A 97975-nucleotide genomic window follows, 5' to 3' on the forward strand; every position below is an offset into this window, starting at 1 on the left:
CCATCCCGGGGTAGCCCGGGCCCGCGCTCGCCCGGACGACAGCGCCGTGCAAGCGCGACGACAGAGGTCCCCGCGTTTCTCGTCCACGTCGGCTTCGCGATCGGTGACGCGCTCGGCTCGGGCGCGGATCCCGCCGACGGCCTGCCGCTGGGCGGGCTGACCCGGCAGCTGCTCTTCCACACCGAGTCGGTGATCCGCGGCCTGGACGCGACCCCGGACAAGCCCGAAATCCCGGCGTCACTGCCCGCGGGCGGACGCCCGGACGGCTGGGTCGCCAAGGCCACCGCGGCCGCCGGACCGCCTCCCGCGGAGTTCTCGGCCATGCTGGTGACGGCGCTCGCCGCGACGGTGACCGGAGGGACGCCGGGTCCCGCCGACAGCACCTTCTACGCGATGAAGGTGGTCCGCGAGCTGGTCGGTTCCGCGGCGGGCCACGAGGTCGTCCACGGCGCGGAGCTGCTGGTGAACGTGTTCCGCGCGCAGCTCGCGGCCCGGAACGGCGAACCAGCGGTGGCGAACTTCCTCGAAGGTTTCGACGAGTACAGCGGCGAGGTCGGCGACCTGGTCAAGACCGTGCTCGACCTCCGGAACGACCTCGACGGCGGCCGTGTCGCCGACGTCGAACAGTTCGACAGCATCGGGGACGGCCGGACACCGCTTTCGGTACTCGGCAGGGCGGTGTTCGCCGCCGCCAAACGGGGTCACGATCCCGAGGCGGCGCTGACGCTGGCCGCACGCGGCGGCGCGGTGACGGCGGCGCTGACCGGGGCGATGGTCGGTGCCCGGCTCACCGTGCCCGGCCTGCCGGAGAGCTGGCTCGCCGCGTACTCCGGCCTCGGCGTCGTCGACGCCATGGCGGGCGACGCCTATTACTACTTCAACCGGTTCGGCCTGACCCGCGAGCCCGAGGAGCGGCGGCGCTGGGACGCGAACCGGTACCCACGAGGAGATCAGTAGAGAAATGCGCGAGTGGCTTCAGAATCCGGCGACCAGGTCCCGGCTGCGCGGCAGCCTGTTCGCCGGGGCGATCGGCGACGCGCTCGGCGCGAAGACCGAGTTCGACTCGATCGACCGCATCCGGGAGATAGCCGGACCCGCCGGGATCACCGACCTCATCCCCGCGTACGGCGGGATCGGGCGGATCACCGACGACACCCAGATGACGCTGTTCACCCTGGAAGGCCTGATCAGGGCCCACCACGGCACAGTGCCCGTCGAGCAGTCGCTCCAGCTGGCCTACCAGCGCTGGCTGCACACCCAGGGCGTCTCGTGGGAGCGGGCGCGCGGGCCGGAGGACACGAGCACGGAACCCGACGGCTGGCTCATCACGAACCGCGAGCTCTTCAGCCGTCGCGCTCCCGGCCTCACCTGCTTCAGCGAGCTGGAGGCGTACGGCAAGACCGGCGTGCGCGCCGGCATGGACAAGCCGGTGAACAACTCGAAGGGCTGCGGCGGCGTCATGCGCGCGGCACCCGTCGCGCTGTGGTCGGACGACCTCGCGGAGGTGTTCCGGCTCGGCGCCGAGAGCGCGGCCCTGACGCACGGTCATCCGAGCGGGTACCTCTCGTCGGGCGCTTTCGCGGTGATCGTGCGCGAACTGCTGCTCGGGAAACCGCTGCTCGACGCCGTCGCGACCGCCCGTGCCGAACTGGAGAAGTACCAGGGGCACGAGGAGCAGAGCGTCGCGCTGGACCAGGCGCTCGCGCTCGCCCGCGAGGGGGCGCCGACGCCGGAGAAGCTCGAAACGCTCGGTCAGGGGAACATCGGCGAGACCGCGCTGTCCATGTCGGTCTACGTCGCCCTGGCCACGACGGATCCGGACACCGCTCTGCTCGCTTCGGTGAACCACAGCGGCGACAGCGACTCGACGGGCTCGATCTGCGGAAACCTCGTCGGCGCCATGTACGGGGAAGAAGAGCTCAACACGGACTGGCTCGTGAAGCTGGAATTGAGCGAGGTCATCGGCGGGCTGGCGGACGACGCGCTCGCGGAGTTCGGCGGGACCGCCCCGGGTGACGACCGGTGGTACGTCCGCTATCCGGCCCACTAGATTGACCCCGATCGGGGATCTTGGGGAGGGGACACAGAGTGCGTTACCGGGTTCAAGCGGCAGAGCGGCCGGATGGCCTGTACGCCGTATGGGGGGACACCGTCTTCGCGGCCCAGCGGTCGACCGAGGACGGCACGTTGCTGCTCATCGCGCCGCTGGGGGAAGCGGCGCCCGAGGGCTTCGACCGTGACTGGAACGGACGGCCCGCCCGGGTCGTGCTGAACGGCGAGGTCGGCGTGACCTTCAGCCTCCAGTCGTACGGCCGGTTCGACGACGAGCACTTCCAGATCGCGCCGCAGACCGGCGGCGGCGACCTGACCTTGCGCTGGGCGAGCGAGGACGCGGCCCGTGCGGCCGAACTGGGGCTCACGGACTTCTCGACCACGGCCTCGCCGTCGCGGCTGACGGCGTTGTGGCAGACCAGGCACGATTTCGTCGAGTCGCCGGACGCCCGGCCCGAGATCGGCTCGGGCGACCAGCCGCCGCTGCTGCGCGCCATCGGGCGGACGCTGCTGCGGGTGCTGCCGCCGGGCTGGCAGCGGGTCGGCGCGCAGTTCCGGCAGGTCGGCGACTACTCCGAGCTGGAGGTCCGCTCGGTCGGCGACGAGGGCAACGGCCCGGTGTCGGTGTCCCTCGCGGCCCCGCCGGAGCTCGGCTCGCTGTTCGCGCGGCTGCGCGCGGCGATGCACCAGCCCGAGACCGGCACCTGGTTCCAGGGCACCTTCACGCTGGACTCGGAATCGCATTTCGACTTCGACTTCGACGCCGAACAGGAACCGACCTGGCGGATCGCGCCGAACGAGGGCGGAAAGCCTTCCCCGCGCGCGTACGCGACCGAGCTCGCGATCTTCCCGCGCGACCAGAAGCACGTCCCGGCCTGGCTCTCGGCCAAGGCCGGGCTGCCACTGGACGTCGTGTTCCGGCACGCGAAGGTCGCCGACGCGCACAACGAGGGCGAACGCCCGGTCGTCAACCGGCCGCCGGTCCCGCCGGACATGATGCGCGGCGTCCTGGACTACCTCTTCCGCTCGCCGGTGGCGGTGTCCCGGCCGGGCCCGCAGCCCGACATCTTCACCCCGAACAGCCCGCCGGACGTGCCGAACGCCTTCCACACCGACGGCGTGTGGATCTGGCCCGCGGCCGTGCCGCACTACCTGCGCAAGTACGGGGTGCCGCCGGAGCCTGAGCTGGTCGAGCACATCCGGGCGGCCGGGTTCCGGCCGCCGCTGGTCGGGGAGCTGGTGCGGGCGACCGCCGAGGCGGAGATCGTCGGCAAGCCGCGGCCGCCGCAGACCGCCGCGGACCTGCCGGACGAAAGCGTCCGCGCCCGTGTCGAACGCGACGGCGAACCGGTCCGCGACATCCGGGCCGCCGAGGTGCTGGAAGTCCTGTACCAGCGGCTGGCCGAACACGGCGTCGCGCCGACGTCCTACCGGATCGGCGCGAACGCGGTGCCGGAGCCGGGTCTCTGGACCCTGCGCCGCACCGAGAACGGCTGGGAGGTCTCGCGGCCGCCGACCGACGAGCCGGTGGCGTTCGCGAGTCTCGAAGAGGCGGCGCGGTTCTTCCTCGGCACCCTGCTGCTGTACCCGGCGCGGGCCGCGGTGGGCGCGAGCGAGGAGGCCGACAACCCGGCCGACTGGCCGATCCTGCCGCTGCGGGGCGAGCCGCCGCTGAACTTCTTCCGCCGCAAGCGGATCGTCGTCCTGCCGGCGGGCACCACGGTGCAGCGGTTCGGGAACGAGACCGGCAACCTCGTGCACGCGGAAACGGCGCGCTTCAGCGAGACGTCACTGGCCGTGGACCGCGAACGGGAACGCCGGCTGTACCGCGTCCTGCGGCCGCTGCGCGTGGTCACCGGCGTCACCACGCCGTGGAACGGGACGCCGGGCGGGGCCGTGGCCTACGTGCTGCCCCGGCCGCTCGCCCAGCATCTCGAATCCGGCGCCCTGTCCCGCGTCCAATAACCCGCGCTAAAAGGACTTCGCGACCAGCTCGTAGGACCGGGCCCGCGCCGCGGCGTCGTACACCGGTGCCGTCAGCATCAGCTCGTCGGCACCGGTGGCCGCGGCGAGGTTCCGCAGCGACGTCACCGCCGTCTCCGGTCCGCCGTGCGCCTGCGCGGCGGTGAACTGCCCGATCAGCTCCGCCGACTCCGGGGTGAACTCGTGCGCGGCCGCCGCCTCCATGGTCGGGAAGGCCAGGTCGCCGCCTTCACCGTTGAGCAGGTACGACTTGATCACCGCGCACGGCCCGGCGATGTACGCGGCTTCGGCGTCGGTGTCCGCGCAGATGGTCTCGACGCAGAGGATCACGTACGGCTCTTCGCGCCACCGGGACGGCTTGAAGTTCTCGCGGTAGGCCTCCAGCACCTCGGCCGTGTTCTGCGGCCTGATGTGGTGCGCGACCGCGATCGGCAGGCCGAGTCCGGCGGCGAGCGAGGCGCCGGCCGCGCTCGAACACAGCAGCCACGGCTCCGGCGTCGGCACCTCGCCGGGCAGCACCCGGATGCCGGTCTCCCCGGCCAGGTGACGCAGCAGCTCGGCGACGTCGGCGCGGTATTCGTCGTCCGTCGCCGGGTCCGCGCCCCGGCGCAGCGCGCGGACGATCTTCTCGTCGAAGGTGCCGGGACCCCGTCCGACGCCGAGGTCGATCCGGCCGGGGTGCAGCGCCGAAAGCGTCGCGAACTGCTCGGCGATCGCGAGCGGGGCGTGGTTCGGCGCCAGCACCCCGCCCGAGCCGATCCGGATCGACGACGTCACCGCCGCCAGATGCGCGGCCAGCACCGGCGGCGAGGACGTCGCGATGGCGGGCGAGCCGTGATGCTCCGCGATCCAGATCCGGTGGTAGCCGAGTTCCTCCAGTTTCCCGGCGACCGAGGCCGTGGACGCGAGCACTTCGGCGGCCGCGCGGCCTTCCTCGACGACGGCGAGTTCGAGCGCGGAAAGCAAGATCCCCATGACCCCAACGTAGCCAAACTCAGGAGGCGGTGATGAGCACCGCGGGCGACCACCAGTAGTCCGCCAGCGGCTCGATCCGGATGCCGGTGAAGCCCGCTTCCTTCAGCTGCGAGGCCCAGTCGGTGGCGGGCTGCTCCCAGTTCGTCCGGTCGGCCCCCGGTTTGACCAGGCCCAGCAGGATCGGCAGCAGGAACCCCCGCGCCACCAGCGACGCCTCCTTGCCGTACTCCGAGATCCCGCGTTCGTAGCGCGTGACCAGGGAGACCAAGTACTCGTCGGAGCCTTCGTCGTACTCGGGCACGTCGAACTCGGCGAGCACCAGGCACGAGGTGCGGGGCCGGAGCGCCCGCAGGACCTCGGTGCGCTCGGCGGTCGGGATCGACTGGAGCGCGAAGGTCGACTGCGTCAGCTGCCACTGCTTGTCGTCTTCGCGGGCGAGGAACTCCTGCGCGGTCGCCTCCCAGGTGTGGAGGCCGTGGGTGCCGTCGAGGTGCTTGCGCGTTTCGGCGAGCAACGCGCTCGACGGCTCGACGAGGTCGATCCGGCCGGGCTGCCGGTCCGCCTGTTCGAGCGCGGGGACGACGGCGAGCCCGTCGCCGCAGCCGAGGTCGAGCAGGGAACCCACGCTGCCGTAACGCCGGGCGAGCATGGCGCTGAGCTGCCGGTAGAGCTTCACGTTCCCGCCGCCGCGGATGAACGCGGTGAACGCGGCGGGCTGCTCGTAGACACCTCCGCCGCCGCCTTCGGTCAGGTATCCGTGCAGTTCGATGCCGAGCGTGGATCCGGCACGTTCGGCGAGGTCCGCTGCCTTGGCCTGGTCACCGTCGCGGTACGCGGTGAGCGCTTTGACCAGGACGTCCGTTTTCTTCATGTTCTCCTGTTTACCGTCAGAACGGCACCCAGAGGGTGACTCTGGTGCCATTGCCCGGAGCCGACTCCACCCTGGCCGTCCCGCCGACCTCGTTCAGCCGGGCGGTGATGGACTCGCTGATGCCGAAACCGGCGGGCCGGGAATCGAGGCTGAACCCGGCGCCGTGATCGCGGGTGATCACCGCGACGCCGCCTTCCTGTTCCTCGACGCGCACGACGACCTTGTCCGTCCCGGCGTGCTTGAGGGTGTTGCGCAGGGACTCCCGGACGGCGTCGCGGATGGCGATCTGCCGGACCTCCGAGAGCGTGTCGTCGTCGAGTTCGGCGATCACGAGCTGGGCGCGCAGCCCGTCGCGTGCCATCTCCGCCGCCAGCGACGCGAGCTTCTCGCCCAGCGGCCGCGATCCGGCCTCCGACCGTTCCGAAGCCTCGTTCTCGATCGTCTGCCGCAGCTCCATCGACTGCGCCCGCGCCAGCCGCTGCACCTCCGCGAGCCGGTCGGCCGGGTCGCCCTGGTGGGCCAGCGCGATCGCTTCGAGGGTCTGCAGCACGGAGTCGTGCAGCATCCGGTGCTGGCGGGCGCGTTCGGCGATCCGGCCGTTGCGGATGCCGTACGCGAGCGCGAGCCGGGTGCCGAGCCCGATCAGGACGAGCGCACCGCTCGCGGTGAAGAGGACGCCGAGCATCGACGGGAAGGTGGCCATCGCGTCGCCGGGCGCGGCGTGACCGGTGCCGAACAGGGACGCGAGCATCCGCACCGGGAAGCTGACGACGGCCAGCGCCGCGGCGGCGGGCATCCCCAGCGCCAGTGCCAGCAGCGCGACCTCGCCGAGCAGATGTTTGCCCGGCACCGCCATCGCCTCGGTGAACACCGAAGCCGGCACGAGCGCGCCGACGGCCAGCGGCGCGAGCAGCGTGAACGCGAGGTCGATGGCCAGCAGCCGGACGGCGTGCTGCGGGCGGAACGGCGCCGACCGCAGCATCCACCGGATCCCGTACAGCGAGAGCGCGACCGAGCCGAGCGCCACCAGCCCGACCGGCCCGATCCCGACCATGCCGTGGGTGGAGACGTAGACGCCGAACGTGCCCGGCACCGCGAAGAGCCGGTAGACCAGGGGGACGAGGGCGACGTAGCGAGCGGCTCTGAGCAGCAGGTTGTCGCGATAAGCCGTGTCGACGGGACCGTTCATCTGCTGGATCCGCCGGAGCGCCCGCATGGGTGTCGGGTCGCCGACCTCGTCGGACAGCTCACTGGTCGCCGTGGCCAGCGCGGGCGCGCCACGACGCAGCAGCGTCACCAGAAAACTGGACGGCCGCTTCGCCATGGAATTTCCCCCTGCCCGGAGCACCGGCAGGAGTATCTCGGGTTACGCCGTATGGATCCAGAGACCAACGGTGTTTATCTCAGCTGATGACCTGGAATTCCGTGACGAAACGGGCGAACGCTAGCCGCCGATGCCGTTCTCGGCGGCCCACTTCTTCAACTCGGCGACCGCCTCGTCGTGCTCCAGCGGACCGCGGTCGAGCCGCAGCTCCTTCAGGTGCTTCCACGCCTTGCCGACGTCCGGCCCCGGCTTGAGATCGAGGATCCGCATGATCTCCTCGCCGTTGAGGTCCGGCCGGACCCGGTCGAGGTCCTCCTGCGCCTGGATCGTCGCGATCCGCCGCTCGAGGTCGTCGTAGGTCGCCTGCAGCGCGGCCGCCTTCTTGCGGTTGCGCGTGGTGCAGTCGGCGCGCACCAGCTTGTGCAGCCGGGGCAGCAGGTCGCCGGCGTCGGTGACGTAGCGCCGCACCGCCGAGTCCGTCCACTCGCCCTTGCCGTACCCGTGGAACCGCAGGTGCAGGAACACGAGCTGGCTGACGTCCTGGACGATCTCCTTCGAGAACTTCAGGGCACGCAAACGCTTGCGGGCCATCTTCGCGCCGACGACCTCGTGGTGGTGGAAGCTCACCCCGCCGCCGGGCTGGAACTCGCGCGTCGCGGGCTTGCCGACGTCGTGCAGGAGCGCCGCGAGCCGCAGGATCAGGTCCGGCTCGGAGGTCGGCTCGTGCGAGGACTCCAGGTCGATCGCCTGCGCGAGCACGGTCAGCGAGTGCTGGTAGACGTCCTTGTGCTGGTGGTGCTCGTCGATCGCCAGCCGCATGCCGGGCACCTCGGGCAGCACGCGGTCGGCGAGGCGGGTGTCGACCAGGAGCTCGATGCCGGGCCGCGGGTCGGCCGCCAGCAGCAGCTTCGACAGCTCGGTCTGGACGCGCTCGGCGGTGATCCGGTCGATCTCCTCCGCCATCGACGTCATCGCGTCGATCACCCGCGGCGCCGCGACGAACCCGAGCTGCGCGGAGAACCGCGCGGCCCGCAGCATGCGCAGCGGGTCGTCGGCGAAGGACTCCTGCGGGGTCGCGGGCGTGTCGAGCACCCGGTCCTGCAGCGCCTGGAGCCCGTCGTACGGGTCGACGAAGGTCTGGTTCGCGAGGTCGATCGCCATCGCGTTGACCGTGAAGTCGCGGCGGAGCAGATCGCCCTCGATGCTGTCGCCGAAGGTGACCTCGGGGTTGCGGCCGACCCGGTCGTAGCTGTCGGCGCGGAACGTGGTGATCTCCAGGGTCATGCCCTGCTTCGTCACCCCGACCGTGCCGAACGCGATGCCGACGTCCCACACCGCGTCGCCCCAGGCGTTCACGATCTTGAGGACCTGATCCGGCCTGGCGTCCGTGGTGAAGTCGAGGTCGCTCGACAACCTGCCGAGCATCATGTCCCGGACGCTGCCGCCGACCAGGTACAGGCTGTACCCCGCCTTCGCGAAGAGCTTCGCGAGCTCGTCCGCCAGCGGGGAGATGCGCATCAGCTCCGTCACAGCGTTCTGCATCGCAGTGCTCTTCCCCGCAATCGCCTGCCCGGCGACCACCTTGTTCACGACAATCCCACCACGATTTGGATGTACTTACTACGGCCCGGCCCAACCCGGGCACGGAGAGCCAGCGTACCCGTACCGCCGTTTGCTCTAGCATCGCAGCATGTCTGGATCAGCCGGCCGCTCCGGCGCTTCGAAGCCGGGCCGCCGGCGGAGGCGCAGGCGGGGAAGGCGGCTGACCACGGTCGACGAAACCTCGGCCGGCGGTCTCGTCGTCGACGTCGAACGCGCGCACGCCGCGCTGATCGGGCGGCTCGACCGGCACGGCAGACTGCTGTGGTCGCTGCCCAAGGGCCACATCGAGGACGGTGAGACGCATGAGCAGACCGCGGTGCGCGAGGTGAAGGAGGAGACCGGCATCTCCGCGCGGGTCCTGCAGCCCCTCGGCACCATCGACTACTGGTTCGTGGCCGAGCGACGCCGCGTGCACAAGACGGTGCACCATTTCATCCTGGAATCCACCGGCGGCGAGCTTTCGGACGAAGATGTCGAGGTGACCGAGGTCGCCTGGGTGCCGCTCGCCGACCTGGAGACCACCCTCGCCTACTCCGACGAGCGCAAGCTGGTCCGGAAGGCCAAAGAACTCTTCGCGCAGCAACAGCACACCGCCGAGGGAGCACCTGAGTGAAGCGGCTTGCCGCCACTGTCCTGTCGATCCTGTTCCTGGCCTTCTCCGCGTTGCCCGTCGCGGTCGCGCAGGCCCAGGAACAGCCCCGGCTGCGCGTGGACCTCGACCAGCTGAACCCCCGCGTGATCACCACGGGCTCGACGTCGATCACCGTCACCGGCCGCGTCACCAACATCGGTGACCGGCCGATCAGCAAACTGGGCGTCCGGCTGCAGCTGGGCACCCGGCTGCAGAGCGACCAGCAGATCGGCGACGTGCTCGCGGGCGGCAAGTTCAAGGATCTCTCGGCGACCGAGTTCGTCGACCTCGAACCGGACACCCTGGAGGCGGGACAGAGCGCGACGCTCGACCTGGCCGTCCCGCTCGGCCCGTCGTCGAAGCTCCAGTTCCCGAAGGCCGGCGTGTACCCGCTGCTGGTCAACGTCAACGGCACCCCCGACTTCGGCGGCCCGGAACGGCTCGCGGCGATCAGCCTGCTGATGCCGGTGCTCGGCGTCCCCGGCAAAGCGCCCTCGTCGCGTCCGCCGGCAGTGCCCTCGGCGCCGTCGGCGAGCCTGCTGTGGCCGATCGCGAACAGCACCGTGCACGTCGTCTCGTCCCCGCTCGGCGGTCCGCTGACCCTGGCGGACGAGCGGCTGGCGGACGAGCTGGCCGCGGGCGGGCGGCTGGACTCGCTGGTCGCGGCGGCGCGCGCGGCCGAGGCCGACACGAAGGTCTCGTCGTCGCTGTGCCTGGCCATCGACCCCGATCTGGTCGCGACCGTGGACGGGATGACCCGCGGCTACCAGGTCGCCACCGGCGGCGGACCCGTCCCCGGCAAGGGCGTCGAGACCGCGAAGAACTGGCTCGGCCAGCTGAAGGCGCTGGTCGCGGGCCGCTGCGTGGTCACCCTCCCGTTCGCCGACGCCGACCTCGCCGCGCTGACGAAGGTCCGCGCCGGCGACGCCACCGACACCGCGCTCCTGTCGGCCGCGCTCGGCGGCGCGACGACGATCAAGAACCTGCTCGGCATCCAGCCGCAGGACGGCGTGCTGTGGCCCGGCGGCGTCCTCGATTCGCAGACCCTCGAAGCGATCGGCAAGGCGGGCGTCAAGACCGTGCTGACCGATTCGGGCAGGCTCCAGTCCGGTTCCCCGGTTTCGGGCGGGGTCTCGATCGAGGGAACGGATCTCCGCGCGCAGCCGATCGACACGCTGATCTCGTCCGCGCTGAACGGCTCGGGATCCACCCAGAACGGGCTCGGCGCGATCGCCTTCCGGGCCGGGCTCGGCGGACAGAACGAGGAGCAGGAACGCTCGCGGCTGCTGATCGCGCCGCCGCGCCACTGGGCCGCGACCGGCCCCGAACTCACCTCGTTCCTGGGGCGGATGGGCGACTTCTACGGCGCCGGTCTCGTCAAGCCGGCACCGCTGCCCGAACTGCTCGGCCAAGGCCCGTCCGGGACGGCGTCGGTCAACTACGCCCCGCAGGATCTGACGGCCGCGACCAGCGGAGACGTCACCGCGAAGATGTCCCAGATCGACAACGAGACGCTCGGCCTGTCGTCCGCGATGACGATGGATGCCACCAAACGAGTGAATCCGGCCGACGTGATAGCCCCCGTCCGGCTCGCCCTGATCCGGGCCGCCTCGACCTCGTGGCGTGGCGCGGACGCGACGATCGCCACCGGCAACGCGCGCGGCGACCTCGACGCGATCCGCAGCCAGGTCACCGTGGAACGGCCGAAGCAGACGATCGCGCTGGCGTCCGGCGCGTCGCCGCTGCCGGTGTTCATCACCAACAGCCTGCCGGTCGGCGTCGCCGTCCAGGTCGCGCTGAAGAACAACGTGGGCCTGCGGCCGACCGACGAGACGCAGCTGCAGGCGCAGATGGTCCCGGCGAACAGCGCCCGCAACCGGCTGCTCCCGGTCGAGGCGCTGCGGGCGGGCCGGTTCAGCGTCGACGTGGCGCTGACCACACCCGACGGGACCCCGCTCGGCTCCGCCGCCCGCTTCGAACTGACCTCGACCGAGTACGGCGCGATCACCATCATCATCACCGTCACCGCGGCGGGCGCGTTGCTGCTGCTCTCGTCCCGCCGGATCTACCGGAAGATCAAGGACGCGCGGACCGATCGGGCGAACGAAACGGCCCCGCGTGTGACCGAAGACGCACAGGTTTAAGTGTTTCCGGGCGTTCCCGATTACCCTGGTCCGGACGATGCCATCGGGCATCACGTAGTCGAGCACCGAGGATTGGGCGCACGTTGGAAAGAGAGCCGGGTGTACCGCCCGAGCGTGCAGGCCGTCCCCGGCGCGAAGGCGCTCCGCCACCGCCCCGTCGCACCGATGGTCCCGCGCGTCGTCCGGAGCGTCGTCAACCGCCGCCCCAGCAGCTCCCGCCCGAGCGCGGTGAGCGGCCGCGTCGTGCCGCGCCACCGCCTCAGCAGCCGCCGGACGGCCGCCGCCAGCGGACCGCGGGCCGTGCCGACGACGAGACACGACGGCTGAGGCCACCCCAGAACCAGAACCAGGCACCGCCGCGCAAAGCGCCTCCGCCGACCCGGCGTCAGCAGGTCCCGCCGCCTCAGCAGCAAGGGCCGCCGCTGCCCCAGCCGACGCAGAATCCGGCTCAGAACCCGTCCCAGGGTCCGGCGCAGCGCCGTCCGCCCGGGGCACCGCCGCAGGGACCGCACCAGGCCCCGCATCAGACTCCGCCCCCGCCGCATCGCGGGCGCCGCCAGCCGCCACCGGTCCGCCCGTGGCAGGTCGACCGGCGCGACGAACCCGACGCGACGCGGTTCATCCCGCGCACCCCCGGCGTCCCGATGGGCTCGCGCTGGCCGGTCGCCGACCCCGACGTCCTCCGCCCGTACGACCAGCTCGCCACGCAGGTCATGCCTGCGATCAAGGACGCGCCGCTGGTCAAACCGCGGCCGGGGGAGACCGGCGAACAGGACGTCGCCGCCCCGGCGCAGGCACCGTCCATCGCGAAATCCAGCGGCCGGATGGCGATCGCCTCGCTGATCAGCCGCATCACCGGCTTCGCGTGGAAGCTGCTGCTGGTCGCGGCCATCGGCGCCAAGGTCGAGAACGACTCGTTCAACGTCGCCAACACGATGCCGAACATCATCTTCGAACTGCTGATGGGCGGTGTGCTGTCCAGTCTCGTGGTCCCGCTGCTCGTGCGGTCGCAGGACGACAAGGACGGCGGCGAGGCCTACACGCAGCGGCTGGTGACGGTGGCGGGGACGCTGCTCATCGCCGGGACGGCGATCGCGGTCCTCGCGGCGCCGCTGATCACCAAGCTCTACGTCGACGATAAGGGGCAGGCGAACCCCGACCTGGTCACCGCGTTCGCGTACCTGCTGCTGCCGCAGATCTTCTTCTACGGCGTGTTCGCGCTGCTCTCGGCGATGCTGAACGCGAAGCACATCTTCGGCCCGACGGCCTGGGCGCCGGTGATCAACAACCTGGTCGTCATCTTCACGATCCTCGTGGTGTGGATCATGCCGGGGGACATCTCCACGAACCCCGTGTCGATCACCGACCCGAAGGTGCTGACGCTGGGCCTCGGCGTGACCGCGGGCATCGTGGCGCAGTCGGTGCTGCTGATCCCGCCGCTGCTGCGGTCCGGGTTCAAGTTCAAGTGGCGCTGGGGCATCGACAAGCGCATGAAGGAATTCGGCGGGCTCGCGCTGTGGACCGTCGGCTACGTCGCGGTCAGCCAGGTGGGCTACACGATCACGACCCGTGTGCTGACCAGCGGTTCGTCGGGCGGTGTGACCGCGTACGCCAACGCCTGGCTGCTCTTCCAGCTGCCGTACGGCGTCATCGGCGTGTCGCTGCTGACCGCGATCATGCCGAGGATGAGCCGCGCGGCCGCGGACGGCGACCACAAGAAGCTGATCGGCGACCTCTCGTACGCCTCCCGGATCTCGACGGTGACGCTCCTGCCGATCTCCGCGGTGATGACCGTGGTGGGCGGTTCGGTCGGTATCGCCCTGTTCACCCTGGGCAAGGGCAAGATCGAGGACGCGACGCGCCTGGGCGAGGCGCTGGCCATCTCCGCGTTCGCGCTGCTGCCGTACGCGCTGGTCATGCTGCAGATGCGGGTGTTCTACGCGATGAAGGACGCGCGGACGCCAGTGCTGATCATGATCGTGATGACCGTGGTCAAGGTGCCGCTGCTGTACCTGTGCCCCGCGCTGCTGTCGCCGGACAACATCGTGCTCGGCGTGATGATGGTCAACGGCCTCACGTTCGTCGTCGGCGCGATCCTCGGTCAGGTCTGGCTCTGGGTGACGCTCGGTAACCTCCGGAGCAAGCGGGTTCTCGGAGTGATCCTCTTCACGGTCGTCGCGAGCGTGCTCGGGGTCGGCGCGGCGTGGCTCGCCGGGCAGGTCGTTCCCGACTCGTTCGGGCCTACTTTCCATGCCTGGGTGAAACTTCTGCTCCAAACGATCGTCGGGATCGTGGTGTCGTTCGGCGTGCTCATGGCCCTCAAGGTCGAGGAATTGAAGCCCGCCACGGCGAGGATCACCCGGTTGATCAAGCGGCGATAACGATTCACGCACGGATGGCGCGCGTTCACGGGTCGTATTCTGGGTACCCTCGGGGCGGGAGCTACGCGGGAGAGTGCGGTGGATACGAGACGGAGCGAACAGGCAGGGGAGGCGAGCCAAGTGGGCGTTCGTGCCCAGGGTGGGTCGTTGGCCCCTGGCCGGGTCGTCGGTGACGGCCGGTATCGCCTGCTCGCACAGTTCGGGGTGGACGAGCGGGCGGCGGCGCATCTTTGGCGCGCCCGCGACGGGCAGCTGAAGCGGGACGTGGCGCTGACGCTCCTGGTCGGCGACCCGGCGGACGCGGAGGCCGCGAGGCTCGCGCGCCGGACGCTGGAGCGTGCCGCGCACGCCTCGAAGTTCGGTCACGGCGGGGTCGCGCGCGTCCTCGACGTGCTGAGCCTCGGCAGCGGCGTCACCTCGAGCGAAGGTCTGCTCGGGGTCGTCGTGGCGGAATGGACCAAGGGCAGCGACCTGGTCGACCTCGTGGCGCAGCGCCCGGTGGCGCCGGCCGCGGCGGCCAGGATGGTGCAGGCGCTGGCGGAAGCCGTCGATCACGCCCACCAGAACGGTCTCGTCCTCGGGCTCGACCACCCGCAGCGGCTGCGGCTCACCCCGGACGGCGCGCTGAAGCTCGCCTTCCCGGGTCCGTTGCCCGAAGCGACCCTTCGCGACGACGTCAAGGCCCTCGGCGCGGTGCTGTACCTGCTGCTGACCGGTCGCTGGGCCCTGCCCGGCGGTCCGGCCGCGATCCCGGCGGCGCCGCACGCGCCGACTGGCAGGGTCATCCCGCCGCGTTCGCTGGTCCCGACGGTCCCGGTCGAACTGTCCTCGCTCGCCGTCCGCACCATCGAGGACGGCGGCCACGGCGGCATCCGCACCAGCGCGGCCATCCTGCGCGTGCTGGACCAGGTCGCCGAGGCCGAGGAACGCACCCAGCTGATCAAGGCCGTCGGCGAGGATGAGGCCGTCGCCGAACCGGACGGCACGGTCTGGACGACGAAGAAGCCGGTCAAGGACGTCGCGCGGCGCAAGAAGCTGGCGTTCGGCGTGACCGTGCTGGTCGTCGCGACCGTGGTCATCCTCGCCTGGGGCGGGATGATGCTGATCAACCTGTTCCAGGGTGAATCGAAGTCCAGCGGTCCGAACATGAACGTCGCCGCGTCGTCGTCTTCGGCGGCCCCGCCGCCTTCGGGCGAGCAGCCGCCGCCCTCTCAGCAGCCGCCGCCGGGTCCGACCGTGGGGGCCGCGGTCAAGCCGTCGGCCGTCGCCGTGTTCAACCCGGGCAGCAAGGGCGACAGCCCCGGCCGCGCCAAGAACGCGACGGACGGCGACCCGGGCACCGTGTGGAAGACCGACGACTACGACGAGCAGTTCCCGGTCCTCAAGAACGGTGTCGGGCTGGTCGTGACCTTCAAGGACCCGATCAACCTCAGCCAGGTCAAGATCGACGCGGGAAGCGCCGGCTCGAAGGTCGAGATCCGCTCCGCCGACAAGAAGAACCCGAAGCTCGACGAGACGAAGGTCGTCGGCGGCGGGGACCTCGCGGCGGGTGAATCGACCATCGCGTTGCAGCAGCCGCAGCAGGGTCAGTACTTCATCGTCTGGATCACTCAGCTGGGTGAAGATGGCGACGGCAAGTTCGTGACCGAACTCAAAGAGCTGACGTTCCTGCCTGCGGGGTGACGCCGAACACCGGGTCAGTAGGCTCTCCCGGGTGACAGCTGCAGCTCCAACGGACGCGGATCTCATAGCGGCGCATGCCGCCGGTGACCCGCACGCGTTCAGTGAACTGGTCCAGCGACATCGAGACCGCATGTGGGCCGTCGCCCTGCGCACCGTGCGGGATCCGGAAGAAGCCGCGGACGCCCTGCAGGACGCGTTCATCTCCGCGTTCCGAGCAGCGGGCAATTTCCGAGCCGAATCGCAGGTCACGACGTGGCTGCACCGCATCGTCGTGAACGCGTGCCTCGACCGCATCCGGCGGGGCAAGGCCAGACCGACCGTTCCGCTGCCCGAGACCGGGCAGTTCAACGAGCCCGCCTCGCCACGCGACTCGATGTCCGAGCGAGAGACGAGCCTCGTGGTCAAGGCAGCCCTCGACCAGCTTCCTGAAGAACAACGTGCCCCGATCGTGTTGGTCGACGTCGAGGGATACTCCGTCGCCGAGACGGCGAAGATGCTCGGCATCGCCGAGGGCACGGTGAAGAGCAGGTGTGCCCGAGGTCGCGGAAAGCTCGCGAAGGTTCTCGGACATCTACGGAACCCCGATGCGATTGCGAACGTCCCAACTCACGAAAGCAAACGAGAGCGCGCTACCCCGGAACGGGGTGCCAGGCGTCCTCAGGGCACGCCGGGTGACGGGGAGGGAAGATGACAGACGAGAGCAGGGGGATCGGCGGGACCGTCGGTCCGCCGTGGTCTGTCGATGTGCTCGCCGACCTGCACGCAGGTGTACTGGACGAGCGAGAGGCGGCCGAACTGTGGCCGCTGGTGAACGCCGACCCCGAAGCACTGGCGATCATCGAAGCACTTGAAGCGACCACGGCCGACCTCGCGTCACTCGCGAACGAGCCGGTCGTACCGATGCCGGCGGAGTACGCGGCACGGATCGACGCGGCGCTGGCCGCGGAAATGCAGACCCGTCAGGCGTCGCCTGCCTTTCAAGACGCACCTCAGGGGCAGCCGGAGCAGGTCGCCCCGGTGGTGGACCTCGCGGCCGCACGGCGGCGGAGGAACAAGCGGATCGGCTGGGGCGCCGGGATAGCGACCGTGGCCGCGGCCGCGATCGCCGCCGTCGCGATCGTCGTTCCCACCACCCAGCAGACGACACCGGGCGGCGTCGCGCAGCCTCCGCCCGCCCCCACCGGCCCCTCGGTCGGCGGCGACGGCGGCGGCGCGGAAGCGCTCGTCGGCAAGGCGATCGGCGTCCGCGACTTCGGCTCGCTGAAGACCGAAGAGAAGCTGGACGCCTGCGTCGAGGCCGCCGGACTGGATCCCGACGTCCGGCCGGAGGGCATCCGGCCGGTGAACGTCGCGGGCAAGGACGGCGTGATGGTGATCTACACCACAGGGAAGCTCGCCCAGTTCCGCATCGTCGCCTTCGGGGCGGACTGCGGCCCGGGCAAGCCGTCTGTCCTGTTCGACAAGATCATCGGCCAGAAGTAGCTGTAGAGCGATAGCGAAGGTCCCCTGCTCCCGCCGCGGAGAGCAGGGGACCTTTGCTGTCACCTGGGGAGCAAAGCAGGAGAAGTAGCGCCGGTCACCCCGGGAACACCGGCCCTTACGATCGTGTTGAGCCTGGTGAACAGGTCACTACGAGCGGAGGTCACGGGTGGCTGCCGAGGAGATCAGGAACCTGATCATTGTGGGATCGGGTCCTGCGGGATACACCGCCGCTGTCTACGCGGCACGAGCGCAGCTCGAACCGCTGGTGTTCGAGGGCACTCAGTTCGGCGGTGCGCTGATGACGACGACGGAGGTCGAGAACTTCCCCGGCTTCCGCGAAGGCATCCAGGGTCCCGACCTCATGGAAGAGATGCGTGAGCAGGCCAAGCGTTTCGGCGCCGACCTGCGCCAGGAGGACGTCGAGTCCGTCGAGCTGACCGGTGACGTCAAGTACGTCGTCGCGAACGGGAAGCGCTACGCGGCCCGCGCGGTCGTGCTCTCGATGGGCGCCGCCGCCCGCTACCTGAACGTGCCCGGCGAGCAGGAACTGCTCGGCCGCGGTGTTTCGGCCTGTGCCACCTGCGACGGCTTCTTCTTCCGCGATCACGACATCGTGGTCGCGGGCGGCGGCGACTCGGCGATGGAGGAGGCGACCTTCCTGACGAAGTTCGCCAAGTCCGTCACGATCGTCCACCGTCGCGAGGAGTTCCGCGCCTCCAAGATCATGCTGGAGCGCGCCCGCGAGAACGAGAAGATCAAGTGGGCGCTCAACAAGCAGATCACCGGGGTCGAGGGTGAGGGCAAGGTCGAGGGCCTGAAGCTCAAGGACACGGTGACCGGCGAGGAGTCCCAGCTCGACGTGACCGGGTTCTTCGTCGCGATCGGTCACGACCCGCGCAGCGAACTGGTGCGCGGTCAGGTGGACCTCGACGAGGACGGCTACGTGCTCACCAAGGGCCGGACCTCGTACACGAACCTTCCCGGCGTCTTCGCGGCCGGCGACCTGGTCGACCGCACGTACCGGCAGGCGATCACCGCCGCGGGTTCGGGCTGCGCCGCGGCGATCGACGCGGAACGATGGCTGGCGGAGCACGCCGGCGTCGAGACCGCCCAGGAAACCTCTGAGCTGGTCGGCGGCGGCTACGGCGCCACCGCCAACTGACTTTCCCGCACCGGAGTTCACCACCCCCAGGAGGAGACACCATGGCCAACAACACCGTGACGGTGACCGACAAGACGTTCGTCGACGACGTGCTCACGAGCGAGAAGCCCGTGCTGGTCGACTTCTGGGCGACCTGGTGCGGTCCGTGCAAGATGGTCGCCCCGGTGCTCGAAGAGATCGCGGCGGAAAACGGCGAGAAGCTGACCATCGCGAAGCTGGACATCGACGCCAACCCGAACACGGCGCGTGACTACCAGGTGATGTCGATCCCGACGCTGATCCTGTTCCAGGGCGGCAAGCCGGTCAAGCAGATCGTCGGCGCCAAGCCGAAGGCCGCGCTGCTGTCGGACCTCGCCGACGTCCTCTGATCTCGCGTTTCACCTGCCGAAACCCGGGGCCTGCCCAGGCTCCGGGTTTCGTCTTTCCGCGGATCGGGTAGATCTCACTGTTACGGCGGCGCCTGGACGGGCTCCACGAACGGGGACTTGACGCACCGGCCGGGCCTCCGCGCTCACCGAGAGTTCACAGGGCACAATAGAGCACCGGGGTTCGCCCCGCAGGGTTTTCAAAGTCGTGCATCGAGCTCGATCGGTGCCCCAAAGGGAAGAGCGAGGAGTGCATGCGGGTACTCCGCCGCGGTGACGCCGGACCGGACGTCGCCGAGATCAGGTCCACGCTGGCGGCGATGGAGCTGCTCCCGCCGGTGACCGAATCCGGGGAGTACGAGGTCTTCGATACGGCGATGGAACACGCCGTGCGCGCGTTCCAGCAGCGTCGTGGGCTCATCACCGACGGTCTGGTGGGTCCGGCGACCTACCAGGCGCTTCGCGGCGCGGGCTTCCATCTCGGCAGCCGCCCGCTGACCTACATGTTCTCCGCCCCCATGCAGGGTGACGACGTCTTCGCGCTCCAGGAGCGGCTGACCGAGCTCGGTTTCGACGCCGGCCGCCCGGACGGGCACTTCGGCGCCCAGACCGAGCGCGCGCTCAAGACCTTCCAGCGCGACATGCGCCTGGTCGCCGACGGGATGTGCGGTCCGGCCACGATCCGCGAGCTGCACCGGCTGTCCTCGCCGCGTGCCCGCGGCGGTCGCCCCGTTTTCCTGCGCGAGCAGGAGCAGGTGCGCCAGGCGGGCCCGCGGCTGCGCGGCAAGCGCATCGTGATCGACCCGGGTCACGGCGGCGAGGACCTCGGTGTCGTCGCCGGCGAACTGCGGGAAGCGGACATCGCCTGGGATCTGGCGCGGCGGCTGGAAGGCCGGATGCAGGCCACGGGCATGGAGGCGCTGATCTCGCGCGGCCCGAACCAGAGCCCGAGCGAAAGCGACCGGGCGAAGTTCGCGAACGAGGCGGGCGCGGACCTGTTCCTTTCGCTGCACAACGACAAGAACCCCTCGCCGAAGGCGCAGGGTGTCGCGAGCTTCCACTTCGGCACCGGCAACGGCACCACGTCGACCGTCGGTGAGCTGCTGGCGGGCTTCATCCAGCGTGAGCTGGCCGCCCGCACCGGCATGCTCGACTGCCGCACGCACTACAAGACCTGGGAGATCTTCACCCGCACCCGCTGCCCCGCGGTGCGGATCGAGATCGGCTACCTGACGAACCCGGAGGACAGCCGCAAACTGGCGGACCCGGCTTTCCGCGACGTCGTCGCCGAAGGCATCCTGGTCGCCGTGAAGCGCCTGTACCTCCTCGGCGAGGGGGACCAGCCGACCGGCACGTTCACCTTCGCGGACGTCCTGGCCCACGAACTCGCCAAAGCGGAGTAGCCAGTCCTCCACACCCGCACGCGGGCGCACATCCCCCTGCCGAGCCCCTCGGCACAACCGGTTGTGTGCCCCCACTCCCGAGCACGCCACCCGTAGATCCCCCCGGCGCGCAGCCCCCGCCCTTCCCGGGGGGCGTCCCCAGGTCCAGCCTACCCATCCACAGATTTTCCACCGCTCCTAGCAGCGATCTGTGGATAACTCGGCGGGTTACCCACAGCTGTCCCCAGGCCGGGGGATGGCCGCTGCGCGCGCTCAGAAACTCTGCTAGAGCGCCTCACCCGAGCGAGAGGAAAGGTACCTTTCCTTGCGAAATCTGCAAGGAAAGGAACGGTCCTAGCATGCGGAAAGTGACCGTCCAGAACGGGCGGAACGGATTCAGGCGCGGCCCAGGCTCGGCTCGGCGGTCGTGATGGAGACCTGGCCGAGCAGCCGTTCGAGGGCCGCCTCCACGTCTTCCTTCCACGAGATCGCCGACCGCAGTTCCAACCGCAGCCGCGGCCACCGCGGATGGGGCCGCACGGTCTTGAACCCGACACTCTGCAGGAACGCGGCGGGCAGCACGCAGCTGTGCCCGCCGTCCGGGTCGGTCTCGTCGGGCTTGGCGTCGCCGAAGGCCTCGATCGCGCGGACACCGCGTTTGGTCAGGTCCTTCGCGACGGCCTGCACCAGCATCCGGCCGAGCCCACCGCCCTGGAACTCGGGGAGGACCTGGAACGCGGTCAGCAGCACCGCGTCCGGACCGGGCGGCGAAGTCGGGAAGGCCAGCGAACGCGGCACGGCGTTCGGCGGCGCGTAGAGCACGAAGCCGACAGGCAGGGTGTCGCTGTAGACGATCCGGCCGCAGGAGCCCCATTCCAGCAGGACGCTGGAGACCCAGGCTTCCTTTTCGACCTCGGTGGCGCCGTATTCCTCGGCCTGCGCCTTCATATGCGGCGCCAGCTCCCAGTACACGCAGCGGCGGCAGCTCTTGGGCAGATGCTCGAGGTTGTCCAGGGTTACGCCCACGACGCGACGCGACACAGACAAACCTCCCTGAACGACGACACCCGACGCAGCACTGTCCCGAGCAGGGCTTGCTGAAGGGGTCCTGACCGAGGATAGGCCGATGTGATGAACACCGGAAGGCCAGGGCCCCTCAAGGGAGGGTGGTTACACTCGATGGAACTACCAGTCGGTAGCGACTATGTCCACTTCGAAGCACGGGTGAACGCCTGATGACCGAGAATCGCCCTGTCCGGCCGGAGCCCGGCCGCCACAACCTCGACCCTCATCTCGACCGCTACGCCGCGCGCACGGCCGGGATGACTGCTTCCGAGATCAGGGCTTTGTTCGCGGTCGCCAGCCGCCCCGAAGTGGTTTCGCTCGCCGGCGGGATGCCGAACCTCGCCGCGCTCCCGCTGGACACGCTGTCCGCGCAGGTCGGCGAGCTCATCGCCGAAGACGGCCTGGTCGCGCTCCAGTACGGCTCCGCGCACGGCGTCCCGGCGCTGCGCGAGCAGATCTGCGAGATCATGGCCCTCGAAGGCATCAAGGCCCACCCGGACGACGTCGTCGTGACGGTCGGTTCGCAGATGGGGCTCGACATGGTCACCCGGCTGTTCTGCGACCCGGGCGACGTCATCATCGCCGAAGGACCGTCGTACGTCGGCGCGCTCGGCTCGTTCGCCGCGTACCAGGCCGACGTCGTCCACGTCGCGATGGACGACCACGGCCTGGTCCCCGAAGGTCTGCGCGCCGCGCTCGCGGAGACGCGGAAAGCCGGCCACCGGGTCAAGTTCCTCTACACGATCCCGAACTTCCACAACCCCGGCGGCGTCACGCTGGCCGTCGAGCGGCGCGCGGAGATCGTGGAGATCTGCCGGGAGAACGACATCCTCATCGTCGAGGACAACCCGTACGGCCTGCTCGGCTTCGGCGGGCAAACGTACCCGGCGCTCCGTTCGATCGATCCCGACAACGTCGTGTACCTGGGCTCTTTCTCGAAGACGTTCGCCTCCGGCCTGCGGGTCGGCTGGGTGCTCGCGCCGCACGCCGTCCGGGAGAAACTCGTGCTCGCAGCCGAGTCCGCGACGCTTTGTCCGCCTACGCTTAACCAGTTGATCGTGTCGCGATACCTCTCGACTCACGACTGGATGGGTCAGATCAAGACCTTCCGCGAGAACTACCGGGAGCGCCGGGACGCGATCCTGTCCGCCCTCGAACAGCACATGCCCGCCGGCTGCACCTGGACCAAACCCGACGGCGGGTTCTACGTCTGGATGACCGTCCCGGAAGGCGTGGACACGAAGGCGATGCTGCCGAGGGCCGTCACGGCCCGGGTCGCGTACGCCTCCGGAACCGGCTTCTACGCAGATGGTTTCGGCAGCAGACAGTTGCGGCTTTCTTATTGCTACCCGACGCCGGAGCGGATCCGCGAAGGCGTCCGGCGGCTCGCCGCGGTGCTCGAATCCGAAATGGATCTCGCGCGTACCTTCGGTAACGTGAGCCCACGCTCGATCTCGGGGCCGCAGAACCCCTCTCCGGACACGGTCTGATCGACCGGACGTCCCCAAGCACAAAAGGAGTCCTCGGTGGTCGACCGCACCGTTGCCGTCCTCGCAGGCGGGCTTTCCCACGAACGCGACGTCTCACTCCGCTCCGGGCGCAGGCTCTCGGTCGCGCTGCGGGCGGAAGGCCTCACCGTCGAGGAGTGGGACACCGACGCGGGTCTGCTCGAACGTCTTCGCACCCAGCGCCCCGACGCGGCCATCGTCGCCCTGCACGGCGGGGAAGGGGAGAACGGCGCGGTGCAGACCGTGCTGGAGATGCTCGACGTGCCCTACGTCGGCACCAGCTCGGCGGGCTGCCGCCGCGCGTGGGACAAGCCGACGGCCAAGGCGCTCGTCGCCGACGCGGGCTTCACCACACCGGACTGGGTCGTGCTGCCGCACAGCACCTTCCGCGAACTCGGCGCGCAGGCCGTGCTGGACGCGATGGTCGACACGCTGGGCCTGCCGCTGATCCTCAAGCCCGACCAGGGCGGTTCGGCCCTGGGCGCCCAGGTCGTCAAGGAAGCTTCGGAGATGCCCGGCGCGATGGTCGGCTGCTTCGCGTACGGCGACACCGTTCTCGCGGAGAAGTTCGTATCGGGCGTCGAGGTGGCCGTGACGGTCATCGAAGGCGAACAGGGACCCGAAGCCCTGCCCGCGGTCGAGATCGTGCCCGAGAGCGGCGTGTACGACTACAAGGCCCGCTACACCGCCGGGCTGACCGACTTCTTCACCCCCGCGCGGATCAGCGACGACGCGGCCAAGTCGGTCGGCGAGCTGGCCGTCGCCGTGCACCGGCAGCTCGGGCTTCGCGACATCTCGCGCACCGACGCTGTGGTCGCCGAAGACGGGACCGTCTACTTCCTCGCGGTGAACCTGTCGCCGGGCCTGACCGAGACGTCGATCGTGCCCGTGGCGATCGAGGCCGCCGGCGCCACCCTCGGCTCGGTCTTCGCCGACCTCGTCGGGCGGGCGATCTCCCGCAAGAGCTGAGCTTCTTTCAGTCTCGGACGACGACCACCTGGAATTCGTCTTCGTAGATGACCCGCCCCGGATCCGTCGACCGGACGGTCTCGCACGGGATCTCGTGCGTCTCCAGAATCGCCAGGTAACCGTCGACCCGCTCGATGAAGACCCGGGCACTCGCCTTGAACCACGCCGCGGCGCCGGGATTCACCTCGGCGTCGTACACGCTCGGATCGGTGTGCGCCGGGTTGATGAAGTTCGCGTCGTACCAGTCGTTGTTCGCCCGGCGGAACGCTTCCTGCTCATCGGTGAGGCGTCCGGCCCGCGCGAGGTTGTTGACGAGACCGAAGACTCCCGTGAAGTTGCCTCGTTTGTCGCGGGTCGGGCTCTGAAAGCGAACGAAGGTCATCGACGCGGCCATCCACGCACCCACGCCAGCAGCTCCTCATCGCGCAGGGAGTCGACCACGACGTCGGCGGGGAAGTCCTGATGCTTCAGCGTGGGCACTCCGACGACAGGCACCCCAGCCGCTCGCGCCGACCGGAGCCCGGTCATCGAGTCCTCGTACGCCAGCGCGTCAGCGGGCTCGACGTTCAGGAGCGCGCAGGCGGTCAGGTACATCTCCGGATCCGGCTTCGGCGCGGCCACCTCGTCGGCGGCCAGTTTCACGGGAAACATTCCCGAAAGCCCGCCGCGGGCGAGCGCGGCGTCCAGGAGCGCCCGGGGCGAGTTGCTCGCGACGGCGACCGGGACGGCGGCGGCGGTCAGTTCGACCAACTCACGCGCGCCGGGCATCGCCTCCGCTTTCGCGGTGACGACTTCGGTCACCAACCTCAGCAACTCGTCCGCGATCCCGGCGCCGCCGCCGGGTTCGCCGAACGCCTCCGCCATCGCTTCGGCAGCGGCCGGGAGCGACTTGCCGATCACCAACGCCTTCTCATCCGGACCGAACGGCAGACCTCGCCGCGCGAACAGTTCGGTCTCGGCCACCGACCAACACGGCTCGGTGTCCATGAGCAGTCCGTCGCAGTCGAAGACCACCGCGCGCGGATTTCGGCCGTCGAAGAACCTCTTCACACTTGCCCCCAGTTCAAGCACTCAGTGTCACTTCGTTGTCATCACAGAGCTATCGTCACCGTGACAAAACGACCCGGTGTGATCCCTAATCGGTTTCAGGTGTCTGTTTTGCCTGATTTTCGTCCATCAGTGCAACGATGCGTTCAAGATCGTCAACGGAGCCGAATTCGAGCGTGATCCGGCCCTTTCGGCGTCCGAGGTCGACCTTCACGCGGGTGTCGAAGCGGTCCGAAAGCCGGTTCGCCAGTTCCTGGAGACCGGGCGCCTGAATCGGCTTGCGAGGAGCGGGCTTCGGCTTGGCCGGCTTCTCGCTCTTCTTGAGCGTGACGGCTTCCTCGGTCGCACGGACCGACATGCCCTCCGCGACGATCCGCGCGGCGAGCTCTTCCTGACTGTCGGCGTCTTCGAGAGAGAGCAGAGCCCGCGCGTGGCCCGCCGAAAGCACCCCGGCCGCGACCCGTCGCTGGACCGCGAGGGGGAGTTTGAGCAAGCGGATCGTGTTCGTGATGACCGGGCGGCTGCGCCCGATCCGGCCCGCCAGCTCCTCGTGCGTGACCGCGAACTCGTCGAGCAGCTGCTGATACGCGGCCGCCTCTTCGAGCGGGTTGAGCTGAACCCGGTGGATGTTCTCAAGCAGCGCGTCGCGCAGCATCGCCTCGTCGGCGGTCTGCCGGACGATCGCCGGGATCGCCTCCAGCTCCGCCAGCTGCGACGCGCGCAGCCGCCGCTCGCCCATGACGAGTTCATACTCGTCGGCGCCGAGCTCCCGGACCACGATGGGCTGCATGAGCCCGAACTCGCGGATCGAGTGCTCCAGCTCGTTGAGCGCGTCCTCGTCGAAGACCTGCCGCGGCTGCTTCGGGTTCGGCTTGATCTGGCTGACCGGCACCTCGCGGTAGACCGCGCCGGCCACCGTGCCGCTCTGCGAACCGGCCGCACCGTTGGCGGCGAACCAGCCCTTGTCCTCCGGTCCCGCCGGACCGGCCGGGGGCGCGGGGACCGCGGCGGGCGAACCGTTCTCGGCCGGTGCCGCGGAGCCCGGTGGCGGGCCGGTGGGGATCAGGGCGGCGAGCCCGCGCCCGAGCCCCCCTCTGCGCTCGCTCATGCCGTACCGCTCCTTTCCTTCATCTCCACCCCACGCTGCGCGATCTCCTTCGCCGCGTCCACGTAGCTCATCGCGCCCCGGGAACCGGGGTCGTACGCGAGGACCGTCTGCCCGTATCCGGGCGCCTCGGAGACCTTCACACTGCGAGGGATGACGGTCTTCAGAACAGTGTCCCCGAAGTGGTTCCGGACCTCGTTCGTCACCTGATCGGCCAGCTTCGTCCGACCGTCGTACATGGTGAGCAGAATCGTGGAGACGCTGAGTTCGCGGTTCAGATGCGCCTGGACGAGCTCGATGTTGCTCAGCAGCTGCCCCAGACCTTCGAGCGCGTAGTACTCGCACTGGATCGGGATCAGCACCTCCTGCGCGGCGACCATCGCGTTGACGGTCAGCAGACCGAGCGACGGCGGGCAGTCGATGAAGACGTAGTCGACGCCGATCTCGTCGAGGATCTCGGACGAGAGCGCCTCCTTGAGCCGCATCTCGCGGGACGCCATCGACACGAGTTCGATCTCGGCACCGGCGAGGTCGATGGTCGCGGGCACGCAGTAGAGGTTGGGCGACTGCTCGCTCTGCGCCGCCGCCTCGGCGAGCGACACCTCACCGATCAGCACCTCGTAGATCGACGGCGTACCGGACCGGTGGTCGATGTCGAGCGCCGTGCTCGCGTTGCCCTGAGGGTCGAGGTCGATCACGAGCGTCTTGAGCCCGTGGACGGCGAGGGCGGCGGCGAGGTTCACCGTGCTCGTCGTCTTGCCGACGCCGCCCTTCTGGTTGGCGACCGTCAGCACGCGGCGACGGTTCGGGCGGGGGAGCGCGCCCTCCTTGGGGTGCAGCACGCTGGCTGCGCGGACGGCTTCTTCAGCGATGGGCGTCCAGCCGAGTTCGTGGCCAGTGCTCGCAGGGTCGGACGGCGGGGGAGTCACCGGTCTCGAACCTCCTCTGTATAGACGTTGGAGTCGTTCTGCGTTGTTTCACGTGGAACTGGACTAGCTGCGCCTGCCGCGCGACCGGGACGGCTTCGGGGGCAGGCGGTGGATCACGACGACCGTGCTGGGCACTTCGAGCACCTTGGTACCGCACTCGAAGACCTCCGGCTCGCCACCGCCTGCCTTCCGGACGGCGGCGCGATCGCGTTCGATTTCCTCTCCGGCGCTCGCTCCTTTGAGGGCGACCAGAGTTCCTTGGGAACGCACGAGCGGGAGGCACCAGTTCGCGAGCCGGGCCAAGGGAGCGACCGCCCGGGCGGTGACGACATCCGCGCCACCGAGCTCCTCGCGTACCTGCCGCTCCTCCGCGCGCCCGCGGACAACGGTGATGGGGAGTTCCAGCTTCTCGGCAACCTCGGCCAGCCAGTCGACCCGGCGGGCCATCGGTTCGAGGAGAACGATATCGAGGTCCGGTCGGCTGATCGCGAGCGGTACACCCGGAAGCCCGGCGCCCGACCCGACGTCGACCACGCGCGCGCCGTCGGGGATCCGCTCGCCGATCACGGCGGAGTTCAGGACGTGACGCTTCCAGAGCCGGTCGACCTCGCGGGGTCCGATGAGCCCGCGCTCGACGCCGTGCCGCTCCAGGAGTTCGACGTAGCCGGCGGCTTGCTCGACGCGGTCTCCGAATACTTCCGACGCCGCACTCCGTACCGATGCGGCGACCCCGTCCAAGCCCACTCTCGCTCCTCAACTTCGACGCCGTTTCACGTGAAACGCGTTCCGACTGATTGTCCATGACGCCGACCTCAAAGCGGGGAGACAGACCGAAGTTGTGGACAACTCCACTCGCCTCGAACCGTTTCACGTGAAACGCCACGCGTGTAATTCACCCCGGCAACGAAGAAGCGGCCCGCCGGATGACCGGCGGGCCGCTTCGCTCAAAGAATCCGTCAGGCGGGGAAGATGACGACCCGACGCTTCGGGTCCTCTCCTTCGCTCTCGCTCTTGACGCCGTCGACGGCGGCGACCGCGTCGTGCACGACCTTCCGCTCGAACGGGCTCATCGGCTGCAGCCGGACACGCTCGCCGGAGGAGACCACCGTCTCCGCGGTCGAGCGGCCGAGCTCGCGAAGCTCTTCGCGACGGTCCGCGCGCCAGCCCGCGATGTCCAGCATCAGGCGGCTCCGCGAACCGGTCTCCTGCTGGACCGCCAGCCGGGTCAGCTCCTGCAGCGCCTCGAGGACGGTGCCGCGCGGCCCGACGAGCTTCTCCAGATCCTCGCCACCGTCGATGCTGACGATCGCGCGGCCCGCTTCGACATCGAGGTCGATGTCGCCGTCGTAGTCCAGAAGATCGAGCAGCCGCTCGAGGTAGTCGCCGGCGATGTCGCCCTCCTTCACGAGGACGTCGTCGTCGACACCTCCCTTCCGAGCGGTCTCCTCAGCGGCGCCTTCGACCTCGGCCGCGCTGTTCTCCTCGGCGTCGATCGTGTCGATCGTCTCCGCCATTTTTGGTCTCCTCTCCAGCCCGGATCGGCGTCAGCGACGCTTCCGGCCCGATTTCTTAGTCGAGTCCGAGATGAGACCGGGCGTCTCCGCGCCGCTCTCCTTCGAGCCGTTCGCCGACGGCTCGGCTGATGCGTTCGTGGTGTCCTTCTTCTCCGCGGTCGCGGAACCGGTCTGGGCGAAGCCGTGGGGCGAACCCGCCTTCTTGACCTGACCGCCGGAGGACGGCTTGTTCTTCTTCTGCTGGACCGGCTTCTGGCCGGGGCGCGGCGCGGTCGGCTTCTGACCCGGCTTCGGGCCGAGGTTCGCGCGCTTCTCCTTCTCGGCTTCCTTGCGGGCCTCTTCTTCCTTGTCGATCCGCGTGTAGACGAGGCGCTGCTGCATCAGGGTCCAGCCGTTGTTGGCGAGCCAGTAGAAGAGCAGGCCGACCGGGAACAGCGCACCGAAGACGAGGACACCGAGCGGGAAGATGTACATCGTCAGCTTGTTCATCATCGCGGTCTGCGGGGTCGCCGACTCGGGGTTCTGGCGGGCGACCGAGTGACGCGCGGTGAGGTGCGTGGCGATGCTCGCGACGATCATCAGCGGGATCGCGACCGGGGCGACGCCCCAGTGGAAACCGGCGACGGTGTTGCCGCCGCTGACCACACCGACACCGGTGTAGATGGCGTCGCCGAGGGTGACTCCGAAGATCTTCGCGTGGACGTACGAGTCGACACCGGCCTGGGTGAAGAAGTAGTTCTCGGTCTTCGGGCCGCCGTACGGGTTGATCGTGAACATCCGCAGGACGTGGTTCAGACCGATGAAGACCGGGATCTGAAGCAGCATCGGCAGGCAGCTGCCCAGCGGGTTGACACCGTGCTCCTTCTGGAGCTTCTGCATCTCCATGGCCTGGCGCTGCCGGTCGTTCGCGTACTTCTTCTGGATCTTCTTCATTTCCGGCGCGAAGTCCTGCATCTTCTTCATCGACCGGACCTGGTTCACGAACGGCTTGAACATGATGCCGCGGACCGTGAACGTCAGGAAGATGATCGCCAGGATCCAGGAGAGCGCGTTCGACTCGCCGAGCACGAACCCGAAGACCTTGTGCCAACACCACAAGATGAAGGACACGGGGTAGTAGATGAAGTCGAGCACTGAGCTACTCCTCGATCGGTGTTTCAGGTCGTCGGTGGCGCCACGAGAAAACCTCGGGTACCGGATCGCGGCCGGGCATGGTCCACGGGCCACAGCGCAGCAGGCGCCGGACCGCGAGATAGGTGCCGCGGCCGGCGCCGTGCCGGGTCAGTGCCTCGACGGCGTACGCGCTACAGCTCGGGTAGAACCGGCACGCCGGAGGAAGGAAGGGGGAGATCGCCTTGCGGTACAGCTTGATGGGCAGGAGCAGCACCCATGCCACCGGGCCGGGCCGGGCTTCTTCGGTGGTTTCGTTCTCGGTGGCTCGCATGCCGTTACACCGCTGATCCGTTGTCGGGGGGTCGCGTCTGGCGGGACTTCCCGGCGACGGCGGAGTGCCCGGACAGTCCGAGGCGCCGCAACGACGCGTCGAGGTCCGAGCCGAGTTCCGCGCTGGACGCGTCCGCGGCCGGTGGTAGTGCCCGTATCACCAACGAGCTCCCCGGCGGCAGTGTTCCGATCCGGTCGGAAATGAGATGCCTCAACCGGCGGCTCACCCGGTGGCGCACCACCGAATTGCCGACGGCCTTGCTCACCACAAAACCCGCCCGCGCCGCTTCGGCGGCATCGGACGGGTCCGTGGTCAACGCATGGACGACGAGGCGGCGCCTGCCTGCCTTGGCCCCACGCCGCATCACGGCACGGAAATCCTCACTGCGCCGCAACCTCGCGGCGGCCGGCAGCACGACGTCCCTCGACGGCGGCCGGATCAGGCGGACAGCGCGCCGCGGCCCTTGCGACGGCGAGCCGCCAGGATGGCCCGGCCGGCGCGGGTCCGCATGCGCAGGCGGAATCCGTGGACCCGGGCGCGGCGGCGGTTGTTCGGCTGGAAGGTGCGCTTACCCTTGCTCACGACTAACTTCTCCTGTTTCTCGGCCGCCGGGAACGGTTCGACCCGTTCCTGGCGTGTCGTGCTGACGCACGGCAGTCTCTGGTGTCTCCTACCAACGTGTGGCCTCGTCACGTCGAGCGACGACAACGTGGGCACGCGAAACGCCCCCGCTGTATACGGGAGACCTTACGAGGGTACGCACCCACCGCCGGAGCCCGGCAGGCACCCCCTCGACCACGGACCGCGACCGTACCGGGAGAGTGATCACCGACGACGCGCGGGCATCGAATGGCAACACGCCAGGGGCCGTGAAATGCTTGCGAACAAGGATGCCTTGTGGCAACGAGCGGGGCTTGTTAGCGTGCCCCTCCCGGGTTTTCGCCGAGGTGGAACGGTGCAGGCGCCCGGGTGTCCTTGGGATGTGGAGGCGTCCCGTCGGCATACGTCGATCCCGCAGGTGGCGTCACCGCGGGTCGCCGTACATTAGTGCACAGCTGTGGACAACCATGTGGATATTTGCTGTGCGCATGAGCCGATCGGGCCATGATGACGCTCGACCCGGCGTTTCGGGCCGCTGAGTGATCTCACGCACGCACCGAATGAGGGGAGGGGAGTCAGGCAGGTGTCCGATCACCAGCACAATCTTGGCGTCATCTGGGAACAGGTCGTGCGCGAGCTGTCCGATGGCACCCTCTCCCCGCAGCAGCGCGCCTGGATGCGGGTGACCCGGCCGATCGGCCTGCTCGACGGCACCGCGCTCCTCGCCGCCCCCAGCGACTTCGCCAAGGAAGCGATCGAACGCGCCCTTCGCGGCGCGATCACCGAGGCACTCTCGCGCCGGCTCGGCCGCGCGGTCTCGCTCGCGGTGAAGGTCGACAGCACCGAGCCACACACCTCGATGCCGCCGCCTCCCGCGCCCGGCCCTCGCTACGAGCCTTCACCCGGTCGGGTGGAAAACGGTTCCGGCCCGGCGCCGGGTCCCCCGCCGCTGCCCGACGGCGACGGCATGCTGCCCCCGGCCAGGCCCCGGCCCGAGCCGCCGAAGCCGAGGCCGCCGAGGCAGCGGCCGCCGGTGGACAACAGCCTGAACGACGGCGACGACAGCGATGAAGAAGTCGACGAAGAGGGCGAGGCCCTCGCCGCCGTGACCGAGATCTGGCCGACCTTCTCCGGGCAGCCGATCGCGGGCCAGCCCTACACCGCGCCGGCGCAGCCGCAGACCTCGAAGACGAAGCTCAACGAGAAGTACACCTTCGACACCTTCGTCATCGGCGCGTCCAACCGTTTCGCGCACGCGGCCGCGGTCGCCGTCGCCGAAGCACCGGCGCGCGCGTACAACCCGTTGTTCATCTGGGGAGAGTCCGGACTCGGGAAGACCCACCTGCTGCACGCCGTCGGGCACTACGCGCAGCGGCTGTTCCCCGGCATGCGCGTGCGGTACGTGTCGACCGAAGAGTTCACCAACGACTTCATCAACTCGCTGCGGGACGACCGCAAGGTCGCGTTCCAGCGCCGCTACCGCGACATCGACATCCTGCTCGTCGATGACATCCAGTTCCTGGAAGGCAAAGAAGGTACGCAGGAAGAGTTCTTCCACACCTTCAACACCCTCCACAACGCGAACAAGCAGATCGTCGTCTCCTCCGACCGCCCGCCGAAGCGCCTCGAAACGCTGGAAGACCGGCTGCGCACGCGGTTCGAGTGGGGCCTCATCACCGACATCCAACCGCCCGAGCTCGAAACCCGGATCGCGATCCTTCGCAAGAAGGCCGCGCAGGACCGGCTCGCGGTTCCGGGCGAGGTCCTGGAGTTCATCGCTTCGCGCGTCGAGGCGAACATCCGGGAGCTCGAAGGCGCGCTCATCCGCGTCACCGCCTTCGCGTCGCTGAACCAGCAACCGGTCGACGTCGCGCTCGCCGAGATCGTGCTCCGGGATCTCATCCCGGATTCGCACGCGCCGGAGATCACCGCGCCGACCATCATGGGCGTCACGTCCGAGTTCTTCGACGTGACCCTCGACGATCTCTGCGGGCCCGGGAAGACGAAGGCGCTCGCGACCGCGCGTCAGATCGCGATGTACCTGTGCCGCGAGCTGACGGACATGTCGCTGCCGAAGATCGGGCAGACCTTCGGCGGCCGCGACCACACGACGGTCATGCACGCGGACAAGAAGATCCGCAAGGAGATGGCCGAACGACGGCGCATCTACGACCAGGTCCAGGAGCTGACCTCGCGCATCAAACAGCGAGCCAGGCAGTAATTCCTTAGCACACAAGGCTTTCAGGGGCTCTCACCGTCCAGGTGGGAGCCCCTTCTTCATGCCCCAGCTGGCCCGCGGCGTCGTCCACATAGGTCGGAAGGACGCGTAAAGCCGCGAGAATCGGGTACGTAAGAGAAGCGACGTATGCACTCGAAAGTGGCGAAGCTTGCGTACACGGACTTCTGAATTTTCCTTGTGTACAAAGGGAATCCACATGCTGTGGGTATCTTGTGCACAACTCCGGCAACGGGAAGACCAGCGGCGATCGGGTTTCCGTCCACATCGCACTCACAGGCAATCCACAGCATTTCCACACCATGATCCACACGCTGTCCCCAGGTTGCCCACATCTTGTGCACAAGGGTGACGCGGGCTGCACGGATCACTCTCCCGAGCGATTCCGGTCACGAACCGGGCCCACAGCCCCTGGGTACAAATCGCCTCACAGCTGGGGATAACCGTGGGGACAACTGTGGATGACTGTGGACAGATCGAGCGTGGCCCGAAACCATCCACGGACGGCCCCAGCTGTCCACCGTCCGTACACACCCGGAGTCCACAGCCTCCGAGGCGCCCGGACCTGCGCGAACGAGCCTTGTCCACACAATCCACAGCACCTATTACTACTGCTGTCTTTTCTTCTTCTCTAGAAGAGAACAAAACAAAAACAGGCGAAGGACGAAGTTGGGGACAGCCGGAGAGCTGTGTCGGTTTGTCGACATGAGCAAGGGGAGGCCGAGGTGACGCGGACCCCGGGGACGGCCTAACGTGGGTCCCTGCACCTGGTCTGCGTGTCGACGTGCGTTCGCGTCCTCGCACGGACCGAACACACCTGCGAGGCACCTGGCCATCGCGCTCTCCGGCCGCGGTGACCCGTTGAGCTTTCGAGCCGTCAGGGGCTCGGCTGTCGAAAGGAAGCGCGCATGAAGATCCGCGTCGAGCGTGACGGGCTGGCCGACGCCGTCGCGTGGGTGGCGAGAAGCCTCCCGTCGCGGCCTCCGGTCCCGGTTCTGGGCGGTGTCCTGCTCGATGCGGGATCCGACGGGACGAGTGACGCACTCACCGTCTCCGGATTCGACTACGAGGTCTCCGCCACGGTCGGCGTCCCGGCCACCATCGCCGACGGCGGCCGCCTCCTGGTCTCCGGTCGTCTGCTGGCCGACATCACCAAGTCACTCCCCGCGCAGCCGGTCGAGATCTCCGTCGACGGCGCCCGCGCGACCATCACCTGCGGCTCCGCGCGCTTCTCCCTGCCGACCATGCCGGTCGAGGACTACCCGCAGCTCCCGTCCCAGCCCGCCTTCGCCGGCGAGCTCACCGGCGACGCCTTCGGCCAGGCCGTCACCCAGGTCGTCGTCGCCGCGGGCAAGGACGACACCCTCCCGATGCTGACCGGCATGCGGCTGGAGATCTCCGGCTCCTCGCTGACCCTGGTCGCCACCGACCGCTTCCGGCTCGCGATGCGCGAGTTCACCTGGGAGCCGGCCGAGGGCCTGTCCGACGCCGCCGTGCTCGTCCCGGCGCGCACGCTCGCCGAAGCCGCGAAGACGCTCGGCGCCAGCGGTTCCAAGATCCGCCTCGCGCTCGCCAGCGGTGAGGGCCTCCTCGGTCTCTCCGGCTCCGGCCGCTACACGACGACCCGTCTCCTCGACGCGGAGTTCCCGCCGTACCGGCAGCTGCTGCCCGCGCAGCACACGTCGCGCGCGGTCATCGAGGTCTCCGCGCTCGCCGAGTCGATCAAGCGTGTTTCGCTGGTGGCCGAACGTGGCACCCAGGTACGGCTGGAGTTCAAGGACAACTCGCTGCGGCTCTCCGCCGGTGGCGACGACGAGGGTTCGGCCGAAGAAGAGCTTCAGGTCGACTACGAGGGTGAACCGGTGACCATCGCGTTCAACCCGGGTTACCTCGTCGACGGGCTCGGCGCGCTGAACGCGAACCGGGCGGAACTGACGTTCACCACTCCGAACCGGCCGGCGCTGATCAAGCCCGCCGACGAAGAGGGCAACGTCGTCCCCGGCTACCTGTACCTCCTGATGCCGGTCCGTCTCCCGGGCTGACCGGTCTTTAGTTTTCTTTCGCACCAAAGGGGATCTTCATGGCTCAGCTGGGACTCGTCGGCCTCGGCAAAATGGGGTTCAACATGCGTGAGCGGCTGCGTGCGGCCGGTCACGAGGTGATCGGTTACGACCGCAACCCGGACGTCACCGACTCCACTTCGCTCGAGGACTTGGTGTCCAAACTGGACGGTCCGCGGATCGTCTGGATCATGGTGCCCGCCGGTGAACCCACCCGGCAGACCGTCGCGGAGCTCGGCAACCTGCTGTCCGAGGGCGACCTCGTGATCGACGGCGGCAACTCGAAGTACACCGACGACAAGATCAACGGCGACCTCCTCGCGGCGAAGAAGATCGGCTACCTCGACTGCGGGGTTTCCGGTGGCGTGTGGGGCAAGGACAACGGCTACGGCCTGATGGTCGGCGGCTCGGCTTCCGACGTCGAGAAGGCCATGCCGATCTTCGACGCGCTTCGCCCCGAAGGTCCCCGCGAAGAGGGCTTCTCGCACGCCGGCGCCGTCGGCTCCGGTCACTACGCGAAGATGATCCACAACGGCATCGAGTACGGCATGATGCAGGCCTTCGCCGAAGGCTTCGAGCTGCTCGAAGCCGCGAAGGTCGTCGAGAACGTGCCCGCGGTGATCAAGGGCTGGCAGCGCGGGACGGTCGTCCGCTCGTGGCTGCTCGACCTGCTCGTCCGCGCGCTCGACGAGGACCCGGAGCTGGACGACCTGGAGGGCTACGTCGAGGATTCCGGCGAAGGCCGGTGGACCCTCGAAGAGGCGATCAACAACGCTGTCCCGGCGCCGGTCATCTCGGCCGCGCTGTTCGCGCGGTTCGCCTCGCGCCAGGAGGACTCCGCCGCCATGCGGGCCGTCGCCGCGCTGCGCAACCAGTTCGGCGGCCACTCGGTCAAGAAGGCCGGCAGCTAGGCAGCAGGGTTGTACTTAAGACATCTCCAGGTCACCGACTTCCGGTCCTGGCCACAAGCCGATCTCGCGCTCGAACCCGGCCCGACCGTCCTCGTCGGACAGAACGGCCGCGGCAAGACGAACCTCCTGGAGGCGATCGGCTACATCGCGACCCTGGGTTCGCATCGCGTCGCGACCGACGCGCCGTTGGTGCGGCACGGGTGCGAACGCGCGCTGATCCGGGTCGCGGTCGTCAACGAAGACCGCGAACTCACGGTCGAGCTGGAGATCACCCCCGGCAAGGCGAACCGCGCGCGGGTCAACCGCGGCGCGGTCGGCAAGCCGCGTGACGTGCTCGGGATCCTGCGCACGGTGCTGTTCTCCCCGGAGGACCTGGCGCTCGTGCGCGGGGATCCCGGGGAGCGTCGCCGGTTCATGGACGAGCTCCTCGTGCTGCGCGCGCCCCGGTACGCCGGGGTCCGCGCGGACTACGAGAAGGTGCTGAAACAGCGGAACGCCCTGCTCAAGACGGCGGGCAAGCGGCGTACAGGGCGCGAAGACCCGTACGCGTTGTCGACGCTCGACGTCTGGGACGACCACCTGTCGGTGGCGGGAGCCGCGCTGCTGGCCGCTCGGCTCAACCTCATCGCGGACCTCGCGCCGTACGCGGCCTCCGCGTACATGGGGGTCGCGCCGGATTCGAGGCCTGCGAAGATCACGTACAAGTCGAGCCTGGGCGAAGCGATGCCAGAGGGCTACGGCACCCCGGACGGTCCTCGCGCCGACCAGGCGGTGCTCAAGGAAGTGCTGGTCGAGGCCCTGAAACGGTCGCGGAACCTGGAGCTGGAGCGCGGGGTGAGCATGGTCGGCCCGCATCGGGACGAGCTCGATCTCATCCTCGGCGAAGCACCGGCGAAGGGCTACGCGAGCCATGGGGAGTCCTGGTCGTTCGCCCTCGCGTTGCGTCTGGGAAGCTACGAGCTCCTGCGTGGCGAGGCCGGGGAACCGGTGCTTCTGCTGGATGATGTGTTCGCCGAGCTGGACCGGCGTCGCCGGGCCCGGCTGGCGGAGGTGGCGGCCGGCGCCGAGCAGGTGCTGGTGACCGCCGCCGTGGACGAGGACGTGCCCGCCGAGCTGGCCGGACACCGATTCCTCGTGGCGGATGGTGAGATCAACCGAGGGTGAGACGTGCGACGGACACCCGGGGTGATCGGCGCCACAGCAGTTGCCCACCGATCTGGGGACAAACCTGTGGACAGTGTGGATAACACCGGGAACGCGTTATCGCCCCGCGTGACCAAAGGGCCTGATAAGCGGCTTGACACCCCCCGCTCGGGCGGTAACCCGAGTGAGGGAGCCCTGTTCGACACGAAAAGTGAGCGGCCTTCGGTATCGAACGGCCCAACCGGTACCGAAGGCAACGAGTCGACTACCGGTCGTGACCTCGCGCGTGCCGCCTTGGACGCCGCGAAGGCCAAAGCGAAGGCGCGCGGAGTTGAACCGGGCGTGCGCCGCGGCCGTATCACCGGGGGAGGGGCCGGGGCGAACGGCCAGGGCTCGCGACGTCGGCGCTGGTCAGGACCGGGCGCCGACATCCGCGACCCGCAACCGCTCGGCAGGCTCGCCTCCCGGATCGCGGTCGATCGCGGCTGGAACACGCGGCTGGCCAACGGTCAGGTCTTCGGTCACTGGGCCCGGCTCGTGGGTGACGAGGTCGCCGAACACGCGCAGCCGGTCGCCTTGAAGGACGGCGAGCTGACAGTGCGCGCCAGCTCGACGGCGTGGGCGACGCAGCTTCGCCTGCTTCAGAGCCAGCTGCTGGCGAAGATCGCGAAAGGCGTCGGGCACGGCGTGGTGAAGAAGATGCGGATCCAGGGGCCGACGGCGCCGAGCTGGCGGAAAGGGCCGCGGCACGTCCCGGGACGCGGCCCGCGTGACACGTACGGCTGACCCGACTTGCGCTTCGCCGCGTCTGTGCTTCCGAGACCATGCCGCCAAAGCCCCGAGAAGCCGCTCAGAGTGCTTCGCGAACGTCAAGACTCTTCTTCGAACGAATTAGCGCGCCTGTGAGCAAATCAGGGGTGTCCTTGCCGCATGTCTGCGAACGCGGGCAAGTACACTGGAGATGAGCGAGCGTCCGCTCGGGCGAGACGAGGAGAATCAACGCCTGTGACCGAGAACAAGAGCGAGTACAACGCGTCGTCGATCACGGTGCTCGAAGGCCTCGAAGCCGTCCGCAAGCGTCCCGGTATGTACATCGGTTCGACCGGGGAACGCGGCCTCCACCACCTCGTCCAAGAGGTGGTCGACAACTCCGTCGACGAGGCGATGGCAGGCTTCGCCACCAAGGTCGAGGTTACCCTGCTCGCCGACGGCGGGGTGCGCGTCGTGGACGACGGCCGCGGCATCCCGGTCGACATCCACCCCAAGGAGCAGAAGCCGACCCTGGAGGTCGTGCTCACCGTGCTCCACGCGGGCGGCAAGTTCGACAGCGACTCCTACGCGGTCTCCGGTGGTCTGCACGGCGTCGGCGTCTCCGTGGTGAACGCGCTCTCGACCAAGCTGATCGCCGAGGTCAAACGCGGCGGGCACAGCTGGCGCCAGGAGTACACCGATCAGATCCCCGGTGAGCTGCAGGACCTCGGCCCGGCCGACGACACCGGCACGGTCATCACCTTCTGGGCCGACGGCGACATCTTCGAGACCACGACGTACAACTTCGAGACGATCTCCCGGCGCCTCCAGGAGATGGCCTTCCTCAACAAGGGCCTGACCCTTTCGCTGCGCGACGAGCGCGTCGCCGACGAAGAGACCGAAGAAGACGCTTCGGGCCAGGCGGCGCGGGTCAAGGAAAAGACCTACTGCTACCCGGGCGGTCTCGAAGACTTCGTCAAGCACATCAACGGCAGCAAGGACCCGATCCACTCCAGCGTGATCTCCTTCGAGGCCAAGGGCACCGGCCTCGAGGTCGAGGTCGCCATGCAGTGGAACAACGGCTTCACGCCGTCGGTGTACACCTTCGCCAACACGATCAACACCCACGAGGGCGGCACGCACGAAGAGGGCTTCCGCGCGGCGCTCACCCGCGTCGTCAACGCGTACGCGCGCGACAAGAAGCTGCTCAAGGAGAAGGACGCCAACCTCTCCGGCGACGACGTGCGCGAGGGCCTCGCCGCCATCGTCTCGATCAAGCTCTCCGAGCCGCAGTTCGAAGGCCAGACCAAGACCAAGCTGGGTAACAGCGAGGCCAAGACGTTCGTGCAGCAGACGTCGAACGAATGGCTGGGCGACTGGTTCGAGCGCAACCCCACCGAGGCGAAGACGATCATCAACAAGTCGATCTCCTCGGCGCAGGCGCGGATGGCCGCCCGCAAGGCGCGCGACCTGGTCCGCCGCAAGGGCGCGCTGGAGATCGGCGGGCTGCCCGGCAAGCTCAAGGACTGCCGCTCGACCAACCCGTCGGAATGCGAGCTCTACATCGTCGAGGGCGACTCGGCGGGCGGTTCGGCCAAGGAAGGCCGCGACTCGATGTACCAGGCGATCCTGCCGATCCGGGGCAAGATCATCAACGTCGAGAAGGCCCGTATCGACCGCGTCCTCAAGAACACCGAGGTCCAGTCGCTGATCACCGCGCTCGGCACCGGCATCCACGAGGAGTTCGACCTCGAAAAGCTGCGGTACCACAAGATCGTGCTGATGGCCGACGCCGACGTCGACGGCCAGCACATCACCACGCTGCTGCTCACCCTGCTGTTCCGCTTCATGACCCCGCTGATCGAGCACGGCCACGTGTTCCTCTCGCGGCCGCCGCTGTACAAGATCAAGTGGCCGCGCCAGGAGCCGGAGTACGCGTACTCCGACCGCGAGCGCGACGCCGTCATCCAGGCGGGTGTCGAGGCCGGCCGGAAGCTGCCCAAGGACGACGCGATCCAGCGCTACAAGGGTCTCGGCGAGATGAACGCCGAAGAGCTGTGGGAGACCACGATGGACCCGGCGAACCGGCTGCTCGGCCAGGTCACCCTGGACGACGCCGCGCAGGCAGACGACCTGTTCTCCGTCCTGATGGGCGAGGACGTCGAAGCGCGCCGCTCCTTCATCACGCGTAACGCCAAGGACGTGCGCTTCCTCGACGTCTAGCGACGTCCCGCTCTTTGTCCCCTTAGGACTGCTCCCACGAGAAGGACCTCATGACGGAAACCTTGCCGCCCGCTCCGGACCACGACCGGATCGAACCGGTCGACATCCAGCAGGAGATGCAGCGCTCCTACATCGACTACGCGATGAGCGTCATCGTGTCGCGGGCGCTGCCGGACGTGCGGGACGGCCTCAAGCCGGTGCACCGCCGCGTGCTGTACTCGATGTTCGACTCCGGCTTCCGGCCGGACCGCGGGTACAACAAGTGCTCCCGCGTCGTCGGCGACGTGATGGGCAACTACCACCCGCACGGTGACTCGGCGATCTACGACGCGCTCGTCCGGCTCGCCCAGCCGTGGTCGCTGCGGTACCCGCTGATCGACGGCCAGGGCAACTTCGGCTCGCCGGGCAACGACCCCGCCGCCGCCATGCGGTACACCGAGTCCCGGCTCGCGCACCTCGCGATGCACATGCTGCAGGACATCGAAGAAGACACCGTCGACTTCTCCGACAACTACGACGGCCGCACCCAGGAACCCGACGTCCTGCCGTCGCGGTTCCCGAACCTGCTGGTCAACGGCGGTTCCGGGATCGCGGTCGGGATGGCGACCAACATCCCGCCGCACAACCTGCGCGAGGTCGCCGAAGGCGTCAAATGGGCGCTGGAGAACCCCGAGGCCGACGACGACGAGCTGCTCGCCGCGCTGCTGGTCCGGATCAAAGGCCCGGACTTCCCGACCAAGGCGATGATCCTCGGCACCTCCGGCATCGAGGACGCGTACCGCACCGGCCGCGGCTCCGTGCGCATGCGCGCGGTCGTCGAGGTCGAAGAGGACGCCAAGGGCCGCACGATCCTGGTCGTGTCCGAGCTGCCGTTCCAGGTCAACCCGGACAACCTGGTCGAGAACATCGCGAACCTGGTCCGCGACGGCAAGCTCACCGGCATCTCCGACATCGCCGACGAGTCCAACAGCCGCAGCGGCATGCGGATCGTCGTCACCATCAAACGTGACGCGGTCGCGAAGGTCGTGCTGAACAACCTGTTCAAGCACACCCAGCTGCAGCAGAACTTCGGTGTCAACATGCTGGCCCTGGTCGAGGGCGTGCCCCGCACGCTTCGCCTGGACCAGATGATCCGGCACTACGTGAAGCACCAGGTCGAGGTCATCGTCCGCCGGACCCGCTACCGGCTGCGGAAGGCCGAGGAACGCGCCCACATCCTGCGCGGCCTGGTCAAGGCGCTGGACATGCTCGACGAGGTCATCGCCCTGATCCGGCGGTCGCCCTCGGCCGAAGAGGCCCGGCCCGCCCTGATGAGCCTGCTCGACGTCGACGAGATCCAGGCGACCGCGATCCTCGACATGCAGCTCCGCCGCCTCGCGGCACTGGAGCGGCAGCGGATCATCGACACCCTGGCCGAGATCGAACTCGAGATCGCCGACCTCAAGGACATCCTCGAGAAGCCCGAGCGGCAGCGCGCGATCATCGCCGAGGAACTCCAGGAGATCGTCGACAAGTACGGCGACGACCGGCGCACCAAGATCATCCCGTTCGACGGCGAGGTCTCGGTCGAAGACCTCATCGCGGTCGAGGACGTCGTCGTCACCATCACCCGCACGGGTTACGCCAAGCGGACGAAAACCGATCTGTACCGCTCGCAGAAACGCGGCGGCAAGGGCGTCCAGGGCGCGACCCTCAAACAGGACGACATCGTCCAGCACTTCTTCGTCTGCTCGACGCACGACTGGATCCTGTTCTTCACGAACAAGGGCCGCGTCTACCGCGCCAAGGCCTACGACCTGCCCGAGGCCAACCGCAACGCGCGCGGCCAGCACGTCGCGAACCTGCTCGCGTTCCAGCCCGACGAACAGATCGCCCAGGTCATCGAGATCCCGAACTACGAGGTCGCCCCGTACCTCGTGCTCGCGACCCGGCGCGGCCTGGTGAAGAAGACCAAGCTCACCGACTTCGACTCCAACCGCGCCGGCGGCCTCATCGCCGTCAACCTGCGCGAAGGCGACGAACTCGTCGGTGCGGTCCTCGCGGCCGCCGAGGACGACCTGCTCCTCGTGTCCGCCGAAGGCCAGTCGATCCGCTTCCACGCCACCGACGAAGCCCTCCGCCCCATGGGCCGCGCGACGTCCGGTGTGCTCGGCATGCGGTTCAACGACGGCGACGAACTGCTCGGCATCAACGTCGTCCAGCCGGACAGGTTCCTCCTCGTCGCCACCGGCGGCGGCTACGCCAAGCGCACCCCGACCGACGATTACCCCGTCCAGGGCCGCGGCGGCAAGGGTGTGCTCACCATTCAGTACGACCAGAAACGTGGCAGGCTGGTGGGCGCGGTCATCGTCGACGCCGAAGACGAGCTCTACGCGATCACCTCCAGCGGCGGGGTGATCCGCACTTCGGCCGGACAGGTGCGCAAGGCAGGCAGGCAGACGAAGGGAGTGCGGCTGATGAATCTCGACGAAGGAACCACTCTTCTCGCGGTCGCACGCAACGCGGACGAGCCCTCAGACGTCGCCACTGCAGGTAGTACTGAAGGAGAAGACACCCCGGCGTCGGAGCAGTAGACGACGCCCCACGTACTGGGTAAGGACTGACACCTCGTGACACCATCCGAGAAGCCCGAAGCAGGCGGCGCGAAGGCGGGTTCGCCGACCCCGCCTTGGCAGCGTGACAGCGGTGCCGGGGAACCCGAAGGCTCCAGTGAGCAGACGGTCTCGGTGTCTTCGGTCGCCACCGAAGACGTGGCCCACTCGGAACCGAAGCAGGACGCGACGACCGTGACCGACTATCACGGTGTGAGCGGCACAGCCGCGAGGAGGCTGTTCGGCGACAGCGGAGAGGGCGAACCCGCCCCCTCCGCCATCCCGTCCGCCTCCCGCACCCGCGCCACCCCCACCGCACTCCGCCGCCCCGGCCGCGGACCGCGTCGCGCCAGCCTGCAGATCAAACGCTTCGACCCCTGGTCGGTGCTGAAACTGTCCCTCGTCCTCGGCGTCGCGCTGTTCTTCGTGTGGCTCGTCGCCGTCGGCGTCCTCTACACCGTCCTCGACGGCATGGGCGTCTGGGACAAACTCAACGGGACCTATTCGTCGCTCGTCGGCGGGGAAGGTGCCGACGCACCGGCCGACCCGCTGATCAGCGCCGGCCGGGTCTTCGGCATCGCGGCCATCCTCGGCGCCATCAACATCGTGCTGATCTCGGCCCTCGCCACCGTCAGCGCGTTCATCTACAACGTCTCCGCCGACCTCGCCGGAGGCCTCGAAGTGACCCTTTCCGAACGAGAGTGACCCGGTTGCAGGACGTCGAAAGGCGTCCTGTAATCTTCTCCTCGTTCGGGCCCATAGCTCAGGCGGTTAGAGCGCTTCGCTGATAACGAAGAGGTCCCAGGTTCAAGTCCTGGTGGGCCCACCCGATTCGCCCGGTCGTGTTTGCGGACAACGCAAACCTCGATCGGGTGTTTTTCGTTTCTGGGGGTCGAACCCCCAGACCCCCCAAGGCGTCGGGGCGCGTGGCGTAGTGACGTGCGGGTGGTCGTTGGGGCTTGGGCCCTGGCGGGCCCATCGCGGTGGGCGGGAAGAGATTGTGGTTGGTTGGTGTTCTTACGGTGCCCTGTCGGTTTTCTCTTCCCGGCAGGGTTCTTGGTTCCACGTGGAACGTGGGGGCCGGGGGGTTGGGGAGCGGGGTGCAGTAGCATCGGTGGGTAAGCGGAGCAACTCGGCAGGAAGAGGGGGCTTCTGATGAAGAAGCTGTTGGCACTCGCGGTCATCGCGGGCGGCGTGCTGTTCGTGATCAAGCGCAACAAGGCCGCCAAGGCCGAGGCCGACCTCTGGCGTGAGGCCACCGCGCCGACCGAGCGTCCGCTCGGCTCCGTTTCCACGAACGGAAGCGCCCCGGCCAAGGCCGCGGACGCGTCCCGCAACAACTGAGTTTTCCGCGGGCGGTTACCATGATCGCCTGCGACCCGGGGCTGTAGCTCAATTGGTAGAGCACCGCCTTTGCAAGGCGGGGGTCAGGGGTTCGATTCCCCTCAGCTCCACGCACGACAACGGCTTGGCCGGAGGATTTCCTCGGGCCAAGCCGTTGTCATTTCCCGGATCCAACCGGTCCGCCTTACCCGCACGAGTACCCGCTGCCCGAGCAGGCAGAGGCCGAACATCGGCGCGCCGCGGAGTACTTTCAGCGCAAGCTCGACTACTGGGAAAGCGCTCATACGGGTCCTCTTCAGCTATGCGTGTTCCTGGCCGCTCTGTGGGCGGCCACCGATGACGATTACCTGTCCGAGTCGGCTCTGGTCATCTGTTTGATCATCGGCATGGTGCTGTCCCACGAGAAGGACAAACACGCGAACCTGCTGAAGGCATACGGTGTCCTGCCGCCTGGCACCGCCAAAGCGGTGCTGGCCACGCAGTCGAAGTACTTCGACAGGATGCACGAGCTCCAAGGCAAACCGCTTGCCCGCGAAGAGACGGCGCCTCAGCAGACACGGCTCGGCCCGCCTCGCGAAATCGAGCAGCGGGAAGAGCCGCCCGCGCGGTGATGTTCGTCACCTGATCCGGATCACCAAGTCGGGCTCCCAGCCAAGTCAACGCTGCTTACATGGGGGTGGAATTCCGGATAGCGAGGTGACATCATGATCGGTTTCGAAACCGACCTCGACGATCTCAGGGCGTCGAGCAAAGAACTGGGAAATGCCGCGGACATCGTCAGCACCGCCCACACGGGGGTGAGAGGACAGGACGTGCCCGCTCCCGACCCGGTCACGGGCGGCTTTCTTCCCGGCATGTTCGCGCCGGACACCGCTTTCGGGAAGTCCTTGGGCATGCGCGGGGTTTCGGCCGCTTACGAGGAACACCGCGCGGCCGTCGAGAAGATGCTCGCGAAGCTGCACCAGAGCACGCAGGACGCCGGCCACGCGCTGGCCCGGGTCGCCGAGCTGTACGAATCCGTCAACGAGGACAACAAGCAGCGAGTGAACCGCGCGGCGTACGGGGAACAGGGGTAGCGCGAGGATGGACGGGTACTTCAACGCACTGGACGCGGAAACCACCTCCGAAGAAGGCGGCAACGCCGAACTCCTCGAAGGAATCTCCGACGACCTCAGCGCGGGCGCCGAAAAGGCCTTGGCGGCCGTGGATCTCCTTTTCCAGCAACCCTGGTTGGGCGTCGACGCGGACCTCAGCGGCGGGCGCAAGGAACAGGTCCGCGATTTCTTCCTCGAATTCTCCGAGGCGGAACTCGTCGGAGCGAACAGCCTGCAGACCATGATCGAGGCCTACGAACGCCTCTGGAACGCTTTCCAGGACACGAAAGCGCCCCTTGACCGGTCTCTGGCACTGCTACTCAAATGGCGCGGCGAAGGGGCCGAAAGCGCCAAGAGCTACATCCAGGGCTTGGTGAACACCTATTCGCGGGTCGGCACCAAACTCACCGTGCTGGAAGCGGATCTCGTGGCCGCGCGGGACGCCATCGCGACCGCTCGCGGGGACCTGAGCACCCTGGCCGCGTCCTTCCTGACCGCCGCGGAAAAGTACCTGGACGACAAGGAACGGCAAGACGAATCCGCCTTGCAGAAGGCGCTCGCCGCGACCTTCGCCGCCGCTGTCACCGCCTTGCTCGTGGCGGCCGTGCCACCGGCGGGCGGCCTCACCGCGGCGGCGTTCTTCACCACCGCGAACGGGGTCCAGGTCGCCGGCGCGGCGGCAGGCGCCGGGCTCGCCACCGCGGCCACCGTGCAGGCCGACATCGTCGGGGACAGCCCTGAAAGCATCTACAACAGCTTTCACGACGGCGTGGTCAACATCAGGGAGAGCATGTTCCGCACGTCGGAATCCCTGATCTCGAAGATCAATGTCGAGATCAACAACCTGCCGGTCATCCCCGACCCGCCGGACGTCAGCCCCGGTGACACGTTCGACCCTGGCAACTTCGAAACGGAGAACACCGACAAGGGAACGGAAAAGCGGGTCCGGGACAAGAACGTCGACATCTCGAACGACGGCAAGATCGAGCAGCCGCCGATGGAACTGTCCCCGCTGCCGACCGACTGACGGAGGATCGTGGCTGACAAACCGGCGGCCAAGAAGCCGCCCGCCGACCGGCAAGCGATGCTCGAAGCCCTGGCCACCCTTTCGGTGGACGCGTCCTCGCCGGACGGCGCGGTCTCCGTTTCGGTCAACACCGACGGTGTGATGACGCGGCTCAGAGTGAGTGACGCCGTGTCGCGGCTGTCGCCCGCCGAGATCGCGGACGCCGTCATGCGGACCTACCAGGAAGCGCAGCGAGGATCCGCGAAACGCAGTGCGGAGCTGATGGCGCCGATCGGCAACGCCGGGTACATCTCCGACAGGCTCCGCTGGCGGCTCGGGTTCACACCGTCGTACCAGGACACGGCTTCCCCCGCGCCGCCCGTGTCGCGACGGGAACCGGCGGACACGGAGAACGTCGTGCTCAAGGATCGTTCGGAAGAACCCGCCGGGCCGGATCAGGACGAGCGGTCCGCCCCGGCGGAATCCGACGACCAGTATTACGAGCAAGGCCTGCGGTACAACCCTTCCTGGTAGTACGGCGACGACCAGCATTCGGTGGCTATCTCACCGACGCGGTTGGTGATCTCAACCAGTAGCGGGGGAGATCACCAATCGTGCGCTTTCGGGCTTCGGTTCATTGTTCGGTGAGTTGCCAGCGCCGCGTCGGTGCGACGGAGAATCCTCGGCGTGTGAGGTTATCCGCGAAGTCCCGTTGCTTGGACGCAATCCCATGGACCAGCATCACATCGCGGGCGCCAACCTCGGTAATGATCGACGACAGGCCTCGACGGTCAGCGTGTGCCGACAGACCGAACTTCGCGACCCGCGAGTTGACCTTGAGCTCTTCGCGGTCGAGCACGAATGTGGCCTGCCTGCTGGCCTCAGCCAGCTCGAGCAGTTCAAACCCAGGGGAGTCCTCGTCCTGGTAGCCAGCAATCAACAGCGCGGCATCCGGGTCCGGCAGGATCGATCGTGCCCATGTGACCGCGGGACCGGCTGTCAGCATCCCGGACGTAGTCACGATCACCCCTCGCCGGAACGTGCGCAGCAACTGCTGCCGCTCCCACGCCCGCACCGCAGACACCTGCTCGCCATAGATCTCCAGCGGCCGCGCCGTTCCGGCGGTCTGCTCCTCGTAGATCTTCGCGATGTCCTTGGCCATTCCGTCGATGAGAACGGGCACGTCCGGGAGCCGATTACGAAGTGTCAGTGCTACCTCCTGTGCCCGCCCGAGCGCAAACGCCGGTACAAGCACACGTCCGCCGGTCGCCGCCGAATCGCCGACCGTCTCCGTCACCATCCGTACGAACTTCTCGACCTCGGCGTCCCGGTTCGAGCCATGGTGCCCGCAATACGTCGACTCGATGACCAACAGGTTCGATCCTCGGGCCGAGTCAGGCACGACCAGACCAGGTACGGTCGCCTGCGCGAGATCGGATACGTCCCCGGTGACCGTGATCCGGTTCGGGCCTGCCGACACGACAACACCGGCCGCACCGAGGATGTGCCCGGCGGGGAAAAGCATGATCGTGACGCCATCAGCGACCTCAACGGTCCGACCGCACTGAACCTCACGGATACGGCGCTGTGCGGCATGAACCTGCGCTTGCCCGTACGGTGGCTCCACCAGAGGTTCGTCACGCTCGGCATGATCGCCGCGGGCCCGGTCGAACACTCGAACCGAGTCGTTCCACATCGTCGGCAGGATCGCCGCTGTCTCCGGAGTGCAGATCACAGGCATGTTCGGGTACTTGGCGCTCAGCGCTGGCACGTAACCGGCGTGATCGTTGTGCGCATGCGTGATCACGATCGCATCGATCGACTCGGCCAAGGCCACATCGATGTGTTCCGGCCCGGCCTGGTCGATGGGTTTCTTGGGTCGCATACCAGCGTCGACGAGGATCCTGACATCGCCGACGCTCACCAGCATGCAGGAGCCCCCAATGTCGGTGCCGCCACCCAACGGCGTCAGTGCGATCTCGCGCGGCTCGCCGATCCATACGCGCTCTACCTGTTCCGGCGGCGTGAGCAGTGCATCGAAGACCGAAAGCAGCAGATCTGGCTCCACACCAGCCCGCGCAAGCGCGGCAGCTACCTGTGGGTCGGCCAATCCTTCTGATTCCTCGGCATCGACGGCGGCTAAGGCGGCTTCACGCTCGCGAGGATCGACATCGACGTTGTTGACGAGAGAAGACTCGATCGGTGCCGGACGGATCGCAGCTTTCAACAGAGCCGCAGCGGCCAACACGTCTTTGGCCAGATCCGCCGTTTGGGCTCGCTCGGCAGCCAGTTCGGCTCGCAGCGCCTCGATGACGGCCAGCGATTCATCCCGGTCGTCCTCGGCGGCTTCAAGATCGCGACGTAACTGATCAGCTTCCGTGCGGGCGTAGTCGCGCTGTACCTTCGCTCGATCACGAGCCGCACGTGTCTCGGCTAGGCGCCGGTCGAACCGCTCTCGCAGTCGTCGAGCGGAGGTCGGATCTACCGGTCCCGATCCACGCCCTCCGCTGGTTGCCGATGCCCCTTCGCCGATAGTCGATTTCGTGACCGCCTTGGCGCGGCCCCTGGGGATCCGGAGCGCGCGAGGATCCCGCAGCGTCTGAGCCGCATCGGCGCTGTCGGCCGAGTCGTCGCTCAGCAGCGCCAACAATCGCGGATGTGCGTCGGCCAGCTCGTCGCGGTGGTTCTGCGCGAGTTCGGTTCGCAACGAGGGCAATCTCGCGATCAGATCCAGCAGCCTATGCCGGTTGACTCGAGCGAACTCGCGAGAGTCGATTTGCTGATCGGCGTATGCAGGCGATTTCAGGGCCGCCTCAGCCGCGTCGAGGATCAGCGCATCGAGCAGTTGCGTCGCGGCCTGGCTCATTCGTGCACACGCTTGGTAGCGGCAACCATGACGGGCTCAAGCCGGAACTGCCCGTCGTCGGGCGACCCGACAACGACACCCAGGACACGTAGCACTTCGAGAACGTCCGCCATGTCGGTGTATCCGGCGGTGGTCAGCGCGGTCGCGGTAAGCGCATCAGACGCGTCTTCTCCGCTTTCGCCGTGAAGTGTGAGGTAATCCGCGAGCGTGTCGAGGTCGGAAGGTTCGTCCGCGTTCCACACGAGGAAATCCCATGCCTGGCTCAGCGTGGCACTACTGCGTACCCCGGCAGCCTCGATGAGTTCAAGGGAACGCTCGACGTCCATCAGCTGTGCCCTGACCTCGCTCAGCGGGTCTGAGCCCAAGCTTGAGTCGTACTCGGTCAAGTTCTCGGCGATCTTGTTCAGCACTATCGGCCAGCCACCAGTCTCCGCGAGCAATTCGTCGCGGGCGGCGTTGTCCTGGAACGGCAAGGTCGTCTCGGTCATCCACAGTCGCAGGTCGGTCCGGTCGTAACGGTGCAGCTCGGTGAGCCCGGACGACATGTCCGTCTCCCGAGCCACTACCGGCCACATGGAAGCCTGTGCGGGACCGGACACGAGCACGATTCCAAGGGTGCCGCCCGAGTGGGTGGCGATCAGTTCCCGCGCCTGCGTCCACGTCGCGGACGCGATTTCTGGCGTGGCCGCCTTCAGATCCACGATAACGATCACATGCCGACCTGCGGCTTTGAAGGTCACCTGCTTGCACACCTTGGCCAATGTGGCCGGGGTCGCGTCCCGCATGGCACTTTTCCTATAGCCCGAAACCGCATGCTCGTTCTCGTCCTGCAGTGCCCTCAGACAGCGTTCGATGGTCAGGGCGTGTGAGCCGATGACCTGGCGAACCTGATTGCGGGCGGTAAGCAGATCCGCGATCTGCTGCGACGTCAACGGCCCGCGGGTCGGGCCTTCGCCGAACACCGGTCGCATCAAACTGCCGTCGAAACTCTCCGGTAGTTCGATCGACTCGGCCTGGTCGAGAACCGCTTCGACCTCTTCTTTGGCGCCGAGCAAGTCGAGCACGTTCGGCGTTCGCAGCCGGTACCCACGATTCGTGTACGACAGCACACCGAGATCGACGCACTCATCTAGCAGAGCCCGGAACTCGCCAGTGCGAACGTCTTCGGCGGAGAAGCCGGCTGGCCACCAAGTCTCACACTCGGCACGCAGCTCACTCGGCGTCATTGTCGCCTCAACGCCACGAGCGTGGGCATGGAGCGCGACGCTGTAGGCGATGATCTTGTAACGAGGGTCGAGCTCGAGAGTCCAGTCGAACCGCTTGCGGAACGACGTTCGCAACCCCGCGTCGGCCCACACCCGTTCGACATCATCGGCGTGCAGTGTCTGCGGCGGCGCGTCGTCGGGCATTGCGGCGGCCTGTAGATTGCGCAGCAGTTGCGCGGCGAACAGCTGGATGAGGGCCGGCTGATTGTTCGCCAACGCAAGGACTCGCGCAGCGTGATCCCGCTCTTCGAACTCGTACCCAAGCGCTTGCAGGGGGCGGGTCAGCAGGTCGTATGCGGCCTGCGGAGCGAGAGGACCGACGCAGACGGGTTCCCCGAAGTGCGCCAACGGATGGTTCGCGAGCCGGTCGAACCGGGCTGTCTGATGCAGCCCGGCGAACACCACCTTCACCGCGCGTCCCGTCCGCTCCATCAGCTCCTTGAAATGGGTGACGTGCGTGAACATCCCATTGACTGCCTCGGCGTCACCGTCGAGGAACTTGTCGGACTCATCCAGGAGAAGAAGCAACTGCCGTCCCGGGCGGGCCGAAATCCACTTCGTGACGTGCCGGGTCAGCGCCCCGGCGACATCGCCTGCCGGAATGTCTTGAGGCACGATTTCTCGCGCGGCGAGCAACTGCCACAAGGTCGTCCACACCGCGTCGACCGGCACCGCTCGGCCGATTTTGAAGATCGACTCGTAAATCGCGTGCCGGTTGTGCTTGTCATCGAACTTGCGAGCTGCTTCCAGCAGCAGCGCTGACTTACCGAGTTGCCGGCCGCCGTACACGATGCACGGCCCCATCATGTCGATGATCTTGGCGCGTTCGTCACTGCGACCGTAGAACATCTCCTGTCGGATGCTGGCCCCGGGCACGTCCGGCGTGAACGGCGAGGAAGCCGTGAACGGCATCAATGTCGACATGGTGATCTCGCGACTGGGTTCCGGCTGACAGGACAGATAAGCGAAGGCGGCGTCGTCGATCACGATCGTGGCAGGCAGGCGCCGATCGTTGCGGAATAAACCCGCCAGCTCACGGCGCGCTCCGGCATCGAGCGTGCCGAAATACAACACGACGATGGAATGGTCGTTCGGCTCCTCACGCAGCATCTCAACGAGCTCTCGTGGGGTCGGCCCACGCCAGACTCCCAGCAGCCGCAACGAATCGCCCGAAGGACTCATGCCAGAGCCGAACGCTGGCAGCAACGCTTTGCCTGACGTGGCCCGTACGCCGTGCAGGTCGAGCCACAGACCTCGGCCACCGGAGTGCCCACGCCGCGTGGGTGGAGTGGTCGTCTTGTCGAACGCGAAGCCGGTTTGCTCGAGGATCGACTTCACGTTGCTGATGCGGGAGTCGAATGACCGGCCATTCGCCAGCAGTGTCCACTGCTCGATCCTGGACGCGGCCGTCGTCCCGCGGCCGACATTCCCGAGCTCGACGTCAGCGGAGGTCAGCGTGTCGGCAAGTGCGCCGGCAGGGATACCGCCAGTCGGTGTGCCTGCCTCCAGGGCGCTCCGAAGCTGGGTGAGCATCGGATGGACACCAGCGCCGATTCGAGGGCTTCCCGCAGCGAACGCGTCCGGGAACGTCCCGTAAAAAAGGGACAGGTGGTCAATGGCTTCGCGCGGACCAGGCAGCTGCCCTCCGGAACGGATCGTGACCTCGTACTCGGCCGCCGTGGTCAGGTCGCCGCTGTCGATACACCGCTGGATCTGCTCGACAGCGGCAGCCGGCATCCCGTCGATGTCGAGCTTGGTCCGGGCGGCGGTGATTGTCGCCTTCACGGCCTCGGTTCGCTCGGCCTCGATCGTGCTGAGATCGTCGAGCATGATGTCGAAGTCGTTGCGAGTACCGCGGTGCCGAGGCTGATAGGCGCCTGCCCGGGTCGTGATGTCGGTCCATTCGTCGATGCTCAAGCGCCCGAACAGCCGATCGGAGTCAGTACGAGCTACGAGCTCGGCAGCTTGCCTGTCGACCTGAGCGATCGAGTCGTCGATGGCCTCATCGCGCGCAGCCGACAGCTGCTGTGCCAGCTGTGCGTTCCGCGGGCGCAAGGTCTCGATGAGCAGCTGAGTGCCTACCTGGTCGTGTCGTTTGACGCGCACGTCGAACGCCGCGGTCCAGCCGTCGTCCCCAGCGCGGAGCGCGTCAAATGCGGTGACGATGTCTTCCACCTTGACCGCGCGGCGTGGTGCGAGCGCTGGAGTGAGATCGACATCCGGCGCGAGCGTCAGCAGACCGCCGAGTGCGCGGTCGGACGGGATCTCATGTCCAGCGACCAACGCGGTACCCATAAGCAGGTCGAGCGCATTGTTCAGCAGCGCCAGTCCGGCATCGGTCGCGGCGTCGCGTTCCTCATCCCCACTGTCACGCAGCTGCTCGAGTTCGGCTAGTGCCTGCTCGCGGACCGCGGCGACTTTCGTCCGCAGGTCCGCGATCGGGTCCGTCATCCACGTTCCGCCGCTGGATGGCGAGAGGTTCTCCATGGCGGTGACCCAGCCGGCGAGCAATTCGGTGACGTCACCGGTCCATTCGAGCAGCTTGGTCCGCGCACGGGCCTCGATCCGTTTAGCGGTTCGCTTGCTGCTTCGAGTACGTAACGTGGACTTGTCCAGAACCTGTTCGAGACTGCGGGGCGTACGCAGCTCCGCAACCCGAGTCCGTACGAAGGTGAGGTCGGTCGGCGACAGTGACCCGGACGCGACGATGTTGAGGGGTTCGCCAAGATAGCCGTCCTCCGCCATCCAGGCTTGCCACAGATCGGTTGCCGGACCGTACCTGATCGTTCGGTTCGGCGCGTTCCTCAGCTTGGTCGCCGCTTCTCGGGCGAGCGCGTCGTGCTCGGAAGCGGCTTCGGCAGCTTCCACTACTGCGTTGGCGTTACGAGGGGTCAGGTACACCCCTGCGTAGATGGCGTTCTGCAGGAATTCGGTCAGCTCACCGACGGCGCTGCCCGATCGAACGATGCTCATGGTCGCGTCGCGCAGCGGATCGGACGCACCCGCGATGGGAGACAACAGACCGGCGCGTACTGACGCACCGTATACGAGCATTTGTATGCCGAGATGATCTTTGAGGGCATGCGATTCGAGCTCGGCAACGGTGGACGCGAACGCGGCCGCGTTGGAGCCGACAGAGGTCTTCATCGCGCCCGACAGCGCGGCGAGCCGGTGCGCGGCTTGGATCGACGGCTGAGCGTTTTCCGCGACCTTGAGCCAATACGCCAGCGACAGCTCATGGGAACGCAGAAGGTCGCCGTAAAGCGCGACCGACACGGGCTCATCTGGGGTGTCCGGGCCGTTCGAGGCGTCAACCGGGGATGGGACGGCTTGGGCCTGCGATTTGTGGTGGGTAGGACGTGGAGCCGGTACGGTGAGGTTCAACTGAGCGAGAACATCCTCAAGCCCCAGCTCAGGCTGTTGGGCGGCGGGCTGAGCCGCAATGGGTTCTTCGGCAGGCTCGTCAGTGGCGCCGCTGTCTGAAGTCGAACCCGCCATGGAGTTACGGGCTGAGGTGTCCGCGTCGGTGTCAGCGACGAGCTGTGTTGTGTCGCCGTAGCCCGTGGCAGCGGCATCGTCTGCAGACTTGGCCAGGTGGTCCTCAGTCTTCTCGGTGTCGAGCGGGGTTGGCGAAGCTTCGGGAGAGCCTTGCGTGGCCGCGTCACCTACCGTCAGAACACCAGGGATCCCGGTGAACATGAGCAACGAAATTGCCGCCGGGACTCTGGTGTTGACCGTCCTGCTGAGATCAATTGCCCGCTGGGGGTCACTGCCGGCGAGTTCGATCAGCTCAAGCAGCGCCATGAGAGCAGCGACCGTTTCCGCATCGGTATCGCCGGTTATGCCGTCGGCCAGGGCCCGCACCCGCGCGATATCGTCAGCGAGATTCTCCGGCCCGGTCAGCGTGGTGAGACGCCGAACCTCCTGGATTCGTTCGGCAGCCGCAGCCACTTCCGCAGCGACATCTTGCGCACGCCGTACTGCCGCAATTGCCGTGTCCAAGCTCTTGGCAGGCTCACCGTCGCTAACAGCCGATGCGGCGGCTAACAGCCCGGACAGACTTACGGAGAACCCCGCGACACGGGCGATATCGAACGTCTCGGCGGGGACGCCATCGGCGACCGCGCGAACCAGGGCCGGTAGAACGCCGGAGGCGATAGCCTGCCTCTCCTGCTCCATTTGCTCCGCCTGGGCGGTGAGCTCTGCGAGTGTGGACGGCTGCGTGTTCCCGACATCAAGTTCTCGGGTCACATCGGCCGCCAGGCGTTCAGCCAGTCCGGTCACCGTGGATTCGAACATGCTTGTCGTAGTAGCCCCAAGAACCGAGGTGTGCTCTGGAGTGTCCGCCTCGTCGGCAACGAAGTTGAGAGGGTCCTGGTCGTCCAGGGTCGCGGCGACTCCGATGAGCGTTTCCAGCGGCTTCGGCATCACCGGCAGCAATGGATACCGTTTGCGAACCGTTTGCCATACCTGCCGGGCAGCATCCGTTTGTCCCTTGCTCCAGAACGTAGGTGGATCGGCAAGTAACCACGCAAGGGCGGCCATCGCGCCGGCATGCCCGGTCACGGCCATCGATGACCAGGCGGCAGCCCGCACTGCTTGCGTCGACCCGAAGTCCTCGATGTCAAGCAGATTCTCGTGTAGCCCGATCTCATATAGCGATTCGAGCGCCTGCGTAAGTTCGTCAGGATCGGAGCTGAGGATCGCGGCCAGTTGGCCTTCGGTCAGATTCCCGGTTCTGGTTGCCGCCACTATCGGCCCATGGAAGCAGTTGTGGAGGATCTGCGCCGCAAACTCTTCGTCAGCGCGGGCAAGTGCGGACCGAACGGCCCGGGCGACTGCGGCCAGCGGAGCGCCGGTGCGGAGCTTGAGCCTTCGGCGAAGATGGTTCGTCGCGTGTGGGGTGAGCTTCGGGAGCTCGTTGAGGAGGTCGGCCTGAGTGACCGAGGTGGCGGCCGTTTTCGCGATCCGAGCCCGCCGCAGCGTCTGACGCTCGTCTTCACTGAGCCCGACACCGCCTCCAGCAAAGTGCTCGTCGGTGCCGGATTCAGTGTTATCGCTCAAGATGGCCCACCCTCGGTCGCTGCGGAACTGGGTTCCGATTGGAGATGTACGTCACATCACAGTGTGACAGGTCGCTGGCTGTGATGATCGACAGTCCAATCGGTAGTCGCGGCGCGCCTCGTGAGCGTTTCAGATTGTCAGGAATTCCATGAGGTCTTTATTCGGGAGGCCTATCGCTGCTGCCGGTAGTACGGCCTTGCGCTCAACCGCGCTTCAGTTTGCACCCTGGTCCCGGCGGCGCCGACCCGGCGCCGCCGGACCGGAGGGGTTGTGGTGCGGAGACAACACGAGGGCTCGGTGCTTGAAGCCGGGCAGGCGTTGCGTCGCGGGGAAGTGACCAGCGTCGAATTGACGGAACGCGCGCTGGCCGCCGCCGATGAGCTCGGCGTGTACATCGCGCGGTTCCCGGAGCACGCGCTGGCGTCCGCGCGGCGGGCGGACCGGGAGTTCGCGGCCGGGGTGGATCGCGGGCCGGTGCAGGGAATCCCTTTGGGGGTCAAGGATCTCATCGCCGTCGCGGAGGGGCCGACGACGGCGCAGAGCACCGTGCTCGACTGGGGGCGGGGCATCGACGCCGCGGTGACGACCCGGGTGAAGGACGCCGGCGGGGTCATCGTCGGGAAGACCTCGACGATGGAGTTCGGGTGCGGGGTCCCGGACTCCGCCAAACCGTTCCCGATCCCGCGAAACCCCGGTGACAGCGAGCGTTGGGCTGGCGGATCCAGCTCGGGGACGGCGAGCGGGATCGCCGCCGGGATGTTCTTCGCCGGGCTCGGCTCGGACACCGCAGGCAGTATCCGGATGCCCGCCGCGTTCTGCGGCGTCACCGGGTTGATGCCGACCTACGGGCGGGTTTCGAGATCGGGTTGCGTGCCGCTCGCGCACACCCTCGACCGGATCGGCCCGCTCGCCCGCACCGCGCGCGACTGCGCGGCACTGCTGGAGGTCATCGCCGAAGTTCCTTTCGTGGCGCCGGAGTTCACCGGTGACCTCGCGGGGCTGCGGATCGGAGTCGTCCGGGAACACCACTTCCCCGAAGACGCCGATCCCGCGCTGGCACGGGTTTTCGGTGAAGCGCTGTCCCTCGCGGAAGACCTCGGGGCTGAGTTGATCGAGATCTCGTTGCCGTACTGGGAAGAGCTGACCACCGCGGTGCTGGTCACCGCGAGCTGCGAAGCCCTGGCTCATCACCGAGCCGACCTGAGCACGAGATGGCCGGACTTCGGTGTCTCGACGCGGGCGATCTTCGCGGCGGGGGCGCTGGTGTCCGGCGCGGATTACGTTCAGGCGCAACGGGTTCGGCAGGTGGCGCGACAGGAATTGGCGCGGCTCTTCGACGACGTCGACGTGATCGCGAGTCCGGTCGCGTCCATCGGCGCTCCGCTGCTCGACGACGTCGCGGACGCGGCCGGGCAGCAGAACCCGGAAGTCTTCGAGAAGATCACGACGCCGTACTGGAACGGCGTCGGGAATCCGGTCCTCGCCGTGCCGATGGGGAAGACCGGTTTGTCTCTGCAACTGGCGGGCCGCCTTTTCGACGAGGCGACCGTCCTGCGTGTCGGTGACGCGCTCCAGGAGGCGCGATGAACCCGGAACTGATCGATCTCGTGCTGGCCAAGGCGAAACTCCCGGCCGACGAGCCAGACAAACGAGCGCTGGCCCGCTTGCGCTGGCTGTCCACAGTGGACTCCCTGTACGCGGTGCCGATGGATCGCGGCGTCGCGCCGGTGCCGAACGGGGATCCGGCATGACGCGCCGTCCCGGTGAAGGCGCCGTGCTCGCACTGGCCTGTTCGGGATCGTTCGTGGTCATCCTCGACGCGACGATCGTTTCCGTCGCCCTGCCCGCGATCCGGTTCGGTCTCGGCTTCTCGCCCGGTGCGCTGACCTGGGTGGTGAACGCGTACACGCTCGCCTTCGCCGGTTTCCTGTTGCTGGGCGGCCGGTTGTGCGACGAGTTCGGGGTACGGCGGATGTTCGTGCTCGGGATGAGCCTGTTCACCGTCGCGCGGCTCGCCGCCGGGCTGGCGGGTTCGCCGGAGACGCTGCTGGTCGCCAGGACGGTGCAAGGGTTCGGCGGCGCGCTGCTGATGCCGGTGACGTTGTCCCTGCTGACCACGACGTTCACCGAACCCGCCCGCCGCGCGCGGGTCCTGGGTACCTGGAGCGCGGTGGGCGCGGCCGGCGCCGCGGCGGGACCGGTGATCGGCGGAGTGCTGACCCAGTGGGCGGGCTGGCGCTGGGTGTTCTTCGTCAGCGTCCCGATCGGGGTGGCGGCCGTCCTCGCCGCGTCGATGCTGCCGCGGCGGGATCGAAGCCGACCTCGCGGCAGGCTGGACGTGCTCGGCGCGATGCTATCGACGGCGGGACTCGTCGGCGTGGTCTACGCGGTGATGCGGTCTCCGGCCGACGGCTGGGGAAGCGGATCCGTGTTGTTTCCGCTGTTCGGCGGACTCGTCCTGCTCGGCGTCTTCCTGGTGCACCAGCATAGGTGGGCGGACGAACCGCTGATCGCGCTCGGGATCTTCCGGCTGCGATCGGTCAGCAGCGGCAACGTGGTGATCTTCCTGCTGGGGCTGGGTTTCCTCGCCAGCCCGATCCTGCTTTCGCTGTACCTGCAGGACGTCCACGGGTACTCGCCGCTGCGGGCCGGGTTGGCGTACCTGCCGGTGGGCGTGGCGATGTTCGCCGGCGCGCAGACGGCGGGCGGGTTGTCGGTGCGGCTGGGACCCCGGCGCGCGACGGCGCTGTGCTGCTCGATCGGCGCGGTGGGTCTCGCGGGAGTCGCCGCGCTGACCGGCCCGCACGCCTCGTACGTCGTTTCCGTGCTGCTGCCCGGGATGGTCTTCGGATTCGGGACCGCCGCGGCCTTCACCCCGATCACGGTGGCCGCCACCAGCGGCGTGCCGGAATGGCGGAACGGCCTGGCAGCCGGTCTGCTGAACACGGTCCGGCAGACCAGCGGCGCGATCGGCCTGGCCGCGTTGACCGCGCTCGCGGCGGCCGTGACCGCGGCCTGGCAGACCGGCGGTCCGGCGGGAGAGGCGCAGGTGCACGGCTACACCGCCGCGTTCCTCGCTTCCGCCGTCTGCCTCGCGGCCGCGGCCGTGGTCGCGGCGGTGGCGATGCCGGGACTCAGCTCGCCGCCGCGTGCGCGGGCAGGTCGACCCGATCGCGAAACCACGGGCAGTCCTCAAGGCTCCCCTCGCGGCGACAGGTGAGGAGTTCGACCAGGTAGTCGTGCGCGGTGTCGAGCCGCGCACGCTCCTGTTCGATCTCCGCGAGCTGACCGGCCACCACCTCACGCCAGCGGTGCTGTTCGGCGAGCAGTTCGGTGATCTTGGACAGGCCCAGCCCGCCGATCCGCCGCCAGTGCTTGATCAGCGCGATGCGATACAGCTGGTCGTCGTCGTAATACCGCTGTCCCGAGCGGCGGGAGGCGGTGATCAGGCCGCGGCGCTCCCAGTAGTGCAGTGTCGAGATCGCCAGCCCGAAATGGTCGGCGGCCTCGCGGACCGGCGTCAAGGAAGTCATGCGACCAGTCTAGGTTAGGTAACCCTAAGAAGCTGCTCGTCGAGCTTCGCGAGATAGTCGCGGCCGAACTCGCCGTTCTCCAGGTCGCGCCACAGCACCGGCGGCAGGTCCTGCGCCACCTCGGGCGACCGGGACGCGGCGGCCAGTGCGATGGTCGCCGCGGTGTCGACGTCGCCGGTGAACGCGACGCAGGTGTGGAGCATCCGGGCGAGACCGCCGCCGTCCGCGAGCACGGTCAGCGCGGCGCGGACGCTCATCCAGCCTTGCGGGCCGATCTTGCCCGACCACGGCAGCGACCAGCCGCCGTGCCCGACGTCCTCGGGAAGGATCCCGTCGATCCAGCGCGCGACCTCGGCTGTCGGACCGAGCCGATGGTGGCAGTAGTGCACGGCGAGCGCCGCCGCCTGCGCCGCGGCGATCCCGGCCGGGGTGTCGTGCGTGATCCTGGCCTGCAGTTTCGCGTGGTAGAGGACGTCGTCGACGGTCGGCAAGAGCCCGATCGGCCCGGCACGCATGGCCGCCCCGCTCTTGTCGCTCTGCGGCTGGAGCCGTCGAAGCAGCTCGTCGCCGTCCTGGACCTCGCTGAGCAGCTGATGGAACCGCGGCGCGTAGCCGTCGTGCGGATCGCGGTGATACCCCCGGACGAACTGCTCGGCGACGAGCGGCGGCGTCCACCGGCGGCCGGACACGAGCAGCTCGGCGATCGCGATCGTCATCTGCGTGTCGTCGGTGTAGCGACCGGCCGGGACGCCGAGGTAGCCGGGATGCGGCACGTAACCGGTCAGCGTGTTGTGCTCCGCGACGAAGCTCGGGTACGCGTGCTCGAAGGAGCCTCCGTACGCGTCGCCGATGGCCAGTTCGACCAGCATCCGGACCCTTTCAGGCGGTGAGTCGTGCCGTTTCCGAGGGGAGTTTGCCGTAAGTGCTGCGGTAAAGACCGGAAAACCGGCCGAGATGCGTGAAGCCCCATCGCAGCGCGACGTCGGTGACGGTGCCTTCGGCGCGGCCCCGCGCGATCGCGAGCAGGTCCTGGTGCACGTGGTCGAGCCGGACACGGCGCAGGTACTCCATCGGCGTCAGCCCGAGTTCCGTCCGGAACGCCAGCTGGAGCGCGCGCACGCTGACCCTGGCGGCCATCGCGAGCTCGCCGATCGACACCGGTTCGGCGGCGTGCTCCTCGCAGTACGTCATCGCGCGGCGCACCGCCGTCGACTTCGCGTGGGACCGTTCTTCGGCGAGATCACCGGACATCGAATGCGGCTGGGTGTCGAGCAGCCCGTGCAGCAGCAGCTTCTCGAAATGCGAGGCGGCCAGCGGCGACCGGTCGAACAGCCCGGACGCGGCGGTCTCGCCGAACGTGTGGAGCAGGGTGAGCCACTGGTCCATGCCCGACGTCTCGATGATCGCCGGATCGAATCGCAGCGCCGACGTCGGCGCCTCGCCGAGCCGTTCGCGCATCGTGTCCGCCACCAGCCGTTTGCCCATGCGGAGCAGCAGGATGTCGGGATGGTCGTACCTGGTCTGGAACCGCGTCTCCGGACCGGTCACGACATGGCGCGCCGGGATGACCTCGCCGTCGATCGTGATCTGGCTCCGGCCGCTGAGGGTCACGACCACGGTGTACGCCTCCGCGGTCTCCTCGCCCTGCAGCACGACGTCGGAGTCCAGCGTCAGCTCGTAGACCGACAGTCCGCCGGGGTCGATACCGGGGATGCGGAGGCCGCTGAGCTGGGAGATGTCGAAGGAACCGGTCGGCGCGGGGGTGTGCAGCTTGACCGTGTCCGGCGCGAGAAACGCCTGGAAGGTGTGCTCGAGCTCGCCGAAGTCGTCGCCGGTGACCACCGTCGAGGCGACCGGAGAGTCCATCGAGAACCGTTTCCGCACCCGTCGATCGTGCCAGGCTGCGGGAAGCCATGGGGTGCCCATACCGTGGAAGGCATGGCGACCGGCAAGCTGCGCGCGTGGTGGGCACATCGGCAAGGTCTCGACGGATCGCTGCACGGATCACCGGCGGCCGCCGTGCTGGAGCGGACCGGCTGGATGCGCTCGATCGGCGGTTCGGCGCCCTATCTCGGGCTTTTCGCCCGAGCCCGCCTCGATCGCGAGACGGTCGACGCGGACGTCGCCCGGCTCGCCGTCCACGAACTGCCCTCGGCCCGCGGCTGCACCTACGTCCTGCCTTCGACGGATTTCGGACTCGGCCTGACCGTTGGCGCCGCGGCCCCGGCGGGTGAACTCGCCGCCGCGGAGAAGTACCTCGGCGTCACGCGGGCCGAGGTCGAGCAGTTGTGCGTCACCGTCGCCGACCTGCTGGAGGCGTCCGCCGAACCGCTCGCGCCGGCCGCGATCAAGGACGCCGCCGGAACCGCGGTGCGCTCTCTCGGGGAGGCGGGGCGCAAACGCGGCACCACCACGACGTTGCCGCTCGCGCTCGGCCTGCTCCAGGTCCGCGGCGACATCCGCCGGGTCCCGGTCAACGGACGGCTGGACCAGCAGCGGTACGGCTACGTCCGCTGGACGCCGTCACCGCGTGGCGAACTGTCCGATATGGACACCGCGCGGACCGAACTGGCCCGGCGGTACTTCTCGTGGGCCGCTCCGGCGTCGCTCAAGCATTTCCGCTGGTTCTCCGGTTTCACCTCGGCGAGCGCCAAGAAGGCCGTGGAGCCGCTGGACCTCGTCCCGCTCGACGGCACCGATCTGCTGATGCCCAAGGAACTCGCGGACGAGTTCGCCGCTTTCACCGTGCCGTCGAAGCCGTCGTACGCGCTGCTCGCCGGGGTCGACGGCATCCACCTGCTGCACCGCGAGATGTCGCGGCTGCTCGACGACGCCGACGTCGAACGGCCGATACCGGGCGGCCGCGCGGGGGAGACGCTGGGCGGCCAGGCGGATCCGCCGAGCCATCTGATCGTCGACCGGGATCGTTTCGCCGGCCTCTGGGAGTTCGACACCGAGACGAGCAAGATCGTCTACCGGTTCTTCGGGAACGAAGATGCCACCTTGCGCGAGACGATCGCGGAAACCCAGGAATTCGTCCGCGACCGACTGGGCGACGCCCGGAGCTTCAGCTTGGATTCGCCGAAGAGCCGGGCGTCGCGAGTGGCCGATCTCAGTGGGTCCTGATCAGGCTTTCGCCTCGTTGATCAGGATGTCGACGGCCTTGTCGTTGCGGGCGGTCTGCTCCGGGATCACCGAAGCGGGCGGGTAGAAGCCGTCGATCCCGCCGTCCTTCGGGTACATCTCGAAGGTGTAGCTGAGGATCTTGTGCTTGCCCCACGCCCAGTCGTTGATGTCGCCGTCGGTGACGTACAGATCGCTGGACTGCTCCGGCGTGTAGCCGTTGGTGCCTGCCATCTGCTTGCCGACGTCGGCGAAGCGCTTCGCTTCTTCCTCGTTCAGGCCCGTGTCGGTCTCGGCCTTCGTGTAGCCGTACGGCCAGAGCACCAGCTCCGAGAAGGTGTGGAAGTCGATGTGCGCCTTGATCTGCTGCGCGCCCCCGACCACCCGGGAGTTCATGAACTCCGCGACCGCCTTGGTCTCGGGCTCGGAGAACGCCGACGGACCGTGGTAGTCCTCGGCGGACGGGCTGTTGCTCGACCCGCCGCAGCAGTTCCACTTGTAGTCCCAGTTGCGGTTCGGGTCGGTGCCGACCGCGCTGCTGCCCGGCACGGGCTTCCGCGTCTTGCGCCAGCCCTGGTACTCGCCGCCGGTGATGTCGTACTCGGAACCGTCCGGGTTGACGTTCGGGATCACGTAGATCTCGTGCTCGTCGACCATCTTCTTGATGGCCGGGTCGGTCGCGTACCCGCTGGTGAACCGGTTCACGATCCGCAGGCACATCTCGGTGGTGAGGTGCTCGCGCGCGTGCTGGTTGCAGGTGAACAGGACTTCGGGCTCGTCCTCGTCCTTGGCCGCGTTGTCGCTGATCTTCAGCACGTTGAGCTCGCGGCCTTCGTAGGACTTGCCGACGCTGGACAGCGTCGCGATGTCGCTGTGGTCCTTCGCGGCTTTCTGCAGCTCAGCGGTCGTTTCGGCGTAGGTGTGGTACGCCTCGTCGCCCGGCGGGAAGTCGCCCGCGACGGCGGAGGTGCCCGCCCTGCCGCTGCGCTGTTTGAGCATGCTGTCGAAGTCGCCGAGCGACTTCAGGCCGAACCCGTTCGCGCGCAGGCTCGCGGCCTGATCAGGGGTCGCGACGACGGTCAGCGCGCCACCGCGCGAGCCCGCGATGTCGACACCGGTGCGGGCGACGGCGGTGCGCTGGGCGGAGTCGTTCGCGCCCTCCACCGAATACAGCCCTCTCGCCGGGTCGCCGGTCTGGGCGCTCGCGACGGGCGTCGTGACGGCCAGCAGGGCGAGCCCTGTGGCGGCCAAGGCGCCCCCGATGCGACGGCGTGTGGACATTTCGCCTCCGAACGATCTGGGGACAAGGTGCCGTTCACCGTCGCCGAAGTGAATCGTCCACGACAACCCGACGATGGTCGTTCCCAGTTACCGTTTACGGCCAGAGACGTTCTTTGCGCCAGGCGCCGCTCTCGCTCCGGTAGCGGAGCCGCTTGTGCCGCCGATCGTGACTCGCCTGCCAGAACTCCACTTCGGACGGCGTCACCAGGTAGCGGGTCCACGTTTCCGGTGCCACGTCCGGATTCTCCTCGACCCAGAGGCGTGCCTCCTCGGCCGCGCGGTCGAGATCGGCCGGATCGCCGAGCACCTGCGACTGCCTGCCGATGAACGCCTCGACGCGGGACGCGGGCGGGCGCGCGGTGAAATCGGCCGCGGACACCTCGGGTTCGGCGAGGGTCACCGAACCGCGCAAGCGGATCTGACGGCCTCGCCCCGGCCAGAAGAACGTCAGCGCGGCGAACGGATTCTTCGCCAGCTGAACACCTTTCGGGCTTTCGGAGCTCGTCGCGACCGCCCAGGTGTCGCCTTCGACGTCCTTGAGGATCACGACCCGCGCGTCCGGCACGCCATCGGCGTCCACTGTGGACAGTGTGACGGCGTGCGGCGCCAGGACGTGCTCCCCGGCTTCGTCCAGCCATTCCAGGAACAGCTCGCGAGGACCGGCCGGCGAGGCGTCGAGGTCGAAGTCCGGCAGATCCCGGGGGAACGACGGCCAGCCGCGCAGCGTGCGCTCCATCAGTACCCCGGAGGACGCTGATGCGGCGGATAGCCGGGTGCGGGCGGCGGATAGTGCGGCGGATGCTGACCCGGCGGCGGACCCTGCGCGGGCGGCGGGCCGACCGGGTACTGAGGATGCTGCGGGGGCTGCTGCGGCTGCCAGCCGGGAGGCGGCTGCTGACCTGGCGGCGGCATGGGCGGTCCCGGCGGCATCGGCGGCTGCTGGCCCTGCGACTGCTGCCACTGCACCTGCTGATAGACCTCGGCGGGCTGCGGGAAACAGAACGTCAGCTTCGCGTTGACCGAACCCTGGACCGCCGCGCCCCAGATCTTCCCGCCGACGAACGCGTACATCTGCGCCGCCGAGACGTCGACGGCCACCATGCGCGTCTCGCCGCCGAACTGGTTGCCGGATTTCGCCGACGCGGCCTGCGCGGCGTCCGGATACACCCGGTCACCGATCAGTCCGGCGATCACCACCGAAGCGGCCGTCCAGCCGACGGTGCCCATCACGTTCGCGCGCGCGTGCTGCGTCGCCAGCCCGGTGAAGTCGTACAACGCGGGCGCGGTCACCTCCGGGATCGCCGCCGCGACCACGCAGTAGTTCATCGTCGACATCATCACGGACTCGGTGAAGAGGCCCACGACGGCCGCGCTCGGGCCGATCTGGACGGTGTTCAGCCTGCCCCCGCTGCGCTGGATACGCTCTGCCACCGCACCCAGGTACTGCTCCTTGGTGAGCACTGATGCCTCCCGAAGACCGCTACGCACCGCCATCGTCGCATGAACCGGGCGGACGGTCGCACCGACGCGGTGATCCGATCTGCTTCACTGGACCATCATGCGACGTCTTCTGATCTTGCCGCTCGTCGTGCCGCTGCTGGCGGCCTGCGGGCCGACGGAGCAGCCGCCGCCCGCGGCGAGCTCGCCCACGCCGTCGAACACCCCGGCGCCCCAGATCCCGCCTTCGCCGGAACCCACCGGCAAAGGCCCGTGCCCGTTCCTCGGCACCGAGTTCGTCTCGGATGCCAACGGGCAGAAGGTCTCCAAGGTCAAGACCTCGGCCGACCAGCCGCATCCGACCTGTTTCTTCTACGCGCTCAGCGGGAAGCTGCAGCTCACCGTGCGCGTGTACGTCGGAGAACCCGCCGTGGCCAAGGCGCTCGTCGATCAAGCGGCGCCCATCGACACTTCCAACCCGGCCGACGAACCGGCGGGCTGGAAGGGCGGCTACCAACCCTCCGGAGAAGGCGCCGTCTACGCCGTCGCGAAGGGCGGGAACGCGGTAGTCGTGACCACCAACCAGAAGCAGAGCATCAAAGCACGCACGGTAGCGAAGGAGGCTATCGGTGAGCTGAAGCTCTAGGTAGTGGTATCCACACGTCAGAGTGAAGTTGATCTTGTACTACCCTGTGCCGCACGCGCGACGGTTTCGCGGGACCAGCGCGACGCCAGATCCGGCGGAGGCCGCCTTGCGGTGTGGCTCGGCGGCACAAAAGATCATTTTCTCCCCATAGGACAAAGGACGAGTTTCGTGGCTGCAACCCTCAAGGAAATCCTGCTCGACTCCAGCCGTCGCCCGGCGGTCGTGACCGACTTCGAAGGCCTCGTCGACGCTGAGGTCTCGGACAAGGGCGGCGTTTCCGGTGCCGTCGTGAAGACCGGCTTCGCGGCCGTCAAGAAGATCAAGCCGGGCATCATCCCCGCCGCCGTCGACACCCTGCTCGACGACTTCGCCGGTGCCCTCGAGCCGTTCTACGGCGACTACAAGGCCAAGGGCGGCAACGACTTCGGCGCCTACCTGGTCGGCCGCGGCGACGAGGCCTCCGACGCGCTCCTGTCGGTCACCGACTCGCGCGCCGAGCAGAGCAGCCGCGACAGCATCAAGAAGGTCTACTCGAAGCTGCGCCCGAACGGCAAGAAGAACGTCGAGGAGGCCCTTCCCCGCCTCGGCCAGCTGATCGACAAGCACGCGAGCGCTGTCTGATTTCGATCGCGCTGACGTAAAGCGCGCCGAAGGGGCGCCCGTTCGCTTTCAACGTTCTGTTGGAAGCGAAGGGCGCCCCTTTGTCGTTTTCAGGGAGTCGCGCCGAGTAGGCGAAGCAGGCTGGTACGCAACGCGTCGGCCGCTTCGTCGCCGGACATCCTGCCCGAGCCGGACTCCTCCCCGCTCGCCTTGCCCCGCCGGATGACGCGTTCGAGCCGATCAGCGACCGGTGAATGGCGTCGCACCTCGGCGTCCGGGGTCGACGGCAAGGAATTGATCTTCCGAAGCAGCGCGGGATAGCGCCCGGACGTCCGGTGGGCGGCTTCGATCAAGCGCGTCCGCGGCCGGGCCATCGTCAAGGTCCGCGTCGTCCATGAATTCCTTCAACGGCACCGATCCGAAGAAGTTCATCGCCGATTTCCCCAGGTCCTTCCACGACGAACTCGTGAACAGCTCGCCGATGGGGCAGCGGATGGACCGGGACAAGCTCATCGCGCATACCCGCCCGGTCCGCAAGAACCGGCCCAGCGGGCGGATGGAGGTGCGCGAAGCGGTCGCGAACGGGGACCGGATCGCCGCCCGGATGCGCCGCGGGCACTGCGCGGGTTCGTCACCGAAGAGATCGAGAACATCGCCGTCGAAGAAGCGGGCTACGAACTCGTGCCGGGGACGTGAAAGGGCCGTCCAGGGGGCCGGGTGTGCGGCGGTCCTGGACGGCCCTTCGCCAAGCAGAAGAAGAGGGTAAGGCGTAGTTCTCAGTTCTTCTTGTCGGACGAGCTGGTGCTCGAAGCCTGGTGCCCGTTCTTCGGGGCGGCGGGCTTCGGAGCCGCGGGCTTGGCCGGAGCCGGACCGGAAGCGGCGGGCTTCGCGGCAGCGGGCTTCGGAGCGGCCGCGGCCGGAGCGGCGGGCTTCGCGGGGGGAGCGGGCGGAGCCTTCGGCGGCGCGGGCGCGACCGGCGGCTCCTGCTTCGAACGCAGCGCGTAGGCGGCACCGGCGCCGACGACCGCGATGCCGACGACCCACGGCCAGCGACGACGCTTGCGCGTCCCCTTGGCGGCGGTCTTCGCCTCGACGACCGCGGCCTTGAAGTCCTTCTTCGCAGCCTTGAAGTCCTTCTTGCCCCGGCGCTTGGACTCGCCGGCCGACTTCGCGGCCAGGATGGCGGCCTTGCGTGCCTTCCTGCCCGGCTTCCGCATCTCGGAAAGCCTGGCCAGCGCCTCCTTGCGAGCCGCCTTCGAGCTGCGCTTGAGCTCCTTGCGGGTCAGTTCCGTCTTCTTCGCGAGCTTCTTGCGCGCGCGACGGCTGGTCTTAGCGATCTCACCGGCGCTCTCGGAGAGCTTCTGCTCGGCTACCTCGACGGCTTCCTTACCCGCCTCGACAGCACGTTTGCGCAGGCCGAGCGCGCCGGCCTTCGCCGACTCGCTCACCGAATCTGCGGCCCGGGTCATGGCCTTCACCTCATCAATCGTTTTGATTCTGCTTCGTTGCTTGCAACCTATCGTGCCCCTTTTCCCCAGATCTTGCCGCAGATGGCACGATGAAGCTCGTGACTGAAAGCAAGGGATCCCTCATTGGTGGCGCGCTGAAGGCCACTCTGCACACCAACCAGGGTGACATCAACCTGAACCTGTTCCCCGACCACGCGCCGAAGACCGTCGCGAACTTCGTCGGGCTCGCCGAGGGCAGCAAGGAGTACACCCAGCCCAACGCGCAGGGCGAGAACTCGGGCCCGTTCTACAACGGGTCGATCTTCCACCGCGTCATCGACGGCTTCATGCTGCAGGGCGGCGACCCGACCGGCACCGGCCGCGGCGGCCCCGGCTACAAGTTCGGCGACGAGTTCCACCCGGAGCTCCAGTTCTCCAAGCCGTACCTGCTGGCCATGGCCAACGCCGGACCCGGCACCAACGGTTCGCAGTTCTTCATCACCGTCGCGCCGACGACGCACCTGAACTTCAAGCACACCATCTTCGGTGAGGTCGCGGACCAGCCTTCCCGCGACGTCGTCGACGCGATCGGCCGCACCGCGACCGGTCCGGCCGACCGTCCGCTGCAGGACGTCGTCATCGAGAAGGTCACCATCAGCCGCGAAGGCTGATCGCAAAGCCGGTTACGGGGGATTTCGGTAGGTTGGTGGCATCGTGAGCCAACCACCGAATCCCCAGTACCAGCAGGCGGCCATGCCCGGTTGCTGGTGGCACCCGAACCGGCCGACCGGGCTGAGCTGTGCCCGCTGTGAGCGTCCGGCCTGCCCGGATTGCCTGCGCGAGGCCGCCGTGGGCTTCCAGTGCACCGACTGCGTCCAGGCGGGCCGTCAGCAGGACCGCGCGCAGCAGAAGCAGTACCGCGACGCCGGATACGGCGCGCGCACCATAACCGGCGCCACGCTGCCCAGGACGGCCATCGTGACGCCGGTCCTCCTGGCGATCAACGTCGTCATCTTCTTCATCACGGTCGCCCAGTCCGGCAGCCTCGCGAACAACAACTTCTCCGAGCTCTTCCAGCTCGGCGAGCTGTGGAACCCGGCGACGCTGGCGGGCAACGAGTGGTGGCGGATCTTCACCTCGGGCTTCCTGCAGTTCGGCGTGCTGCACATCGCGAGCAACGCGTTCTCGCTGTGGTTCGTCGGCCGTCCGCTCGAAACCGCGCTGGGCCGGGTCCCGTTCATCGCGCTCTACTTCATCTCGATGCTCGGCGGTTCGGTCGCGAACCTCGCTTTCACGGGTCTCGACGCCGTCCCCGTGATCGGCGCGTCCGGCGCCATCTTCGGACTCATCGGCGCTTACGCGGTCATCGTCATCAAGCTCAGGCTCAACCCGACGTGGCTGCTCGTCATGCTGGCGCTGAACGTCTTCATCACGTTCCAGGTGCCGGGTATCTCGATCCTCGGCCACGCCGGCGGGTTCGTCGCCGGGCTCCTGGTGACCTTCGCGCTGCTCTACGCGCCGGAGAAGAACCGGCTCAAATGGCAGGTCGGCGGGCTGGCGATCGTGGTCGTCGCGCTGATCGGGCTCGTCGTCTGGAAGGACTCGCAGACGATCTCCGCGACCTGCGAGCTCACCACCAGCCGTGGCGCGCCGACCTACGTTTGCTACCCGAAGTAGTCCCGCTTCCCCCGAGTGGGTTAGGCGGATACCCGGTGGGGAAGCAACATGGCTGGGTACTTCCACGTTGATCATCAACATCGACAACGTGGGGGTCGAGATGAAGTTCCGGAAAGCAGCAGCTCTCGTCGCCGTCGCCGCCCTGGCGTCGGCCTTGGCACCTTCGGTCGCGCAGGCCGGGCAAGCCGCCGAGACCTGCCAGACCTACACCAAACGCTATTTCCTCGGCTCGGGCAGTGCGATCACGCTGCGTGTCGCCTACGTCGATTCGGCGTTGAAAATCTGCTTCGGGAATTCGGGCGTGACGTCCTCGGTGGCGACGCAGACCGTCGGCACGACGGGGCCGGGCGCGGCCACCGGCTGGGAGATCACCGCGGGCCAGGCGGTGGTGGAGGACCAGCGTCCCCGGCACGTCAAAGCGAAGTTCAGCGGGTCTCTGCGGACCTGCGTCGTGAAGATCAACCCGATCTGCTCGCCGGCGTCGCCGTACGAGATCTTCGGGGAGTACGCGCCGCCCGCGGTCGGCCCGGCCGTTCCGGGCTGGTCACACGGCCCGAACGGCGACGTCCACTACTACGACAACGCCTGACCCTTGAGGGCGGTGAGGACGTCCAGGACGTCCCTGGGGTCCTCCCCGAGGTCGATCCGGCCGAACACCAGCAGGTGGTCGCCGGATTCGATCTCGAGGGTCAGGTTGTCCCGGCCGAACCGCCGCGTCGTGCGCAGCCGGAGCCGGGCTTCGGACCAGGAGTAGTGATGCGCGCCACCGACGGTCCTGGCCAGGATCCCGCCGGGACCGGCGGCCAGCCGAGGGCGGAGCAGGGTGCCGTGGAGCGCGAGCGCGCCCACGGACAGCATCGCGACCCCGGTCAGGACGGTGCCGCCGACATCGCCGCCGATGACCAGCCACGTCACACCTGCCAGCAACAACAGGGTGATCGCCCAGGCCACTACCACAACGTTCTGCTGCGGCGCCCACGAGGTGGGGTAGTTATCCACAGGGGTTATCCACACTGGGGATGAGTCACACCGGTGTAATTAGGCGTCAAGCCGCCATCCGGGGTAATGCTCACCGCCACCGCATCGTCATGAGCAGACCGGCGATCATCAGCACGAAGCCGATGGCGAAGTTCGTGTTGCCCAGATCCGCCATGAAGGGGATCTTGTCGCCTGCGATGTAGTTCACGACCAGCCACAACAGGCCGATCAACATGAGGCCGAACATCACGATCTTGTAGAACAGGTTCGACGGGCCCGCGGCTTTGACCTTCACCGGCGTGCGGCGGTCGGTCGGCGGGGTGTACGCCGTCTTCTTGCGGACCTTGGACTTCGGCATCGTGTTCCTCGCGTACTGTTCGGCTTCCCTGCTGGCGATGACCCGCTTTCGGGTGCGCAACCAGCGCCACGTGCACACGTTAACGTAAACGAGCGCCGCTGGGCACCGTCCGGGACCGGTCGATTTCCCGCACTGTGACAATGGTGTCACACACGGTTCGACATCGGGGCTGGGTTCGACACTGCGGCTTGGTTCGAGACTGAGGAGCTTTGCGTGGCTGAGCGGGAAGAGCCGGGCGGGGACCGTCGGCGGTACTCCGGACGCCCACCCGGCGAGGGCCGTCCGGCCCCCCGGCGTAGGCCGGAGGAAGGAACTTCGCCGCGTCGCGCCCCTGGAGAGGCGCCGGCGCCTCGACGGAGGCCGCCGGAGGGCCGTTCGTATGACGGTCCGCCGCCGCGTCGCCGGACCGACGCGCCCCCGCCCCGCCGCCGCCCCACGCCGCCGCCGGGGTCGACCGAGGAGACCGTCATCTTCGAACCGGTCGGCGGTGGCGTCGCGACCGAGGAGCGCCCGCCGCCCCGGGAACTGGGCAAGGGCGGCGCCGCCATCCGGACCGTGGGCGAACTCCTCATCACCGCCGGTCTGGTGGTGCTGCTGTTCATGGTCTACGAGGTCTACGTGACCGACCTCTTCTCCGCGGGCAAGCAGTCCGAGGCGAGCACCGAGCTGGACGGCGAGTGGGGCAAGGACCGGACGCTGCATCCGGAACTGGTCGACGGGAAGGCGTTCGCCAGGATCCACATCCCGGTGTTCGGCGCCGACTTCAACTTCACCATCCAGGAAGGCACCACCGAGGCCGCGCTCGAAGTCGGTCCCGGCCACTACAAGGGCACCGCGCTGCCGGGCGAGCCGGGCAACTTCGCGGTCGCCGGGCACCGCGTCGGCAAGGGCGCGCCGTTCAACGACCTGGACAACCTCAGCTCGTGCGACCAGATCGTCATCGAGACGCAGACCGACTTCTACATCTACAAGGTGCTGCCGTACAAGGACGAGGTCGAAGGCTGGGCGGCGGGCAAGGGCGCCCAGCCGAAGTGCAAGAACGTCGGCACGCTGCGCGACCCGAACGCCGCCGACGGCGGTCCTTACGGCGAGACCAACGGCCGCCGCATCGTGTTCCCGACCAAGGGCGACACGGTCAACCCGGTGCCGTACAAGGATCCCGAGATCCTGCCGAAGGCCGACCAGGTCTCGCTGCTCACACTGACCACCTGTCACCCGCAGTTCTCGGCGAAGGAACGGCTCATCATCCACTCGGTGCTGACCCAGCAGGTGCCGAAGAACCAGGTCGGCTCCTACGCCGAACTGCTGCCCAAGATCTCGGAGGCGCGCTGATGTACGGCTGGATCTGGCGCAAGCTGCCGGGCCCCTTCGCGGTGAAGCTGGCGACGGCCGTCGTGCTGGCGCTCGGGATCGTGGCGCTGCTGATGTTCGTCGTCTTCCCGTGGCTGGAGCCGCGGCTGTGGTTCAACGAAGTGAGCGTCCAGTAAGCCCGCGGTTCGGCGTCTTCCTGGTCTCCGGGCGGTTTCCCGGGCAGGAGGACGCCGATGTCCTGCGCCGGTCGGTCGACGCCGCCATCGCCGCCGAGAGGGCAGGCTTCGACGACGTCTGGTTCGCCGAACACCACTTCATGCCGTACGGCGTCTGCCCGTCCGCGATCACGCTCGCCGCACACGTGCTCGGGCGCACCGAACGGATCACGGTCGGCACCGCGGTGAGCGTGCTGTCGATAGCGCATCCGGTGGCCCTGGCCGAACAGTGGTCGCTGCTCGACGCGGTTTCCGGCGGACGGCTGCGGATCGGCGTCGGCCGCGGCGGGCCGTGGCAGGACCTCGAAGTGTTCGGCACCGGGGCGGCCCGCTACGAAACCGGGTTCGAGGAGAGTCTCGATCTGCTGCTCGCGGCGATGACGTCGAAGACCGTCTCGGCGGGCGGCGACCACTTCCGGTTCCGTGAGGTGCCCATGGTGCCGCGGCCGGAGCGCGCGCCCCGCCTGGTCGTGGCCTGCGGTGACGCCCGTTCGAACGCGGTCCGGCTCGCCGCCGATCGCGGGCTGCCGATGCTGCTCGGCCTGCACACCGACGACGACGGCAAGATCGAAACCCTTGCCGCGTACGGGGAATCCGCCGCTGGGCACGTCTCGACGGTGATGTGCCAGGTCGGCGACGACGCGCTGGACGTCGTGCGGTCCGCGTTGCCGGGTTCCCTCAAGGAGGGTTTCGCCGGGCACGTCTATCTCGACGGCAGACGCGGGCTGGACAAGGATCCGGTGTCCTATACCGACCGGCTGTGCGAGATGCACCCGATCGGCGGCGTCGAGTACTGCGTCGACAAGCTGGGAACGAGCCTCCGGCGCACCGGGGTCTCCCACGTGATCATGATGGTGGAAGCGTCCGGTACGCCGGAGGGAACGCTCGAGAACATCGCGCGGATCGGGGAAGAGGTACTACCCGCGCTGCGAAAGGGCTAGCAGTCGCGGAGTTCCGGGCTCTGGTTCAGCAGCTGGCCGCGCACCGAGACGAACGCGCGGTAGCGGTCACTGTCCACTTGGGACTTCTTGAACACGGCGACGCGGTGGCAGTTCTGGAACGCCAGCTTCACGCCGAAGTGCCGTTCCAGTCCGCCGCGGATGGCGTCCGAGGCCAGCGCCCGCAGCAGCTGACCGCGTTCGGCCTCGCTCGGCGGCGGCGTCTCGTTGTCGGCGAACCCGTCGGCCGCGCCCTCGGCCTCCGCGATGACACCGGTGATCACGGTCCAGGCGTAGGGCAGGGATTCCCGGACGCAGGCGACGAATTCGGCGTCGGAGACCTCCCCGCGCTCGGCCTTCTCCAGCAGCGCGGGCGATACATCCAGAGACATCGAACCTCCGAGAGAGACACGGTGAACGTGGGCCGTCTTCCTGACTACCCACCCGCGGCCCGAGTCACAAGAGAAAACGATCATCATCACCACTTTGGCGGAAGCCGTCGTCACTCCCAGCGAAAGAGCTTCGCGGCCAGGACACAACTGCCCACCGCGAAAGCCGCCAGCACGGCGAGCTGCAGCGGCTGGGCGCCGGCGCCGGTCCAGGCGTCCTCCATGGCCTTGACGCCCGGCGGGACGTACGCGCCGATGTCCTGGACGACCGTCGGCAGCAGCGGACGCGGCAGGTACACGCCGCCGAGGAACATGATCGGGATGTAGGCGATCATCGCGATCCCGCCCGCCGCGCGGCCGGTCTTGGCGACCGACGCGGCGATCAGCCCGAACCCGAAGATCGCCGTCGTGCCGAGCGTGAACGCGAGCAGGAATCCGAAGGGATGCCGCGGCCCGGGGACGTCGAAGACGACCGAACCAAGCACGATCATCAGGCCGACGCCGGCGATCGTGACGGTGACGTTGATGATCAGCTGTGCCACCAGCAGTCTCGCCGGATGCACCGGCGTGGTGGCGAGACGGCGGAGGATGCCTTGTTCGCGGTAGGCCGCGATCACGGCCGGGATCGCCTGCAGGCCCATCAAGGCGATGGTGAGCACCACCAGCGAGGGCACCCAGGCGTCGATGAACCGCATGCCCGGGGTCTTCTCGCTCTCGGTCCGGAACGCCGGGATGGCGCCGAGGCCGAGCAGCAGCCCGGTCGGGAGCACCAGGCCCGAGATGACCCAGATCGGCGAGCGCAGGGCGAGCTTCGTTTCGGTGAGCGTGATCTTGGTGAGCGTGTTCACTGGTCGTCTCCCGTTTCAGTCGCGGCCGGTCAGGGTCACGAAGGCGTCGTCCAAAGAGGTCTTCCCGGTGCGGTCGCGAAGTTCGAGCGGGCTGCCGGTGGCGACCACGCGCCCGGAGTCGAAGATCGCTAGGCGGTCGCAGAGGCGCTCGGCCTCGTCCATGAAGTGCGTGACGAGCAGGACGGTGACGCCGGTGTCGCGCACGTCCTCGACGAGCTTCCAGGTGTCGCGGCGGGCGTGCGGGTCGAGTCCGGTGGTCAGCTCGTCGAGGACGGCGACCTCCGGGCGGCCGATCAGCGCGAGCGCGATCGAGACGCGCTGTTTCTGGCCGCCGGAGAGCTTGCCGAAGTACTTGTTCCGCTGCCCGGTGAGCCCCAGCTTCGCGAGCAGGTCACCGGGGTCGGCGGGGTTGGCGTAGAAGGAGGCGTAGAGCTCAAGCGCCTCCTGGACCTTGAGCTTCTCCGGCAGGCGGCTCTCCTGGAGCTGGGAGCCGAGACGCTGCTTGAGGGCCGCGTGATCCGTGTTCGGGTCGAGGCCGAGGACCGAGATGCTGCCCGAGTCCGGCGTGCGCAGTCCCTGGAGGCATTCGACGGTGGTGGTCTTGCCCGCGCCGTTGGTCCCGAGGATGCCGAAGATCTCGCCCTGTTCCACGTGGAACGAAACGTCGTCGACCGCGACGTGCTCTCCGTACGTCTTCCGGAGGTTGGTGACTTCGATGAGTGGCATGCGAAAAACGTTATGGAGCACGGTTCTGTTTTTGGATGGGTCTGGAAGCCCAACCGGGGTGGGGCTGGACCCACCCCCTTCGTGGGGCTGCGGTCACTGCTTTCCGGCCGGTCGGTGCGCGAGACTTCTCGCATGATTCGGAAGTACCTCACCTCGGTCCGCCGCGGCTTCGTGCTCGCGGCTCTCGCCCTGGTGAGCTGGCTCGACCTCCTGCTCGAACTGATCGGCTTCTGTCTGCTCTGCGTCGGCCTGGTCTTCGCGTACACGCTGGCTCTGGAGGGGACGCGTCCGCGCGCCGCGCTGACCCGGCGGCTGTCCGGACGCTGGTGCGATATCGAGGTCGAGTCGCCGTACCGGCCCGCCCCGCCGGCGCCGGAACGCGAGCGCGACGGCTGGTACCGCGACGGGAACAACCTGTTCAAGCGGTCGTGGTTCCTGCGGTGGACCAAGCGGTTCGAGTGGATCTCCGACGACCCGGCGACCGGCCGCGATCTCGGCTGGCAGCTGTGGAACCCCCTGGCCGGTCTGGTGCTCGTGCCCGCGGTTCTCCTGGCCGGGCCGGGTGCGCTCCGGCTGTACGGGAAATGGACGCGCTGGTGGCTCGGACCGCACCCGGCTCGTTCCGTGGACGGGTGGGTCAAGACGAGGCTGAAGGCGCTGGGGTTCCAGGTGAGCCTGGCCGGGCTGTCGGTCGCGCAGCTCGCGATGGCGGTCCCGACGCTGCTCATGCTGGCCGGGCTGGTGCCGCTGTTCCCGACGATGGTCATCGCCGGCCGGTCGGTGACCGACACCCTGCGCCGCGAGGCCAAGAACTGGACCGGCGTCCGGATCGACCGGCCGTATCTGCCCGAGCCGTCGTTCCCGATGCCGCGGGCGGACGGGATGTACCAGCGCGGACGGCAGCTGTACGACACGCCGTGGTGGCCTGCGCGGCTCGATCGCTGTCGCTGGGTGATGCGCGACCGCGCGACCTGGCGCGACATGGCGGCGGCGGTGGTCAACACGGTGGTGCTGGCGCTGATGGCGGTGCCGACGGCGGCGCTGGTGTTCTTCGGTTTCTGGGGTCTCGTGACGCTGTGGGTCTGGCGGCCGATCGCGCGGTGGACGGACACGCACTGGTTCTCGATGATCGGCCTGCCGGAGGCGACCACTCACTGGCAGGCGCTCGCGCTGACTCCGGTCGCGGTGGCGGCCTTCGTCGCCGGGCTGCTCCCGGCGCCGTGGCTGGCTCGTAAGGGAGCGCTGTTCGCGAAGCTGCTTCTCGGACCGACGGAGGCTTCGCGGCTGGGGCAGCGCGTCGAACGGCTCAAGCAGACGCGGACGGACGCGTCGGTCGCGCAAGCCGCGGAGATGCGGCGCATCGAACGGGATCTGCACGACGGGGTCCAGTCGCGGCTGGTCGCGATGGGGATGAAGCTGGGTGCCGTCGAAGCGCTGATCGACAGCGATCCCGCCGCCGCGAAACGGCTGGCCGCGGAGTTGCGCCAGACGTCGTCCGAGACGCTGACCGAGCTGCGGCTGCTGGTGCGCGGGATTCACCCGCCGGTGTTGTCCGAGCGCGGTCTCGGTGACGCGGTGCGGGCGATGGCGCTGGACAGTCCGCTGCGGGCTTCCGTGACCGGCGCTCTTCCGCGTCTCGAACAGCCCGCGGAGGCGTGCGCGTACTTCGCGGTCAGCGAGTTGCTGGGCAACGCGGCGAAGCACGGTGAAGCGCGGCGAGTGTCGATCGAGCTGGCTTACGACGACGGACTGCTGCGGATCGAGGTGACCGACGACGGGAAGGGCGGCGCGAACGCGGCCCGGGGGAGCGGGATTCGCGGGATCGAACGCAGACTGGGCACCTTCGACGGTACTTTTGCTCTGACCAGCCCGCTCGGCGGGCCGACGAAGGCGACGATGGAGATCCCGTGTCAGCTCGACCCCGATGCGTCGTCGCCGAGGACCAGTACCTCCTCCGAGACGGCCTGACGCATCTGTTGACCGCACACGGTTTCGACGTCGTCGAGGCGGTCGGGACCGGGCCGGAGCTGGAACGGGCGCTGCGTTCGCATCGGCCCGACGTCTCGGTCGTCGACGTCCGGATGCCGCCGACCCTCACCGACGAAGGTCTCCAGGTCTCGCTGGCGGTGCGGCGCGACATCCCCGGGTTGCCGATTCTCGTGCTGTCACAACATGTCGAGCAGCTCTACGCGCGGGAACTGCTCGCCGACGGCGCCGGTGCGATCGGATACCTGTTGAAGGACAGGGTCTTCAACGCGGACCAGTTCATCGACGCGGTACGGCGCGTCGCGGGCGGCGGAACCGCGATGGACCCCGAGGTGATCGCGAAACTGGTGGCGGGCAACGCTTCCGACCCCTTGTCCGCGCTGACCCCGCGCGAACGCGAGGTGCTCGAACTGATGGCGGAGGGCTGTTCCAACGCCGCCATCGCCGGGCGGATGCACTTCAGTGAAGGCGCGGTGGGAAAACACACCGCGAACATCTTCGCGAAGCTCGGCATCGTCGCTTCGGACGACACGAACCGCCGCGTGCTCGCCGTCCTGGCCTACCTCGGCTCGTGATTCTTCGCTTCAGGTCCTCGCGCAAGGCAATGCTCGTTCAGGTCAGTGGCGCCCTACGGTGACTCGCACCGACCTCACGTGCCTGGACCCGGAACTCGCGTGAACAGACGCCGCGCACCCCGAGTTCCTCCTCCAAACACGCGAGTTCCTCCTTCAAGCACGCGAGTTCCGCTCCCAGCCACGCGAGTTTGCCGCCTGATCACCCGAGTCACGCCTCCGTCCCGGCCGCGAACCCGGCGAGCGAGCGGGTCGCTGCTTGCCAGGCGGTTTCGCGTGCCTGAACGGACGACACACGTGATCCGACGGACGACACGTGTGCTCAGACGGACGACACGCGGCGGGACCCCGATCTCTCAGGCCGTGTCGTCCATCCAGTCACGCGTGTCGTCCGTCTGAGCACACGTGCCGTCCGTCCCCGTCCAGTCACGCGAAAACTCCCGAAACGCCAAGAAGGACCGCACTCAGTGGGGCCCTCCATGACTTTCCCAGCGGTTGTCCACAACCCTTCCCGGCTGTGGACAACCACCGCTGACCAGCCCTTTTCCCGCTCGCAGCCGGTAGACTGGGTTCGGGGCCGCCCCCTGGGACGGGTGGGGGGCTGGGTAGGTGAGTCAAGAGCGGGAAATGCGGGTCATTTCGTCGCGTTCGACGACCTTGACGCGTTCCCGGCCGTGCGGGACGCCGAGCGACTTCTCGTGGGCGTCGAGTTTGCCCCAGCCTTCCCAGGTGGTGAAGGGGACGCCGCGTTCGGCGAGGAACCCGAGGATCGCGTCGGGGTCGTCCGCCGCCGGGGCGGTGAGGCTGTCGGCGTCGGCCAGCAGGCTCGCGATCGTTTCGGCCGCGTCGCCCTTGGTGTGGCCGATGAGGCCGACCGGGCCGCGCTTGATCCAGCCGGTCACGTAGACGCCCGGCACCTGGTCCTCGTCGATGTCCAGCACCCGGCCCGCCTGGTTCGGCACGGTCCCGGTGGTGTGGTCGAACGGGATCTCCGGCAGATGCGAAGACAGGTAACCGACGGCGCGGTAGACGGCCTGGACGTCCCAGTCGTGGAACTCGCCGGTGCCGCGCACGTTGCCGTCACCGGTCAGTTCGGTGCGCTCGGTCCGCAGCCCGGTCACACGCCCGTCCTCACCGACGATCTCGCACGGCGAGTGCAGGAAGTGCAGGTGCAGCCGCTTCGGCCGGTCGCCCTGGTCACGGATCGCCCACTCCTGCAGCGTCTTCACGACCATGTCGATCTGCTTCGACGCCCGCAGCGCGGCGATGCTGCCTTCGTCGAACTCGATGTCCTCCGGATAGACGATGACCTCGACGTTCGGCGAGTGGTCCAGCTCTCGCAGCTCCAGCGGCGTGAACTTCGCCTGGGCCGGGCCGCGGCGCCCGAACACGTGCACGTCGGTGACCGGGCTGGCCTTCAAGCCCTGGTAGACGTTCTCCGGGATGTCGGTGCTGAGCAGCTCGTCCGCGGTCTTCGCGAGGACCCGGGCCACGTCGAGCGCCACGTTCCCGACCCCGAGGACCGCGACCGACGTCGCGTTCAGCGGCCAGGTCCGCGGCACGTCCGGGTGCCCGTCGTACCAGGAGACGAAGTCCGCGGCGCCGTAGCTGCCGTCGAGGTCGATCCCGGGGATGTCGAGCGCGCGGTCGGCCATGGCGCCGGTCGAGAAGATCACCGCGTCGTAGAACTGGCGCAGGTCGTCGAGCTTCAGGTCGGTCCCGTAGTCGACGTTGCCCAGCAGCCGGATGTTCGGCTTGTCGAGCACCTTGTGCAGGGCGGTGACGATGCCCTTGATCCGGGGGTGGTCGGGCGCGACGCCGTACCGGATCAGCCCGAACGGCGCCGGCATGCGCTCGAACAGGTCGATCGTTACAGATCCAGCGCTGTCGGAGGACTTGTCGAGCAGGTCGGCCGCGTAGATACCGGCCGGACCGGCACCCACGATGGCTACACGAAGAGAACGGCTCACCCCTACCACGGTAAGTTAGGTTGCCCTAACAATCATTGTGATCTGGCGTACGGTCCACCTGGTGGGAGCCGCTAAGCTGGCCGCATGCGCGTGCTCGTCGTCGACAACTACGACAGTTTTGTCTACAACCTGGTCCAGTACCTGGCCCAGCTCGGCGCCGACTGCACCGTCTGGCGCAACGACGTGGTGGAGCTCGACAAGCTCGGCGAGTTCGACGCGGTCCTCGTCTCTCCCGGCCCCGGAACACCGGAACGCGCTGGTCAGAGCATGGACGTCATCCGGGAATGCGCCGAGAAGCGTATCCCGATGCTCGGCGTCTGCCTCGGCCACCAGGCGCTCGGTGTCGTCTTCGGCGCCACCGTCGACCGCGCCCCGGAGCTCCTGCACGGCAAGACCAGTCAAGTCCACCATTCGGGCGACGGGGTCCTCGCCGGACTCCCCTCGGAATTCACCGCCACGCGGTACCACTCGCTGACCGTTTTGCCGGAAACCATCGACGACGCCGTGTTCGAGATCACAGGCCGCACCGAGTCCGGTGTCGTGATGGGCATGCGGCACCGCGAGCTGCCGCTCGAAGGCGTCCAGTTCCACCCCGAGTCCGTGCTCACCCAGGGCGGGCACCGGATGCTGGCGAACTGGATGGCTTCGGCCGGGCACCCGGTCCCCGACGTCACGGTCGACGAACTCGAACAGGCCACCCGCGCGCTGCAGAAGGCCGCTGCTGCGTGACCTCGCTGATCCGGCTCGAAGGAGTCGGTAAGCGCTACGGGCGCGGCGAACCCGTGCTCGTCGAGGTCGACCTCGACATCCCGGCGGGCCGCGTGATCGGCGTCCTCGGCTCCAACGGCTCCGGGAAGTCGACCCTGCTCAGGATCCTCGCGGCCCTTTCCCGCGAGACCTCGGGAACCGTCATGGGCAGCCCGCGGGTCGGCTACCTGCCGGACCGCTTCCCAGCGGGACAGCGGATGAGCGCCAGGGCGTACCTGCGGCACATGGCCCGCATCGACGGCCATGTCGACTTGTCGGCCATCGACCCGCTGCTGGACAGGCTGGCGCTGGTCGGCGGCCCGGACGCGCCGCTGCGGACCCTGTCCAAGGGCAACGCCCAGAAGGTCGGCCTCGCCCAGGCGGTCTTGGCCGAGCCGGAACTGCTCATCCTCGACGAACCCTGGTCCGGCCTCGACGTCGAAGCCCACACGGTGCTCGGCGAACTCGTCGCCGAGACCAGGGACCGCGGCGCGAGCGTCGTCTTCACCGACCACCGCGCGGCCGCCGTGCACGCCCACGCCGACGACGTCTACCGGATGGACGCCGGCCTCCTGACCCGCGTCGAAACGGCCGCGAAAACCGAAAGCGCGACCAGGATCGTCCTCCACGGGCCCGGCGGCGACTGGTCGGCGGAACCCGGCGTCAGCCAGGCCGAGGCCGATGGCGAAAAAGTCGTCCTGACCGTCGAAGCCGGGCACACGGACGCCGTCCTGCTGCGCGCGCTCAACCGAGGCTTCTCGGTCCGGGAGGTGGCGCCGTGCTCGCCATGACCCGCTACTACCTCGCGCTGCTCGGCCATTCCCAGCGCTACCTCCCCGCGATCCTCGCCTACATCGCGGTCAACACCGTCCTCTACACGGATCCGAAGTCGCCGCTGCTGCCGCAATACGGGATCAGCGCGGGATCGCTCCTGGTCGTCTCGTGCTGGCTGACGATCGCGATGCTCGACGTCGAGGATCCGGTCCAGCGGCTGGTGACCTTCAGCCACGCCCGGCGCTGGCGATCGGTCCTCGGCGGCGCCGCGCTGGCCGTCTTCGCCTGCGCAGCCGCCCTGATCCTCGTCACGGTGCTCTGGTCCGGCCTCCGGACCGGCGGCTTCACGATCGGCACCTTCGCTCTGGGCGCCGCGGCGCACGCGTTGTGCGCGCTGTTCGGGATCGCGATCGGCCTGCCCTGTTCGCGGCTGCTGGTCCCGCGTGTCGGCTGGTCCGTCCTGGCCGCGATCTTCGCCCTCGCGGCCGTGCTCCTGGTGAAAGGGCTGCCGCTGGCCAACCCGCTGCTGCGCGCCCTGACCTCGCAGCAGCCACTGACCGGCCCGTTCACGGTGGCCGTCGTGGCGGCGGCCACCACCTTGCTCGTGAGCACGACGGCCGTCGGATTCCTGCTCCGCCGCAACGCCTGAACACCGGCGTCGGAGATCAGTCCCGCTTGAAGCTGTGCACCACGAAACTCGTGTTCGGGATCCGCTTGCCCGGTCCGATGGTGGTCGACGGCCCGTTGCAGTTGCTGCCGTTGTAGAGCCTGATCCGGTAGCCGGTCCGGCTGATCACCGAGTTGTAGTGACCGTCGAAGTAGCAGTGGGTGTTCTTGTCGAAGTAACCCGCCGTGGTCTGGGTGCCCCGGTAGTTCGTGCTCGAATACAGACACAGGTCACTCGTGCAGGTCGCCGCGCTCGCGGTGCCCGGAGCGACGATCAACGCCCCGGCCACGACCAGTGTGCCGACGGCGGTGTTCACGGCGAAACGACGTCCTCGTCCCATCGAAGGTCCTCCCCTGTGGCGCTGTGTCGATGACGGACCGAAGCTAACCCATGGCCGATCGCCGCGTGGCCGTTTCGGAGAGAAGGCCCCTGAACGAGTAAGGCCCCGCACGAAACCGTGCGGGGCCCTGCTCACGTCGACCGTCGATCACGGAGGCGGGATGATCCCGCCTCGTGAGCTCGACGACGTCGGAGAATCGTCGTCTTCGACGATGAACAGCGTGATCGGCGCGTTCTTCGCGACCTTCGAACCGGTCTGCGGGTTGGTCTTGCTGACCTTCCCCGCCAGGTCCCGGTCACCGTTCTTGTCGGCCTGGGTGTTCGGAGTACCGCTCCACCCCAGCTGCTGCAACTGACGGATCGCCTGGTCTTCGGTCATGCCCTTGAGGTTCGGCATGTCGAAGGTCTCCTGGCTGCCGTCCGACACCGTCACCGTGACCACGCTGCCGACCGCGAGCTTGCCGCCGTTCGGGGACTGGTCGATGACGGTGTCCTTGGGCTCGCTGGAGTTGGCGGTCTTGAAGGACGGCGTGAATCCGGCCGCCCGCAGCCCGGCGTCGGCCTCGGACTTCGTCTTGCCCTTGTAGTTCGTGACCGTCTTCAGTTCCTTGGACTTGCCGACCACGATGTCGATCTTCGAGCCCTGGTCGACCTCGGCCTGCCCGGCCGGGTTCTGCGACAGGACCTTGCCCGCGTTGTTCGGGTCGTCGGTCTCTTCCTCGGTGGTCGCACCGAGCTTCAGGCCCGCGTCGGTCAGCGCCGCCAAGGCCTCGGCCTGGGTCTTGCCCTTGAGGTCCGGGGTCTTGACCTTGCCCGGCTTGGAGCCGACGGTCAGCGTGATCTTGTCCGAGGTCGGCGTCACCTGACCCACGTTCGGATTGATCGCGATGACCTTGTCGATGTCGTTCTCGTCGCAGGCGGGCAGACCGTTGACGGCTTCCCCGGTGCAGGGCACCTTCTTGGTCTGCTCGAACGAGTTGAACCCCGCGCTCCGGAGCGTGTCCTTCGCCGAAGCCTCACTCTGGTTGAGGACGCTCGGGATCGCCTTGCTCTCGGCGCCGGTGCTGTTGAAGGCGTTCGACAGCCACATGATCAGAAGCACGATGGCCGCCAGCGACACCACGAGACCGGCGATCAACCAGGCGCGGCGCTTCTTCTTCGCGGCCGGGTCTTCTTCGTCTTCCTCGTACTGGTCGTAGCGCGGCGGCACCCGGCGGTCCGAGTCCATGACCTGGGTGCGCTCGTCCTCCGACATCACCATCGGCGCGGACGGCCGCTGGCCGGACAGCGTGCGGACCAGGTCCGAACGCATCTCCGCCGACGACTGGTACCGGTTCGCCGGGCCCTTCGCGAGCGCCTTGAGCACGACGGCGTCGAGCTCGGGCGCCACGGCCGGGTTCACCGACGACGGCGGGTTCGGGTCCTCCCGGACGTGCTGGTACGCCACCGCCACCGGGGAGTCGCCGGTGAAGGGCGGCTCGCCGGTGATGAGCTCGTACAGCACGCAGCCGGCCGCGTAGACGTCCGAACGCGCGTCGACCGACTCACCGCGGGCCTGCTCCGGCGACAGGTACTGCGCCGTGCCGATCACCGCGGCGGTCTGCGTCATCGCGGACTGCCCGTCGTGCATGGCGCGCGCGATGCCGAAGTCCATCACCTTGACGGCGCCGTTCTTCGTGATCATCACGTTCGCCGGCTTGACGTCGCGGTGCACGATGCCGTGCCGGTGCGAGAAGTCCAGCGCCGCGCAGACGTCGGCCATGACCTCCATCGCCCGCTTCTGCGACATCGGGCCTTCGGTCTTCACGATGTCCCGCAGAGTCCGTCCTTCGACGTACTCCATGACGATGTAGGGCAGCGGGCCGAACTCGGTGTTCGTCTCGCCGGTGTCGTAGACGGCGACGATCGCCGGGTGGTTCAGGGCCGCCGCGTTCTGCGCCTCGCGACGGAAACGTTCCTGGAACTGGGGATCCCGCGCCAGGTCGGCGCGCAGGATCTTGATCGCCACCTCCCGGCCCAGGCGCACGTCGTGGCCGTGGTGGACCTCGGACATGCCTCCGTAGCCGAGCGTCTCGCCCAGCTCGTAGCGGTTGCTGAGCAGTCTTGGTGTGCTCATCTCTGCGTGCCGTTCCATTCCGTCCAAGGTTTGCTGCTCATCATTCCTGGATTCGCCTGTCCGGCCGACTCCTCCGTACCGCCCTCCGTCGGCACCGCGGGGTACGCGGATGTCGGCGAAGGACCTTCAGGCTTCTTACCCGGAGTCGGTGCCTGTTCACTCGTTCCCACGCCGCCCGACTGCGGTCCGTTGCCCGAACCGACCAGTCTCACGATGAGGAAGGCTCCTGCCACCAGTACTGCGATCAGGATCACCGCGAGCACCACCCACCAACCCCATTGCGGCCGTCTGCCCGGCAGGCGGCGGACCGCCATCGGGGGCGGGCCGGTGACCGGGTGCATCGCCGGATGCGACGCCGGTCCGACCACCGCCATCGGGTTCGGTGGCGAGTGGGGACCGGGCGGCACCTGCTGCGGCAGGACGGGCTGCCCCGCGGAGTAGGTCACGTTGACCAGCCCCGACGGTGTCGGCAGCGGCAGGCCCGCGCGGACCGCCGCCACCGCGGCCGCGAACTCGCCGCCGCTGTTGTACCGCTGTCTCGGATCCTTGATCAGGGTCGCTTCGATGACCGCGCGGGCGCCCGGCGGCACGTCCGGCGGCAGTGGCGGCGGGAGATCGCGGATGTGCATCATCGCGACCGTCACCGCGTTCTCCGAAAGGAACGGCCGGTGCCCGGTGAGACATTCGTAACCGCACACGGCCAGCGAGTAGACGTCGCTCGCCGGTTCGGCGTTGTGCCCGAGCGCCTGCTCGGGGGCGATGTAGTGGGCGGTGCCCATGACCATGCCGGACCTGGTCACCGGGGCGGCGTCGGCGGCCTTCGCGACACCGAAGTCGGTGATCTTCACCTGACCGGCCGGGGTGACCATGATGTTGCCCGGTTTGACGTCACGGTGCACGAGACCGGTCTCGTGCGCGGCCTGCAGCGCGTTGCCCGCCTGCTCCAGGATGTCCAGGGTGCGCTCGGCGTTCAGCCGTCCCTCGCGGGTGATGATCGCGGCCAGCGGATCGCCTTCGACCAGCTCCATCACCAGATACGCGATCGACAGCTCGTCCGCGACCGTCTCGCCGTAGTCGTGCACCGCGGCGATGCCGGGGTGGTTCAGCGACGCCGTCATCCGCGCCTCGGTCCGGAACCGGTGCAGGAACTCCGCGTCGCCGGACAGCTCCGCCTTCAGGATCTTGACCGCGACCGTCCGGTCCAGCCGCGTGTCGCTGGCCTGCCAGACCTCGCCCATCCCGCCGACGGCGATCCGGTTCGTCAGCTTGTACCGGTCGGCCAGCAGCTGACCCGAGGACAGCATCCGCTATCCACCCCCGAGCATGGCGTTGACGGCGGCGCGGCCGATCTCCGCGGCCACGGTGCCACCGGTCGCTTCGAGCCCGCGGTTGCCACCGGACTCGACGACCACCGCCACGGCGATCTTCGGGTCCATCGCCGGCGCGAACCCGGTGTACCAGGCGTGCGGCGGGGTGTTCTTCGGGTCGCTGCCGTGCTCGGCGGTGCCGGTCTTGGAGGCGATCTGGATGTCGCCGCGCTTGCCGGCGCCCTTCGTGTTCTCTTCCGACGCGAGCATCATGTCGCGCAGGATCGCGGCGTTCGCGCTGGACAGCGCGGCGTCGCCGGTCAGTTCGCTCGGTTTGTAGTCCTCGATGGTCGACAGGTTCGGCGCCAGCAGCGACTGCACGAGCTGCGGCTTCATCGCCATCCCGTTGTTCGCGACGGTCGCCGAAAGCAGGGCGTCCTGCATCGGGGTCAGGCGCACGTCGCGCTGCCCGATGGCGCTCTGGAACAGGGCCGCCTGCGAGTCCAGCGGGCCCAGGGTGGACGAGGCGACCCGCATCGGCACGGTCAGGTCCTCGCCGACACCGAAGTTCTTCGCGGTCGCGTTCAGCTTGTCCTTGCCGAGTTCACCCGCGAGTTCGGCGAAGGGCACGTTGCAGGAGTACCGCAGCGCCTCCTTCAGCGTGTTGCCCTTGCAGGCCGCGCCGCCGTAGTTCTCCAGCGTCGTCTGCGTGCCGGGGAGCTTGACGTTCGGCGCGGTGTTGACCGGCATGTCCGCCGTCTTGCCGTTCTCGAGCGCGGCCGCGGTCACCAGCAGCTTGGCCGTCGAACCCGGCGGGTAGCTCTCCGAGATCGCGCGGTTCAGCATCGGCTTCTTCGGATCGTCGCGCCACTGCCCCCACGCCGCGATCTGCTCCTTGCCGACGTGCGAGGCGAGCCTGTTCGGGTCGTACGACGGCGTCGAGACCATGGCCAGGATGCGCCCCGTCTTCGGCTCGAGCGCGACCACCGAACCGGTGTAGCCCTTCTGCGTCATCAGGTCGTACGCGGCCTTCTGCACGGCCGGGTTGATCGTCAGCCGCACGTTCCCGCCGCGCGGGTCGCGGCCGGTGACCATGTCCGACAGGCGCCGTACGAACAGCCGCGGGTCGGAACCGTTGAGGACGTCGTCCTCGGACCGCTCCAGGCCACCCGAGCCGTAGTTGATCGAGTAGTAGCCGGTGACCGGCGCGTACATCGGGCCGTCGGCGTAGGTCCGGATGAACTTGTACTTGTCGTTCGACGGGTCGACCTTCGCGAGCGCCGTGCCGTCGGGAGCGACGATCAGGCCGCGCTGGCGGGAGTACTCCTCGTAGAGCACCCGCAGGTTGCGCGAATCCGTGCGGTAGTCGTCGGCCTTGACCACCTGGATGTAGGTGGCGTTGGCGAGCAGGAGCACCACCATGACCAGCATGGCGACACCGACCTTGCGGAGCGGGGTGTTCACGACGCGCTCCCCTCACCGTTCGCGGACGGCCGCTGGACCATCACCGTGTGCGCTTCGGCGAGCGGCGCCTGGGGCTGCTGCGGCTTCGGCCGCACCGCGGGTTTGCGGGCGGCGTCGGAGATTCGGAGCAGAAGGGCCACCAGGATGTAGTTCGCGAGCAGAGAAGAGCCACCGCGGGAGAGGAACGGCGCGGTGATACCGGTGTTCGGGATCAGGTTCGTGACGCCGCCGACGACCACGAAGATCTGCATGACCAGGGCGAACGAGAGGCCGCCGCCGAGGAGTTTGCCGAAGGTGTCGCGGACCGCGAGCGCGCTGCGCATGCCGCGCATCGCCAGGATCAGGTACAGCATCAGCATCGCGGCGAGGCCGATGAAACCGAGTTCCTCGCCGATCGCGGTGGTGATGAAGTCCGTCTTGGCCTCGGGGACCATGTCCGGCCGCCCGGCGCCGAGGCCGGTGCCGCCGACCCCGCCGGTCCCGAGCCCGAACAGGCCCTGCGCGACCTGGTAGCCGCCACCGGCGTCGTCGTAGGTGGCGAGCGGGTCGATCCAGTTCCGGACGCGCTGCTGGACGTGCGTGAACAGGTTGTAGGCGATGATCGCGCCGGCGGCGAAGAAGCCGACGCCCAGCACCACCCAGATGACCCGTTCGGTGGCGACGTACAGCATCACCAGCGTGACGCCGAAGAACAGCAGCGACGTCCCGAGGTCCTTCTCGAACACCAGCACGCCGAGGCAGGCGGCCGCCGCGATCAGGATCGGGCCGAGGTCACGGGCACGCGGCAGTTCGACGCCGGCGATCTTCTTTCCCGCGACCATGAACAGGTCCCGCTTCGTCACCAGGAACGAAGCGAAGAAGATCATCAGCAGGATCTTCGCGAACTCGCCCGGCTGGATCGAGAAGAACGGCAGCTTGATCCAGACCTTCGCGCCGTTGACCTCGGAAAGGCTCGACGGCAGCACCGCGGGCAGCGCGAGCGCCACGATGCCGACCAGACCGCAGATGTAGCCGTAACGGGTCAGCGTGCGGTGGTCGCTGATCACGACCAGCACCACCACGAACAGCACGAGCGAGATCGCCGTGAACAGCACCTGCTTGGTGACGTCCGGCGTGTACTCCTTGCCCTGCTGGACCGCGCGCTCCGCGAGCGCCAGGTCGATCCGGTGGATCATCACTAGGCCGAGCCCGTTCAGCAGCGCGACACACGGCAGGATCACCGGGTCCGCGTACGGCGCCCAGCGGCGGACCGCCAGATGCGCCGCCGTCAGCACCCCGAGGTACGACAGCCCCAGCCAGATGATCGAGCTGGTCAGCTCCTGCTCCTGGTTCGCCTCCACCAGCACGAGCGCGATGGTGACGATGAACGTCGCGAACGCCAGGAGGACGAGCTCCGTCCCGCGCCGCTTGGGCAGCTCGCGCGGAGGGTTCGTGGCGAACTGGGCCGAAGCCGGATCGGCGAGCGGCGTGCTCATCAGTTACCGCCCCCCGGTGCTGCCGGTTCCGGCGTCGAGCAGTCCCTCCCCGCTGGCTGGTTCGCCGAACTCGGCGAGGCGGGGGTAGAAGGGGGAGCCGCCGAGGAGGAAGGTGGCGTGGAAGTCGAGCTGGTGTTCGGCTTGCAGTCGGCCAGCTGCTTGTGCGGACGAAGGAAGTCGTCGATGTACTTGCGGGCGTCGTCGAGGTTGTCCTTTTTGACGCCGTTCTTCACCGCGATGCGCGCGTCTTCCTGCAGGGCGGGCACCAGCAGCTTGTCGGTGCACAGCCCGCCCGGCGGGCACGAGCCCTGCTCGTAGGCGTGCAGGTCGATGCCGAGGATGCTGCCCGGGACGCCGCGGTAGATAACGACCTCTTCGCCGGGGCCTTCGCCGACGTAGTACTGGCTCAGCACGAAGTACCGCGTGGCGATCGCCGCCGCGGCCAGCACGATCAGGACGACCACCGCTCCCGCCAGCCAGCGAAATCGCCTCCGGCGCTTGACCTTGGGGTCCTCCTGTTGGGGCTGGACCTCGGGCCGCGGCTGCGGCGCGGGCTGGGTCAGCGCGCGGGCGCGGGCGGCGGGGGAGTCGCCCTGATGGAACTCGTCACTGCCGTCCCCGGCGGCGCCGCCCACGATGGGCGCGTCCTCGCCGAAGTCGACGTCGACGACGTCGGCGATGATCACCGTGACGTTGTCGGTGCCGCCGCCCTTGAGCGCCAGCTCGATCATCCGGTCGGCGCAGGCCTGCGGATCCGGGATCTGGATCGCCTCGGACAGGGTCTCGTCGCTGACCATGCCGGACAGGCCGTCCGAGCAGATCAGGTACCGATCGCCGGCGCGGGCTTCGCGCACGGTCAGGCTCGGCTCGACCTCGTGTCCGGTGAGCGCCTTCAGCAGCAGCGACCGCTGCGGGTGCACCGCGGCCTCTTCCGGCGTGATCCGGCCCTGTTCGAGAAGTTCGTTGACGAAGCTGTCGTCCCGCGTGATCTGCGAGAACTGCCCGCCGCGCATCAGGTACGCGCGGGAGTCGCCGACGTGCACGACACCCATCCGGGAACCGGCGAACAGCACGGCGGTCAGGGTCGTGCCCATCCCGTCGAGGTCCGGGTCCTGCTGGACGAGCTCGGCGATGGCCGCGTTGCCGTTCTGGACGGCCTCCCGCAGCTGCGCGAGGAGATCGTCGCTGGGGTCGTCGTCGTCGAGCGGGGCGAGGGAGGCGATGACGACCTTGCTGGCCACCTCGCCTGCGGCGTGGCCGCCCATGCCGTCGGCGAGGGCGAGCAGGCGGGGACCCGCGTACACGGAGTCCTGGTTGCTGGAACGCACCAGTCCCCGGTCGCTGCGTGCCGCGTAGCGGAGGACGAGAGTCATGGGCGAAGCTCGATCACCGTTTTGCCGATCCTGATGGGGACTCCGAGCGGGACCCGGAGGGGTGCCGTGACCTTAGCCCGGTCGAGGTACGTCCCGTTCGTCGAACCCAGATCTTCCACGTACCAATCCTCCCCGCGCAGGGCGATCCGGGCGTGCCGGGTCGACGCGTAGTCGTCGTCCAGCACCAGAGTCGAGTCGTCGGCCCGGCCGATCAGGATCGGCCTGCCGTCCAAGGCGATCCTGGTGCCTGCCAGCGCACCGTGGGTCACGAGCAGCTGCTGAGGCGACTTCCCGCCACGCGGCTTCTTGTTTTCCTTCTTCTTGCGACCGAACGTCGGGACGGCGACTCGCAGCCCGGAGGCCGCGTACAGGTCCGAACGGACGACACGCAACGCGGCGAACACGAAGAGCCAGAGCAGCACGAGAAAGCCCACCCTGGTGAGTTGAACGACCAGCTCTGGCACTTGTTGTGTCCGCTCCCGTTTCTCCTGTACGCCGCGGAGAGCCGGTGCCGTCCGGGATGGTCGGCTCCGAACGGCCTTGCTCTCCGCATACGACCCGAGGTGCCGATCCACCACAGGTCCCGCACCGCAATTCTGCGATACCCCCTCCGGACCCCGCCGGTCAGCCCTGCGTACGGAACACGAGAGACGAGTGGCCCACGCGGATCACGTCGCCGTCGGCCAGCTGCCAGGTCTGCACCGGGGTGCCGTTGACGGTCGTGCCGTTCGTCGAACCGATGTCCGCGAGCGTCGCGCTCTGGCCGTCCCAGGTGATCTCCAGGTGACGACGCGAGACGCCGGTGTCCGGGAGCCGGAAGTCGGCGTCCTGGCCGCGGCCCACGACGTTCCCGCCCTGCTTCAGCGAGTACGAGCGGTTCGACCCGTCGTCCAGCTGGAGGCTCGCGGCGAGCTGACGGCCGGCCGCGGGCTGGCCGCCGTAGCCGCCACCCTGCGCGTACGGGTCCGCGGCGGGCTGGCCGTACTGCTGCTGGCCACCGCCGTACTGGTCGTAGCCGCCCTGCTGCTGGCCACCGCCGTACTGGTCGTAACCGGGCTGCTGGGCGCCACCGCCGTAGCCCTGGTCGTAGCCGCCTTGCTGCTGGCCGCCGTACTGGTCGTAGCCCGGCTGCTGGGCGCCACCGCCATAGCCCTGGTCGTAGCCGCCCTGCTGCTGGCCGCCGTACTGGTCGTAGCCGGGCTGCTGCTGACCGCCGCCGTAGCCCTGGTCGTAGCCGCCTTGCTGCTGCTGGCCGCCGTATTGGTCGTAACCGGGCTGCTGGGCGCCGCCGCCGTAGCCCTGGTCGTAGCCGCCCTGCTGCTGGCCGCCATAACCCTGGTCGTACCCGGGCTGCTGCTGGCCAGCCTGCTGTCCGTAGCCGTACTGGCCCTGCTGCTGGCCGTACGGGTCACCCTGGTCGTATTGGCCGTAGCCGGGGGGCTGGCTCATTGCTGGGTCTCCTGCGTTGCTGGGTCGTGCCGACCGTGACGAACCTTCGACGCCGTGGGGCTTGACGTCGGGATCGACGGACGAACGGGTCTTGAACTGTCCAGTATGCAGCGCCTCGTTGCGCTCGAGCGAAACTACGACGTCACCATAGGTGTCCCAACCGTGCTCGGCGAGGTGTTCCTTGACCGCCTCCGCCAACACCGACGTGACCCGACGTTCGTCTCCGGCCATGCGCTCGTGATCAGCCTGCCCCAACGACACGATGTAGTGGTTGGGAGCGAGCTGTCGACCACCGGCCAGCTCACGAACGTTCTCCTCGCTCTCGCGCTCAAGCGCCACCGCCACTTCCTGCGTGACGACGTTGCCACCGAACATGCGCGCGAAGGTATTGCCCACGAGGTTCTCGAGCCGCCTATCAAAGCGCTCAACGCGGCCCACCGGGCAACCTCCTCACACGTGTGCTTCCCCGTCGATCCTATCCGGGTACGGCCAGTCGGACACGGCCCCCGGTGAAACCCGCCAAAACCGCCTGCTACGCTTTGCGAGCTGTCAGAGAACGAAGCAACTCGGGCGAGTGGCGGAATGGCAGACGCGCACGGTTCAGGTCCGTGTGTCCGAAAGGACGTGAGGGTTCAACTCCCTCCTCGCCCACTCTTGGTTGAGGCCCCCGTCGCCAGCGCGACGGGGGCCTCTTTCGTGTGGTCGTCGCTCGTCGGCTTCCCGAAAGAACAAAGAAAAAGACCCGGCCGAGACCGGGTCTTCGGATTCGTGTGGGTCAGTTCACGCCGATCAGGTCGACCACGAAGATCAGGGTCTCGTTCGGCTTGATGACGCCGCCGGCGCCGCGTTCGCCGTAGGCCAGATGCGGCGGGATGACCAGCTTGCGGCGACCGCCGACCTTCATACCCGCGACGCCCTGGTCCCAGCCGGGGATGACCTGACCGGCGCCGAGGCCGAAGCGAAGCGGCTCACCGCGGTCCCACGACGCGTCGAACTGGTCGCCGGTCGAGTGCGAGACGCCGACGTAGTGCACCGAGACGGTGTCGCCGGCCTTCGCCTCCTGGCCGTCGCCGACGGAGATGTCACTCTTCTCCAGCTCGGTGGGCGCGGGGCCGTCCGGACGGTCGATCTGGGGCTTTTCCAAAGACATGCGACAAAGCTACCTCCGCTGGTCCCGGGTCCGCAGGACGAGTGTTCCGCCGAACGGTGGCAAGAATGCGAATAGTCTTCACAAATTTGGATACCCGTGGGTAGTGTGCGCCTCGTCACTCTCCGACGACGGAGGTCTTTCATGCGACGAGGCATACGGGTCTTGACGACGCTGGCGGGGTTGACGCTGGTGGCGGGGTTGACGCTGGTGGCGGGAACGGTTCCGGCGCTCCAGGCGAACGCGGCGGAAGCCCCGCGGAACTCGGTCGTGGCGGCCGCGCTCGACGACTACTGCGCCGGACAGTGCGCCGACATCCTGCCGCCCGGCACCAAGGGGAACGCCACGCTCGCCGAGATCCTGGCGCACAAGGCGTTCGGCACCCGTCCCGCGCATTCGGCCGATCAGCTCGGCAAATACGCCTCGCTCGCCGACGGCTACAAGACGCTGACCACGGACAAGATCAACCAGTTCTTCAACGACGCCTCGTTCGGGGTCCAGTCCGGTCAGGTCGAGAGCACGATCAAACCGCGGTCGGACGTGACGATCACCCGCGACAAGGCGACCGGCGTCCCCCGGATCGTCGGCACGACGCGGCCGGGCACGATGTACGGCGCCGGGTACGCCGCCGGGCAGGACCGTCTGTGGCTGATGGACATCATGCGCCGCGTCGGCCGCGGCCAGCTGACCTCGTACGCCGGGGGCGCGCAGGGCAACCGCGAACTCGAGCAGAGCTTCTTCGCTTCGGCGCCCTACACCGAGCAGGAGCTCCAGAAGCAGATCGACAACGCCGCCGCCAGTGGTCCGCGCGGCGCGCAGGGCAAGGCCGACGCCGAGGCCTACGTCGAGGGTGTGAACAAGTACATCTCCGACGCGCACAGCGGCCGCTACTTCCCCGGCGAGTACGTCCTCACCGGGCACGTCGACGCGATCACCAACGCCGGGACCATCGAGCCGTTCAAGCTGACCGACCTCGTCGTCCTCGCCGCCGTCGTCGGCGCGCAGTTCGGCGCCGGTGGCGGCGGTGAGGTGCAGAACGCCATCGCGAAGATGGCGATGCAGGAGAAGTACGGACTCGAACAGGGCGACAAGGTCTGGAAGAGCCTCCGGTCCGAGGACGACCCCGAGACCGTCAAGACCCTCCACAGTGGACAGAACTTCGACTACGGCAAGGCACCCGCGAACCCGCAGGGCGCCGCGATGCCGGACAAGGGTTCGGTCTCCGGGCAGCAGCTGGTCTTCGACCCGACCGGGTCCGCCGGGACGGCGACGCCCGCCAAGGTGGACGTTCCCGCGCCCGAGGACCAGAAGGCCGTCCGCGGCATCTTCGACGACGGCGTCCTGCCCGGGAACATGCTTTCCGAGAAGCACGGCATGTCCAACGCGCTGGTCGTCTCCGGCGCCAAGACCGCGAGTGGTCACCCGGTCGCCGTCTTCGGCCCGCAGGCCGGGTACTTCGCGCCGCAATTGCTGATGCTGCAGGAACTCCAGGGCCCGGGCATCAGCGCCCGCGGCGCCTCGTTCGCGGGCATCAGCATGTACGTGCTGCTCGGCCGTGGCAAGGACTACTCGTGGAGCGCGACCTCGGCGTCGCAGGACATCACCGACACCTACGCCGTCGAACTGTGCGAGCAGAACGGTTCCGCACCGACCAAGAACTCCGCCTTCTACCGTTTCCGCGGCCAGTGCCTGCCGTTCGACATCGTCGAGCGCAAGAACGCGTGGAAGCCCACCATCGCCGACGGGACGGCGGAAGGTTCGTACACGCTGCGCAGCTTCCGCACCAAGTACGGGCCGGTGACGAGCCGCGCGCTGGTCGGCGGCAAACCGGTCGCGTACGCCTCGCTGCGGTCGACCTTCCAGCACGAGATCGACACGATCATCGGCTTCCAGAAGTTCAACGACCCGGACGCGATCAAGTCCGCGAAGGACTTCCAGGCCGCGGCGGCCGACGTCAACCAGACCTACAACTGGTTCTACGCCGACTCCCGCGACATCGCGTACTTCAACTCCGGCTCGAACCCGGTCCGCAATCCGAACGTCGACCCCGCGATGCCGGTGAAGGGCGACGCCGGATTCGACTGGCAGGGCTGGAACCCCGACGGCAACCTCGCGAACTACACGCCGTCGTCGCAGCATCCGCAGTCGATCAACCAGGACTACTACATCAGCTGGAACAACGCGCAGAGCAACGGCTACGCGGCCAGCGGCGCGGACAAGAGTTCCGTGCACCGCGGCGATCTGATCGACGCGCGGGTCAAGAAGATGGTCTCCAGCGGCACCAAGGTGACGCGGGTGAACCTCACGCAGGCCATGGAGGAAGCTGCGCTGGCCGACCTCCGCGCGGAGAAGGTGCTGCCGGAGCTGCTCAAGGTGCTCGACAAGGCGCCGGTGACCGGTCCGGCCGCGGACGCGGTGACGAAGCTGAAGGCCTGGCTCGCCGCGGGCGGTCTGCGTGCGGAGACTTCGCCGGGCAGCAAGGCGTACGCGAACGCCGACGCGATCCGCATCATGGACGCCTGGTGGCCGCTGCTGGTCAACGCGCAGTTCAAACCCGGAATGGGTGACGCCGCCTACGCCGCCATGGTGGGCGTGCTGAAGATCAACGAATCGCCTTCGGGCTGGCAGAACGAGGTCCCCGGCAAGCACGTCGGCCAGCCGCACGCGGGTTCGTCGTACCAGGCGGGCTGGTGGGGCTACGTGCACAAGGACATCCGGTCGGTCCTCGGGCAGAACGTCGCCGGTCCGCTGCCCGTGAAGTACTGCGGTGGCGGCGACGTCAACGCCTGCCGTCAGGTGCTGCTCGACTCGCTGACGCAGGCGGCCGCGCAGCCCGCCAACACCGTGTACCCCGGTGACGGCGACTGCGGCGCGGGCGACCAGTGGTGCGCCGACACGATCATCCACCGCGCGCTCGGCGGCATCACGCAGGACAAGATGAGCACCCAGAACCGGCCGACCTTCCAGCAGGTCGTGGAGTTCCCGGCGAGGCGCGGCGACACCATCGCCAACCTCGCCACCGGCCGGTCGGTGAGCGCGAGCAGCCACGAAACCGGCTGGTACGACTCGCCGCCGTCCAACGCGATCGACGCGAACCTCTCGACGCGCTGGGCGAGCGACTGGAGCGACAACCAGTCGATCACCGTCGACCTCGGTTCGGTGCAGCGCGTTTCCAGGGTCGTGCTGCACTGGGAATCCGCGTACGGGAAGGCGTACAAGGTGCAGGTCTCGTCCGACGGGACGAACTGGCGCGACGCGGCGTCCATAGTGGACGGAGACGGCGGACGGGACAACGTCGCCTTCGAGGCGACGGACGGCCGGTATGTCCGGATGGCCGGGGTCCAGCGAGGGACGAAGTACGGCTACTCCCTTTACGAGTTCGAGGTGTACGCCCACTAGCCGGAACACGGTTTACGGTGGCGGGGTGAACACGAACGACTGGTCACCCCGCACCCTCGCCGTCGCCGCCGGACGTCCGGAGGGCCCCGGCGAACCGCTGAACGTGCCGATCGTCGCGGCGAGCACGTTCGACGCCGGCGCCGACCGCGCGTATTCGCGGGAGAACGGCACCCCGACCTGGGAGGCCCTCGAAGCCGCGATCGGCGCGCTCGAAGGCGGGCACGCGACCGCGTTCGCCTCGGGGATCGCGACGCTCAGCGCCGTCGCCGACACGTTGCCGGTCGGCGCGAAGGTCTGCGTCCCGACGTACTCCTACGCCGGTTCCCGCGGCCTGCTCGCGCACGCGCACCGCACCGGCCGCCTGGTGGTGACCGAGATCGCGCCGGACGACACGGCCGCCTGGGTCGCCGCCGCGGACGCCGACCTGCTCTGGCTCGAATCGCCGACCAACCCGACGCTGGACGTCATCGACATCGAGACGATCGCCGCCGCCGCGAACGGCCTGGTCGCCGTGGACAACACGTTCGCCACCCCGCTCGGGCAGCGGCCGCTGGAGCTCGGCGCCGACATCGTCGTGCACAGCGCGACGAAGCTCATCGGCGGTCACAGCGATCTGTTGCTCGGCCTGACGATCGCGGCCGACGAAGGCGTCGCGAAGGACCTGCGTGACGCGCGCACCCGGATGGGGGCGACGCCGGGAGCGCTCGAAGCGTGGCTTGCGCTGCGCGGGCTGCGGACGCTGCCGGTCCGCCTGGCCGAGCAGACGCGTACGGCCGCGCTGCTGGCGGCCCGATTGCTCGACCATCCCGCGATCACCCGGGTGCGTTATCCCGGCTCCGGCACGATGATCGCGTTCGAACTCCCGGACGCCGAGACCGCGGACAAGGTCATCGGTTCACTTCGGCTGATCCGGGCCGCCACCAGCCTCGGCGGGGTGGAGAGCCTGGTCGAACGGCGGGCGTGGCTGGCGGGCGACGCCCACGTGCCCGCCGGGCTCGTCCGGTTCAGCGTCGGGCTCGAAGATCCGGAAGATCTCTGGACGGATCTGGCCTCGGCGCTCGGCTAGCGCAGGGTCCGGTGCCCTGATCGTGACCTTCGGGTTGCCGGGCACCGGATTCCGCGGCCGAATGGTCAGTCTTTCACCGGCGGTCCCCCGAACGTGTGAACCGGTCGGTAACAAAGGCCTGGAAAATCGCGGAAAGTCGCAGCTTCGGCCGGGAAAACCGGCGGTTTCGCGACGTTCGGAGGCCGCCGGAAAAATGCTTCCGTAACGCAACCGTTCCGGCCGTCCGGGTGTTAACATTGCTGCGTCGCCGAGAGCTTTCGGCTCTGTTGAGCGACATTCGAGCCCTTGTATCGGGCAGGATCGCCCCGGTGTTACCGGTTTTCCGAGTGGGTTTTGTCACCGTCCATTCGCTACTGGAGACCGGTGCTTTTCGGGCAAGATCGCGCTGTCACTCGAACGTGGGATTTTTCCCGAGTGGTCGCACGGTGGGGGTCACCGTGTGGTGCGAATGCTTTTCACTGGGAGATCACTTTGAAGAAGACGTTGGGCCGCCTCGCGGGCGCGGTGCTGGCCGGCGCCCTCATTTCGCTGGCCGTGACGCCTGCCGCGATGGCGCAGGACGAGACCACGACGGCGCCCCCCGCGGCGCCGACCGAGACCTCGCCCACCGTTCCGCCGGGGCCGACCTACACGGGTGGTCCCGTGACCACCGCCCCGCCGGAGACGACGACCACCACGTCGCAGCCGACGACCACCACCGGCACGCCCACCACCGGCAAGCCGACCGAGACGTCGGGCAAGCCGACGTCGACCTCCACCTCGGAGAAGCCGACCACCACCACCCCGCCGGCGCCGGTGCTGAACGTCGGCGCCGGCTACGTCGAGGGCAACGAGGGCGCGCTGGCGATCCTCTGCGGTTCGGAGCCCGCCGACGTCAACGCGCCGGACTTCACCGTCGTCGACGCGTTCCAGGACGGCGCCGACGCCTACCTCTGGATCTACATCATCGAGGCCAAGCCCGGTTTCACGGGCAAGGCGAGCACCTTCACCTGGACCTGCGACGGCAAGCCGGGTCAGGGTGACATCGAGATCGAGGAGACGGTCGGCGGCGGTTCGACCGCGCCGGGCGCCAAGCCGGAGAAGCCGAAGAAGCAGGTCAAGCTGAAGCCCAAGGGCGGCATCGAGACCGGTTTCGGCTTCACCGCGGCCTGATCCGATGAAGCACGTGACGCAGGGCGGCCGCTTGGTCGCGGCCGCCCTTGTCCTTTCCTTCACGCTGACGGGATGCGGCACCGGCGAACCGGCCCCGCCCGCCGCGCAAGGGGCGCAGGCGGCGCCGTCGGAATCGGCTCCGCCGGTCGTCAAGCCGTTCAACGGGGTTCGCCCGACGAACGTGAAGATCCCCAAGATCGGCGCGGAATCGAGTCTGGTCACGGTCGCGATCGGCAAGGACGGCAAGATGTCCGTCCCGCCGGCGAAGAACCCGATGCAGGCCGCCTGGTACCGGCTTTCGCCGGTGCCCGGTGACGTCGGCCCGTCGATCCTGCTCGGCCACGTCGACGGCAACAAGCAGCCGGGCATCTTCTCCAAGCTCAAGGACGTCAACCCGGGCGACGAGGTGCTCGTCGACCGCAGCGACGGCAAGAGCCTGAAGTTCGTGGTCGAGAAGAAGGACCAGGTCCCCAAGGACCAGTTCCCCGAGGACGCGGTCTACGGCAACACGGACAAGTCGCAGCTGCGGCTGATCACCTGTGGCGGTGTCTTCGACAAGGAAGAGCACAGCTACAAGGACAACATCATCGTCTACGCGAACTTGGTCCGACCTCGCCGAAGAGGTCCGGCTGACCGCGGCCGAACTGACCACCCGGATCGGGGGTCAGGTCCGCTGAACGTGCTTCTTCTGGA

Annotated in this window: 88 protein-coding genes, 3 tRNA genes and 1 pseudogene; 52 read left to right on the top strand and 40 right to left on the bottom strand. The window is 68.3% G+C overall.

Annotation, left to right across the window (positions count from 1 at the left end):
- From AB0N89_RS23590 to AB0N89_RS23600, 3 genes are all read left to right on the top strand, one after another.
- Positions 1-957, top strand: a 957-nt coding sequence (locus tag AB0N89_RS23590) for an ADP-ribosylglycohydrolase family protein (protein WP_364207777.1), incomplete at its 5' end; no start/stop codon positions are given.
- A gap of 4 nt (positions 958-961) precedes the next feature.
- The gene (locus tag AB0N89_RS23595) at positions 962-2050 is read left to right on the top strand and encodes an ADP-ribosylglycohydrolase family protein (protein ID WP_364207779.1); all 1089 of its coding nucleotides are present in this window, start codon (positions 962-964) and stop codon (positions 2048-2050) included.
- 38 nt (positions 2051-2088) lie between these two features.
- Positions 2089-4017: a TNT domain-containing protein gene (locus AB0N89_RS23600; RefSeq protein ID WP_364207781.1), complete on the top strand. Its 1929-nt coding sequence runs from the start codon at positions 2089-2091 to the stop codon at positions 4015-4017.
- A gap of 6 nt (positions 4018-4023) precedes the next feature.
- On the opposite strand, the gene AB0N89_RS23605 is transcribed toward AB0N89_RS23600, so the two are convergent.
- The 4 genes from AB0N89_RS23605 to AB0N89_RS23620 all read right to left on the bottom strand — a co-directional run bounded on the left by AB0N89_RS23605 (position 4024) and on the right by AB0N89_RS23620 (position 8747).
- Entirely contained in the window at positions 4024-5010 is a 987-nt protein-coding gene (locus tag AB0N89_RS23605) for an LLM class flavin-dependent oxidoreductase (RefSeq protein WP_364207783.1), read from the bottom strand.
- A gap of 19 nt (positions 5011-5029) precedes the next feature.
- A complete protein-coding gene (locus tag AB0N89_RS23610; RefSeq protein ID WP_364207785.1) occupies positions 5030-5881 on the bottom strand; it encodes a class I SAM-dependent methyltransferase in 852 nt (283 codons plus the stop codon).
- A gap of 16 nt (positions 5882-5897) precedes the next feature.
- On the bottom strand, positions 5898-7205 hold the full coding sequence (locus AB0N89_RS23615; protein ID WP_364207787.1) for an ATP-binding protein: 1308 nt from the start codon (positions 7203-7205) through the stop codon (positions 5898-5900).
- Between the two features lie 120 nt (positions 7206-7325).
- Complete coding sequence (locus AB0N89_RS23620; RefSeq protein WP_364207789.1) at positions 7326-8747, bottom strand: CCA tRNA nucleotidyltransferase; 1422 nt, start codon at positions 8745-8747, stop codon at positions 7326-7328.
- A gap of 148 nt (positions 8748-8895) precedes the next feature.
- Between AB0N89_RS23620 and AB0N89_RS23625 the strand changes: the two genes are divergently transcribed.
- The 9 genes from AB0N89_RS23625 (at position 8896) to AB0N89_RS23665 (ending at position 20058) form a co-directional block, all read left to right on the top strand.
- The gene (locus AB0N89_RS23625; RefSeq protein WP_364207791.1) at positions 8896-9420 is read left to right on the top strand and encodes an NUDIX hydrolase; all 525 of its coding nucleotides are present in this window, start codon (positions 8896-8898) and stop codon (positions 9418-9420) included.
- Positions 9417-11582: a DUF6049 family protein gene (locus tag AB0N89_RS23630; RefSeq protein WP_364207793.1), complete on the top strand. Its 2166-nt coding sequence runs from the start codon at positions 9417-9419 to the stop codon at positions 11580-11582. Before AB0N89_RS23625 ends, AB0N89_RS23630 begins: the two co-directional genes overlap by 4 nt.
- A gap of 644 nt (positions 11583-12226) precedes the next feature.
- Entirely contained in the window at positions 12227-13963 is a 1737-nt protein-coding gene (gene murJ / locus AB0N89_RS23635; protein ID WP_364207922.1) for a murein biosynthesis integral membrane protein MurJ, read from the top strand.
- A 120-nt stretch (positions 13964-14083) separates the two neighbouring features.
- Positions 14084-15646 carry a protein kinase family protein gene (locus AB0N89_RS23640; protein WP_364207795.1) on the top strand — a complete coding sequence of 521 codons (1563 nt, stop codon included), beginning with the start codon at positions 14084-14086 and terminating at the stop codon, positions 15644-15646.
- A gap of 31 nt (positions 15647-15677) precedes the next feature.
- Complete coding sequence (gene sigM / locus AB0N89_RS23645) at positions 15678-16337, top strand: RNA polymerase sigma factor SigM (RefSeq protein ID WP_364207797.1); 660 nt, start codon at positions 15678-15680, stop codon at positions 16335-16337.
- Positions 16334-17128 (top strand): hypothetical protein, encoded by a 795-nt coding sequence (locus AB0N89_RS23650; RefSeq protein WP_364207799.1) that lies wholly within the window; start codon positions 16334-16336, stop codon positions 17126-17128. The genes sigM and AB0N89_RS23650 overlap by 4 nt, the downstream gene beginning before the upstream one ends.
- Before the next feature lie 166 nt (positions 17129-17294).
- Positions 17295-18290, top strand: a complete 996-nt coding sequence (gene trxB, locus AB0N89_RS23655) for a thioredoxin-disulfide reductase (protein WP_364207801.1) — start codon at positions 17295-17297, stop codon at positions 18288-18290.
- Between the two features lie 41 nt (positions 18291-18331).
- Positions 18332-18658 (top strand): thioredoxin, encoded by a 327-nt coding sequence (gene trxA, locus AB0N89_RS23660; protein ID WP_005154472.1) that lies wholly within the window; start codon positions 18332-18334, stop codon positions 18656-18658.
- A gap of 251 nt (positions 18659-18909) precedes the next feature.
- Positions 18910-20058: an N-acetylmuramoyl-L-alanine amidase gene (locus tag AB0N89_RS23665; RefSeq protein ID WP_364207803.1), complete on the top strand. Its 1149-nt coding sequence runs from the start codon at positions 18910-18912 to the stop codon at positions 20056-20058.
- Between the two features lie 375 nt (positions 20059-20433).
- Here AB0N89_RS23665 and AB0N89_RS23670 read toward each other — a convergent pair whose 3' ends face one another.
- The gene (locus tag AB0N89_RS23670; RefSeq protein ID WP_007032251.1) at positions 20434-21078 is read right to left on the bottom strand and encodes a GNAT family N-acetyltransferase; all 645 of its coding nucleotides are present in this window, start codon (positions 21076-21078) and stop codon (positions 20434-20436) included.
- A 194-nt stretch (positions 21079-21272) separates the two neighbouring features.
- Between AB0N89_RS23670 and AB0N89_RS23675 the strand changes: the two genes are divergently transcribed.
- Positions 21273-22592: a PLP-dependent aminotransferase family protein gene (locus AB0N89_RS23675; RefSeq protein WP_364207805.1), complete on the top strand. Its 1320-nt coding sequence runs from the start codon at positions 21273-21275 to the stop codon at positions 22590-22592.
- A 36-nt stretch (positions 22593-22628) separates the two neighbouring features.
- A complete protein-coding gene (locus AB0N89_RS23680; protein WP_364207807.1) occupies positions 22629-23579 on the top strand; it encodes a D-alanine--D-alanine ligase in 951 nt (316 codons plus the stop codon).
- Positions 23580-23586: 7 nt separating this feature from the next.
- Here the strand turns inward: AB0N89_RS23680 and AB0N89_RS23685 are convergent, their stop codons facing one another.
- The 10 genes from AB0N89_RS23685 to rpmH all read right to left on the bottom strand — a co-directional run bounded on the left by AB0N89_RS23685 (position 23587) and on the right by rpmH (position 30200).
- Positions 23587-23985, bottom strand: a complete 399-nt coding sequence (locus AB0N89_RS23685) for a hypothetical protein (protein ID WP_364207809.1) — start codon at positions 23983-23985, stop codon at positions 23587-23589.
- Positions 23958-24629, bottom strand: a complete 672-nt coding sequence (locus tag AB0N89_RS23690) for an HAD family phosphatase (protein ID WP_364207811.1) — start codon at positions 24627-24629, stop codon at positions 23958-23960. The genes AB0N89_RS23685 and AB0N89_RS23690 overlap by 28 nt, the downstream gene beginning before the upstream one ends.
- Before the next feature lie 85 nt (positions 24630-24714).
- Complete coding sequence (locus AB0N89_RS23695; protein ID WP_364207813.1) at positions 24715-25734, bottom strand: ParB/RepB/Spo0J family partition protein; 1020 nt, start codon at positions 25732-25734, stop codon at positions 24715-24717.
- Positions 25731-26660: a ParA family protein gene (locus AB0N89_RS23700; RefSeq protein WP_364207814.1), complete on the bottom strand. Its 930-nt coding sequence runs from the start codon at positions 26658-26660 to the stop codon at positions 25731-25733. The genes AB0N89_RS23695 and AB0N89_RS23700 overlap by 4 nt, the downstream gene beginning before the upstream one ends.
- Before the next feature lie 63 nt (positions 26661-26723).
- On the bottom strand, positions 26724-27404 hold the full coding sequence (gene rsmG / locus AB0N89_RS23705; protein ID WP_364207816.1) for a 16S rRNA (guanine(527)-N(7))-methyltransferase RsmG: 681 nt from the start codon (positions 27402-27404) through the stop codon (positions 26724-26726).
- A 212-nt stretch (positions 27405-27616) separates the two neighbouring features.
- Positions 27617-28174 carry a R3H domain-containing nucleic acid-binding protein gene (locus tag AB0N89_RS23710; RefSeq protein WP_007032243.1) on the bottom strand — a complete coding sequence of 186 codons (558 nt, stop codon included), beginning with the start codon at positions 28172-28174 and terminating at the stop codon, positions 27617-27619.
- A 30-nt stretch (positions 28175-28204) separates the two neighbouring features.
- Positions 28205-29308, bottom strand: coding sequence for a membrane protein insertase YidC (yidC, locus tag AB0N89_RS23715; RefSeq protein ID WP_364207819.1), 1104 nt, complete (start codon positions 29306-29308; stop codon positions 28205-28207).
- A 4-nt stretch (positions 29309-29312) separates the two neighbouring features.
- Complete coding sequence (yidD, locus tag AB0N89_RS23720) at positions 29313-29618, bottom strand: membrane protein insertion efficiency factor YidD (RefSeq protein ID WP_364207821.1); 306 nt, start codon at positions 29616-29618, stop codon at positions 29313-29315.
- A gap of 4 nt (positions 29619-29622) precedes the next feature.
- Positions 29623-30033 carry a ribonuclease P protein component gene (gene rnpA / locus AB0N89_RS23725; protein WP_364207823.1) on the bottom strand — a complete coding sequence of 137 codons (411 nt, stop codon included), beginning with the start codon at positions 30031-30033 and terminating at the stop codon, positions 29623-29625.
- 23 nt (positions 30034-30056) lie between these two features.
- Positions 30057-30200 (bottom strand): 50S ribosomal protein L34, encoded by a 144-nt coding sequence (gene rpmH / locus AB0N89_RS23730; protein ID WP_005154511.1) that lies wholly within the window; start codon positions 30198-30200, stop codon positions 30057-30059.
- A gap of 601 nt (positions 30201-30801) precedes the next feature.
- On the opposite strand from rpmH, the gene dnaA reads away from it, so the two are divergent.
- The 15 genes from dnaA (at position 30802) to AB0N89_RS23805 (ending at position 46110) form a co-directional block, all read left to right on the top strand.
- Entirely contained in the window at positions 30802-32439 is a 1638-nt protein-coding gene (dnaA, locus tag AB0N89_RS23735; protein WP_364207825.1) for a chromosomal replication initiator protein DnaA, read from the top strand.
- A gap of 923 nt (positions 32440-33362) precedes the next feature.
- A complete protein-coding gene (gene dnaN / locus AB0N89_RS23740; RefSeq protein WP_364207827.1) occupies positions 33363-34496 on the top strand; it encodes a DNA polymerase III subunit beta in 1134 nt (377 codons plus the stop codon).
- 38 nt (positions 34497-34534) lie between these two features.
- Complete coding sequence (gnd, locus tag AB0N89_RS23745; RefSeq protein WP_364207829.1) at positions 34535-35425, top strand: phosphogluconate dehydrogenase (NAD(+)-dependent, decarboxylating); 891 nt, start codon at positions 34535-34537, stop codon at positions 35423-35425.
- 9 nt (positions 35426-35434) lie between these two features.
- Entirely contained in the window at positions 35435-36589 is a 1155-nt protein-coding gene (gene recF / locus AB0N89_RS23750) for a DNA replication/repair protein RecF (protein WP_364207831.1), read from the top strand.
- Positions 36590-36862: 273 nt separating this feature from the next.
- The gene (locus AB0N89_RS23755; RefSeq protein WP_364207833.1) at positions 36863-37354 is read left to right on the top strand and encodes a DciA family protein; all 492 of its coding nucleotides are present in this window, start codon (positions 36863-36865) and stop codon (positions 37352-37354) included.
- A gap of 219 nt (positions 37355-37573) precedes the next feature.
- Complete coding sequence (gene gyrB / locus AB0N89_RS23760) at positions 37574-39541, top strand: DNA topoisomerase (ATP-hydrolyzing) subunit B (RefSeq protein ID WP_364207835.1); 1968 nt, start codon at positions 37574-37576, stop codon at positions 39539-39541.
- Positions 39542-39591: 50 nt separating this feature from the next.
- Positions 39592-42114, top strand: a complete 2523-nt coding sequence (gene gyrA, locus AB0N89_RS23765) for a DNA gyrase subunit A (RefSeq protein ID WP_364207837.1) — start codon at positions 39592-39594, stop codon at positions 42112-42114.
- Between the two features lie 36 nt (positions 42115-42150).
- The gene (locus tag AB0N89_RS23770; RefSeq protein ID WP_364207839.1) at positions 42151-42837 is read left to right on the top strand and encodes a DUF3566 domain-containing protein; all 687 of its coding nucleotides are present in this window, start codon (positions 42151-42153) and stop codon (positions 42835-42837) included.
- A 47-nt stretch (positions 42838-42884) separates the two neighbouring features.
- A tRNA-Ile gene (locus tag AB0N89_RS23775) sits at positions 42885-42958 on the top strand.
- A gap of 329 nt (positions 42959-43287) precedes the next feature.
- The gene (locus AB0N89_RS23780; RefSeq protein ID WP_061981622.1) at positions 43288-43476 is read left to right on the top strand and encodes a DLW-39 family protein; all 189 of its coding nucleotides are present in this window, start codon (positions 43288-43290) and stop codon (positions 43474-43476) included.
- Between the two features lie 37 nt (positions 43477-43513).
- A tRNA-Ala gene (locus AB0N89_RS23785) sits at positions 43514-43586 on the top strand.
- A gap of 195 nt (positions 43587-43781) precedes the next feature.
- Positions 43782-44087: a hypothetical protein gene (locus tag AB0N89_RS23790; protein WP_364207840.1), complete on the top strand. Its 306-nt coding sequence runs from the start codon at positions 43782-43784 to the stop codon at positions 44085-44087.
- Between the two features lie 93 nt (positions 44088-44180).
- Positions 44181-44552 carry a hypothetical protein gene (locus AB0N89_RS23795; RefSeq protein ID WP_364207842.1) on the top strand — a complete coding sequence of 124 codons (372 nt, stop codon included), beginning with the start codon at positions 44181-44183 and terminating at the stop codon, positions 44550-44552.
- 7 nt (positions 44553-44559) lie between these two features.
- A complete protein-coding gene (locus tag AB0N89_RS23800) occupies positions 44560-45597 on the top strand; it encodes a hypothetical protein (RefSeq protein ID WP_364207844.1) in 1038 nt (345 codons plus the stop codon).
- A 9-nt stretch (positions 45598-45606) separates the two neighbouring features.
- Positions 45607-46110: a YbaB/EbfC family nucleoid-associated protein gene (locus AB0N89_RS23805; RefSeq protein WP_364207846.1), complete on the top strand. Its 504-nt coding sequence runs from the start codon at positions 45607-45609 to the stop codon at positions 46108-46110.
- Between the two features lie 100 nt (positions 46111-46210).
- Here the strand turns inward: AB0N89_RS23805 and AB0N89_RS23810 are convergent, their stop codons facing one another.
- Together AB0N89_RS23810 and AB0N89_RS23815 are read right to left on the bottom strand one after the other, a co-directional pair.
- The gene (locus tag AB0N89_RS23810; protein ID WP_364207848.1) at positions 46211-48442 is read right to left on the bottom strand and encodes an MBL fold metallo-hydrolase; all 2232 of its coding nucleotides are present in this window, start codon (positions 48440-48442) and stop codon (positions 46211-46213) included.
- The gene (locus AB0N89_RS23815) at positions 48439-54771 is read right to left on the bottom strand and encodes a hypothetical protein (protein ID WP_364207850.1); all 6333 of its coding nucleotides are present in this window, start codon (positions 54769-54771) and stop codon (positions 48439-48441) included. Before AB0N89_RS23815 ends, AB0N89_RS23810 begins: the two co-directional genes overlap by 4 nt.
- Positions 54772-55041: 270 nt before the next feature.
- Here AB0N89_RS23815 and AB0N89_RS23820 point away from each other — a divergent pair, with 270 nt between their 5' ends.
- The 3 genes from AB0N89_RS23820 to AB0N89_RS23830 are packed head-to-tail and all read left to right on the top strand — an operon-like array spanning position 55042 to position 57991.
- A complete protein-coding gene (locus AB0N89_RS23820; protein ID WP_364207852.1) occupies positions 55042-56358 on the top strand; it encodes an amidase in 1317 nt (438 codons plus the stop codon).
- On the top strand, positions 56355-56522 hold the full coding sequence (locus AB0N89_RS23825) for a hypothetical protein (protein ID WP_364207854.1): 168 nt from the start codon (positions 56355-56357) through the stop codon (positions 56520-56522). Before AB0N89_RS23820 ends, AB0N89_RS23825 begins: the two co-directional genes overlap by 4 nt.
- On the top strand, positions 56519-57991 hold the full coding sequence (locus tag AB0N89_RS23830) for a DHA2 family efflux MFS transporter permease subunit (protein ID WP_364207856.1): 1473 nt from the start codon (positions 56519-56521) through the stop codon (positions 57989-57991). Before AB0N89_RS23825 ends, AB0N89_RS23830 begins: the two co-directional genes overlap by 4 nt.
- On the opposite strand, the gene AB0N89_RS23835 is transcribed toward AB0N89_RS23830, so the two are convergent.
- Genes AB0N89_RS23835 through AB0N89_RS23845 form a run of 3 tightly spaced genes read right to left on the bottom strand, consistent with a single transcriptional unit; the run spans position 57906 to position 60188 of the window.
- Positions 57906-58304: a MerR family transcriptional regulator gene (locus AB0N89_RS23835; protein WP_364207858.1), complete on the bottom strand. Its 399-nt coding sequence runs from the start codon at positions 58302-58304 to the stop codon at positions 57906-57908. The genes AB0N89_RS23830 and AB0N89_RS23835 overlap by 86 nt on opposite strands.
- Before the next feature lie 14 nt (positions 58305-58318).
- A complete protein-coding gene (locus AB0N89_RS23840) occupies positions 58319-59173 on the bottom strand; it encodes an ADP-ribosylglycohydrolase family protein (RefSeq protein WP_364207860.1) in 855 nt (284 codons plus the stop codon).
- Between the two features lie 10 nt (positions 59174-59183).
- Entirely contained in the window at positions 59184-60188 is a 1005-nt protein-coding gene (locus tag AB0N89_RS23845) for an AraC family transcriptional regulator (protein ID WP_364207862.1), read from the bottom strand.
- A gap of 54 nt (positions 60189-60242) precedes the next feature.
- On the opposite strand from AB0N89_RS23845, the gene AB0N89_RS23850 reads away from it, so the two are divergent.
- Positions 60243-61430: a crosslink repair DNA glycosylase YcaQ family protein gene (locus AB0N89_RS23850; RefSeq protein ID WP_364207864.1), complete on the top strand. Its 1188-nt coding sequence runs from the start codon at positions 60243-60245 to the stop codon at positions 61428-61430.
- Here the strand turns inward: AB0N89_RS23850 and AB0N89_RS23855 are convergent, their stop codons facing one another.
- The 3 genes from AB0N89_RS23855 to AB0N89_RS23865 all read right to left on the bottom strand — a co-directional run bounded on the left by AB0N89_RS23855 (position 61431) and on the right by AB0N89_RS23865 (position 64169).
- Entirely contained in the window at positions 61431-62708 is a 1278-nt protein-coding gene (locus AB0N89_RS23855; protein WP_364207866.1) for a M14 family metallopeptidase, read from the bottom strand.
- A gap of 94 nt (positions 62709-62802) precedes the next feature.
- Entirely contained in the window at positions 62803-63444 is a 642-nt protein-coding gene (locus AB0N89_RS23860; protein WP_364207867.1) for a pyridoxal 5'-phosphate synthase, read from the bottom strand.
- A complete protein-coding gene (locus AB0N89_RS23865; protein WP_364207924.1) occupies positions 63444-64169 on the bottom strand; it encodes a hypothetical protein in 726 nt (241 codons plus the stop codon). Before AB0N89_RS23865 ends, AB0N89_RS23860 begins: the two co-directional genes overlap by 1 nt.
- A 97-nt stretch (positions 64170-64266) precedes the next feature.
- Here AB0N89_RS23865 and AB0N89_RS23870 point away from each other — a divergent pair, with 97 nt between their 5' ends.
- Positions 64267-64791, top strand: coding sequence for a DUF2020 domain-containing protein (locus tag AB0N89_RS23870; RefSeq protein WP_364207869.1), 525 nt, complete (start codon positions 64267-64269; stop codon positions 64789-64791).
- 168 nt (positions 64792-64959) lie between these two features.
- Positions 64960-65412 carry a hypothetical protein gene (locus AB0N89_RS23875; protein WP_364207871.1) on the top strand — a complete coding sequence of 151 codons (453 nt, stop codon included), beginning with the start codon at positions 64960-64962 and terminating at the stop codon, positions 65410-65412.
- An 89-nt stretch (positions 65413-65501) separates the two neighbouring features.
- On the opposite strand, the gene AB0N89_RS23880 is transcribed toward AB0N89_RS23875, so the two are convergent.
- A complete protein-coding gene (locus AB0N89_RS23880; RefSeq protein WP_364207873.1) occupies positions 65502-65765 on the bottom strand; it encodes a hypothetical protein in 264 nt (87 codons plus the stop codon).
- Between the two features lie 20 nt (positions 65766-65785).
- Between AB0N89_RS23880 and AB0N89_RS23885 the strand changes: the two genes are divergently transcribed.
- Positions 65786-66157 carry a nuclear transport factor 2 family protein gene (locus AB0N89_RS23885; protein WP_364207875.1) on the top strand — a complete coding sequence of 124 codons (372 nt, stop codon included), beginning with the start codon at positions 65786-65788 and terminating at the stop codon, positions 66155-66157.
- Between the two features lie 10 nt (positions 66158-66167).
- Here the strand turns inward: AB0N89_RS23885 and AB0N89_RS23890 are convergent, their stop codons facing one another.
- Positions 66168-66860 carry a hypothetical protein gene (locus AB0N89_RS23890; protein ID WP_364207877.1) on the bottom strand — a complete coding sequence of 231 codons (693 nt, stop codon included), beginning with the start codon at positions 66858-66860 and terminating at the stop codon, positions 66168-66170.
- Positions 66861-66949: 89 nt separating this feature from the next.
- Between AB0N89_RS23890 and AB0N89_RS23895 the strand changes: the two genes are divergently transcribed.
- The 3 genes from AB0N89_RS23895 to AB0N89_RS23905 all read left to right on the top strand — a co-directional run bounded on the left by AB0N89_RS23895 (position 66950) and on the right by AB0N89_RS23905 (position 69105).
- On the top strand, positions 66950-67510 hold the full coding sequence (locus AB0N89_RS23895; protein WP_039919022.1) for a peptidylprolyl isomerase: 561 nt from the start codon (positions 66950-66952) through the stop codon (positions 67508-67510).
- A 43-nt stretch (positions 67511-67553) separates the two neighbouring features.
- Positions 67554-68516 (top strand): rhomboid family intramembrane serine protease, encoded by a 963-nt coding sequence (locus tag AB0N89_RS23900; RefSeq protein ID WP_364207880.1) that lies wholly within the window; start codon positions 67554-67556, stop codon positions 68514-68516.
- 88 nt (positions 68517-68604) lie between these two features.
- The gene (locus tag AB0N89_RS23905) at positions 68605-69105 is read left to right on the top strand and encodes a hypothetical protein (RefSeq protein ID WP_364207881.1); all 501 of its coding nucleotides are present in this window, start codon (positions 68605-68607) and stop codon (positions 69103-69105) included.
- Here AB0N89_RS23905 and AB0N89_RS23910 read toward each other — a convergent pair.
- Entirely contained in the window at positions 69090-69467 is a 378-nt protein-coding gene (locus tag AB0N89_RS23910; RefSeq protein WP_364207926.1) for a PH domain-containing protein, read from the bottom strand. The two genes, AB0N89_RS23905 and AB0N89_RS23910, sit on opposite strands and share 16 nt — an antisense overlap.
- Positions 69468-69585: 118 nt before the next feature.
- The gene (gene crgA, locus AB0N89_RS23915) at positions 69586-69852 is read right to left on the bottom strand and encodes a cell division protein CrgA (protein ID WP_005161856.1); all 267 of its coding nucleotides are present in this window, start codon (positions 69850-69852) and stop codon (positions 69586-69588) included.
- Positions 69853-70320: 468 nt separating this feature from the next.
- Here crgA and AB0N89_RS23920 point away from each other — a divergent pair, with 468 nt between their 5' ends.
- From AB0N89_RS23920 to AB0N89_RS23930, 3 genes are read left to right on the top strand one after another with little or no spacing between them, the layout of a single operon-like run.
- Positions 70321-71184, top strand: a complete 864-nt coding sequence (locus AB0N89_RS23920; RefSeq protein WP_364207928.1) for a class E sortase — start codon at positions 70321-70323, stop codon at positions 71182-71184.
- The gene (locus tag AB0N89_RS23925; RefSeq protein ID WP_005161850.1) at positions 71184-71339 is read left to right on the top strand and encodes a hypothetical protein; all 156 of its coding nucleotides are present in this window, start codon (positions 71184-71186) and stop codon (positions 71337-71339) included. The genes AB0N89_RS23920 and AB0N89_RS23925 overlap by 1 nt, the downstream gene beginning before the upstream one ends.
- Complete coding sequence (locus AB0N89_RS23930; RefSeq protein ID WP_364207884.1) at positions 71312-72319, top strand: LLM class flavin-dependent oxidoreductase; 1008 nt, start codon at positions 71312-71314, stop codon at positions 72317-72319. Before AB0N89_RS23925 ends, AB0N89_RS23930 begins: the two co-directional genes overlap by 28 nt.
- On the opposite strand, the gene AB0N89_RS23935 is transcribed toward AB0N89_RS23930, so the two are convergent.
- The 3 genes from AB0N89_RS23935 to AB0N89_RS23945 form a co-directional block, all read right to left on the bottom strand.
- A complete protein-coding gene (locus AB0N89_RS23935; RefSeq protein WP_005161845.1) occupies positions 72316-72708 on the bottom strand; it encodes an SCO5389 family protein in 393 nt (130 codons plus the stop codon). The two genes, AB0N89_RS23930 and AB0N89_RS23935, sit on opposite strands and share 4 nt — an antisense overlap.
- A 110-nt stretch (positions 72709-72818) precedes the next feature.
- Positions 72819-73553: an ABC transporter permease gene (locus tag AB0N89_RS23940; RefSeq protein WP_364207886.1), complete on the bottom strand. Its 735-nt coding sequence runs from the start codon at positions 73551-73553 to the stop codon at positions 72819-72821.
- A 15-nt stretch (positions 73554-73568) separates the two neighbouring features.
- Entirely contained in the window at positions 73569-74279 is a 711-nt protein-coding gene (locus tag AB0N89_RS23945) for an ABC transporter ATP-binding protein (protein ID WP_364207888.1), read from the bottom strand.
- A 132-nt stretch (positions 74280-74411) separates the two neighbouring features.
- On the opposite strand from AB0N89_RS23945, the gene AB0N89_RS23950 reads away from it, so the two are divergent.
- Entirely contained in the window at positions 74412-76247 is a 1836-nt protein-coding gene (locus AB0N89_RS23950) for a histidine kinase (protein WP_364207890.1), read from the top strand.
- Positions 76187-76840, top strand: coding sequence for a response regulator transcription factor (locus tag AB0N89_RS23955; protein ID WP_364207892.1), 654 nt, complete (start codon positions 76187-76189; stop codon positions 76838-76840). Before AB0N89_RS23950 ends, AB0N89_RS23955 begins: the two co-directional genes overlap by 61 nt.
- Positions 76841-77451: 611 nt before the next feature.
- Here the strand turns inward: AB0N89_RS23955 and AB0N89_RS23960 are convergent.
- Positions 77452-78780 carry a pyridine nucleotide-disulfide oxidoreductase gene (locus AB0N89_RS23960; protein WP_364207930.1) on the bottom strand — a complete coding sequence of 443 codons (1329 nt, stop codon included), beginning with the start codon at positions 78778-78780 and terminating at the stop codon, positions 77452-77454.
- Between the two features lie 111 nt (positions 78781-78891).
- On the opposite strand from AB0N89_RS23960, the gene AB0N89_RS23965 reads away from it, so the two are divergent.
- From AB0N89_RS23965 to AB0N89_RS23975, 3 genes are read left to right on the top strand one after another with little or no spacing between them, the layout of a single operon-like run.
- Positions 78892-79536 (top strand): aminodeoxychorismate/anthranilate synthase component II, encoded by a 645-nt coding sequence (locus tag AB0N89_RS23965; protein WP_364207894.1) that lies wholly within the window; start codon positions 78892-78894, stop codon positions 79534-79536.
- Entirely contained in the window at positions 79533-80345 is an 813-nt protein-coding gene (locus AB0N89_RS23970; RefSeq protein WP_364207896.1) for an ATP-binding cassette domain-containing protein, read from the top strand. Before AB0N89_RS23965 ends, AB0N89_RS23970 begins: the two co-directional genes overlap by 4 nt.
- Positions 80333-80977, top strand: coding sequence for a hypothetical protein (locus AB0N89_RS23975; protein WP_364207898.1), 645 nt, complete (start codon positions 80333-80335; stop codon positions 80975-80977). Before AB0N89_RS23970 ends, AB0N89_RS23975 begins: the two co-directional genes overlap by 13 nt.
- Before the next feature lie 16 nt (positions 80978-80993).
- Here the strand turns inward: AB0N89_RS23975 and AB0N89_RS23980 are convergent, their stop codons facing one another.
- The 8 genes from AB0N89_RS23980 to AB0N89_RS24015 form a co-directional block, all read right to left on the bottom strand.
- A complete protein-coding gene (locus tag AB0N89_RS23980) occupies positions 80994-81335 on the bottom strand; it encodes a peptidase inhibitor family I36 protein (protein WP_364207899.1) in 342 nt (113 codons plus the stop codon).
- A gap of 147 nt (positions 81336-81482) precedes the next feature.
- On the bottom strand, positions 81483-83450 hold the full coding sequence (pknB, locus tag AB0N89_RS23985; RefSeq protein WP_364207901.1) for a Stk1 family PASTA domain-containing Ser/Thr kinase: 1968 nt from the start codon (positions 83448-83450) through the stop codon (positions 81483-81485).
- A complete protein-coding gene (locus tag AB0N89_RS23990) occupies positions 83447-84754 on the bottom strand; it encodes a protein kinase (protein ID WP_364207903.1) in 1308 nt (435 codons plus the stop codon). Before AB0N89_RS23990 ends, pknB begins: the two co-directional genes overlap by 4 nt.
- 3 nt (positions 84755-84757) lie before the next feature.
- Positions 84758-86221, bottom strand: coding sequence for a penicillin-binding protein 2 (locus AB0N89_RS23995; protein ID WP_364207905.1), 1464 nt, complete (start codon positions 86219-86221; stop codon positions 84758-84760).
- Positions 86218-87696 (bottom strand): FtsW/RodA/SpoVE family cell cycle protein, encoded by a 1479-nt coding sequence (locus AB0N89_RS24000; RefSeq protein WP_364207907.1) that lies wholly within the window; start codon positions 87694-87696, stop codon positions 86218-86220. Before AB0N89_RS24000 ends, AB0N89_RS23995 begins: the two co-directional genes overlap by 4 nt.
- Positions 87696-89069 (bottom strand): PP2C family serine/threonine-protein phosphatase, encoded by a 1374-nt coding sequence (locus tag AB0N89_RS24005; RefSeq protein WP_364207909.1) that lies wholly within the window; start codon positions 89067-89069, stop codon positions 87696-87698. Before AB0N89_RS24005 ends, AB0N89_RS24000 begins: the two co-directional genes overlap by 1 nt.
- Positions 89066-89533, bottom strand: coding sequence for an FHA domain-containing protein (locus AB0N89_RS24010; protein WP_007030429.1), 468 nt, complete (start codon positions 89531-89533; stop codon positions 89066-89068). The genes AB0N89_RS24005 and AB0N89_RS24010 overlap by 4 nt, the downstream gene beginning before the upstream one ends.
- A 160-nt stretch (positions 89534-89693) precedes the next feature.
- Positions 89694-90956, bottom strand: coding sequence for a DUF3662 and FHA domain-containing protein (locus tag AB0N89_RS24015; protein ID WP_364207912.1), 1263 nt, complete (start codon positions 90954-90956; stop codon positions 89694-89696).
- 130 nt (positions 90957-91086) lie between these two features.
- Here AB0N89_RS24015 and AB0N89_RS24020 point away from each other — a divergent pair.
- Positions 91087-91169 (top strand) — tRNA-Leu (locus AB0N89_RS24020).
- Positions 91170-91293: 124 nt separating this feature from the next.
- Here the strand turns inward: AB0N89_RS24020 and AB0N89_RS24025 are convergent.
- Positions 91294-91668 carry an FKBP-type peptidyl-prolyl cis-trans isomerase gene (locus tag AB0N89_RS24025; RefSeq protein ID WP_364207914.1) on the bottom strand — a complete coding sequence of 125 codons (375 nt, stop codon included), beginning with the start codon at positions 91666-91668 and terminating at the stop codon, positions 91294-91296.
- Between the two features lie 141 nt (positions 91669-91809).
- On the opposite strand from AB0N89_RS24025, the gene AB0N89_RS24030 reads away from it, so the two are divergent.
- The 4 genes and pseudogenes from AB0N89_RS24030 to AB0N89_RS24045 form a co-directional block, all read left to right on the top strand.
- Complete coding sequence (locus AB0N89_RS24030) at positions 91810-95064, top strand: penicillin acylase family protein (protein ID WP_364207916.1); 3255 nt, start codon at positions 91810-91812, stop codon at positions 95062-95064.
- 25 nt (positions 95065-95089) lie between these two features.
- On the top strand, positions 95090-96130 hold the full coding sequence (locus tag AB0N89_RS24035) for a PLP-dependent transferase (RefSeq protein ID WP_364207918.1): 1041 nt from the start codon (positions 95090-95092) through the stop codon (positions 96128-96130).
- Positions 96131-96601: 471 nt separating this feature from the next.
- Entirely contained in the window at positions 96602-97282 is a 681-nt protein-coding gene (locus AB0N89_RS24040) for a hypothetical protein (protein WP_364207920.1), read from the top strand.
- Between the two features lie 4 nt (positions 97283-97286).
- A pseudogene (locus AB0N89_RS24045) lies at positions 97287-97886 on the top strand (class F sortase); the annotation flags it as partial.
- Positions 97887-97975 lie beyond the last annotated feature (89 nt).

This window comes from Amycolatopsis sp. NPDC089917, from assembly GCF_040684635.1.
Lineage (GTDB): Bacteria > Actinomycetota > Actinomycetes > Mycobacteriales > Pseudonocardiaceae > Amycolatopsis.

Bases quoted from the DNA above. Each gene is read 5' to 3' on its own strand.
- AB0N89_RS24005 (WP_364207909.1), bottom strand. From the start codon at position 89,069: ATGACTCTCGTCCTCCGCTACGCGGCACGCAGCGACCGGGGACTGGTG.
- AB0N89_RS23810 (WP_364207848.1), bottom strand. From the start codon at position 48,442: ATGAGCCAGGCCGCGACGCAACTGCTCGATGCGCTGATCCTCGACGCG.
- AB0N89_RS23965 (WP_364207894.1), top strand. From the start codon at position 78,892: ATGCGCGTGCTCGTCGTCGACAACTACGACAGTTTTGTCTACAACCTG.
- pknB (WP_364207901.1), bottom strand. From the start codon at position 83,450: ATGAGCACACCAAGACTGCTCAGCAACCGCTACGAGCTGGGCGAGACG.
- AB0N89_RS23990 (WP_364207903.1), bottom strand. From the start codon at position 84,754: ATGCTGTCCTCGGGTCAGCTGCTGGCCGACCGGTACAAGCTGACGAAC.
- gnd (WP_364207829.1), top strand. From the start codon at position 34,535: ATGGCTCAGCTGGGACTCGTCGGCCTCGGCAAAATGGGGTTCAACATG.
- AB0N89_RS23625 (WP_364207791.1), top strand. From the start codon at position 8,896: ATGTCTGGATCAGCCGGCCGCTCCGGCGCTTCGAAGCCGGGCCGCCGG.
- AB0N89_RS23950 (WP_364207890.1), top strand. From the start codon at position 74,412: ATGATTCGGAAGTACCTCACCTCGGTCCGCCGCGGCTTCGTGCTCGCG.
- AB0N89_RS23945 (WP_364207888.1), bottom strand. From the start codon at position 74,279: ATGCCACTCATCGAAGTCACCAACCTCCGGAAGACGTACGGAGAGCAC.
- crgA (WP_005161856.1), bottom strand. From the start codon at position 69,852: ATGCCGAAGTCCAAGGTCCGCAAGAAGACGGCGTACACCCCGCCGACC.
- AB0N89_RS23890 (WP_364207877.1), bottom strand. From the start codon at position 66,860: ATGACCCGGGCCGCAGATTCGGTGAGCGAGTCGGCGAAGGCCGGCGCG.
- AB0N89_RS23850 (WP_364207864.1), top strand. From the start codon at position 60,243: ATGGCGACCGGCAAGCTGCGCGCGTGGTGGGCACATCGGCAAGGTCTC.
- AB0N89_RS23800 (WP_364207844.1), top strand. From the start codon at position 44,560: ATGGACGGGTACTTCAACGCACTGGACGCGGAAACCACCTCCGAAGAA.
- AB0N89_RS23880 (WP_364207873.1), bottom strand. From the start codon at position 65,765: ATGGCCCGGCCGCGGACGCGCTTGATCGAAGCCGCCCACCGGACGTCC.
- dnaN (WP_364207827.1), top strand. From the start codon at position 33,363: ATGAAGATCCGCGTCGAGCGTGACGGGCTGGCCGACGCCGTCGCGTGG.
- AB0N89_RS23860 (WP_364207867.1), bottom strand. From the start codon at position 63,444: ATGGAGCGCACGCTGCGCGGCTGGCCGTCGTTCCCCCGGGATCTGCCG.
- AB0N89_RS23675 (WP_364207805.1), top strand. From the start codon at position 21,273: ATGACCGAGAATCGCCCTGTCCGGCCGGAGCCCGGCCGCCACAACCTC.
- AB0N89_RS23825 (WP_364207854.1), top strand. From the start codon at position 56,355: ATGAACCCGGAACTGATCGATCTCGTGCTGGCCAAGGCGAAACTCCCG.
- AB0N89_RS23710 (WP_007032243.1), bottom strand. From the start codon at position 28,174: ATGGCGGAGACGATCGACACGATCGACGCCGAGGAGAACAGCGCGGCC.
- AB0N89_RS23855 (WP_364207866.1), bottom strand. From the start codon at position 62,708: ATGTCCACACGCCGTCGCATCGGGGGCGCCTTGGCCGCCACAGGGCTC.
- AB0N89_RS23870 (WP_364207869.1), top strand. From the start codon at position 64,267: ATGCGACGTCTTCTGATCTTGCCGCTCGTCGTGCCGCTGCTGGCGGCC.
- trxA (WP_005154472.1), top strand. From the start codon at position 18,332: ATGGCCAACAACACCGTGACGGTGACCGACAAGACGTTCGTCGACGAC.
- AB0N89_RS23605 (WP_364207783.1), bottom strand. From the start codon at position 5,010: ATGGGGATCTTGCTTTCCGCGCTCGAACTCGCCGTCGTCGAGGAAGGC.
- AB0N89_RS23840 (WP_364207860.1), bottom strand. From the start codon at position 59,173: ATGCTGGTCGAACTGGCCATCGGCGACGCGTACGGAGGCTCCTTCGAG.
- AB0N89_RS23780 (WP_061981622.1), top strand. From the start codon at position 43,288: ATGAAGAAGCTGTTGGCACTCGCGGTCATCGCGGGCGGCGTGCTGTTC.
- AB0N89_RS23665 (WP_364207803.1), top strand. From the start codon at position 18,910: ATGCGGGTACTCCGCCGCGGTGACGCCGGACCGGACGTCGCCGAGATC.
- AB0N89_RS23895 (WP_039919022.1), top strand. From the start codon at position 66,950: ATGAAGCTCGTGACTGAAAGCAAGGGATCCCTCATTGGTGGCGCGCTG.
- gyrA (WP_364207837.1), top strand. From the start codon at position 39,592: ATGACGGAAACCTTGCCGCCCGCTCCGGACCACGACCGGATCGAACCG.
- AB0N89_RS23980 (WP_364207899.1), bottom strand. From the start codon at position 81,335: ATGGGACGAGGACGTCGTTTCGCCGTGAACACCGCCGTCGGCACACTG.
- AB0N89_RS23615 (WP_364207787.1), bottom strand. From the start codon at position 7,205: ATGGCGAAGCGGCCGTCCAGTTTTCTGGTGACGCTGCTGCGTCGTGGC.
- AB0N89_RS23610 (WP_364207785.1), bottom strand. From the start codon at position 5,881: ATGAAGAAAACGGACGTCCTGGTCAAAGCGCTCACCGCGTACCGCGAC.
- murJ (WP_364207922.1), top strand. From the start codon at position 12,227: ATGGGCTCGCGCTGGCCGGTCGCCGACCCCGACGTCCTCCGCCCGTAC.
- AB0N89_RS23885 (WP_364207875.1), top strand. From the start codon at position 65,786: ATGAATTCCTTCAACGGCACCGATCCGAAGAAGTTCATCGCCGATTTC.
- AB0N89_RS23925 (WP_005161850.1), top strand. From the start codon at position 71,184: ATGTACGGCTGGATCTGGCGCAAGCTGCCGGGCCCCTTCGCGGTGAAG.
- AB0N89_RS23695 (WP_364207813.1), bottom strand. From the start codon at position 25,734: ATGAGCGAGCGCAGAGGGGGGCTCGGGCGCGGGCTCGCCGCCCTGATC.
- AB0N89_RS24030 (WP_364207916.1), top strand. From the start codon at position 91,810: ATGCGACGAGGCATACGGGTCTTGACGACGCTGGCGGGGTTGACGCTG.
- AB0N89_RS23650 (WP_364207799.1), top strand. From the start codon at position 16,334: ATGACAGACGAGAGCAGGGGGATCGGCGGGACCGTCGGTCCGCCGTGG.
- AB0N89_RS24025 (WP_364207914.1), bottom strand. From the start codon at position 91,668: ATGTCTTTGGAAAAGCCCCAGATCGACCGTCCGGACGGCCCCGCGCCC.
- AB0N89_RS23835 (WP_364207858.1), bottom strand. From the start codon at position 58,304: ATGACTTCCTTGACGCCGGTCCGCGAGGCCGCCGACCATTTCGGGCTG.
- AB0N89_RS23795 (WP_364207842.1), top strand. From the start codon at position 44,181: ATGATCGGTTTCGAAACCGACCTCGACGATCTCAGGGCGTCGAGCAAA.
- AB0N89_RS23935 (WP_005161845.1), bottom strand. From the start codon at position 72,708: ATGTCTCTGGATGTATCGCCCGCGCTGCTGGAGAAGGCCGAGCGCGGG.
- yidD (WP_364207821.1), bottom strand. From the start codon at position 29,618: ATGCGAGCCACCGAGAACGAAACCACCGAAGAAGCCCGGCCCGGCCCG.
- AB0N89_RS24000 (WP_364207907.1), bottom strand. From the start codon at position 87,696: ATGAGCACGCCGCTCGCCGATCCGGCTTCGGCCCAGTTCGCCACGAAC.
- AB0N89_RS23595 (WP_364207779.1), top strand. From the start codon at position 962: ATGCGCGAGTGGCTTCAGAATCCGGCGACCAGGTCCCGGCTGCGCGGC.
- AB0N89_RS23620 (WP_364207789.1), bottom strand. From the start codon at position 8,747: ATGCAGAACGCTGTGACGGAGCTGATGCGCATCTCCCCGCTGGCGGAC.
- AB0N89_RS23830 (WP_364207856.1), top strand. From the start codon at position 56,519: ATGACGCGCCGTCCCGGTGAAGGCGCCGTGCTCGCACTGGCCTGTTCG.